The organism is Kitasatospora sp. NPDC088861 (genome assembly GCF_044750105.1).
GTDB lineage: Bacteria > Actinomycetota > Actinomycetes > Streptomycetales > Streptomycetaceae > Kitasatospora.
The window spans coordinates 54,846-156,502 of the sequence record NZ_JBIVJF010000019.1 but is presented as its reverse complement, the minus strand read 5'-3'; the positions used below and the strand labels follow the sequence as shown (position 1 = coordinate 156,502).

The 101,657-nt window shown below is 72.5% G+C and carries 94 protein-coding genes and 1 pseudogene (1 of these 95 only partly in view); 37 read left to right on the top strand and 58 right to left on the bottom strand.

Going from position 1 to position 101,657, the window contains the following annotated elements:
• From ACIP37_RS27310 to ACIP37_RS27220, 19 genes and pseudogenes are all read right to left on the bottom strand, one after another.
• Window positions 1-245, bottom strand: a pseudogene (locus ACIP37_RS27310) (2-oxoglutarate ferredoxin oxidoreductase subunit alpha); the annotation flags it as partial.
• Window positions 246-480: 235 nt separating this feature from the next.
• Complete coding sequence (locus tag ACIP37_RS27305; protein ID WP_363585065.1) at window positions 481-1,143, bottom strand: response regulator transcription factor; 663 nt, start codon at window positions 1,141-1,143, stop codon at window positions 481-483.
• A gap of 115 nt (window positions 1,144-1,258) precedes the next feature.
• Window positions 1,259-2,269, bottom strand: a complete 1,011-nt coding sequence (locus ACIP37_RS27300) for a polyprenyl synthetase family protein (RefSeq protein WP_363585063.1) — start codon at window positions 2,267-2,269, stop codon at window positions 1,259-1,261.
• A gap of 303 nt (window positions 2,270-2,572) precedes the next feature.
• Complete coding sequence (nuoN, locus tag ACIP37_RS27295) at window positions 2,573-4,195, bottom strand: NADH-quinone oxidoreductase subunit NuoN (RefSeq protein WP_350877774.1); 1,623 nt, start codon at window positions 4,193-4,195, stop codon at window positions 2,573-2,575.
• Window positions 4,196-4,206: 11 nt separating this feature from the next.
• Window positions 4,207-5,826: an NADH-quinone oxidoreductase subunit M gene (locus ACIP37_RS27290; protein WP_363632142.1), complete on the bottom strand. Its 1,620-nt coding sequence runs from the start codon at window positions 5,824-5,826 to the stop codon at window positions 4,207-4,209.
• A 34-nt stretch (window positions 5,827-5,860) separates the two neighbouring features.
• On the bottom strand, window positions 5,861-7,756 hold the full coding sequence (gene nuoL, locus ACIP37_RS27285) for an NADH-quinone oxidoreductase subunit L (protein WP_363619160.1): 1,896 nt from the start codon (window positions 7,754-7,756) through the stop codon (window positions 5,861-5,863).
• A 13-nt stretch (window positions 7,757-7,769) separates the two neighbouring features.
• Window positions 7,770-8,069, bottom strand: a complete 300-nt coding sequence (nuoK, locus tag ACIP37_RS27280) for an NADH-quinone oxidoreductase subunit NuoK (protein ID WP_363585058.1) — start codon at window positions 8,067-8,069, stop codon at window positions 7,770-7,772.
• Window positions 8,066-9,082, bottom strand: coding sequence for an NADH-quinone oxidoreductase subunit J (locus ACIP37_RS27275; protein ID WP_363632140.1), 1,017 nt, complete (start codon window positions 9,080-9,082; stop codon window positions 8,066-8,068). The genes nuoK and ACIP37_RS27275 overlap by 4 nt, the downstream gene beginning before the upstream one ends.
• The gene (gene nuoI, locus ACIP37_RS27270; protein WP_363585056.1) at window positions 9,079-9,681 is read right to left on the bottom strand and encodes an NADH-quinone oxidoreductase subunit NuoI; all 603 of its coding nucleotides are present in this window, start codon (window positions 9,679-9,681) and stop codon (window positions 9,079-9,081) included. Before nuoI ends, ACIP37_RS27275 begins: the two co-directional genes overlap by 4 nt.
• 6 nt (window positions 9,682-9,687) lie before the next feature.
• The gene (nuoH, locus tag ACIP37_RS27265; protein ID WP_400808747.1) at window positions 9,688-11,016 is read right to left on the bottom strand and encodes an NADH-quinone oxidoreductase subunit NuoH; all 1,329 of its coding nucleotides are present in this window, start codon (window positions 11,014-11,016) and stop codon (window positions 9,688-9,690) included.
• Window positions 11,013-13,556, bottom strand: a complete 2,544-nt coding sequence (locus ACIP37_RS27260) for an NADH-quinone oxidoreductase subunit G (RefSeq protein WP_400808749.1) — start codon at window positions 13,554-13,556, stop codon at window positions 11,013-11,015. Before ACIP37_RS27260 ends, nuoH begins: the two co-directional genes overlap by 4 nt.
• Window positions 13,553-14,914 carry an NADH-quinone oxidoreductase subunit NuoF gene (gene nuoF / locus ACIP37_RS27255; RefSeq protein ID WP_400808752.1) on the bottom strand — a complete coding sequence of 454 codons (1,362 nt, stop codon included), beginning with the start codon at window positions 14,912-14,914 and terminating at the stop codon, window positions 13,553-13,555. The genes ACIP37_RS27260 and nuoF overlap by 4 nt, the downstream gene beginning before the upstream one ends.
• Window positions 14,914-15,669: an NADH-quinone oxidoreductase subunit NuoE gene (gene nuoE / locus ACIP37_RS27250; RefSeq protein WP_363585048.1), complete on the bottom strand. Its 756-nt coding sequence runs from the start codon at window positions 15,667-15,669 to the stop codon at window positions 14,914-14,916. The genes nuoF and nuoE overlap by 1 nt, the downstream gene beginning before the upstream one ends.
• Window positions 15,666-17,042, bottom strand: coding sequence for an NADH-quinone oxidoreductase subunit D (locus ACIP37_RS27245; protein ID WP_363585047.1), 1,377 nt, complete (start codon window positions 17,040-17,042; stop codon window positions 15,666-15,668). Before ACIP37_RS27245 ends, nuoE begins: the two co-directional genes overlap by 4 nt.
• Window positions 17,042-17,755 carry an NADH-quinone oxidoreductase subunit C gene (locus ACIP37_RS27240; RefSeq protein ID WP_363585045.1) on the bottom strand — a complete coding sequence of 238 codons (714 nt, stop codon included), beginning with the start codon at window positions 17,753-17,755 and terminating at the stop codon, window positions 17,042-17,044. The genes ACIP37_RS27245 and ACIP37_RS27240 overlap by 1 nt, the downstream gene beginning before the upstream one ends.
• Window positions 17,752-18,306 carry an NADH-quinone oxidoreductase subunit B family protein gene (locus ACIP37_RS27235; protein WP_063348147.1) on the bottom strand — a complete coding sequence of 185 codons (555 nt, stop codon included), beginning with the start codon at window positions 18,304-18,306 and terminating at the stop codon, window positions 17,752-17,754. The genes ACIP37_RS27240 and ACIP37_RS27235 overlap by 4 nt, the downstream gene beginning before the upstream one ends.
• A 100-nt stretch (window positions 18,307-18,406) precedes the next feature.
• Window positions 18,407-18,766, bottom strand: coding sequence for an NADH-quinone oxidoreductase subunit A (locus ACIP37_RS27230; RefSeq protein WP_030060100.1), 360 nt, complete (start codon window positions 18,764-18,766; stop codon window positions 18,407-18,409).
• A gap of 556 nt (window positions 18,767-19,322) precedes the next feature.
• Window positions 19,323-20,360, bottom strand: coding sequence for a DMT family transporter (locus ACIP37_RS27225; protein ID WP_400844633.1), 1,038 nt, complete (start codon window positions 20,358-20,360; stop codon window positions 19,323-19,325).
• Window positions 20,361-20,608: 248 nt separating this feature from the next.
• Window positions 20,609-21,274, bottom strand: a complete 666-nt coding sequence (locus ACIP37_RS27220) for a CatB-related O-acetyltransferase (protein WP_400844630.1) — start codon at window positions 21,272-21,274, stop codon at window positions 20,609-20,611.
• Window positions 21,275-21,368: 94 nt separating this feature from the next.
• On the opposite strand from ACIP37_RS27220, the gene ACIP37_RS27215 reads away from it, so the two are divergent.
• The 3 genes from ACIP37_RS27215 to ACIP37_RS27205 all read left to right on the top strand — a co-directional run bounded on the left by ACIP37_RS27215 (window position 21,369) and on the right by ACIP37_RS27205 (window position 23,377).
• The gene (locus tag ACIP37_RS27215) at window positions 21,369-22,133 is read left to right on the top strand and encodes a TetR/AcrR family transcriptional regulator (RefSeq protein WP_400808761.1); all 765 of its coding nucleotides are present in this window, start codon (window positions 21,369-21,371) and stop codon (window positions 22,131-22,133) included.
• A gap of 85 nt (window positions 22,134-22,218) precedes the next feature.
• Complete coding sequence (locus ACIP37_RS27210) at window positions 22,219-22,917, top strand: peptidylprolyl isomerase (protein WP_400844627.1); 699 nt, start codon at window positions 22,219-22,221, stop codon at window positions 22,915-22,917.
• A 97-nt stretch (window positions 22,918-23,014) separates the two neighbouring features.
• Window positions 23,015-23,377: a MazG-like family protein gene (locus ACIP37_RS27205; RefSeq protein WP_363585035.1), complete on the top strand. Its 363-nt coding sequence runs from the start codon at window positions 23,015-23,017 to the stop codon at window positions 23,375-23,377.
• A gap of 54 nt (window positions 23,378-23,431) precedes the next feature.
• Here ACIP37_RS27205 and ACIP37_RS27200 read toward each other — a convergent pair whose 3' ends face one another.
• The 6 genes from ACIP37_RS27200 to ACIP37_RS27175 all read right to left on the bottom strand — a co-directional run bounded on the left by ACIP37_RS27200 (window position 23,432) and on the right by ACIP37_RS27175 (window position 29,602).
• Window positions 23,432-24,721: a geranylgeranyl reductase family protein gene (locus tag ACIP37_RS27200; protein WP_350877772.1), complete on the bottom strand. Its 1,290-nt coding sequence runs from the start codon at window positions 24,719-24,721 to the stop codon at window positions 23,432-23,434.
• A 134-nt stretch (window positions 24,722-24,855) separates the two neighbouring features.
• On the bottom strand, window positions 24,856-25,551 hold the full coding sequence (locus ACIP37_RS27195; RefSeq protein WP_363585033.1) for a demethylmenaquinone methyltransferase: 696 nt from the start codon (window positions 25,549-25,551) through the stop codon (window positions 24,856-24,858).
• 277 nt (window positions 25,552-25,828) lie between these two features.
• On the bottom strand, window positions 25,829-26,350 hold the full coding sequence (locus ACIP37_RS27190) for a hypothetical protein (RefSeq protein WP_400844624.1): 522 nt from the start codon (window positions 26,348-26,350) through the stop codon (window positions 25,829-25,831).
• A 313-nt stretch (window positions 26,351-26,663) separates the two neighbouring features.
• Window positions 26,664-27,305: an imidazolonepropionase-like domain-containing protein gene (locus ACIP37_RS27185; RefSeq protein ID WP_363585029.1), complete on the bottom strand. Its 642-nt coding sequence runs from the start codon at window positions 27,303-27,305 to the stop codon at window positions 26,664-26,666.
• Between the two features lie 16 nt (window positions 27,306-27,321).
• Window positions 27,322-28,542, bottom strand: coding sequence for a cyclic dehypoxanthinyl futalosine synthase (gene mqnC, locus ACIP37_RS27180; RefSeq protein ID WP_363585027.1), 1,221 nt, complete (start codon window positions 28,540-28,542; stop codon window positions 27,322-27,324).
• A gap of 157 nt (window positions 28,543-28,699) precedes the next feature.
• On the bottom strand, window positions 28,700-29,602 hold the full coding sequence (locus ACIP37_RS27175) for a menaquinone biosynthetic enzyme MqnA/MqnD family protein (protein WP_063348157.1): 903 nt from the start codon (window positions 29,600-29,602) through the stop codon (window positions 28,700-28,702).
• 368 nt (window positions 29,603-29,970) lie between these two features.
• Here ACIP37_RS27175 and ACIP37_RS27170 point away from each other — a divergent pair, with 368 nt between their 5' ends.
• Window positions 29,971-30,174 carry a cold-shock protein gene (locus ACIP37_RS27170; RefSeq protein ID WP_052580872.1) on the top strand — a complete coding sequence of 68 codons (204 nt, stop codon included), beginning with the start codon at window positions 29,971-29,973 and terminating at the stop codon, window positions 30,172-30,174.
• A 283-nt stretch (window positions 30,175-30,457) separates the two neighbouring features.
• Here the strand turns inward: ACIP37_RS27170 and ACIP37_RS27165 are convergent, their stop codons facing one another.
• Window positions 30,458-31,804 carry a dicarboxylate/amino acid:cation symporter gene (locus ACIP37_RS27165; RefSeq protein ID WP_363585025.1) on the bottom strand — a complete coding sequence of 449 codons (1,347 nt, stop codon included), beginning with the start codon at window positions 31,802-31,804 and terminating at the stop codon, window positions 30,458-30,460.
• Between the two features lie 424 nt (window positions 31,805-32,228).
• Here ACIP37_RS27165 and ACIP37_RS27160 point away from each other — a divergent pair, with 424 nt between their 5' ends.
• A complete protein-coding gene (locus ACIP37_RS27160) occupies window positions 32,229-33,437 on the top strand; it encodes an MFS transporter (RefSeq protein WP_400808771.1) in 1,209 nt (402 codons plus the stop codon).
• A gap of 73 nt (window positions 33,438-33,510) precedes the next feature.
• Here the strand turns inward: ACIP37_RS27160 and ACIP37_RS27155 are convergent, their stop codons facing one another.
• The 4 genes from ACIP37_RS27155 to ACIP37_RS27140 all read right to left on the bottom strand — a co-directional run bounded on the left by ACIP37_RS27155 (window position 33,511) and on the right by ACIP37_RS27140 (window position 37,127).
• Entirely contained in the window at window positions 33,511-34,692 is a 1,182-nt protein-coding gene (locus tag ACIP37_RS27155; protein WP_400844621.1) for a LacI family DNA-binding transcriptional regulator, read from the bottom strand.
• 29 nt (window positions 34,693-34,721) lie between these two features.
• Window positions 34,722-35,066, bottom strand: a complete 345-nt coding sequence (locus ACIP37_RS27150; protein ID WP_063348160.1) for a DUF4229 domain-containing protein — start codon at window positions 35,064-35,066, stop codon at window positions 34,722-34,724.
• Between the two features lie 121 nt (window positions 35,067-35,187).
• The gene (locus tag ACIP37_RS27145; RefSeq protein WP_400808776.1) at window positions 35,188-35,715 is read right to left on the bottom strand and encodes a GNAT family N-acetyltransferase; all 528 of its coding nucleotides are present in this window, start codon (window positions 35,713-35,715) and stop codon (window positions 35,188-35,190) included.
• 71 nt (window positions 35,716-35,786) lie between these two features.
• Entirely contained in the window at window positions 35,787-37,127 is a 1,341-nt protein-coding gene (locus tag ACIP37_RS27140; protein ID WP_400808778.1) for an MFS transporter, read from the bottom strand.
• Between the two features lie 192 nt (window positions 37,128-37,319).
• Here ACIP37_RS27140 and ACIP37_RS27135 point away from each other — a divergent pair, with 192 nt between their 5' ends.
• Entirely contained in the window at window positions 37,320-38,291 is a 972-nt protein-coding gene (locus ACIP37_RS27135; protein WP_400808780.1) for a GlxA family transcriptional regulator, read from the top strand.
• Between the two features lie 484 nt (window positions 38,292-38,775).
• Here the strand turns inward: ACIP37_RS27135 and ACIP37_RS27130 are convergent, their stop codons facing one another.
• Window positions 38,776-39,249 (bottom strand): ATP-binding protein, encoded by a 474-nt coding sequence (locus ACIP37_RS27130; protein ID WP_063348164.1) that lies wholly within the window; start codon window positions 39,247-39,249, stop codon window positions 38,776-38,778.
• Window positions 39,250-39,867: 618 nt separating this feature from the next.
• Here ACIP37_RS27130 and ACIP37_RS27125 point away from each other — a divergent pair.
• Window positions 39,868-40,527, top strand: coding sequence for a sigma-70 family RNA polymerase sigma factor (locus tag ACIP37_RS27125; protein WP_400808784.1), 660 nt, complete (start codon window positions 39,868-39,870; stop codon window positions 40,525-40,527).
• A complete protein-coding gene (locus ACIP37_RS27120) occupies window positions 40,524-41,771 on the top strand; it encodes a zf-HC2 domain-containing protein (protein ID WP_363632125.1) in 1,248 nt (415 codons plus the stop codon). Before ACIP37_RS27125 ends, ACIP37_RS27120 begins: the two co-directional genes overlap by 4 nt.
• Window positions 41,772-41,838: 67 nt before the next feature.
• Here the strand turns inward: ACIP37_RS27120 and purU are convergent, their stop codons facing one another.
• Window positions 41,839-42,705, bottom strand: coding sequence for a formyltetrahydrofolate deformylase (gene purU, locus ACIP37_RS27115; protein WP_371517487.1), 867 nt, complete (start codon window positions 42,703-42,705; stop codon window positions 41,839-41,841).
• A 163-nt stretch (window positions 42,706-42,868) separates the two neighbouring features.
• The gene (locus ACIP37_RS27110) at window positions 42,869-43,384 is read right to left on the bottom strand and encodes a hypothetical protein (protein WP_079135686.1); all 516 of its coding nucleotides are present in this window, start codon (window positions 43,382-43,384) and stop codon (window positions 42,869-42,871) included.
• Window positions 43,385-43,558: 174 nt separating this feature from the next.
• Between ACIP37_RS27110 and ACIP37_RS27105 the strand changes: the two genes are divergently transcribed.
• The gene (locus ACIP37_RS27105) at window positions 43,559-44,857 is read left to right on the top strand and encodes an ABC transporter substrate-binding protein (RefSeq protein ID WP_363632123.1); all 1,299 of its coding nucleotides are present in this window, start codon (window positions 43,559-43,561) and stop codon (window positions 44,855-44,857) included.
• Between the two features lie 106 nt (window positions 44,858-44,963).
• On the opposite strand, the gene ACIP37_RS27100 is transcribed toward ACIP37_RS27105, so the two are convergent.
• Together ACIP37_RS27100 and ACIP37_RS27095 are read right to left on the bottom strand one after the other, a co-directional pair.
• Window positions 44,964-46,193, bottom strand: coding sequence for a hypothetical protein (locus ACIP37_RS27100; RefSeq protein ID WP_363585008.1), 1,230 nt, complete (start codon window positions 46,191-46,193; stop codon window positions 44,964-44,966).
• A gap of 209 nt (window positions 46,194-46,402) precedes the next feature.
• Entirely contained in the window at window positions 46,403-47,779 is a 1,377-nt protein-coding gene (locus ACIP37_RS27095) for a transcriptional regulator (protein ID WP_350877580.1), read from the bottom strand.
• A gap of 315 nt (window positions 47,780-48,094) precedes the next feature.
• Between ACIP37_RS27095 and ACIP37_RS27090 the strand changes: the two genes are divergently transcribed.
• Window positions 48,095-48,799 carry a bifunctional DNA primase/polymerase gene (locus tag ACIP37_RS27090; RefSeq protein WP_371522710.1) on the top strand — a complete coding sequence of 235 codons (705 nt, stop codon included), beginning with the start codon at window positions 48,095-48,097 and terminating at the stop codon, window positions 48,797-48,799.
• A 546-nt stretch (window positions 48,800-49,345) separates the two neighbouring features.
• Here the strand turns inward: ACIP37_RS27090 and ACIP37_RS27085 are convergent.
• A complete protein-coding gene (locus tag ACIP37_RS27085) occupies window positions 49,346-50,038 on the bottom strand; it encodes a metal-dependent transcriptional regulator (RefSeq protein ID WP_350877579.1) in 693 nt (230 codons plus the stop codon).
• 222 nt (window positions 50,039-50,260) lie between these two features.
• Here ACIP37_RS27085 and ACIP37_RS27080 point away from each other — a divergent pair, with 222 nt between their 5' ends.
• The 3 genes from ACIP37_RS27080 to ACIP37_RS27070 all read left to right on the top strand — a co-directional run bounded on the left by ACIP37_RS27080 (window position 50,261) and on the right by ACIP37_RS27070 (window position 53,032).
• Window positions 50,261-51,025 (top strand): sugar isomerase domain-containing protein, encoded by a 765-nt coding sequence (locus tag ACIP37_RS27080; RefSeq protein ID WP_363632121.1) that lies wholly within the window; start codon window positions 50,261-50,263, stop codon window positions 51,023-51,025.
• Between the two features lie 220 nt (window positions 51,026-51,245).
• On the top strand, window positions 51,246-52,154 hold the full coding sequence (locus tag ACIP37_RS27075; RefSeq protein WP_363585002.1) for a DUF4231 domain-containing protein: 909 nt from the start codon (window positions 51,246-51,248) through the stop codon (window positions 52,152-52,154).
• Between the two features lie 23 nt (window positions 52,155-52,177).
• Window positions 52,178-53,032, top strand: coding sequence for an alpha/beta hydrolase (locus ACIP37_RS27070; protein WP_363585072.1), 855 nt, complete (start codon window positions 52,178-52,180; stop codon window positions 53,030-53,032).
• Window positions 53,033-53,036: 4 nt separating this feature from the next.
• Here the strand turns inward: ACIP37_RS27070 and ACIP37_RS27065 are convergent, their stop codons facing one another.
• The 3 genes from ACIP37_RS27065 to ACIP37_RS27055 form a co-directional block, all read right to left on the bottom strand.
• Window positions 53,037-54,005, bottom strand: a complete 969-nt coding sequence (locus ACIP37_RS27065) for a 2-hydroxyacid dehydrogenase (protein ID WP_371517492.1) — start codon at window positions 54,003-54,005, stop codon at window positions 53,037-53,039.
• A 65-nt stretch (window positions 54,006-54,070) separates the two neighbouring features.
• Window positions 54,071-57,991 (bottom strand): FxSxx-COOH system tetratricopeptide repeat protein, encoded by a 3,921-nt coding sequence (gene fxsT / locus ACIP37_RS27060; protein WP_363585070.1) that lies wholly within the window; start codon window positions 57,989-57,991, stop codon window positions 54,071-54,073.
• An 83-nt stretch (window positions 57,992-58,074) separates the two neighbouring features.
• Entirely contained in the window at window positions 58,075-59,454 is a 1,380-nt protein-coding gene (locus ACIP37_RS27055; protein WP_363584998.1) for a TIR-like protein FxsC, read from the bottom strand.
• Between the two features lie 194 nt (window positions 59,455-59,648).
• Here ACIP37_RS27055 and ACIP37_RS27050 point away from each other — a divergent pair, with 194 nt between their 5' ends.
• Entirely contained in the window at window positions 59,649-59,843 is a 195-nt protein-coding gene (locus ACIP37_RS27050) for a DUF397 domain-containing protein (RefSeq protein ID WP_371517493.1), read from the top strand.
• 160 nt (window positions 59,844-60,003) lie between these two features.
• On the opposite strand, the gene ACIP37_RS27045 is transcribed toward ACIP37_RS27050, so the two are convergent.
• Both ACIP37_RS27045 and ACIP37_RS27040 read right to left on the bottom strand, forming a co-directional pair.
• Window positions 60,004-60,255, bottom strand: a complete 252-nt coding sequence (locus ACIP37_RS27045) for a hypothetical protein (protein WP_371517494.1) — start codon at window positions 60,253-60,255, stop codon at window positions 60,004-60,006.
• On the bottom strand, window positions 60,252-60,620 hold the full coding sequence (locus tag ACIP37_RS27040) for an ATP-binding protein (protein WP_400808792.1): 369 nt from the start codon (window positions 60,618-60,620) through the stop codon (window positions 60,252-60,254). Before ACIP37_RS27040 ends, ACIP37_RS27045 begins: the two co-directional genes overlap by 4 nt.
• Window positions 60,621-60,766: 146 nt before the next feature.
• Here ACIP37_RS27040 and ACIP37_RS27035 point away from each other — a divergent pair, with 146 nt between their 5' ends.
• Both ACIP37_RS27035 and ACIP37_RS27030 read left to right on the top strand, forming a co-directional pair.
• Window positions 60,767-61,636, top strand: coding sequence for a helix-turn-helix transcriptional regulator (locus ACIP37_RS27035; protein ID WP_363584992.1), 870 nt, complete (start codon window positions 60,767-60,769; stop codon window positions 61,634-61,636).
• A gap of 2 nt (window positions 61,637-61,638) precedes the next feature.
• Window positions 61,639-61,833 (top strand): DUF397 domain-containing protein, encoded by a 195-nt coding sequence (locus ACIP37_RS27030; RefSeq protein ID WP_363584990.1) that lies wholly within the window; start codon window positions 61,639-61,641, stop codon window positions 61,831-61,833.
• Window positions 61,834-61,882: 49 nt separating this feature from the next.
• On the opposite strand, the gene ACIP37_RS27025 is transcribed toward ACIP37_RS27030, so the two are convergent.
• Window positions 61,883-62,302 carry an NUDIX hydrolase gene (locus ACIP37_RS27025; protein WP_363632113.1) on the bottom strand — a complete coding sequence of 140 codons (420 nt, stop codon included), beginning with the start codon at window positions 62,300-62,302 and terminating at the stop codon, window positions 61,883-61,885.
• A 352-nt stretch (window positions 62,303-62,654) separates the two neighbouring features.
• Between ACIP37_RS27025 and ACIP37_RS27020 the strand changes: the two genes are divergently transcribed.
• The 7 genes from ACIP37_RS27020 (at window position 62,655) to ACIP37_RS26990 (ending at window position 68,042) form a co-directional block, all read left to right on the top strand.
• Entirely contained in the window at window positions 62,655-62,867 is a 213-nt protein-coding gene (locus ACIP37_RS27020; protein ID WP_363584986.1) for a hypothetical protein, read from the top strand.
• A complete protein-coding gene (locus ACIP37_RS27015) occupies window positions 62,851-63,366 on the top strand; it encodes a DUF6879 family protein (protein ID WP_363632112.1) in 516 nt (171 codons plus the stop codon). Before ACIP37_RS27020 ends, ACIP37_RS27015 begins: the two co-directional genes overlap by 17 nt.
• Window positions 63,363-64,196 carry a helix-turn-helix transcriptional regulator gene (locus tag ACIP37_RS27010; protein WP_363632111.1) on the top strand — a complete coding sequence of 278 codons (834 nt, stop codon included), beginning with the start codon at window positions 63,363-63,365 and terminating at the stop codon, window positions 64,194-64,196. Before ACIP37_RS27015 ends, ACIP37_RS27010 begins: the two co-directional genes overlap by 4 nt.
• A 100-nt stretch (window positions 64,197-64,296) precedes the next feature.
• On the top strand, window positions 64,297-65,199 hold the full coding sequence (locus ACIP37_RS27005) for a phosphotransferase (RefSeq protein ID WP_371517495.1): 903 nt from the start codon (window positions 64,297-64,299) through the stop codon (window positions 65,197-65,199).
• Window positions 65,200-65,233: 34 nt separating this feature from the next.
• Window positions 65,234-66,229, top strand: coding sequence for a nucleotidyltransferase domain-containing protein (locus tag ACIP37_RS27000; protein WP_363584978.1), 996 nt, complete (start codon window positions 65,234-65,236; stop codon window positions 66,227-66,229).
• A gap of 10 nt (window positions 66,230-66,239) precedes the next feature.
• Entirely contained in the window at window positions 66,240-66,914 is a 675-nt protein-coding gene (locus tag ACIP37_RS26995) for a histidine phosphatase family protein (RefSeq protein ID WP_363632108.1), read from the top strand.
• 9 nt (window positions 66,915-66,923) lie between these two features.
• Window positions 66,924-68,042, top strand: coding sequence for a hypothetical protein (locus tag ACIP37_RS26990; RefSeq protein ID WP_363584975.1), 1,119 nt, complete (start codon window positions 66,924-66,926; stop codon window positions 68,040-68,042).
• A 137-nt stretch (window positions 68,043-68,179) separates the two neighbouring features.
• On the opposite strand, the gene ACIP37_RS26985 is transcribed toward ACIP37_RS26990, so the two are convergent.
• The 6 genes from ACIP37_RS26985 to pdxH form a co-directional block, all read right to left on the bottom strand.
• Window positions 68,180-69,415, bottom strand: a complete 1,236-nt coding sequence (locus tag ACIP37_RS26985) for a cytochrome P450 (RefSeq protein ID WP_400808798.1) — start codon at window positions 69,413-69,415, stop codon at window positions 68,180-68,182.
• A 306-nt stretch (window positions 69,416-69,721) separates the two neighbouring features.
• Window positions 69,722-70,204: a DUF6879 family protein gene (locus ACIP37_RS26980; protein WP_400808800.1), complete on the bottom strand. Its 483-nt coding sequence runs from the start codon at window positions 70,202-70,204 to the stop codon at window positions 69,722-69,724.
• A 144-nt stretch (window positions 70,205-70,348) separates the two neighbouring features.
• Window positions 70,349-71,158, bottom strand: a complete 810-nt coding sequence (locus ACIP37_RS26975; RefSeq protein WP_363632238.1) for an AAC(3) family N-acetyltransferase — start codon at window positions 71,156-71,158, stop codon at window positions 70,349-70,351.
• Between the two features lie 15 nt (window positions 71,159-71,173).
• Window positions 71,174-73,615: an FxsB family cyclophane-forming radical SAM/SPASM peptide maturase gene (locus ACIP37_RS26970; protein WP_400808803.1), complete on the bottom strand. Its 2,442-nt coding sequence runs from the start codon at window positions 73,613-73,615 to the stop codon at window positions 71,174-71,176.
• A 41-nt stretch (window positions 73,616-73,656) separates the two neighbouring features.
• Window positions 73,657-73,839 carry an FxSxx-COOH cyclophane-containing RiPP peptide gene (fxsA, locus tag ACIP37_RS26965; protein ID WP_400844615.1) on the bottom strand — a complete coding sequence of 61 codons (183 nt, stop codon included), beginning with the start codon at window positions 73,837-73,839 and terminating at the stop codon, window positions 73,657-73,659.
• A gap of 504 nt (window positions 73,840-74,343) precedes the next feature.
• Window positions 74,344-74,976 (bottom strand): pyridoxamine 5'-phosphate oxidase, encoded by a 633-nt coding sequence (pdxH, locus tag ACIP37_RS26960; RefSeq protein ID WP_363585069.1) that lies wholly within the window; start codon window positions 74,974-74,976, stop codon window positions 74,344-74,346.
• 416 nt (window positions 74,977-75,392) lie between these two features.
• Between pdxH and ACIP37_RS26955 the strand changes: the two genes are divergently transcribed.
• Both ACIP37_RS26955 and serC read left to right on the top strand, forming a co-directional pair.
• Complete coding sequence (locus ACIP37_RS26955) at window positions 75,393-76,493, top strand: citrate synthase 2 (RefSeq protein WP_350877533.1); 1,101 nt, start codon at window positions 75,393-75,395, stop codon at window positions 76,491-76,493.
• 194 nt (window positions 76,494-76,687) lie between these two features.
• Complete coding sequence (gene serC / locus ACIP37_RS26950; RefSeq protein WP_363584964.1) at window positions 76,688-77,806, top strand: phosphoserine transaminase; 1,119 nt, start codon at window positions 76,688-76,690, stop codon at window positions 77,804-77,806.
• 317 nt (window positions 77,807-78,123) lie between these two features.
• On the opposite strand, the gene thpR is transcribed toward serC, so the two are convergent.
• A complete protein-coding gene (gene thpR / locus ACIP37_RS26945; protein ID WP_400808808.1) occupies window positions 78,124-78,711 on the bottom strand; it encodes an RNA 2',3'-cyclic phosphodiesterase in 588 nt (195 codons plus the stop codon).
• 45 nt (window positions 78,712-78,756) lie between these two features.
• Here thpR and ACIP37_RS26940 point away from each other — a divergent pair, with 45 nt between their 5' ends.
• Window positions 78,757-79,275 carry a GNAT family N-acetyltransferase gene (locus ACIP37_RS26940; protein WP_400808811.1) on the top strand — a complete coding sequence of 173 codons (519 nt, stop codon included), beginning with the start codon at window positions 78,757-78,759 and terminating at the stop codon, window positions 79,273-79,275.
• 58 nt (window positions 79,276-79,333) lie between these two features.
• Here the strand turns inward: ACIP37_RS26940 and ACIP37_RS26935 are convergent, their stop codons facing one another.
• Entirely contained in the window at window positions 79,334-80,623 is a 1,290-nt protein-coding gene (locus ACIP37_RS26935) for an MFS transporter (protein ID WP_350877760.1), read from the bottom strand.
• 357 nt (window positions 80,624-80,980) lie between these two features.
• Window positions 80,981-81,415 carry a MarR family winged helix-turn-helix transcriptional regulator gene (locus ACIP37_RS26930; protein ID WP_063348195.1) on the bottom strand — a complete coding sequence of 145 codons (435 nt, stop codon included), beginning with the start codon at window positions 81,413-81,415 and terminating at the stop codon, window positions 80,981-80,983.
• A gap of 151 nt (window positions 81,416-81,566) precedes the next feature.
• Here ACIP37_RS26930 and ACIP37_RS26925 point away from each other — a divergent pair, with 151 nt between their 5' ends.
• Window positions 81,567-81,986 (top strand): VOC family protein, encoded by a 420-nt coding sequence (locus ACIP37_RS26925; RefSeq protein WP_363584958.1) that lies wholly within the window; start codon window positions 81,567-81,569, stop codon window positions 81,984-81,986.
• Window positions 81,987-82,295: 309 nt separating this feature from the next.
• Window positions 82,296-83,102 carry an MHYT domain-containing protein gene (locus ACIP37_RS26920; protein WP_363584956.1) on the top strand — a complete coding sequence of 269 codons (807 nt, stop codon included), beginning with the start codon at window positions 82,296-82,298 and terminating at the stop codon, window positions 83,100-83,102.
• A 125-nt stretch (window positions 83,103-83,227) separates the two neighbouring features.
• On the opposite strand, the gene ACIP37_RS26915 is transcribed toward ACIP37_RS26920, so the two are convergent.
• From ACIP37_RS26915 to ACIP37_RS26905, 3 genes are all read right to left on the bottom strand, one after another.
• Entirely contained in the window at window positions 83,228-84,940 is a 1,713-nt protein-coding gene (locus ACIP37_RS26915) for a hydrogenase maturation protein (protein WP_363632244.1), read from the bottom strand.
• 217 nt (window positions 84,941-85,157) lie between these two features.
• Entirely contained in the window at window positions 85,158-86,081 is a 924-nt protein-coding gene (locus ACIP37_RS26910; protein ID WP_350877520.1) for a DUF4231 domain-containing protein, read from the bottom strand.
• Between the two features lie 257 nt (window positions 86,082-86,338).
• Window positions 86,339-87,799 (bottom strand): NCS2 family permease, encoded by a 1,461-nt coding sequence (locus ACIP37_RS26905; protein ID WP_363584950.1) that lies wholly within the window; start codon window positions 87,797-87,799, stop codon window positions 86,339-86,341.
• A gap of 162 nt (window positions 87,800-87,961) precedes the next feature.
• Here ACIP37_RS26905 and ACIP37_RS26900 point away from each other — a divergent pair, with 162 nt between their 5' ends.
• From ACIP37_RS26900 to ACIP37_RS26890, 3 genes are read left to right on the top strand one after another with little or no spacing between them, the layout of a single operon-like run.
• Window positions 87,962-88,264, top strand: coding sequence for a DUF2530 domain-containing protein (locus tag ACIP37_RS26900; RefSeq protein WP_363584948.1), 303 nt, complete (start codon window positions 87,962-87,964; stop codon window positions 88,262-88,264).
• A gap of 52 nt (window positions 88,265-88,316) precedes the next feature.
• A complete protein-coding gene (locus ACIP37_RS26895) occupies window positions 88,317-90,791 on the top strand; it encodes an HAD-IC family P-type ATPase (RefSeq protein ID WP_400808816.1) in 2,475 nt (824 codons plus the stop codon).
• A gap of 57 nt (window positions 90,792-90,848) precedes the next feature.
• Window positions 90,849-91,106 carry a hypothetical protein gene (locus ACIP37_RS26890; protein ID WP_363584944.1) on the top strand — a complete coding sequence of 86 codons (258 nt, stop codon included), beginning with the start codon at window positions 90,849-90,851 and terminating at the stop codon, window positions 91,104-91,106.
• A 64-nt stretch (window positions 91,107-91,170) separates the two neighbouring features.
• Here the strand turns inward: ACIP37_RS26890 and ACIP37_RS26885 are convergent, their stop codons facing one another.
• Window positions 91,171-94,467, bottom strand: a complete 3,297-nt coding sequence (locus tag ACIP37_RS26885; RefSeq protein ID WP_400808818.1) for a sacsin N-terminal ATP-binding-like domain-containing protein — start codon at window positions 94,465-94,467, stop codon at window positions 91,171-91,173.
• A gap of 169 nt (window positions 94,468-94,636) precedes the next feature.
• Window positions 94,637-95,518 carry a DUF3027 domain-containing protein gene (locus ACIP37_RS26880; protein ID WP_363585068.1) on the bottom strand — a complete coding sequence of 294 codons (882 nt, stop codon included), beginning with the start codon at window positions 95,516-95,518 and terminating at the stop codon, window positions 94,637-94,639.
• A gap of 582 nt (window positions 95,519-96,100) precedes the next feature.
• Between ACIP37_RS26880 and ACIP37_RS26875 the strand changes: the two genes are divergently transcribed.
• From ACIP37_RS26875 to ACIP37_RS26860, 4 genes are all read left to right on the top strand, one after another.
• The gene (locus ACIP37_RS26875; RefSeq protein WP_400808959.1) at window positions 96,101-97,468 is read left to right on the top strand and encodes an MFS transporter; all 1,368 of its coding nucleotides are present in this window, start codon (window positions 96,101-96,103) and stop codon (window positions 97,466-97,468) included.
• A gap of 72 nt (window positions 97,469-97,540) precedes the next feature.
• Window positions 97,541-98,071, top strand: coding sequence for a hypothetical protein (locus ACIP37_RS26870; RefSeq protein ID WP_363584940.1), 531 nt, complete (start codon window positions 97,541-97,543; stop codon window positions 98,069-98,071).
• A 10-nt stretch (window positions 98,072-98,081) separates the two neighbouring features.
• On the top strand, window positions 98,082-98,846 hold the full coding sequence (locus tag ACIP37_RS26865; protein ID WP_363584938.1) for a futalosine hydrolase: 765 nt from the start codon (window positions 98,082-98,084) through the stop codon (window positions 98,844-98,846).
• Window positions 98,839-99,690, top strand: a complete 852-nt coding sequence (locus ACIP37_RS26860; protein WP_363584936.1) for a 1,4-dihydroxy-6-naphthoate synthase — start codon at window positions 98,839-98,841, stop codon at window positions 99,688-99,690. Before ACIP37_RS26865 ends, ACIP37_RS26860 begins: the two co-directional genes overlap by 8 nt.
• A gap of 9 nt (window positions 99,691-99,699) precedes the next feature.
• On the opposite strand, the gene ACIP37_RS26855 is transcribed toward ACIP37_RS26860, so the two are convergent.
• Window positions 99,700-100,083 (bottom strand): cold-shock protein, encoded by a 384-nt coding sequence (locus ACIP37_RS26855; RefSeq protein WP_063348207.1) that lies wholly within the window; start codon window positions 100,081-100,083, stop codon window positions 99,700-99,702.
• Between the two features lie 472 nt (window positions 100,084-100,555).
• Between ACIP37_RS26855 and ACIP37_RS26850 the strand changes: the two genes are divergently transcribed.
• Window positions 100,556-100,798 (top strand): hypothetical protein, encoded by a 243-nt coding sequence (locus ACIP37_RS26850; RefSeq protein WP_363584932.1) that lies wholly within the window; start codon window positions 100,556-100,558, stop codon window positions 100,796-100,798.
• Window positions 100,799-100,844: 46 nt separating this feature from the next.
• On the opposite strand, the gene ACIP37_RS26845 is transcribed toward ACIP37_RS26850, so the two are convergent.
• Entirely contained in the window at window positions 100,845-101,471 is a 627-nt protein-coding gene (locus tag ACIP37_RS26845; RefSeq protein WP_363584930.1) for an HAD family hydrolase, read from the bottom strand.
• Between the two features lie 100 nt (window positions 101,472-101,571).
• Here ACIP37_RS26845 and ACIP37_RS26840 point away from each other — a divergent pair, with 100 nt between their 5' ends.
• Window positions 101,572-101,657, top strand: partial view of an iron ABC transporter permease gene (locus ACIP37_RS26840; RefSeq protein ID WP_363377332.1) — the start only. The gene runs 946 nt beyond the window's last position; only the first 86 of its 1,032 coding nucleotides appear in the window; the start codon lies at window positions 101,572-101,574; its stop codon lies off the right edge, out of view.

The window sequence follows — 101,657 nt, the reverse complement described above, 5'->3', positions numbered from 1 at the left end:
AACGACGCCGTCTCCGAGGTGAACCGGTCACCGGTGAGCTGCATGCCGTCACCCGAGTCACCGGCGAAACGGATGATCACCCGGTCCAGTCGGCGGATCGGCTTGCCGTGCCTCGGCGGCGAACCTCCCGGGGCCGTTGGATCGGCGGGCACGGCCGCACCGGGGCGTCCGTCACCGTTCCCGGAACGACCACCGTCGCCGTCCGAGCCGTCCACTGCCTCTGACTGATCGACCTGACTGGTCACTGCCGCGGACCTCCTCGAGGGCACACCACCGCGGGCGCGGCCCCGTGCCCCGTCCGCTTGGTGCACCTCCCGCATCCTATGCGCGGGCACTTGATCCCGGACGGAACTCCCACGTGCGGCGGGAAAACACCGGCCCGCGCCCGTACCGCACACGGGGTACAACGTCCGGCCGCCGGAGATCATTCCGCGTCCGACGGCCGCCCCCCTGCCCCGAGCTGCCCGGCCGCCGGGACGGCTACGAGTTGAGGTAGGTGAGCACCGCCAGCACCCGTCGGTGGTCCTCCGGGCTCTGCGCCAGGCCCAGCTTCAGGAAGATGTTGCTGACGTGCTTCTCCACCGCGCCGTCCGAGACCACCAGCTGCTTGGCCACCGCGCTGTTGGTGCGGCCCTCCGCCATCAGCCCGAGCACCTCCCGCTCGCGCGGGGTGAGGTTGGCCAGCACGTCGCCCTTGCGGCTGCGGCTGAGGAGTTGCTGCACCACCTCCGGGTCCAGCGCGGTGCCGCCCTCGGCGACCCGGACCACCGCGTCCGCGAACTCGCGCACCTCCGCGACCCGGTCCTTCAGCAGGTAGCCGACGCCCCGGGTCGAACCGGCCAGCAGCTCGGAGGCGTACCGCTCCTCCACGAACTGCGACAGCACCAGCACGTTCAGCTCCGGGTAGCGCCCACGCAGCTCGACGCAGGCGCGCAGGCCCTCGTCGGTGTGGCTCGGCGGCATCCGCACGTCGGAGACCACGACGTCCGGCAGTTGCCCGGCCGCGGCCAGGTCGTGGATGGTCTTCACCAGCGCGGCGCCGTCCCCGACACCCGCCACGACCTCCAGGCCCCGGTCGGTGAGCAGCCGGGTCAGGCCCTCCCGCAGCAGTACGGAGTCCTCGGCTATGACGACGCGGCGCATGGTGACCTTCCCGGCAGGGCAGAGCTGACAGGGGCCAGTCTCCCCCATCCGGGTGAACACCCGGCCCGCCGTCCGCGGATCCGCCGGTCAGGGGCTGCCGCCCGCCGCGCCCCGGTCACATGGTCCGGATCGCCACCGCGTCGCAGAGCCCCTCCAGGGCCGCCTTCGCCGCGCAGTCCGGCAGCGGGGCGAGCAGCGCCCGGGCGTCCTCGGCCTGGCGCAGCGTCTCCCGGCGGGCGCGCTCCAGCGCGGGGTGGCGGCGCAGCAGCCGCAGCGCCTCGGCGTGCAGCTCGTCGTCGGCGAGGTCCAGGGTGAGCAGTTCGCGCAGCCGGGTGTCGGCCGGGTCGGCGGGGTCAGCCGGCATCTGCTCCAGCAGCAGGGTCGGCAGGGTCGGCACGCCCTCGCGCAGGTCGGTGCCGGGGGTCTTGCCGGACTCCTGGCCGTCGCTGGCGATGTCCAGCACGTCGTCGGCCAGCTGGAAGGCGATGCCGATCCGCTCGCCGAACTCGCTGAGGGTGTCCACCATCCACGGCTCGGCGCCGGCCATCAGCGCTCCTATCCGGCAGGAGACCGCGATCAGCGAACCGGTCTTGCCGGCCAGCACGTCGAGGTAGTGCAGCAGCGGGTCGCCGTCCGGGCCGGGGCCGCGGGTCTCCAGGATCTGGCCGGTGACCAGCCGCTCGAAGGCGTCGGCCTGCATCCGCACCGCCTCGGGGCCGAGGTCGGCGAGCACCTGGGAGGCGCGGGAGAACAGGAAGTCGCCGGTGAGGATGGCCACCGAGTTGTCCCAGCGGGAGTTGGCGCTGGGGGCGCCGCGGCGCACCGGGGCCTCGTCCATGACGTCGTCGTGGTACAGGGTCGCCAGGTGGGTGAGTTCGACGACGACGGCCGCCGGCACCACACCGGGCGCCCCCGGGTCGCCGAACTGCGCCGCCAGCAGCAGCAGCAGCGGACGGAAGCGCTTGCCGCCGGCCTCGATGAGGTGACTGGCGGTGATGGTGATGAACGGGACGTCGCTCTTGACGGCCTCGGCGAGCGCCGTCTCCACCGCGTCCAGTCCGGCCTGAACGTCCCGGGTCAGGTCGCGGTCCTGCACGCTGAGCCCGAAGGGTCCCACGACGGTCACGAAGACCACTCCTCTGTCCCTGGTCGATCTAGCGGCCTGGTCCCTGAGTGCCGCCGCTGGCCATACAGGCAGGGTATCCGGTCACGAGTGGATCACTGCACGGGCGTGCGGATCCTGTCATGATCGGGCCGGATGCCCTGGTCAGGGCGGCTGTGGGGGCAGTACTGCGGTGGGGGCGAATTCAGCTGGAAAACACGGGCCGGAGCCCCTCCGCCGGCGGGCCGGCGGCAAACGCGCGTCCGGACCGCGCGCCGAGGGCGCGGCCCGGACGGGCCCGGGGCGGCGGCGCCGCCCCGGTGGCGGTCAGCGGACGAACAGCGCGGCCTTCGACGCCAGGTCCAGGAAGTACTGCGGCAGCAGGCCGAGACCCAGCGTGACCAGCACCCCCACCCCGATCGCGGTCGCCGTGAAGGCGCTCGGGATCGCCACCGTCGGGCCGCCCGGCTTCGGGTCGGAGAAGAACATCAGCACGATGACCCGGATGTAGAAGAACGCGGCCACCGCCGAACTCAGCACACCGACGATCACCAGCGGCGTCGCCCCGCCGGCCGCCGCTGCCTGGAACACCGCGAACTTCCCGGTGAACCCGGAGGTCAGCGGGATCCCGGCGAAGGCCAGCAGGAACAGTGCGAACACCGCCGCCACCAGCGGCGAGCGCCGGCCCAGCCCGGCCCAGCTGGACAGGTGGGTCGCCTCGCCCTTGGAGTCGCGCACCAGGGTGACCACGGCGAACGCGCCGAGCGTCACGAAGGAGTACGACAGCAGGTAGAACAGCACCGAGGACAGGCCCTGCTTGTTGGTGGCGATCACGCCCGTGAGGATGAACCCGGCGTGCGCGATCGAGGAGTACGCCAGCAGCCGCTTGACGTCCTGCTGGGTGACCGCCAGCACCGCGCCCACCACCATGGTGAGGATCGCCACCCCCCACAGCACCGGCCGCCAGTCCAGCCGCAGGCCCGGGAAGGCCACGTAGAACAGCCGCAGGAACGCCCCGAAGGCCGCGACCTTCGTCGCCGCCGCCATGAAGCCGGTCACCGGGGTCGGCGCGCCCTGGTACACGTCCGGGGTCCAGGAGTGGAACGGCACCGCGCCGACCTTGAACAGCAGGCCGACCGCGAGCATCGCCAGGCCGATCAGCAGCAGCGCGTCACTCTGGGTGCTGCTCAGCTGCGCCGGGGTGGTCATCGCCTTGCCGGAGATCACGTCCGAGATGTCGCCGAGCTTCACGCTGCCCGCGTAGCCGTACAGCAGCGCGGTGCCGAACAGGAAGAACGCCGAGGCGAAGGCGCCCAGCAGGAAGTACTTGACGGCCGCCTCCTGGGAGAGCAGCCGGCGGCGCCGGGCCAGCGCGCAGAGCAGGTACAGCGGGAGGGAGAAGACCTCCAGCGCCACGAACATCGTCAGCAGGTCGTTGGCCGCGGGGAACAGCAGCATCCCGCCGACCGCGAACATGGTGAGCGGGAAGACCTCGCTGGTGGCGAAGCCGGCCCGGACCGCGGCCCGCTCCTGCTCGCCGCCGGGGGTGGCGGCGGCCTGGGCCGCGAAGGCGTCGGCGGGCAGGCCGCCCGCCTTGGGCTCCAGCTTCCGTTCGGCGTAGGTGAGCACCGCGACGACGGCGGCCAGCAGGATCACGCCCTGCAGGAACAGCGCCGGGCCGTCCAGCGCGACGGACTCCATGGCCAGCAGGTCGACCCGGGTGGAGCCGAAGCCCTGGGAGGCCAGCACCACCACGGCGACGAAGGAGCCGATCAGCCCGGCCAGGGCGAGCGACACCTGCGTCCAGTGCCGGTACCGGCGGGGCACGAAGGCCTCCACCAGGATGCCGGCCACGGCGGCGCCGAACACCACCAGCATCGGGGAGAGCTGGCCGTACTCCAGGTGCGGCGCCGGGATGCTGGCGGTGTTGCCGCCGGCGGCGGCGAGCATGCCGGTGGTGCTCACTTCTGCTCACCTCCTGAGGTGGCGGCGACCGGGTGGGCCGGCGCCGGGTCGGTCTCGTGGACCTGCGAGAGCGTCGCGTTCACCGAGGGGTTGACCAGGTCGGTGAGCGGCTTGGGGTAGACGCCGAGCAGGATGGTCAGCGCCACCAGCGGGGCGACCACGGCCAGTTCGCGGACCTTGAGGTCGGGCATCCCGCCGACGCCGGCCTTCACCGGGCCGGTCATGGTGCGCTGGTACAGCAGCAGGGCGTACAGCGCGGCCAGCACGATGCCGAAGGTCGCCACGATGCCGATCGCCGGGTAGCGGGTGAACGTGCCCACCAGCACCAGGAACTCGCTGACGAACGGGGCCAGCCCGGGCAGCGACAGGGTGGCCAGACCGCCGATCAGGAACGTCCCGGCGAGCACCGGGGCGACCTTCTGCACCCCGCCGTAGTCGGCGATCAGCCGCGAGCCGCGGCGGGAGATCAGGAAGCCCGCCACCAGCATCCACGCGGCGGTGGAGATGCCGTGGTTGACCATGTAGAGGGTGGCGCCGCTCTGGCCCTGGCTGGTCAGCGCGAAGATGCCCATGATGATGAAGCCGAAGTGCGAGATCGACGCGTAGGCGACCAGCCGCTTGATGTCCTTCTGGCCGACCGCCAGCAGCGCGCCGTAGATGATCCCGATCACCGACAGGACCAGGATCACCGGGGCGAAGGTCTTCGAGGCGTGCGGGAACAGCCCGAGGCAGAAGCGCAGCATCGCGAAGGTGCCGACCTTGTCCACCACGGCGGTGATCAGCACGGCGGTGCCGGCGGTGGCCTCGCCCATCGCGTTCGGCAGCCAGGTGTGCAGCGGCCACAGCGGGGCCTTCACCGCGAAGGCGAAGAAGAAACCCAGGAACAGCGCCTTCTCGGCGGTGCCGGACAGCTGGAGCTTGCCGTCGGCGATCGCCGAGGTGAGGGTCTGGAGGTCGAAGGTGCCGAAGCCCTGGTCCTGCGCGATCACGTACAGGCCGATCACGGCGGCCAGCATCACCAGGCCGCCGAGCAGGTTGTAGAGCAGGAACTTCACGGCCGCGTACGAGCGCTGGCGCGCCGCGTCGGGGCCGCCGGCCCGGTCGCCGAAGCCGCCGATCAGGAAGTACATCGGGATCAGCATGGCTTCGAAGAACACGTAGAAGAGGAAGACGTCGGTGGCGTAGAAGGAGACGACCACCATCGCCTCCACCGCCAGGATCAGGGCGAAGAAGCCCTGGGTGCGGCGCCTGCCCTCAAAGGTGCCGTCGGGAGAGGCAGGCCCCGGGTCGGCGTCGTGCCAGGAGGCCAGCATCACCACCGGCACCAGGACGGCGGTGAGCAGGGCGAGGACGGCGCCGATGCCGTCCACGCCGAGCGAGAAGGTGATGCCGAAGGAGCGGATCCAGCTGTACGACTCGGTCAGCTGGTAGCGATCGCCGTGCGGGTCGAAGCGGGTCGCCACCACGGCGGCCAGCACCAGGGTGACGACCGAGACGCCCAGGGCGACGGCCTTGGTGGTCGAGCGGCGGCGCTCGGTCGACCCGGCGGGCAGGGCGGCGGTCAGCACCGCGCCGGCCGCCGGGACGGCACAGGTGGCGGTCAGCAACGCGCTCATGGCCGCACCCCCCACGTGGAATCTGCGCGAGTCATCAGACGGACCTCATCAGGAGAGTCGTGGCGACCAGCACCAGCGTGCCGCCGAACATGGAGAGCGCGTACGAGCGGACGAAGCCGTTCTGGACCCGCCGCAGCCGACTGGACACGCCGCCGATGGTGGCGGCCAGGCCGTTGACGAAGCCGTCCAGACCGCGGCTGTCGAAGTAGACCAGCGTCGCGGTGAGCGCCGAGCCCGGGCGGACCAGGACGGCGTGGTTGAAGTCGTCCTGGAGCAGGTCGCGGCGGGCGGCCCGGGTGAGCGGGGAGCCGACCGGCGGCACCACGGGGACGGCGGAGCGCCCGTACATCAGGTACGAGACGAGGACGCCGGCCAGCATGCAGGCCGTGGTGAGCACGGTGACCACCAGCGGGGCGAGCGGCGAGTTGCCCTCGGAGTGTCCGGTGACCGGCTCCAGCCAGGTCAGGAACGAGTCGTTGAAGGCGAACAGCCCGCCCGCGAAGACCGAGCCGAAGGCCAGCAGGACCATCGGGATGGTCATGGTCTTCGGCGACTCGTGCGGGTGCGGGGCGTTGCCCTCCGCGTCCGGCTGCCAGCGCTTCTCGCCGAAGAAGGTCAGCAGCATCACCCGGGTCATGTAGAACGCGGTGACGGCGGCACCGGTCAGCGCGCACAGGCCGAGGATCCAGCCCTCGGTGCCGCCCTTGGCGAAGGCCGCCTCGATGATCTTGTCCTTGGAGAAGAAGCCGGACAGGCCGGGGAAGCCGATGATCGCCAGGTAGCCGAGGCCGAAGGTGACGAAGGTGACCGGCATGTACTTGCGCAGGCCGCCGTAGTGACGCATGTTCACCTCGTCGTTCATGCCGTGCATGACCGACCCGGCGCCGAGGAACAGCCCGGCCTTGAAGAAGCCGTGCGTCACCAGGTGCATGATCGCGAAGGCGTAGCCGATCGGGCCGAGCCCGGCCGCCAGCACCATGTAGCCGATCTGCGACATCGTCGACCCGGCCAGCGCCTTCTTGATGTCGTCCTTCGCGCAACCGACGATCGCACCGAACAGCAGCGTGACCGCGCCGACCACCACCACGGCGGTCTGCGCGTCCGGCGCCAGGTCGAAGATCGCCGACGAGCGGGTGATCAGGTAGACGCCGGCGGTCACCATGGTGGCCGCGTGGATCAGCGCCGACACCGGGGTCGGGCCCTCCATCGCGTCGCCCAGCCAGGACTGCAGCGGCACCTGCGCCGACTTGCCGCAGGCCGCCAGCAGCAGCATCAGGCCGATCGCCGTCAGCTTGCCCTCGCTCGCCTGCGCCGCCCCACCGAAGACCGGCTCGAAGGCGAAGGAGCCGAACTCGGTGAACATCAGCATGATCGCGATCGACAGGCCCAGGTCACCGACCCGGTTGACGATGAACGCCTTCTTCGCCGCCGTCGCCGCGCTCGGCTTGTGCTGCCAGAAACCGATCAGCAGGTACGAGGCGAGGCCCACGCCCTCCCAACCGAAGTACAGCAGCAGGTAGTTGTCGGCGACCACCAGCAGCAGCATGGCGGCCAGGAACAGGTTCAGGTACGCGAAGAAGCGGCGCCGGCGCTCGTCGTGCGCCATGTAGCCCACCGAGTACAGGTGGATCAGCGTGCCGACGCCGGTGATCAGCAGGACGAAGGTCATCGACAACTGGTCGAGCCGGAACGACATGTCGGCCTGGAACCCGTTCACCGGGATCCAGCTGAACAGGTGCTCGGTGACGGCCCGGTGCTCGGCCTCGCGGCCCAGCATGTCCCGGAACAGCGCCAGGCCGAAGCCGAACGAGAGCGCCGCGAGGGCGGTGGCCAGCCAGTGGCCGAAGCGGTCCAGCGCGCGGCCGCCGAGCAGGAGCAGGGCGGCGCCGGCCAGCGGGGCCGCCACCAGCAGCGGAATGAGAGAGTTCACCGAGGCCCTCCGCCTACAGCTTCATCAGATTGCTGTCGTCGACCGAAGCGGAGTGCCTGGTCCGGAAGATGGAGACGATGATGGCGAGGCCGACCACGACCTCGGCCGCCGCGACCACCATCGTGAAGAACGCGATGATCTGGCCGTCCAGGGTGCCGTGCAGCCGGGAGAAGGTCACCAGGGCGAGGTTCGAGGCGTTCAGCATCAGCTCCACGCACATGAACAGCACGATCGCGTTGCGCCGGATCAGCACTCCGGCCGCGCCGATGGTGAACAACAGGGCCGCGAGGTACAGGTAGTTGGCCGGGTTCACTCCGCTCCCTCCTCGTCGGCACGGCCGTTCAGACCGTCCTTGCCGTTCAAGCCGTCCTTGCCGTTCGAACCGCCGTTGCCGTTCAGGCCGCCGTTGCCGTTCAGACCGTTCGGACCGCCGTTGCCGTCCTTGCCGTTCACCGACGCCGGCACCGACGCCGGCACCGGCTCCAGGGACTTCCGCGGTCCGGCGACCGCCGGCCGCTCGGACGACGGCCGGCCCAGCCAGTCCGCCGTGGTGTTCTCCAGCTCGGCCATCCGCCGCAACATCTCCTGGCTGACGTCCCGGACCTGGCCGCGCTCGCGCAGCGTCGCCATCACCGAGTCCTCGGCGATCGTGCCGTCCGGCAGCAGCGCCGGAACGTCCACCGCGTTGTGCCGCGCGTACACGCCCGGCGCCGGCAGCGGCGGCAGCTGGAGGTTGTCCACGACCCGCTGGGCGGCCAGCTCGCGCTGCGTCTTCGGCGCCTTCACGTGCTCGCGGTGGGTCAGCACCATCGCACCGATCGCCGCGGTGATCAGCAGCGCGCCGGTGACCTCGAACGCCCACACGTACCGGGTGAAGATCAGCCGGGCCAGGCCCGGCACGTTGCCCTCGGCGTTCGCCTCGGACAGGCCGGTGAAGTGGTCCAGCCGCGCGTTGGCGATCCCGGCGATCAGCAGCACGCCGAAGCCCAGCCCGCACAGCACCGCGGCGAACCGCTGGCCCTTCAGCTGCTCCTTCAGGGAGTCCTCGCTGGTGACGCCGACCAGCATCACCACGAACAGGAACAACATCATGATCGCGCCGGTGTAGACGACGATCTGCACCACGCCCAGGAACACCGCGCCCTGCGCCATGTAACAGACCGCCAGCGCCATCATCGTGGCCGCCAGGCACAGCGCGCTGTGCACGGCCTTGCGCATCAGCACCATGCCGAGCGCGCCGCCGACCGCGATCACCGCGAGCACCCAGAACTGGACGGCCTCCCCGACGGAGGTCGTCCCGGTCGCGGCCAGGTTGAGGGAGGTCACTGCTGGACCTCCCGCTCCCGGTCGGTGCGCTCCTGCTGGACCGTCCCGGGCGCCGCCGCGGTGATCTCGCCCCGGTAGTACGCGCCCTCGTCGGCGCCCGGGAAGATCGCGTGCGGGGCGTCCACCATGCCCTCGGACAGGCCGACCAGCAGCTGCTCCTTGGTGAAGATCAGGTCCCGGCGCGAGGAGTCGGCCAGCTCGTACTCGTTGGTCATGGTGAGCGCGCGGGTCGGACAGGCCTCGATGCACAGCCCGCACAGGATGCAGCGGGCGTAGTTGATCTGGTAGACCGCGCCGTAGCGCTCGCCCGGCGAGTAGCGCTCCTCCTCCCGGTTGTCCGCGCCCTCCACGTAGATGGCGTCGGCCGGACAGGCCCACGCGCACAGCTCGCAGCCGACGCACTTCTCCAGGCCGTCCGGGTGCCGGTTCAGCTGGTGGCGGCCGTGGAAGCGCGGAGCGGTGGGCTTCTTCTGCTCCGGGTACTGCTCGGTGAGCCGCTTCTTGAACATGGCCTTGAAGGTCACGCCGAAGCCGGCGGCCGGGCCGAGGATCGACGGCTTGTCGGGCCGCTCGGCCCGCTCCGTCTGGTCGGACGACATCTCGGTTCAGCTCCCTTCGGTATGGTCGGCCCCGTTGAGGGCGTCCTGGAGTTGCTTCGGGGCCCGGCTGCGCCGGCGCGGCACCGGCGGGAGCTCCTGTCCGGGCAGCGGGGGCACCGGGTATCCGCCCGCCATCGGGTCGAACTCCCCCTTCGGCAGGGCGGGTTCGGGCTCAGGTTCCTTCTTCAGGAAGTCCCGCAGCAGGGCGAGCAGCAGGATCGCCCCGACCGGCGCGCCGACGTACAGCACCACCTCGCCGAAGCCGTAGCCCTCGTTGCGCAGCGCCCGCACGCTCGCGATCAGCACCAGCCACACCAGCGAGACCGGGATCAGCACCTTCCAGCCCAGCTTCATGAACTGGTCGTAGCGGAACCGGGGCAGCGTGCCGCGCAGCCAGATGAAGAAGAACAGCAGCAGCTGGATCTTCAGCGTGATCCACAGCATCGGCCACCAGCCGTGGTTGGCGCCCTCCCAGAAGGTCGACACCGGCCACGGGGCCCGCCAGCCGCCCAGGAACAGGGTGGAGGCCACCGCCGAGACGGTCACCATGTTGACGTACTCGGCCAGCATGAACATCGCGAACTTCAGCGAGGAGTACTCGGTGTTGAAACCGCCGACCAGCTCGCCCTCGGCCTCCGGGAGGTCGAACGGCGCCCGGTTGGTCTCACCCACCATCGCGATGATGTACACGATGAACGACACCGGCAGCAGCGCCGCGAACCAGGTCGGCTGCTGGTGCGCCACGATCTCCGAGGTCGACATCGACCCCGAGTAGATGAACACCGCCGCGAAGGACAGGCCCATCGCGATCTCGTAGCTGACCATCTGCGCGGCCGAGCGCAGCCCGCCCAGCAGCGGGTACGTCGAACCGGACGACCAGCCGGCCAGCACGATGCCGTAGATGCCGATCGAGGCCGTCGCCAGGATGTACAGCAGCGCCACCGGGAAGTCGGTCAGCTGCATCGCCGTCCGGGTGCCGAAGATCGACACCTCGTTGCCGGCCGGCCCGAACGGGATCACCGCGAAGGCCATGAACGCCGGGACGGCGCAGACGATCGGGGCCAGGACGTAGACCACCTTGTCCGCGCCCTTGACCACCAGGTCTTCCTTGAGCGCCAGCTTCACGCCGTCCGCCAGGGACTGCAGCATCCCCCACGGCCCGTGCCGGTTCGGCCCGATGCGCAGCTGCATCCAGGCCACCACCTTGCGCTCCCAGACGATCGCGATCAGCACCGTCAGGACCAGGAAGCCGAAGCAGAACAGCGCCTTCAGCAGCACCAGCCACCACGGGTCCTGCCCGAAGAAGTGGAGCGTCTCGTACGGCTGCGGAGTCATCGCTCCTCCCCTTCGCTGCCCGCGTCGCCCGCCGCGGCCTCGGCCCTCACGGCCGGCTCGGGGGCGGCCACGGCGATCGTGACCAGATGGCCGACGGTGGTGCCGAGCGCGCGGTGGGCGCCGCCCGGCGTGGAGTTGAGCGGGATCCAGACCGTGCGGTCCGGGATCGAGTCGGTGACCTCCAGCGGCAGGGTCAGCGAGCCGGCCGGGCCGGTCAGCCGCAGCGCCCCGCCCGCCCCACCCGCCTCGGCGCCGGCCTCCGGCGCACCGACCTCCTTCGCGGTGGCCGGCGAGACCCGGGCCACCGCCCGGTGCCGGGTGCCCGCCAGGTGCGGATCACCCTGCTGCAACGTGCCGTTGTCCAGCAGCTGGCGCCAACCCGCCAGCACCGCCTGGCCGGTGGCCGGGCGGGGCAGCACGCCGGGGTGCGCGGCCGGGTCCGCGGACCGGTCACCCGTCCACGGGGTGAAGTGGTCCAGCTCCAGCCGGGCCGCCCGGACGTCCGGCAGACCCAGCCGGTGGCCCAGCGCCTCCGCCAGCATGGTCAGCACCCGCAGGTCCGGGTACAGATGGCGGCCCATCTGCTGATCGGGCTTCAGCGCCGCCTCGAACATCCGCAGCCGGCCCTCCCAGTCCAGGAAGGCGCCGGCCTTCTCCGCCACCGCCGCCACCGGCAGCACCACGTCCGCGCGCGCCGTCACCGCGGAGGGCCGCAGCTCCAGCGACACCACGAACGGCACCGCCGCCAGCGCCGCGTCGGCCAGCGCCGGATCCGGCAGGTCGTCCGGGTCGACGCCGCCGACCAGCAGCGCGTCCAGCTCGCCGTGCGCCGCGGCCGTCAGGATCTGCTCGGTGTCCCGGCCCGGCCGGGACGGCAGCTCCGCCACCCCCCACACCCCGGCGGCCTCCGCCCGGGCGGCCGGAGCCGCCACCGGACGGCCGCCGGGCAGCAGCCCCGGCAGCAGGCCCGCCTCGACCGCACCGCGCTCACCCGCCCGGCGCGGCACCCACGCCAGCCGGGCGCCGGTCGCGTGCGCCAGGCGCAGCACCGCCGTCAGCGCGCCCGGGGCGGCGGCCAGCCGCTCGCCCACCAGGATCACCGCGCCCGGGCCGCGCAGCAGCTCGGCGGCCCGCCCGGCCTCGTCGTTCAGCGGCTCGTCGGCGGCCAGCGCGGCGAACCACTCCGCCTCCGTGCCCGGGGCCGCCGGCAGCAGCGCGCCGCGCAGCTTGGCCAGGCCCCGGGAGGCGAACGCCGCCACCGAGTACACCTTCAGGCCCCGGTCGCGGCTGGCCTTGCGCAGCCGCAGGAAGACGATCGGCGACTCCTCCTCCGGCTCGAAACCCGCCAGCAGCACCGCCGGCGCCTGCTCCAGCTCCTCGTAGGTCAGGCCCTCGCCGTCCACGTCCACCCCGCGCCCGGCGACGGCGGCGGCCAGGAAGTCCGCCTCCTCGCCGCTGTGCGGGCGGGCCCGGAAGTCCACGTCGTTGGTGCCGAGCACCACCCGCGCGAACTTCCCGTACGCGTAGGCGTCCTCGACGGTGACCCGGCCGCCGGTCAGCACCCCGACGCGGGCGCCGCGCAGTCCCTCGGCGGCCCGGGCCAGCGCCTCCGGCCAGGAGGCGGGCACCAGCTCGCCGTCCACCCGCACCAGCGGGGTGGCGATCCGGTCCCGCTGCTGGGCGTAGCGGAACGCGAACCGGCCCTTGTCGCAGTTCCACTCCTCGTTGACCGCCGGGTCCTCGCCCGCCAGCCGGCGCAGCACCTTGCCGCGCCGGTGGTCGGTGCGCTGGGCGCAGCCCGAGGAGCAGTGCTCGCACACGCTCGGCGAGGAGACCAGGTCGAACGGGCGGGAGCGGAAGCGGTACGCCGCCGAGGTCAGGGCGCCCACCGGGCAGATCTGGATGGTGTTCCCGGAGAAGTACGAGTCGAGCGGCTCGTCGTCCCCGGTGCCGACCTGCTGGAGCGCGCCGCGTTCCAGCAGGTCGATGAACGGGTCCCCGGCGATCTGCTGCGAGAAGCGGGTGCAGCGCGCGCACAGCACGCAGCGCTCCCGGTCCAGCAGCACCTGGGTGCTGAGCGGGATCGGCTTCTCGTAGGTGCGCTTCATCCCCTCGAAGCGGGTGTCGGCGTCACCCGTGGACATCGCCTGGTTCTGCAGCGGGCACTCGCCGCCCTTGTCGCAGACCGGGCAGTCCAGCGGGTGGTTGATCAGCAGCAGCTCCATCACGCCGCGCTGCGCCTTCTCGGCCACCGGTGAACTCACCTGGGTGCGCACCACCATGCCCTCGGCGACCGGGATGGTGCAGGAGGCGACGGGCTTGCGCTGGCCCTCGATCTCGACGATGCACTGCCGGCAGGCGCCGGCCGGGTCGAGCAGCGGGTGGTCGCAGAAGCGCGGGATCTGGGTGCCGATCCGTTCGGCGGCCCGGATCACCAACGTCCCCTTGGGGACCTGCACTTCGACGCCGTCGATGGTGAGCGTGACCAGCTCGACCGCGGCCTTGTCGCCCGTGGAGGTGGATGGCTCTGTGATCGTCACGCGTGCACCTCCCTTTCGGTGGCGGACTGGTGGCCGGGGCGGGGGCCGTCGGCCCAGACGGTGGAGGCGGCCGGGTCGAACGGGCAGCGGCGCTCGGCCAGGTGCTGCTCGTACTCGGCCCGGAAGTGCTGGAGGGAGGAGACGATCGGGCTCGCGGCGCCGTCGCCCAGTGCGCAGAAGGACTTGCCGTTGATGTTGTCGGCGATGTCGAGGAGCTTCTCCAGGTCCCCGTCGACGCCCGCGCCCGCCTCGATCCGCTTGAGCAACTGGACCAGCCAGTAGGTGCCCTCGCGGCAGGGGGTGCACTTGCCGCAGGACTCGTGGGCGTAGAACTCGGTCCAGCGGGTGACCGCACGCACCACGCAGGTGGTCTCGTCGAAGACCTGCAGCGCCTTGGTGCCGAGCATCGAACCGGCCGCGCCGACACCCTCGTAGTCCAGCGGGACGTCCAGGTGCTCGTCGGTGAACATCGGGGTGGACGAGCCGCCCGGGGTCCAGAACTTGAGCCGGTGCCCGGGGCGGACGCCGCCGCTCATGTCCAGCAGCTGGCGCAGCGTGATGCCCAGCGGCGCCTCGTACTGGCCGGGGTTGGTGACGTGGCCGGAGAGCGAGTACAGCGTGAAGCCGGGGGACTTTTCGGTGCCCAGGCCCTTGAACCACTCCTTGCCGCGGGCCAGGATCGGCGGCACCGAGGCGATCGACTCGACGTTGTTGACCACCGTCGGGCAGGCGTACAGGCCGGCGATCGCCGGGAACGGCGGCCGCAGCCGGGGCTGGCCGCGGCGGCCCTCCAGCGAGTCCAGCAGTGCCGTCTCCTCGCCGCAGATGTAGGCGCCGGCTCCGGCGTGCACGGTGATGTCGAGGTCGACGCCCGAGCCGAGGATGTCCCGGCCGAGCAGCCCGGCCTGGTACGCCTCGGCGACGGCCGCGTGCAGGCGGCGCAGCACCGGGACGACCTCGCCGCGCAGGTAGATGAACGCGTGGTCGCAGCGGATCGCGTAGGAGGCGATGATCATGCCCTCGATCAGCGCGTGCGGGTTGGCGAACAGCAGCGGGATGTCCTTGCAGGTGCCCGGCTCGGACTCGTCCGCGTTGACCACCAGGTAGTGCGGCTTGCCGTCGTTCTGCGGGATGAACTGCCACTTCATCCCGGTGGGGAAGCCGGCACCGCCGCGACCGCGCAGCCCGGAGTCCTTCACCAGGGCGATCACGTCGTCCGGCGGCATCGCCAGGGCCACCTTGAGGCCGTCGTAGCCGTGGTGGCGACGGTAGGTGGCCAGCGTCCAGGGCCGTTCGTCGTCCCAGGAGGCGGACAGGACGGGGGTGAGCAGCTTCTCGGCCGGCTCGGCGGCGGTCATCACGCTTCCGTCCCTTCGTGGCCGGTGCCCTCGTGGCGGGGCGCGACGACCTTGGTGCCGCCGGTGCCGGGCAGCGCCTCGCCCTTGGCCAGGCGCAGGCCGGCCAGCGAGGGCGCGCCGCCCGCGCCGGACTCGTCGTTGGCACCCGGGCGCTCGTCGGGGAAGCCCGCCAGGATCCGGGCGGACTCCTTGAAGGTGCACAGCCGGGCGCCGCGGGTCGGCCGGACCTCCCGGCCCGCGCGCAGGTCGTCGACCAGCCGCTTGGCGCTCTCCGGGGTCTGGTCGTCGAAGAACTCCCAGTTGACCATCACCACGGGCGCGTAGTCGCAGGCCGCGTTGCACTCGATGTGCTCGATCGAGATCTCGCCGTCCCCGGTGGTCTCGTTGTTGCGCACGCCGAGGTGCTGCTGGAGCTCGTCGAAGATCTGGTCGCCGCCGAGCACCGCGCACAGGGTGTTGGTGCAGACCCCGACGTGGTACTTCCCGGCCGGGCGCCGCCGGTACATGGTGTAGAAGGTGGCGACGGCGGTGACCTCGGCGGTGGTGAGGTCCAGCTGCTCGGCGCAGAACCGGATGCCGGTCGGGCTGACGAAGCCCTCCTCGGCCTGCACCAGGTGCAGCAGCGGCAGCAGCGCCGACCGGGCCTGCGGGTAGCGGCCGATCAGCTCCGCGGCGTCGGCGGCAAGCCGGGCGTGCACCTCCTCGGGGTACGGTGTGGCCGGCAGCGCCGGCATCCCCAACTGGACGTCTGTCACCGGTCCACGCCTCCCATCACCGGGTCGATCCCGGCCACCGCGACGATCACGTCGGCGACCTGGCCGCCCTCGCACATCGCCGCCATCGTCTGCAGATTGGTGAACGACGGATCCCGGAAATGGACCCGGTACGGGCGCGTCCCGCCGTCGCTGACCACGTGCACGCCCAGCTCGCCCTTGGGCGACTCGACCGCCGCGTACGCCTGGCCGACCGGGACCCTGAAGCCCTCGGTGACCAGCTTGAAGTGGTGGATCAGGGCCTCCATCGAGGTGCCCATGATCTTGCGGATGTGGTCGAGCGAGTTGCCCATCCCGTCCGGGCCGACGGCGAGTTGGGCGGGCCAGGCGATCTTCTTGTCGGCCACCATCACCGGGCCCGGCCGCAGCCGGTCCAGGCACTGCTCGACGATCCCCAGCGACTGCCGCATCTCCTCCAGGCGGATCAGGAAGCGGCCGTAGGAGTCGGCGCTGTCCGCGATCGCGACCTCGAAGTCGTAGTCCTGGTAGCCGCAGTACGGGTCGGTCTTGCGCAGGTCGTGCGGCAGGCCGGTGGCGCGCAGGATCGGGCCGGTGGCGCCGAGGGCCAGGCAGCCGGGCAGGTCGAGGAAGCCGACGTCGACCAGGCGCGCCTTGAACACCGGGTTCCCGGTGGCGAGTTTGTCGTACTCGTGCATTCGGGAGCGCAGGGTCTTCACGCATTCGCGGATCTGGTCGACGGCGCCGGGCGGGAGGTCCTGGGCGAGGCCGCCGGGGCGCACGTACGCGTGGTTCATGCGCAGGCCGGTGACCAGCTCGAAGACGTCCAGGATCAGCTCGCGGTCGCGGAAGCCGTAGATCATCAGGGTGGTGGAGCCGATCTCCATGCCACCGGTGGCCAGGCAGACCAGGTGCGAGGCGATCCGGTTGAGCTCCATCATCAGCACCCGGATCACGCTGACCCGGTCCGGGATGTCGTCGGTGATGCCGAGCAGCTTCTCGACGGCCAGGCAGTACGCGGTCTCGTTGAACAGCGGGGTCAGGTAGTCCATCCGGGTCACGAAGGTGGTGCCCTGGACCCAGTTGCGGAACTCCATGTTCTTCTCGATGCCGGTGTGGAGGTAGCCGATGCCGCAGCGGGCCTCCTTCACCGTCTCGCCGTCGATCTCCAGGATCAGCCGCAACACGCCGTGGGTGGACGGGTGCTGGGGGCCCATGTTGACGATGATGCGCTCGTCGTCGGCCCGGCCGACCGCCTCGACCACCTCGCCCCAGTCGCCTCCGGTGACCGTGAAGACCCGGCCCTCGGTGGTCTCCCGGGCCTCTGCCTGCTCGGTCTCCTCGTGGGGTCGAGTCTCTTCGTCGTGCCGAGCATCTTCGTGGTGCCGAGTACTCATCAGCTGTACGACCTCCGCTGGTCGGGAGCCGGGATCTGGGCGCCCTTGTACTCGACGGGGATGCCGCCGAGCGGGTAGTCCTTGCGCTGCGGGTGGCCCAGCCAGTCGTCCGGCATCATGATCCGGGTAAGCGCCGGGTGGCCTTCGAAGACCAGGCCGAAGAAGTCGTAGGCCTCGCGCTCGTGCCAGTCGTTGGTCGGGTAGACGCTCACCACGGAGGGGATGCGCGGGTCGGCGTCCGGCGCGGTGACCTCCACCCGGATCAGCCGTCCGTGGGTGATCGACCGCAGGTGGTAGACCGCGTGCAGCTCGCGGCCCTTGTCGTCGGGGTAGTGCACGCCGCTCACGCCCAGGCACAGTTCGAAGCGCAGCGCCGGGTCGTCGCGCAGGGTGCGGGCGGTCCGGAGCAGGTGGGCGCGGTCGATGTGGAAGGTGAGCTCGCCGCGGTCGACGACGGTCTTCTCGATCACCTCGACCGGGTCCAGGCCCTGCTCCTCCAGGGCGCCCTCCAGCTCGTCGGCGACCTCGTCGAACCAGCCGCCGTACGGCCGTTCGCTCGGGCCGGGCAGCACGATCGGCGCGGCCAGGCCGCCGAAGCCGGAGGTGTCGCCGCTGTCCTGGGCACCGAACATGCCCTGCCGGCGGCCGACCACCTCGACCGGGATCTCGCGGACCGGGTGCTCGCGACGGGTCTCGGGTAGCTGCTCGTTCATCGCAGCAGCCCCCGCATCTCGCTGACCGGGGTGGCCTTGAGGGCGAGCGCCTCGCCCAGTTCCTCGGCCCGGATCCGGTTCGCGCCCAGCGGCTCGTGCTGGATCTTGTCGTGCAGCTTCAGGATGGCGTCCATCAGCATCTCCGGGCGGGGCGGGCAACCGGGCAGGTAGATGTCCACCGGGACGATGTGGTCGACGCCCTGCACGATCGCGTAGTTGTTGAACATCCCGCCCGAGGAGGCGCAGACGCCCATCGAGATGACCCACTTCGGGTTGGCCATCTGGTCGTACACCTGGCGCAGCACCGGGGCCATCTTCTGGCTCACCCGACCCGCCACGATCATCAGATCGGCCTGCCGGGGGGAACCCCGGAACACCTCCATGCCGAACCGGGCCAGGTCGTAGCGGCCGGCGCCGGTGGTCATCATCTCGATCGCGCAGCAGGCCAGACCGAAGGTGGCCGGGAAGAGTGACGCCTTGCGCACCCAACCGGCGGCCGTCTCCACGGTCGTGAGCAGAAAGCCGCTCGGCAGCTTCTCCTCGATTCCCATCAGATCCCTCTCAATGCCCTCAAGAAGCCCTCAAGTCCTGTGGTACGTCGGCCCGTTCGGGCTTGTCCGCTCGTTCACAAAGGCGGCGGCCACCCCGCGCTCAGTCCCACTCCAGGCCGCCGCGGCGCCACACGTAGGCGTAGGCGACGAAGACCGTGGCGATGAACAGGAGCATCTCGACCAACCCGAAGATCCCCAGGGCGTCGAAGGTCACCGCCCAGGGATAGAGAAAGACGATCTCGATGTCGAAGACGATGAAGAGCATCGCCGTCAGGTAGTACTTGATCGGGAACCGACCGCCGCCCACGGGCTGCGGGGTCGGCTCGATGCCGCACTCGTACGCCTCCAACTTGGCCCGGTTGTAGCGCTTGGGGCCGGTGAGTGAGGCCATCACGACGGAGCCGACCGCGAACGCCGCCGCGATGGCACCGAGTACGAGGATCGGCGCGTAGGCATTCATAGCCCCCGCTCCCTCCGTCCAGTCGTCCTTGACTGCAGATCGGAACCGGCAGGTCACGCTGAGGTGAACCCGCGTTCCGGTTCCCGGGATCCACCTCATGTGAGGCAGTTCACAAAGCCTGGAACGAGCGCATCCTATGCCCGTCGGCTTGTGATCTGCGACACGCAGTTCAACGTCATCTTTGTGATCTACGCCACGATGGGAATCGTGCCGAATATGAACATGCCCAGAGTTGTCAACACAAAGAAGTCAAATGGTCACAACCAGTCGCATTTACTTGTGAAGCGGCTGGTCAGAGCCGCGCTCCTATATCAACTATGCGTCGACGGGAGCAAATTTCGAGGCGTCATGTTGACGTGTTATAGCGGCTCACCCTGAGGGGTGGCGGGGGACCGAACGCTCGCTTGACCCTTCGTTCACAAGCGTGCGAAACGGTCCTCGGGGCCCTCCCCCTCCCGCCGCCCGCCGCCCGCCGCCCGGTACGCCGAGCACCAGCCGGGCTGGGGCACGGTCTACGCCCGTCGGACGCTGAGTCGCCGGTGACCACCACAGCGGATCACACCGGGGACGGCTCCGGGCCCCGCTCCCCGACCCCGGTCGCGGACTCGGCGACAACAGATCCAGCGGCCTCGGACTCGACGGCCTCGGACTCGACGGCTTCGGACTCAACGGCTTCGGTCTCCCCGCGCCGGACGGGAGCGGGAGCGGGGACGGAGGCGGGAGCGGCGCGGCGGCCCCACTCGGTGGCGACCATGACCAGGGCTCCGCCGACCAGGGCGAGCGGACCCATCCGGTTCCCGGCGATGGTGATGCCGAAGACGGCGGCCCACAGCGGTTCGGTGCCGAGCAACAGACTCACCCGGGACGGCGAGGTGGCGCGGACAGCCCACATCTGAACGAAGAAGGCGAACAGCGTGCACAACAGGGACAGGTGCAGCAACCAGGCCCACTGGCCGGGCCCGTACGAGCGGGCGACGGCCCACGGCGACGGCCCTACGGCTGGCGCGACGGACGCGAACACGGCTGTCGCGACGGCGAGTTGGACCCAGGTCAGGGCCAGCATGTCGGTTCCGCGGACGGCGCGGGCGCGGGCCGTCGCCAGGACGAAGGCCGAGCGAACCAGGGCGGCGCCCAGCACCAGCAGGTCGCCGAGCGAAGGCGGGCGCAGCCCGCCGTCCCCGGTGAGCAGCGCGACGCCGAGCACGGCCAGCGCGGCGGCCGCGAGGAAGGCGCGCGGCGGCGCCGTCCGGCTGAGGACGCTCTCGCCGAGCGGGGTGAGCACCATCGCGAGGCTGATGATCAGCCCGGCATTGGTGGCGGAGGTGTGCACGGCACCGTACGTCTCCAGCAGGAAGATCCCGCTGAGCACCAGCCCCAGTGCGCCGCCGCCCAGCCACTCGGCGCGGCTCAGCCTCCGTAGCGCCGGCCAGGCGACCATCCCGAGCAGCGGCAGCACCAGCCCGAACCGCAGGACCAGCATCGCCACGGCCGTCCCGGGCTCCGCCACCCGCTGGACGGCGAGGAAGCTCGACCCCCACACCACCGCCACCAGGAGAACCGGCAGGTCGCGAAGGGCCGATGAGGACGAAGACACGGACAGGGAGGCGCGCATGAGTCAGATCCCTCCGAGCGAACGGAACCGGCGGGGCGCGAGTACCGTACGGCGTCGGACGGACCCTGGAGCTGGGCGAAGGGCGCAGCTATCGACGGGGCGGAGCATGGAGCAGGGGGACGCCATCCTCCCGCACCGGCCCACCCGTGATCAACGCCCTGCCGCAGCTCACTGGATCTCCGGAGGGCTCCAGCGCCCCCGGGGCCGACGTCCTTCCCAGGCCCGGCAGGTCAGCGGGCGAGCAGGCCGTTCGCCGCGGCGATCTCCTCGATGTCGGCCGGGGTCCCGGACATGATGGCGCGGACGTGCTCGGTGACGAGCTCGACCGGCCAGTTCCACCAGGCCGCACGGAGCAGTCGCTCGACGTCGGCGCCCTCGAAGCGGCGCCGGATCGGGCGGGCGGGGTTGCCGCCGACGATGGTGTAGGGCTCGACGTCGGCGGTGACCATCGCACCGGCCGCGATGATCGCGCCGTCGCCGATCCGGACGCCGGGCAGGACAGTGGCGCCGAAGCCGAACCAGACGTCGTTGCCGATCACGGTGTCGCCCCGGCTGGGCAGGCCGGTGACGAGGTCGAGGGTCCGCTCGGTCCACTCGCCGCCGAACATCGTGAACGGGAAGGTGGACACGCCGATGGTCGGGTGGGCGGCGCCGGCCATCAGGAAGCGGGCCCCGGTGGCGATCGCGCAGTACTTTCCGATCACCAGCCGCTCGGGTCCGTAGGCGTAGAGGACGTTGCGCTCCTCGACGCGGGTGGCCCCTTCGGGGTCGTCGAAGTAGGTGTACTCGCCGACCTCGATCCGCGGGTCGGTGACGAGCGGGCGCAGCAGGACGACCCGGTCGTGGCCGGCGAGCGGGTGCAGGGCAGTGGGGTCGGGAATGGCGGTGGCGGTCACACAGACTCCTCTCGTAACGCGACCAAGGTCGCATTACGATGAGCATGGCACGGCCGCCACACCACAGCAAGCCTTAACGCGACTGGAGTCGACTTTGAACGAGAACGCCCCGGAGCCGACCCACCCCGCGACGACCCACCCCGCCACCACCGCACACCCCGCGACGACCGCCCCCGCCACCACCGCGCAGCCCGCGACGACCCACCTCGAAACGACCCACCCCGAGCCCCGCACCCCGACCCCGCGCCCCGGCGGCCGCAGCGCCCGGGTCCGGGAGGGGGTGGTCGCCGCCACGCTCGCCGAGGTCGCCGAGAAGGGGTACGACGGCCTCACCGTCGAGGCGGTCGCGAGCCGCTCCGGCGTCCACAAGGCGACGCTGTACCGGCGGTGGGGCGGAGTGGACGGCCTGGTCGCGGACGCCCTGACCGCCTCGGCCGACCGGCCCTGGCCGCTGCCCGACACCGGCGACCTCCGCGAGGACCTGCGGCTGATCACCCGGGAGGTGTTCACCGTCTTCACCGATCCCGACCTGGGGGCCACCCCCACCGCGCTGATCTTCGCCGCTCAGCGCTCCGACACCGGCGCGACCGCCCTGCGCGCCTTCTTCGCCTCCCGCCACCGCCAGGCCGCCGAGGTCGCCGAACGAGCCGTCGCCCGGGGCGAGTTGCCCACCGGAACGGACGGCGCCGAGGTGGTCCGGGCCGCCACCGCTCCGCTCTACTACCGGCTGTTCGTCACTGGCGAGCCGCTGGACGCCCACACCGCCGAGCGGGCCGCCGACGCCGCCGCGCTGGCCGCCCGCGCCGGGCTGTTCACCTCCGCACCCCGGGCCAACCCCGTTCCCCCGGAGCCCTCCTGACCCTCCACCCGCCCGACGGGGCCTGAAACCCAACGGCCCCTACCGACCTCTACCGGATCGCCGCCCCGGCGTGGATGATGGCGCCATGCCAACCCCGCCGTCCACCACCCTCCGGAAGGCCCGTCACGTGAAGCGCGCACCCTGGGCCCTGCTCGCCGTCGCCACCGTCCTCCCGCTCACGGCGAGCACCGGCACCGCCGTCGCGGACACCCCGCCGCCCGCGCCCGCCTGCGCCTACACGCCCGCGGTGCCGGCCGACAACTTCAAGGGCATCCCCGTCTTCGACGCCAAGAAGGCCGCCCAGCCCTACCGCGCCACCCTGCGCACCAGCCAGGGCGCGATCACCTTCCAGGCGCTGACCGACAAGGCGCCCTGCACCACCTTCTCGTTCCACTTCCTCGCCGAGCACGACTACTTCGACCGCAGCCACTGCCACCGCCTCACCACCCAGCGGCTCTACGTCCTGCAGTGCGGCGACCCGACCGGAACGGGCAGCGGCGGGCCCGGCTACTCCTTCCCGGACGAGAACCTCACCGGCGCCACCTACCCGGCCGGCACCGTGGCGATGGCCAACGCCGGTCCGAACACCAACGGCAGCCAGTTCTTCTTCGTCTGGAAGGACACCAAGCTCTCCCCCGCCTACACCCCGTTCGGCCGGATCACGGCGGGCCTGGACGTCCTGCAGAAGATCGCCGCGGGCGGCGAGGACGACCAGAACAACCCCGGCGACGGCTTCCCCACCCTCCCCGTGAACATCCGCCACGTGAAGATCAGCACCCGCTGACCGGGAGCCCGCCCCTCACCCCCCACGCCGTTCCCGTGCGTCCGCAGCGCCTCCCGTACGGTGGCAGCACCAACGACACCGCACGGGAGCAGCGCGCATGGACAGCCGGATCTGGGAGAGCGTGGACCACCTCGTCGCGTGGCTCGACGAGCAGGGCACGCAGTCGCCCCGGGAGGAGCGCCTGCTGCGGATCCTCAAGCTCTCCGAGGAGGTCGGCGAGGTCGGCGCCGCGGTGATCGGCGCCACCGGCCAGAACCCGCGCAAGGGCGTCACCCACAGCTGGGAGGACGTCCAGCACGAGCTCTGCGACGTCGTCTTCACCGCCCTCGTCGCCCTCCGGACGCTCACCCCCGACGCGGCCCGGGTCTTCGCCGACCGCCTCGCCTACGTCGAACAGCGCTCCGCCGCCTCCCGCCGCCCGGCGGACGGGGAGCGGAAGACGGCGGAGGAGACGCCCTGAGGTCCTGGAAGGGACCGGGGGGACCGAGGGGGCCGGGAGAAGGCCCCGGGCCCGCTACGCGTTGGGCGCGACCTTCGCGAGGCCGTTGATGATGCGGTCCATCGCGTCGCCGCCCTGCGGGTCGGTGAGGTTGGCGAGCATCTTGAGGGTGAAGCGCATCAGCATCGGGTGGGTGAGGCCGCGCTGGGTGGCGAGCTGCATCACCTTGGGGTTGCCGATGAGCTTCACGAAGGCGCGGCCCATCGTGTAGTAGCCGCCGTAGACGTCCTTGAGGACGCGCGGGTAGCCCTGCAGAGCGCGCTCGCGCCCGGTCTCGGTGACCCGGGCGTGGGCCTGGACGATGACGCCGGCGGCGATCTGGCCGGATTCCATCGCGTAGGCGATGCCCTCGCCGTTGAACGGGTTGACCATGCCGCCCGCGTCGCCGACGAGCAGCAGGCCGCGGGTGTAGTGCGGCTGCCGGTTGAAGGCCATCGGCAGCGCGGCGCCGCGGATCGGGTCGGTCATGTTCTCGGGGGTGTAGCCCCACTCCTCCGGCATGCCGGCGCACCAGGCCTTGAGCACCTCGCGCCAGTCGAGTTCGCCGAACGCGGGCGAGGAGTTGAGGATGCCGAGGCCGACGTTGGAGGTGCCGTCGCCCATGCCGAAGACCCAGCCGTACCCGGGCAGCTGCTTGCGCTGGCCGCCGCGGGTGTCCCACAGCTCCAGCCAGGACTCCAGGTAGTCGTCGTCGTGGCGCGGCGAGGTGAAGTACGTCCGGTAGGCGACGCCCATCGGGCGGTCCTCGCGGCGGTGCAGGCCCATGGCGAGCGAGAGCCGGGTGGAGTTGCCGTCGGCGGCGACCACCAGCGGGGCGCGGAAGGTGACCGGCCGCTTCTCGTCGCCGAGCTTGGCGGTGACGCCGACGATCCGGCCGGTGCGCTCGTCCAGGACGGGCCCGCTGACGTTGCAGCGCTCGTAGAGCCGGGCGCCGGCCTTCTCGGCCTGACGGACCAGCAGCTCGTCGAAGTCGGCGCGCTTGCGGACCAGGCCGTAGTCCGGGAAGGCGGACAGCTCGGGCCAGTCCAGCTCCAGCCGGACGCCGCCGCCGATGATGCGCAGGCCCTTGTTGTGCAGCCAGCCGTTCTCGGTGGAGACGTCGATGCCCATGTCCACCAGTTGCTTGGTGGCGCGGGGGGTGAGGCCGTCGCCGCAGACCTTCTCGCGCGGGAACGCGGTCTTCTCCAGCAGCAGCACGTCCAGCCCGGCCTGGGCGAGGTAGTACGCGGTGGTGGACCCGGCCGGACCCGCGCCGACCACGATGACGTCGGCCGTGCTCTCGACCGGGCTGTCCGGCTTCGTCAGATCGGCTGCGGTCTCGGACACGGTGGACACTCTCCTGGAGCTGCGGCTGTGGGGACGGCGGCTTCTGTCTCCGGCAGTCTAGTTCCGTCCCCGCCGCCGGAAACGACCACGCCCCCACACCGCCGGTGCAACGGCTACCCGAGCTTGTACGCCCGGTGCAGCGCGACGATGCCGCCGGTGAGGTTGCGCCAGGCGACCTTGGACCAGCCGCTCTCCTGCAGCCGGGCCGCCAGCTCGGGCTGGTCGGGCCAGGAGCGGATGGACTCGGCGAGGTACACGTACGCGTCCGGGTTGCTGCTGACCGCGGTGGCGACCGGCGGCAGGGCGCGCATCAGGTACTCGGTGTAGACCGTCCGGAACGGCGTCCAGGTCGGGGTGGAGAACTCGCAGATCACCAGCTTGCCGCCGGGCTTGGTGACGCGCTGCATCTCGCGCAGCGCCGCGTCGGTGTCCTGGACGTTGCGCAGCGCGAAGGAGATCGTCACCGAGTCGAAGGTGCCGTCCGCGAACGGCAGCCGGGTGGCGTCGCCGGCGGTGAGCGGCAGCTCGGGGTGGCGGCGCTTGCCCTCGACGAGCATGCCGACGGAGAAGTCGCACGGGACGACCTGCGCGCCGGCCTCGGCGAAGGGCAGCGAGGAGGTGCCGGTGCCGGCTCCGAGGTCGAGCACGAGGTCCCCCGGTCCGGCGTCCACCGCCTCGGCCACCGCCCGGCGCCAGGCGCGGGCCTGGCCGAGGGACAGCACGTCGTTGGTGCGGTCGTACTTGGCCGCGACGTCGTCGAACATGGCGGCGACTTCGTGCGGCTGCTTGTCCAGAGAGGCTCGGGTCACGCCCCCATTGTTCACCCTGGCGCCGACACCCCGACCAACGGGGCACGCCGCGGGGCGTCCGCACCCGCCGCACGGGCCCCGCCGCACGCCCCCGCCGTGCCGGGGGGGGGGGGGGGGGCGCGCCCGGGGGGGGGGGCGCCCCGGGGGGGGGGGGGCGCCCGCGGGGCCCCGCGGGGGGGCGCCCCCCCCCCCCCCCGGCCCCCCCCCCCCCCCCCCCCCCCCCCCCCCCCCCCCCCCCCCCCCCCCCCGCCCGGCCCCACCGGTGCCGCGCGCCCCGTCAGTGCTGCGCGCGCCGCCCGCTCGCGCGCCGCCGGCGCCGGGAGCGCTTGCCGTGGGTTATCGCGGGCATCCCGTCGGCCAGCGCCCCGGTCGCCAGTGCGACGGTGGTGGCCAGCCGGCCCTGCCCGGCGCGGACCGCGAGCGCCCGCCGGTGCCGCCGGATGCGCAGCACGCAGATCACGAACATCCCGACCGCGACCGGCACGCTGAACCGGGCCAGGCCGACGCCGACCGGCTGCGGGTAGGTGTCGCCGCAGATCCGCACCGCGCCCGGGTCGTCGGCGGCGTGCTCCAGGCAGATCGGGTCGCCGATCCTGGCGCCGTCGGCGAGCGGCAGCGCGGCCGCGGTGTGCGACTGGCCGGACGCCCGGTAGCTGACGGCACTGTAGGAGCCGCCGCCGGTGGGGAGCTGGGTGACGACGCCTTCGACTCTCACGGGGTGGGCGCCGATCCGGTCGGCCTGGTCGGCCTGGCGCCAGCCGAGCAGGCACATGCCGACGGCCAGCACGGCGCTGAGCACGGCGGCGAGGTACCAACCACGGCCCAACCGCGGGGATCGCGGCGGGGGGACGGTCGCGGATCGCATGGTTCCTGTCCTGGCTTGCCTTCGGGGCCTGGGACACGGCCCCGCCACCCGCGGGCACGGGCGGTAGGTGGTGAGGGTACGGAGTGAGCTGTCCGGGATCGTATCCGCTGGCGGGCCCTCAGGTCACGGCGAAGGGGGAATCACCCCACAGGGTGGACAGTGGAGTTCGGCGGCACACGAAGGAAGTGCCGTACGCCGCAAGGAAGTCCGACTACCGGCGAGTACGTCGTCCGGTTCCCGGCCCCGTTCAGCGCCGCCGGTACACCAACCGCCCGCCCAGCACGGCGGCCAGGCAACCGCCCGGCGATGGCTGGGCGAAGCCCTCCCCAACGGCCGGGAACACCGCGAAGTCGGCCCGGCCGCCCGCCGCCACCCGGCCGTGCACGGCCGCCGCGAGCGGCAGCACCGACAGCGGGTCCAGCGGGCCGTCCGCCGGGGCCGTCGCGTCCGGGGCGCCCGGCAGCGCGACCAGCCCGGAGCGCGCCACGGCCGTGCGCACCGCGGCCCGCTCGAACGGCCCGGCCACCGCCGTCACCCCGAACCCGAGCATCCGTTGCAGCCCGCGCCGGGCGCTCGCGCCGCAGCGCCCCTCGTCGACGGAGCCCGTCAGCCCGTCCGCGACCGGCTCGACGCCGATCTCCTCGCGCGGGTCCGGGTGGTAGGCGTGTTCCAGCAGCCGGTGCCCGTACGGGTTGCGCAGCCCCGGCGTGAGCACCGCGGCGCCCCAGTCCCGCAGTCGCGCCCCCGGGTGCGCGGCGGCCAGTTCCCGGTACGGTCCGACGGCCTCGACGCGGTCACCGCGCACCAGCACCGCCCCGTCCGGGAGGGACGGGGCGGTGGGGTCGGCCGGGTCGGGCAGCACCAGGGCCGCCCGGTGCAGGGTCAGCACGGCGGTGCCCCGGGCCTCAGTTGTCCAGGATCTTCAGCTCGGGGTGCGCGGTGCCGCCCTCGATCGCCGTGGAGGCGATGTGCGAGGCGACCCGCGGGTCCACCGGGTCGTTGGCCGGGTCGTCCAGCACCCGCAGGTGCTCGTACGTGGTCGCGCGCTGCGCCGGGACGCGGTCGGCGGCCCGGATGAGGTGGATCAGCTCGGTGAGGTTGGAGCGGTGCTTGGCACCGGCCGCCGAGACGACGTTCTCCTCCAGCATGACCGAGCCGAGGTCGTCCGCACCGTAGTGCAGCGACAGCTGGCCGGCCTCCTTGCCGGTGGTGAGCCAGGAGCCCTGGATGTGGGCGACGTTGTCGAGGAACAGGCGGGCGATCGCGATCATCCGCAGGTACTCGAAGACGGTGGCCTGCGTCGAGCCCTTCAGGTGGTTGTTCTGCGGCTGGTAGGTGTAGGGGATGAAGGCCCGGAAGCCGCCGGTGCGGTCCTGCACGTCGCGGATCATCCGCAGGTGCTCGATCCGCTCGGCGTTGGTCTCGCCGGTGCCCATCAGCATGGTGGAGGTGGACTCCACGCCGAGGCCGTGCGCGGCCTCCATGATCTCCAGCCAGCGCTCGCCGGACTCCTTGAGCGGGGCGATCGCCTTGCGCGGCCGCGCGGGCAGCAGCTCGGCGCCGGCGCCGGCGAAGGAGTCCAGGCCGGCCCGGTGGATCCGGGTGATGGCCTCCTCGATCGAGACGCCCGAGATCCGGGCCATGTGGTCGACCTCGGAGGCGCCCAGGGAGTGGATCACCAGCTGCGGGAAGTCGGCCTTGATGGCCGAGAACGCGCGCTCGTAGTACTCCACGCCGTAGTCCGGGTGGTGGCCGCCCTGGAACATGATCTGGGTGCCGCCCAGTTCGACGGTCTCGGCGCAGCGGCGCAGGATCTCGTCGAGCTCGCGGGACCAGCCCTTGTCGCTCTTCGGCGGCACGTAGAACGCGCAGAACTTGCACGCCGTCACGCAGACGTTGGTGTAGTTGATGTTGCGCTCGATGATGTACGTCGCGATGTGCTCGGTACCGGCGTAGCGGCGGCGGCGCACCGCGTCGGCGGCGGAGCCGAGCGCGTGCAGCGGCGCCGAGCGGTACAGCTCCAGCGCCTCCTCCGGGGTGATCCGGCCACCGCCGGCGGCCCGGTCGAGCACGGCCTGCAAATCGGTGCTGGGCGCATCGAGGGTGGTCGCTGCGAGCTCGGTCACCTGGCCGCCTTCTCTCTCTCGGATACTGCAGTTCTCGGCGCTGCCGCCCCCCGGACGGCGGGCGTCCGGGTACGGCCGAACCAGCCTACGCCAGGCCTTTCGAGCGTCCGCGTCAGCCCGCTGCCCGTCGACCACCGTGCCCAACCGACCACCGTGCTCAGCCGACCGGCAGCGCCGCCGGCTCCAGCAGCCGCACCGCGACGTCCGACGCGAAGCCGCTGTCGTGCGCGACCCGGCGGGCGAACTCGGCGACGCCGGCCAGCTGCCGCTCGCCGAGCGAGAAGTCGAGGGCCTCGCTGAAGTACCGCTCCAGCACGTCCGCGCCGAAGGCCTCCCAGCGGGCGGCCTGTTCGGCGACCTTGGCGGCCTCGACCAGTGAGAGGTCGCGGGACTCCAGGAAGGCCCGGTGCACGGCCGCGGTCAGTTCCGGACGGCGCTCGGCGAACTCGCGGCGCACGGCCCAGACGGCGAAGACGAACGGCAGGCCGGTCCACTCCTTCCACATCTCGCCGAGGTCGTGGACGGTCAGTCCGAGGTCGGCGGCCTGGCCGAGGTAGGCGCGCAGCGCCGGGTCGCCGATCAGGACGGCGGCGTCGGCCTCGGCGAGCATCGAGCTGAGGTCGGGCGGGCAGCTGAAGTAGTCGGGGCGGACGCCCTCGCGTTCCTCCAGCAGCAGCCGGGCGAGCCGGACGGAGGTGCGGCTGGTGGAGCCGAGGGCGACGCGGCGGCCGTCCAGGTCGGCGAGCGGCACCTTGCTGACGATGAGGCAGGACATCACCGGGCCGTCGCTGCCGACCGCGATGTCGGGCAGGACCAGGAGGTCGTCGGCGTTGCGCAGGTACTCCACGCAGGTGATCGGACCGATGTCCAGCGAGCCGTCGACGAGCTGGTCGCTCAGCTTCTCCGGGGTGTCCTTGGTGAGGTCGAGGTCCAGCAGGTTGCCGGTCCTGGCGAGGCCCCAGTAGAGGGGGACGCAGTTCAGGAACTGGATGTGGCCGACGCGAGGCCTGACCGGGGTGTGTTCCTGGGGCTCCCGCGATTGTCCGTCCGGTGCTGCCACTGCGCCGCTCCCTTGTACTGTTCGTGCGCTTTCCCGCAGCGTATGCCTGCTGTTCACAGAGGCTTGCACCGGGCACCCGACACGCGCTCGCGAGGCCTGCTGGACGCCCCTGCGGGGCCCTACGACACGCGCCGTGGGGGCCGCAGTTCACCCCTGGTCGTCACAGCGACCGCATGCTAGCGTTGCCCTCAGTTGCAGTTTGATTCCCCTTGCAGTACTTGAAGCCTGCGGAGCATGTAACCGCGGGCTTTTTGTAGTTTTTCAGCAATATCGAAAAACTTCGGACTCGTCCGGAGGCAGGGCGATCAGCGCAGCGGACCGGGTGCCACACGGTGTGGCCCCGACACGTCCCTCGCAAGGAGAACGGCATGGCCACGGGAACCGTCAAGTGGTTCAACGCTGAGAAGGGCTTCGGCTTCATCGCCCAGGAGGGCGGCGGCCCCGACGTCTTCGTCCACTACTCCGCCATCAACGCGAGCGGCTTCCGCTCGCTGGAGGAGAACCAGGCGGTGAACTTTGACGTCACCCAGGGCCCGAAGGGCCCGCAGGCGGAGAACGTCACCCCCATCTGACCATCTTCTGATGTTCTGATCGCTCGGGACCCCAGCGGGTCCGTCGGCGGCTCCCGACAGCCGTCACCATGAGCACAAGAGCAACACCCAAGGGGGCCCGCCCGACCGGCGGGCCCCCTGCCTTTTCCCCCTGCCTATTCCCCTGGCCTTTCCCCGGCCTCTCCTCCCGGCCACCGCCCCGGGAAGCAGCGCACGCACCCGCGCCCCCGCGGCACGCACAAGGGCCCGCCTCCGCACCGGGGAACGGTGCACAGGCGGGCCCTTGTCGCCGAGCCGGCCGGGATCAGGCAGCCACCGGGGCCGCCTTGTCCGTCTGCGCCGGGACGACGGCCGACGGCGCGTCCTCGTACAGGTCGCCGGAGGGACGGTTGTAGGCGGCGACGTCGAGGATCTTCTCCCGCGAGGCCACCAGGACCGGCACCAGCACCTGGCCCGCGACGTTGGTCGCGGTGCGCATCATGTCGAGGATCGGGTCGATGGCGAGCAGCAGGCCGACGCCCTCCAGGGGCAGGCCCAGGGTGGAGAGGGTGAGCGTCAGCATGATGATCGCACCGGTGAGGCCCGCGGTGGCGGCCGAGCCGACGACCGAGACGAAGGCGATCAGCAGGTAGTCCCGGATGCCGAGGTCGATGTTGTAGACCTGGGCGACGAAGATCGCGGCGATCGCCGGGTAGATCGAGGCGCAGCCGTCCATCTTGGTGGTGGCGCCGAACGGCACGGAGAAGGACGCGTACTCGCTGGGGACGCCGAGGCGCTCGGTGACGCGGCGGGTGACCGGCAGGGTGCCGACCGAGGAGCGCGAGACGAAGGCCAGCTGGATGGCGGGCCAGGCGCCCTTGAAGAAGTTGACCGGGTTCAGGCCGGCGGCGAACTTCAGCAGCAGCGAGTAGACGACGAAGAGCACCAGCGCGCAGCCGACGTAGATGTCGAGGGTCAGCGTGGCGAAGGGCTTGAGCAGGTCCCAGCCGTACTTGGCGACGGACTTGCCGATCAGGCCGAGGGTGCCGAGCGGGGAGAGCCGGATGACCCACCACAGGGCGGTCTGGGTCAGCTCCAGGACGGACTCGCTGAGCTTGAGGACCGGCTCGGCCTTGCTGCCGAGCTTGATGATCGCCGCGCCGACCACGACCGCCATGAAGACGATCTGCAGCACGTTCACCTTGGCGAAGGCGTCGACGATGTTGGTCGGGAAGATCCCGGTCAGGAAGTCGATCCAGGTGCCCTTGGAGTCGAGCGCCTTGAGGCCGTCGGTCTTGAGGTTGGTGCCCTGGCCGGGGTTGGTCAGCAGGCCCAGGCCCAGGCCGACGGCCACCGCGATCAGCGAGGTGATCATGAACCAGAGCAACGTGCGGGTGGCCAGGCGGGCCGCGTTGGTGACGTTGCGCAGGTTGGCGACGCTCACCACGATCGCGGTGAACACCAGCGGCGGGACGGCCAGCTTGAGCAGCTGGACGAAGATCTTGCCGATGGTCTCCAGGGTGGTGGCCAGCCAGGAGATGTCGGCGGCGCGGGCCAGGTAGCCCAGGCCGACGCCGAGCAGCAGGCCGCCGACGATCTGGACCCAGAACGGGGTCTTGCGGATTCTCGCGAGCACGGACGGCGACGAGGTCGCCTCGGGCGCTGTGGACATGACGGTGCGGCTCCGGGGGAGGGCGTTGCTGACGGTGGGGTGTGGCGGAGGAGGCGGCACGGCGCGCGGGCCGGGCGGGGAGGTCCCGGCCCCCGGTCAGGGGCGTGCCGCCGGGATACAGCTCATGGCGCGACAACGGCGCGGGCTGTCCACAGCACCGGTCAGAGCGCACGGGCGGGCGGCACCGGGCAGCGAGCCCCGGCCGTGCTTCCGCGATGCGTCTGAGGTGGTCATGGGCGACACATTAGCAGTAAAGGTTTGAGATGTTCAAAGTAGTTGTTTGAGGTTGGGGTGAGATCCGGACACGAACGAAGCTGACGCACCATCAGATCATCCCCACCGGCCCGATTGACCGCTGAGCGGTTATACGTATAACTTTGACGGCGTCCCCGCCCCCGCCTGCCCAGACCGGAGAAGACGCCCGATGGGCTACCTCGCCCTGCTCCGCGCCCCCCATGTCAGCCGCCTGCTCCTCGGCACCCTGCTCGGCCGCCTGCCCGCCGGCATGACCGCCCTGGTGATCGCCCTCGCCCTGCGCGAGGCCGGCGCGCCGTACGGGCGGATCGGACTGGCCACCGCCGCCTACGCGATCTCCGCCGCCGTCGGCGGGCCGGTGCTCGGGCGGATCGTGGACCGCACCGGGCAGCCCCGCGTCCTGCTCGCCTCCGCCGTGCTCGCCGGCGGCGGGTACGCGCTGCTCGCCCTCGCCCCCGGCTCCGAGATCGCCGCTCCGCTCGGCGCCGCGATCGCCGGGCTCGCCATGCCCCCGCTCGAACCCTGCCTGCGCTCGCTCTGGCCGGACGTGGTGGAGGAGGAGCAGCTCGACACCGCCTACGCCTTCGACTCCGCCTCCCAGCAGATCCTCTACGTGGCCGGCCCGCTGGCCGTCGCCGGGATCGCCGGCCTGTTCAGCCCGGTCGCCGCGCTCTGGATGGCCGCCGGACTGGGGCTGGCCGGCGCGCTGATCGTGGCCACCACCGCCCCGGCCCGGGCCTGGCGTGCCCCGGCCCGCGCGCACTCCGCCGGACTGCTCGGCCCGCTGCGCTCCCCCGGCCTGGTGCTGCTGCTGGTCGGACTGGCCGGGGCCGGCTGGGCCGTCGGCGCGCAGAACGTGCTGTTCATCGCCTACGCCGAGCACCACGCCGACGCCCTGCCCGGCGGCGCGGGCACCCTGCTGGCGCTGGCGGCGCTCGGCGGCCTGCTCGGCGCGCTCGCCTACGGCGCGGTGAAGTGGCGCAGCAGCACGGCCACCCGCACCTGGGTCATGGCGCTCGCGATGGCCGCGTCCTACCTGCCGCTGGTGCTGCTGCCCGGGCCGTACCCGATGGCCGCGCTGGCCTTCCTCTCCGGGATCGGGCTGGCGCCGCTGCTGGCGGCGGCGTTCGTGCTGGTCGCCGAGCTGGCGCCGACCGGGACGGTGACCGAGGCGTTCGCCTGGCTGGTGACGCTGTTCGCGACGGGCAACTCGCTCGGCTACGCGGTGTCCGGCAACCTGGCCGAGGACTCGCTGCGGCCGGTGGCGCTGTGCGCGGCGGGCGGGATCGCGCTCGGCGCCCTGCTGCTGTTCGGCGCCCGCCGCTGGTTCCACCCGGTGCCGTCGGCGCCGTCGGTGCGGCCGGTGCCGGTGGGCTGAGGCCCCCCACAGACGACCGCGCCCACCGGGGTCTGGCCGGCGGGCGCGGTCTTTCGTTCTCCCCTGCTCCTGCCTACGGCTTCGCGCCCCGCCCCGGCGCGCCGACCGCCGGCGCGGTGGAGGAGCGCAGCACCAGCGAGGTGGCCAGCGGCGGGACGGGCGCCGCCCGCTCGCCGCGCAGCAGGCCCGCCAGCGCCGCCGCGCCGACCCGGCCCAGCTCCTCGCCGGGCAGGTCGACGGTGGTCAGCGGCGGGGCCAGCAGCGCGGCCACCGCGACGTTGTCCATGCCGACCACCGACAGGTCGGCCGGCACCCTCAGCCCCAGCTCGGCGGCGGCCTGGTACACCCCGGAGGCGACCACGTCGTCGTCGCAGATCACCGCGCGCGGACGGTCCGGGCGCTCCAGCAGGCGGTGCGCCACGCTCCGCGCGGCCGGCTGGCCCTCGTTCAGGCTCACGCCCAACTCCACGACCTCCAGGTCGAGTTCGGCGGCGACCTGCTCGAACGCGGCCTGCCGCACCCGGAACGTGTACGCGGAGTGGGTGGAGCGCAGCCGCCCGATCCGGCGGTGGCCGAGCCCGGCCAGGTGCTCGACGGCGGCGCGCATCCCGCCCGCCACGTCGAGTTCGACGGTCGGCCGGGCCCGGTCGGTGCCCGGGTCGGCGTCGAGGAAGACGACGGGGGTGTCGGCGGGCAGCTCGCCGAGCTGGCTGTCGTCCGGGGAGCAGATCAGCAGGCCGTCGAAGCGGCTGGTGGTGGCGGCCTCCGCGAGGGTGGCGCTCCCCCAGCCGGAGCTGACCACGACCGCCAGGCCGTGCTGGCCGGCCTCCTCGTGGACGCCCTCCAGCACCCGGCCGAAGAACGGGCCGAGGATGTTCGGCACCGCCAGGAGGATCATCCCGCTACGGCCGAGCCGCAGCTGCCGGCCGGCCGCCTGCGGGCGGTAGCCGAGGCTGCGGGCGGCCTCCCGGACCCGCTCCCGGGTGGCGTCGGAGACCCGGCGGCCGGCCTCGGCACCGGAGAAGACCAGCGAGACGGTGGCCTGGGAGACCCCGGCGAGCCTGGCCACGTCCCGGCCGGTGGGCCGGCGCACCGGGGCCGGCCAGGTCCCGGCCTCCCCCTCGACGGACGGCCCGAGCGACGCGGACGGCCCGGACGGCGGGTCGGCCGGTCCGGGCTCGGAAGCCGCAGAAGCGGAAGCGGGGTCGGGGTCGGGGTCGGAAGCGGAGGCGTCCGAGGCGGCGGAGTCGGGCACGGCGGCTGCGGCTGCGGGTCCGGCCGGGGTCAGCTCTGCCGGACGGCGGCCGTCCGGGCCGCCTCGTCGACGGCGTCCTCCTCCGCGTTCTGCGCGGCGATCCGCTCGGCGGTACGGCTGCGCAGGCCGGAGACCTTGGTGGTGATCTGGGCGGACATGTCGTCGCGCTGACGGCTCAGCAGCACGTAGCTGAGCGGCGCGGACGCGATCGCGGCCAGCAGGAACAGGAAGATCACTCCGGCCTGGCCGCTGACCGGGATGATCTTGAAGTGCCCGAGCAGCAGGGCGACCAGCAGGCAGCCGAGGAAGATGCTGACCCGCAGGGAGGTGTAGCGGAGCGTGGCGTGCGACTTCTCCTGGCCGGTGCTGCTCACGGGACACATCCTTTTCACTGGTCTGGGCGGGGGCCGGTCTCCCAGTGAAGCATGCCTGACGGGCGGCGCGGGGAAGGGGGCGCCCGTCCCCCCGCCCGCCGCCTCCCGGCCGTCCTGCGGATCAGCGCAGGTCGAGCCACATGGTGATCTCGTCGCGGTCGTCCCCTAGGGCGATCCGGACCGCGGCCGGCACCCGGCCGACCTCCCGGTAGCCGCAGCGGGTGTAGAAACGCTCCAGGCCCTGGCCGCCGCGCGCGGTCAGCCGCAGGCTCTCCAGGCCCCACTCCCGGGCTATCCGCTCGGCCTCGGCGAGCAGCCGGACGCCGTAGCCGCGGCCCTGGCAGTCGGGGTGCACCATGACCCGCTTGAGCATCCGCCAGTGCTCCATCAGGCCGAACCGCATCGACTCGAAGAAGAGGACACCGACGAGCCGACCGGTGTCACTCTCGTGGGCGACCAGCAGCCGGTCCGGGCCGTCCGGCGCGACCCCGGCGAACTGGTGGTCGGCGGTGTCCCAGACCTCGTCCTCCGTCACCGGCGCCACGAAGCCGACCGCGCCGCCGGCGTTGGTGACGTCGGCCCACAGCCGGACGACGGCGGTGCGCAGGTCCGGGTCGAGCTTCGGGTCCAGGGTGAAGATGAGCGCCATGGCTGCGGAGCCTAGCTCTCCGGTCCGACAGGCCCCCGACCCGCCTTGGGAGCCCGCACTGGGAGCCCGCCCTACGGGAGGGCCGGGACGACGGGGCGGTCCGGCCGGCTGGTGCGCAGCGCCAGGCAGAGCCCGACGGCGACCACGCACAGGGCGCCGGCGCCGTACCAGGTGAGGTCGTAATTCCCGAGCGCGTCGCGGGCCAGGCCCGCCAGCCCGGCGACGACGGCCGCACCGATCTGGTGGCTGGCCAGCACCCAGCCGAAGACGATCGGGGCGTCCCCGCCGAAGTGCCGGCGGCACAGCGCGACGGTCGGCGGCACGGTGGCCACCCAGTCCAGGCCGTAGAAGATGACGAAGGCCAGGATCGGCGGCTGCAGCGAGCCTGCGAGCAGCTGCGGCAGCAGGAGCAGCGAGATCCCGCGCAGCCCGTAGTAGGTGACCAGCAGGATCCGGGAGTCGACCCGGTCGGTGAGCCAGCCGCTGAAGATGGTGCCGATCACGTCGAAGACGCCGATCATGGCGAGCAGACCGGCCGCGGTGGTCACCGGCATGCCGTGGTCGTGGGCGGCCGGGATGAAGTGGGTGCCGACCAGGCCGGCGGTGGTGGCGCCGCAGATCGCGAAGGAGCCGGACAGCAGCCAGAACGCCCGGCTCCGGGCAGCGTCCCGCAGCACCCGCAGCGAGCGGGTCAGGGCGCGGCCGTCGGCGGCGGGCGCCGGGGGCTCCTCGGTCGCTCCGTACGGGAGCAGGCCGAGGTCGGCGGGCCGCTCGCGCATCAGCAGCAGGACGGGGACGGCGACCGCGCTGGCCGCGAGCGAGACCACGATCACCGCCGAGCGCCAGCCGTGGTGCTCGACCAGCCAGGCGCCGACCGGCAGGAAGACCAGGTTTCCCGCTGCCCCGGCGGCCGTCAGCACGCCGGTGACCAGGCCCTGGCGCGCCTGGAACCAGCGGCCGGTGATGGTGGTGGCGAAGGCGCCGGCCATCGAGCCGCTGCCCAGGCCCACCAGCACGCCCCAGCAGAGCACCAGTTGCCAGGGCTCGCGCATCAGCATGGTGAGCCCGGAACCGACCGAGATGGTCAGCAGCGCGCAGACCACCACCAGGCGCACGCCGAAACGGTCCATCAGGGCGGCGGCGAAGGGGGCGGTGAGGCCGTAGAGGGTCAGGTTGACGGAGGTGGCGCTGGATATCGTCCCGAGCGACCAGCCGAACTCGTTGTGCAGGGCGTCCATCATCAGGCTGGGCGTGGACCGGAAGCCGGCCGAGCCGAGCAGGACCAGCAGCGAGACACCGGCCACCACCCAGGCGTAGTGCACCCGGAAGCGGGCCGGGCGGGCCGGGCGGACGGGTCCTTCGGGGGCGGGCGCGGGGGCGGGGGCGGGGGCGAAGGCGTTGCGTTCGGTCACGCGGACGAGTGTCCCGAAGCGGCGCGGCCGCGACGAGTGGCCTGAATGACAGCTTTCGCAAGAATCGGGCCACGGTCCCGGCGTACCCTGGCCCGAACCGGCCGGACTGGCCCGAACCGGCCGACCGAACCGACTCAACCCGCCGCCCCGACCCGACCGGCCCGGGCGGCCGCACCACCGAAGGGGAACGGCATGGCCCACCTGGTCGCGGTACTCGCCCTCGACGGCGTGATCGCCTTCGAACTCGGCATCCCCGCCCGCATCTTCGGCGGCGCCAAGGACCCGGCCGGACGGCCGCTCTACGAGATCGCCACCTGCACGCTGGACGGCCGGCCGGTCGCCACCAGCGCGGACTTCCGGATCAGCGTCGACCACGGGCCGGAACTGCTGGAGCGGGCCGACACGGTGGTGATCCCGGCCTCCGCCGACGCGAGCACGGCCACCGTCGACACCGCCTTCACCCCCGAACTGGCCGCCGCACTGCGCCGGATCCGGCCCGGCACCCGGCTGATGTCGATCTGCACCGGCTCCTTCCTGCTGGCCGCCGCCGGACTGCTGGACGGCCGCCCGGCCACCACCCACTGGCGCTACACCCGGCGCTTCGCCGAGCTGTACCCGAAGGTGCGGCTGGACCCGGACGTGCTCTACACCGACGACGGCGACCTCCTCACCTCCGGCGGGGTGGCCGCCGGGGTGGACCTGTGCCTGCACGTGGTCCGCCGCGACCACGGCAGCGCGGTGGCCAACGCGGTGGCCCGCAGCTGCCTGGTGCCGCCGTGGCGCGAGGGCGGCCAGAAGCAGTACGTCGAGGCCCCGAGCCCGGTGGACTCCACCGGCCACGGCACCGCCGCCGTACGCGCGTGGGCACTGGAACACCTGGACCAGCCGCTGGCGCTGCGCCGACTCGCCGACCGGGCGGGCATGAGCGTGCGGACCTTCACCCGGCGCTTCCGCGAGGAGACCGGCGCCAGCCCCGGGAAGTGGCTCACCGTGCAGCGCACCGAGCGGGCCCGGCAGCTGCTGGAGCGCACCGACCTGACGATCGACCAAGTCGCCCGGGAGTCCGGTTTCGGCACCGCCGCCTCGCTCCGGCTGCAACTGCGCGACCGGCTGGACGTCGCCCCGAGCGCCTACCGGCGTACCTTCCGCACCGTCCCCGGGTGACCCCGGGTGACCGTGGACGGCTCCGAACCGCCCCGGACTACTCCGGACGACTCCGGACGATCCACGACCGGACGGCTCTCGGCCGAGTGGCCGGAAAGCGACGCCGGATGACGGCGGGTCGGATGGCGGCCGGCCGCGTGCACCCCGAGCACGGCGCGGCCGGCCACCATCCAATCGCGACGCACGGGCCCTGAACCCGCGCCGCGCCCTCCGCACTCGCCAAGGAGCGCCCGCGACCGGCGATCCACGGCCCCCCTGCTGGCGTGGTCCCCCTGGACAACAGCACCGCGGCGGCGTTCGGGCGTCCCCTCGGCGTCCCCTCACTGACGGAGAGCCGCACCCAAGCGTGATCAGTCGGATACGTCACGTCAATGGGTAGTCCGAAATTCGGAATGGTTGCGTCAACTTTCGGCCGGTGATCTCCGCCGGCGATCACCGGCGGGATCGGCAGCGAACCGAGCGGGCCCCGGGGCTGCCGCTGCCGCTACTGCGCCAGCGCCGCCCAGTCCACGCCCGCCAGCGGGTCCGCCGGCCGGGCGTCCGCACCGATCTCGCACCACACCCGCTTGCCCGAGCCGTCCGGGAACCAGCCCCAGCGCTCGCAGAGCAGCTCGACCAGCTCCAGGCCGCGCCCGTTGGTGGCGTTCTCGTCCGCCCCGGCGTGCCGCGGGGCGGGGGCCGTCCGGCTCGCGTCGGCGACCTCCACCCGCAGCGGGCCGGCCGGCTCGCCGCCCGCCTGGTCCTCCTCCACCGGCAGACAGAGCCGCAGCACCGCCGGACACCCGGTGTGCACCACGGCGTTGGTCACCAGCTCGGAGACCACCAGCACCACCGTCTCGGCGACCGGCGCGTCCGGGTCCACCCCGTGGTTCAGCAGCCGCGAGCGCACCCACCGACGGGCCCGGCCGACCTCGGCGGGGTCCGCCTGCACCGCCAGCTGTACCTGAAGAACCTGCACCGCTCCACCACCCGCACTCGCAGTTCGGCCATCGTCCCGATCGGGCCGGATCGTCCAGCCGGCGAACCCTCGCACATCGCCCGGTGCCACCCGGGCCCTCGGCCGGGCTCCCGCCCGGCGCTCACCCGACCTGTCCCGTCCGGGCCAACTCGTCCGTCGCGCACTGGCCGTGACTCGATTACGCCTCAGGATGAGTGGGCGGACGGACCTCGGCAAGCGCTTCGGGCATATTCCAGCGATCGGGGGACAGCGCAGTGCATACTGTCCCGTTCACTCTCGCGAGCCTCGTACCGGCACTCGTCCGGCCCGGGCCGACCCGCCGGTCCCGCAGTGGCGAACCTACCTCCGGACGCCCCGCGCACCCGGCCCGCCACTCGCGAACCACCCGTGCGACATATGTCCAACGGCCTTCGAACAGTGGCCTCCAAGGACCGCCCCGCGCACGGGCCGCCGATCCGAGCGACGACCTGGCGACGACCCGGTTGGCGATCCGGCTGGCGACCCGGGCGACGATCCGCGGGCCCGGGTTCCGTTCTTCGGGGAATGCTCCCGCCGCCGACCGGCCGCAAGATACCGTTGGGTACGCCAGCGAAACCCGGGCAGGAGGGTTGGTTCCCGATGGCCACCCCCGACCGCGCGCCGCGCTGGGACGAGCAGCTCCAACGCCGCCTCGCCCGCGGCGAGGAGACCGCGCTCGGCGAGATCTACGACCAGCTCGCGCCGATGGTGCACGGACTGGCCGGGCGGATACTCGCCGACCAGGCCGCCGCCGCCCAGCTCACCCGGGAGATATTCGCCCAGGTCTGGGAGCACCCCGAGGACTTCGACCCCGCCCAGGGCTCGCTGCGCTCCTGGCTCGGCGCGCTCACCCACCGCCGCGCGGTCGACCGGCTGCGGGCGCGGCGGGCCGCCGAGCGGGTACCGGGCGGCCCGGGCAGCGGGCTTGACGGACCGGGAGGCAGCGAGGGCGCGGCCGAGGCGGAGATCCGCGCCGTGGCCACCGCCGCGCGCATGCAGTACGTGGTGGACTCCCTGCCCCAACCCCTGCGTGAGACCATCGCGGTGACGTACTACGACGGCCGCACCTACCAGGAGACGGCCCGGCTGCTCGGCATCAGCGAGCAGGCCGCCAAGCAGCGGATGCGGCTCGGCCTGGAACTGCTGGCCACCGAACTGGCCGAGGAGCGCGCCCGCCACGACGAACGGCACGGCCGCGAGGACGGCCGGGAAGACACGGACGACGCGGGCGACAGGGACGACGGGGACAGGGGCGCATGAGCGAGCGGAGCGAGCCCACCACCGAGGAGCGGCACGACGCCCTGCGCTCGCTGCTCGGCGCCTGGGCCCTCGGCGCCTGCCCGAGCCATGACGCCGCCGAGCTGGAGCGGCACCTGCGCACCTGCCCGGAGTGCGCCGAGGAGGCCGCCCGGCTGCGCGAGGCGGCGGGCTGGCTCGCCCTGGACGAGCCGCTGGACCAGCCCAACTCGCTGCGCCAGCAGGTGCTCGACTGGTGCCTGGCCCGCCGCCCGGCCGAACTGCCCGTCCCCGCCTGGGGCATGCCGTACACCGCGGAGACGGCCAAGCTCGACGCGCTGCTGCGCGACCTCGGCCCGGAGGAGTGGCAGGAGGTGGCCGACCTGCCGTGGCACGGCGGCACCGGGCGGCTGCGCCCGGCCGAGGTGCTGTGCCACCTCGCCGCCGTGGACGGCTATCTGGCGCTCGCCCTCGGCCTGCCCGACCCGGTGCCGGCCGGCCCGGGCGCCGCACCGGCCCCGGCCGCCCGGCGGGTGCCGCCGCAGGAGCCGGCCGCGCGGCCGCCGGCGCTCCGGATCCCGCCCCTGCTCCCGCCCCGGGTCCCGCCGCAGGGCGGGCCGTACGCCGGGATCGCCGAGCGCACCGCCCGGCTGGTCGCCGACCAGGCCGGCCTCCCGCCGCAGTCGGTGCGGGAGCGGTGGCGGCGGCAGACCCACGACCTGGTACGCACCGCCGCGCTCGCCCCGCAGGGCAACACCCCCGTCGACTACGGCTTCGCCGTGCTGCCGCTGCGCGACGCCTTCGTGGACCGCGCCTTCGAGTGCTACGTGCACGGCGAGGACGTGGCCCGCGCGGTCGCCTACCCGTACGACCCGCCGGCGCCCCAGCACCTGCGGCAGATGGTGGACCTGGCGGTCCGGATGGTCCCGCGGGCACTGGCCGACCTGCGTGCCGCCCGCGCCACCCGTCCCGAGCCCGCCGGGGCGCCGACCCTCCCGCCCGTGGCGGACCAGGGTCAGGGCCGGGGCCGGCGGCTGCGGCTGGTGATCGACGGCCCGGCGGCCGGCGAGTGGCTGATACCGCTGGACGGACCGGAGTCGGGGCCGTCCGGCGGCGAACCGGTGGCCTCGATGGTGCTGGACGGCCTGGAGCTCTGCCACTTGGCCGCCGCGCACCGCGATCCGGACCGGCTGCCGGTCGGCGAGCACGGCGACCGGGCCGCGATCCGCGAGGTGCTGCACGCCCTGCCGCTGCTGTCGCGGCCGTAAGCGGCCACAGCCGCCGCAACGGCGGCAACGGCGGCAACCACACCGACTGCCGACCGCCCCGGCCTCGCTACGCGAAGACCACCGTGCGGGTGCCGTTCAGCAGCACCCGGTGCTCGCTGTGCCACTTCACCGCACGGGCCAGCGCCTGGCACTCGACGTCCCGGCCGAGCGCGACCAGCTGGTCCGGGGTGACGTCGTGGGTCACCCGGGCCACCTCCTGCTCGATGATCGGGCCCTCGTCGAGGTCGGCGGTGACGTAGTGCGCGGTGGCGCCGATCAGCTTCACGCCCCGGGCGTGCGCCTGGTGGTAGGGCTTGGCGCCCTTGAAGCTCGGCAGGAAGGAGTGGTGGATGTTGATCACCCGGCCGGACAGCGCGGTGCACAGCTGGTCCGAGAGCACCTGCATGTAGCGGGCCAGCACGACCAGCTCGACGTCCTCCTTGGCGACCAGGTCCAGCAGCTGCTGCTCGGCGTCGGCCTTGGTGTCCCGGGTGACCGGGATGTGGTGGAACGGGACGCCGTAGCTCTCGGTCAGGTCGCGCAGGTCGGTGTGGTTGGACACCACCGCGGCGATCTCCACCGGCAGGGCACCGATCCGGGTGCGGTAGAGCAGGTCGTTCAGGCAGTGCCCGAACTTGCTGACCATGAGGACGATCCGCATCCGCTGCTCGGTCGGGTGGATCTGCCAGTCCATCCCGAACGAGGCCCCGATCGCCGCGAAGCTGGCCCGCAGCTTGTCGGCGGTGACCGGCTCGGCGGCGGAGAAGTGCACCCGCATGAAGAACAGCCCGCTGTCCCCGTCGCCGAACTGCTGGCTGTCGATGATGTTGCAGCCGGTCATGAAGAGGTAGCTGGAGACGGCGTGGACGATGCCCTGCTTGTCGGGGCAGGACAGCGTGAGGACGTACTGGGCGCTGGCCGGCTGCTGGTCCACTGGGGGTATCCCGTCCTGAGGTCGTGGCGTTCGTGGGTGGTCCAGCGTGTCACATCCTGGACAGCCGCCGCCCCGCTGCCCGTACTGCGGGACGGCACTGCTCAGCGGCCCGACCGGATACCCGGCCGGCGGCCCCGCCGTCGGCCCGGGCTCAGACCCGGGCTCAGACTCGGGTGAGGATGCGCAGCACGTCCAGCGACTTGGGCGCCGCGTCCGGGTCGTCCCCGTCGTTCACCGCCAGCGCGACGTGCGCCTCGCGCGCGGCCCGGACCGCCTCCGGCCAGCCGGGGTGGCCGAAGTAGGCGGAGGCGTGGGCGTCCGCGCCGACCTCGTGCAGCAGCTGGACCACCCGCAGCACCGCGACATCGACCAGGGCGGCCTCGGCGGAGTCGCGGAAGATCGTGCCCACGTACTTCTCGGCCGACCAGTGGTCCAGCCAGGTGTCCTCGACCAGCCGGTAGACGGCGTCGGTCACGTCGCCGTACCCCTCCCGGCCGTTCAGCCAGGTCTCCTGCTGGAAACCGGGGTCGGACAACATGTGCAGCGCCGAGCGCAGTCGGGCTCGCCAGCGCCACCAGGGCAGGTCGTTGAGCGGCATGCCGTTCATCGTGCTGGAGCGGTGGCCCGGACGAGAAGTGTTTCGGGCAGACCGATGCGAAGAATCTGTGCTGGCGGACATGGAGAACGATCGTACGTTCCCTGTCCGTTCGTACTCCACTCCCGATCTACACGCGTACCCCGCCTGATTTCAGCTCCCGTTACCCGGCCGTTCGTACTTCGGCCCTCTCGGCGTGTGGCGCCGGGGCTTGGCTTGCTCCGGTGCGCCGGATGGCGCCCCAGAGAGGGAAGACCGATGACCAGCCGAAGGGACCCGTTCCAGCCCCGGCACCAGTTCGCGCGGCGCCGCCGCCGCCCGATCGCCGCGGCCGCCACCGCCGCGGCCCTGTTCCCCACCCTCTTCTCGGCCTCCGCGTGCGGCGGACCGGCCGATGCCTCCACCAACGGCGGCGACCTCACCGTGATGACCTGGTCCCCGTCCGGCACCGGCTCCGCCGACCGGCCCGGCATGACCGCGCTCGCCGAGGCGATCGGCCGGGACGTCAACCTCAAGGGCGGACTGAACGGCCGCCGGCTTCAGGTGCTCACCTGCAACGAGCACAACACCTCCGAAGGCGCCAAGGCCTGCGCCCAGCGGGCGGTGGACGCCAAGGCGGTCGCCGTGATCGGCTCCTACAGCCAGTACGGCTTCGACTTCATGCCCGTCCTGGAGCGCGCCGGCATCCCCCTGATCGGCGGCTACGGGCTCTCCCAGCCCGAGTTCAGCAGCCCGCTCTCGTACCCGGTGGACGGCGGCATGCCCGCACTGATCGGCGGCAGCGGCCGTCAGCTGGTCGAAGCCGGCTGCAAGGCCGTCGCACTCGTCCGCCCGGACACCCCGTCCGGCGACAACCTGCTCGGCTACCTGGCCAACGCGCTCAAGCCGGCCGGCATCAAGCTGCTCGACGTCAAGGCGCCCGAGCAGTCCACCGACTACACGGCGGTGGCCCGCAAGGCGATCGGCAGGGACGAAGCGGCGAACTGCGTCACCAGCGCCCTCGCCGCCGAGCCGACCGGCAACCTGCTGGACTCCTACCGTCGGCTGAACCCGAGGAACACCCGGTTCGCCTCGGTGATCGGCAGCGTGCAGCAGTCGGTGGTCGACTCCACCGGCGGCGACTCCGGCCCACTGGCCGGCACCTACGTCACCAGCTGGTACCCGCCGGAGTCGGCGAAGGTCTGGGACGGGCTGCGCGCGGTGGTGCGCGCCGACACCACCGGCAGCCACACCATCGACGTCTCCGATCCCGGCGTGCAGACCACCTGGGTCGCGTACGAGGTGTTCCGGCTGGTCGCCGAGAAGGTCGCGGCGTCCGGCCGGCAGGTCACCGAGAAGACCGTCACCGGGCTGCTGGACAGCGGCGAGAGCATCGACGTCGGCCTCACCCCGCCACTGAACTGGGGCACCCCCAACATGCTGCCCAGCACCGAATCCCCGCGGCTGGTGAACACCTGGGTCACCTACCAGGTGGTCAAGGGCGGCCGGATGACCCTCCAGCAGCCGGGCTTCGTGGACATCCGCTGGGTGCTCACCGGGGGCCGCCCGCCGGCGTGACGCCCGGGCGGCGCAGGACGGCCGGTGAAGGACAGCCGACGCAGCACGGACGACAGGGGGACGGACGACGAAGGGGCGGGCCGGCGGGCCCGTTCCCCCGTCCGTCCTACAGGTCGCCGTCGCTGCGGCTGGGCAGGCCGGTCTGGGTGGCGATCGCGTTCCACAGGGTCGAGGCCTGCTTCTTCGCGGTGGTCGCCGTGCCGCTGGCCTGGACGGCGTTCTTGTAGTGCTGGTTGTCCAGCTTCTTGGGGTCACAGGCGCCGGGCGCCTGTGAGTCCCCGGCCCAGGCCGCGTACTCGTCGTCGGCCTGCGCGGAGGCGGTCCACGCCGCATTGAGCTGCTCGACCAGCTGCTGGCCGCCGGGCAGCTTGTCGGCCTTCAGCTGGCCGAGCTTGGTCTGGAGTTCGCGCCGCTTGCCGGCCGCGCCGGTGAGCGCCTGCTGCGACTCGGGCAGCTTGTCGCACTTCTGCACCGCGGCGACCGCGCCGACCACCGCCGAGCGGCTGTCGCTCGCGGTGCCGAGCAGGTCCGACAGCGGCTGCGCCTGGGCCTTGACCGCCGGGTCGACGGTGGTGCCCGAGCTGCTCGCGCTCGCCGTGCCGGGGGTGGCGCTGCCGGTGGCGGCCACCGGGAGGGTCTTCTTGGCGTCGGCGGCGGGGGTGGTGTCGTCCCCGTTCACCAGGACGGCGACCAGGATGCCGGCCACCGCGAAACCGGCCACCACCCCACCGATGATCAGCTTGTTGGACGGGCGGCCGCCCCGGGCGGCCGGAGCCTGCGCGCCCGCCTGGGTGGTGTCGAAGCCCTGCCCGTGGTCCTGGGCGTAGCCCTGCCCGTGCCCGTGGTCCTGCCCGTAGCCCTGGCCGTAGTTCTGCCCGTAGTCCTGACCGGGGTAGGCCGGCGCCGGCGGCGGCTGCCCGGCCTGCGAGTAGCCCTGGTAGCCGCCCGGGCCGGGCTGCTGCGGGTAGCCGGCCTGGGACTGGCCCGTGGGGTACCCGCCCGCGTACGGGTCCGCGCCCGGGTACGGCGGGAGGTGCTGCGTCTCCGGCGCCGGCTCGTGCTGCGGGACGCCGTAACCGGGCTGCGGAGCGCCGGCCCACGGGGCGGGCTGGGCCGGCATGGCCTGGGTCGGCCGCGCGTGCCCGCCCTCGCCGAGGTACTCCGGCTGCCCGGACGGCTGCCCCACCGGCGGCACGCCCGTCTGCCCCTGCGGGTGGCCCTGGGGGTGACCCTGCGGCTGGCCCGGCGCGCCGCCCTGGGTCTGGCCGGGCTCGGGGCGGAACAGGTCGTCCAGGTTGAAGTCACCCGAGTTGGGGTACGAGCGGCGCTGGCTCAACGCGATTCCTCACCTGTGCACGACCGCGCGCTGACGGCGGACCACATCTCGTCGGTTCTTGGGGGCATCACAGTTCCTTGGACGTCACGCCCACGCTACCGGTTCGCCGAACCGGGTGACCACGCGGGCGGGACATCCCTCACGCTCCCCTCACGCCGCCCCGCCGGGGCCCGGGGCCTTGGACCCGCCCTGGTGCCCCGGGCGCGACACTAGGCGGCCTCCGCATCCGCCCGGGCGTGGAACTCGCGGACCACCCGCTGCTCCCGGTAGGGCTCCAGCCTGCGCCGGAACTCGTCCAGGTACTCCACGCCCCGGTTGGACCGCAGCCCGCTCAGCAACCGGACCGCCTGCGCGCCCGTCTCACAGGCGCGTTCGAGGTCCCGCTGCTGCAACTGGGCGGTGGCGAGCAGGACGAGGTCCACCGCGCGGCGGCGGACCCGGGTCGGCGGGTGCAGGTCGAGCGCCCGGCGGGCGTAGTGCTCGGCCTGGCCGGCCTGCTCCAAGTCCCGGTGGCAGTGGGCCAGTTCGTCCGACAGGTAGGCGTCGTCGAAGTGGACGATCCAGTCCGGGTCGTCCTCCGGGCGGCGCTTCTCCATCATCTCCAGCGCCTTGGCCGACACCGCCTCGCAGGAGCGGGCGTCCCCCAGCAGGGCGTGGCCGCGGGCCTCGGCGGCGTAGAACATCGCCATCGCCGTCGGGGTGGCGACCGTCCGGGCGCCCTCCTGCGCGGCGCGGGCGAGCTGGGCGATCTCCCGCGGGTTGCCGAGCGTCGCCGCCAGGTGGCTCATCGACGCCGCCAGCACGTAGCCGCCGTAGCCGCGGTCGTCGGCCGCCTGGGCGAGCCGGAGCGCCTGGATGTAGTAGCGCTGGGCCAGGCCGGGCTGGCCGGTGTCCACCGCCATGTATCCGGCCAGTTCGGTCAACCGGGCCACCGCGGCGAAGAGTTGGCGCCCGGTCTCGTCCCGGTACGCCCCGCCGAGCAGGCTGGAGACCACCGAGTTGAGGTAGTGCACGACCACCGGGCGCACGTGACCGCTGCCGAAGCGGTGGTCCAGGTCGACCAGCATCGTGGTGGTGGCCTTGATCGCGGCCACGTCGGTCGGGCCGACCCGGGGGCCGCCGGTGCGGGCCACCACCGGGTCGGGCGGGGTGATCAGCCAGTCCCGGCTGGGCTCCACCAGCGCGGAGGCCGCGACCGTGGCCCCGGTCAGGAAGTCCCGCCGTCCGACGTCGCTGCGCCAGAGCTCGCAGACCTGCTCCAGGGCGGCGTTCAGGGTCGGCGCGAACTGGAGCCCGATACCGGAGCTGAGGTTCTTGCCGTCGGCCATGCCGATCTCCTCGACCGACACGCTGCGGCCGAGCTTGCGGCCGAGGGCCTCGGCGATCACCGCCGGCGCCTGCCCGCGCGGCTGCTGCCCGCGCAGCCAGCGGGCGACGGAGGTCTTGTCGTACCGCAGGTCCAGACCGTGCTCGGCGCCGCAGAGGTTGACCCTCCGGGCCAGGCCGGCGTTGGAGCAGCTGGCCTCCTGGATCAGTTGCTGCAGACGCTCGTTGGGCTGTCGTGCGACGAGTGGTCTTGCGGCCATTGGGTTTCGCCTCCCCACACCCTCCGGTCCCGGCCGGCGGGCGACGATTCTGCTGATCTGTTGCCGACTGTCCGACCGTCCAAGGAATCTGACACCAGGTTAGCGATCAGCAACGCCAGCGGGATACCCACGGTGACGATCCGCACCCCCCACGCGCCCTGGGAAATGCTCCTGTGCGCCCCCACTGCGCCTGCCTCCGCCCGCCTCAACTCGGTCGAGTAACCGGTTCGGGTGACATTGCCGGTATACGCCCAACCGGCTTGCGCCGGGCCGTAACCAGCCTCACACACGGTAGTTGAGCAGCGTGTGGAAGACATCCCCGACTCCCCCGACCAGGGCAAGACCGCCGCACTGCCCCCGCTGCTCATCGAAGCCGTCGGCTACGCCGAGAACCGCCACTGGGAGGTCGCTCCCGGCGCCTGGCTGATCGACGGCGACGGGCCCGCCCGCTGCTCCTGCGGCGACCGGCGCTGCCTGCTGCCGGGGGCCCACCCGCTCGACGCGGACTGGGCCCGCAAGGCGAGCGCCGGGCCGGGGGCGGTGCGGCGCTGGTGGACCGAGCGGCCGCAGGCCTCGATCCTGCTGCCCACCGGCCGGTCCTTCGACGTCCTGGACGTCCCGGAGACGGCCGGCTGCCTGGCGCTGGCGCGGATGGAGCGGATGGACCTCCAGCTGGGCCCGGTCGCGGTGCTGCCCGCCTCGCCCGGCCGGATCGGCCGGCGGCTGCACTTCCTGGTGCTGCCCGGGGTCGCGGCCAAGCTGCCGGAGATGCTCCGCAAGCTCGGCTGGCCGCCCGGTCGGCTGGACCTGGTGGCCCGCGGCGAAGGGGACTGGACGGTCGCCCCGCCCTCCCGGATCGGCGGCACCGGCTACGCCCAGTGGGCCCGCTCCCCCTCGGCGCTCAACCGCTGGCTGCCCGACGCCGCCGAGCTGATCAGCCCGCTCGCGTACGCCTGCGGACGCGAGGCGCCCGCGGCCGCCCACCCCCAGCCCGCCCAGCCGGCGGCAGCGGTGCGCTGAACGGGCGCGGCAACGGTTCACCGCCGCGGTTCACCGCCGCGGTTCACCACCCTGGTTCACCGTCTCGTGAACGGCCTCGTGAACCGCCCCGATTCACTGCCCCGATTCACCACCCCGTGAACGGCCGCCCTCCGCCTATCGGGTGAGGGCGCGCAGCGCGCGACACCCCGCGCCCGGCTGACGGGCCTTGTCTCCCACCGGAGGCGAGGCCCGTCACACGCATGTGCGGATAAGGCCTCCGTGTACCCGCTGACCATGGGCGAAAGCCCCCCGGACGAGTGACAACGCTCAAGGATTGCCATGATCGGCCGAGGGGAGGAATTGCGGTGCGAGGGGACGCCGGAGGGAGCGCTCGGACGGGGAAGCCGGGCGAGGCGGTGGAGGGGCCGGGAGGGAACGGAGGGGATGGGAGGGACGGAGGGGACAGGGAGGGAACGGGGAGGCGAAAGGGCCCGCTGCACGGGGAGCAGCGGGCCCTTCGCGTCGTTCCGGGAAGCACGTTCCCCGGGCCCGGAAGCGTTCCTCCGGGCCCGGGGGGCGCGTTCCTCAGGCCTGGGCGACGAAGACGTGCTGGGCGATGTCCTTGCCCAGCTCCGCCGCGTTCTCCCCGGTGCCGACCAGCACGCCGCCGACGCCGGCGCTGACCCGCACGGTGGAGCCCGGCCGGATCCCGGCCCGGCGCAGCGTGCGCATCAGTTCGCCGTCGGTCTGGATCGGCTCGCCGATCCGGCGGACCACCACGCTGGCGCCGCCGTCACCCGGCTTGACGGTGTCCAGCGGGACGAGCGCGGCGTCGAAGCCCTCGCCCTCGGCCTTGGCGTCGCCCAGCTCGTCCAGGCCCGGGATCGGGTTGCCGTACGGGGACTGGGTCGGGTGGCCGAGCATGGCGAGCACCTTTCGCTCGACCGTCTCGCTCATCACGTGCTCCCAGCGGCAGGCCTCCTCGTGGACCTGCTCCCACTCCAGTCCGATCACGTCGACGAGCAGGCACTCGGCGATGCGGTGCTTGCGCATGACGCGCACGGCGAGCCGGCGCCCGTCGTCGGTCAGTTCGAGGTGGCGGTCCCCCGCCACCTGCAACAACCCGTCGCGCTCCATCCGGCCGACCGTCTGGCTGACCGTCGGGCCGCTCTGCTCCAGTCGCTCGGCGATCCGGGCGCGCATCGGGACGATGCCTTCCTCCTCCAGCTCCAGGATGGTGCGAAGGTACATCTCAGTGGTGTCGATCAGCCCAGACATCGCCGCTGGCTCCGTTCTTCGGTGTCCTCACCGCCAATTCTGACGTACTGCACCGACAACCGGGCCCGCGCAAGGGCCCCGGGTCCCGGTTTTCGTTCCTGTTGACAGCGGTGCCGCCTGGGCGCCACGGTGCTCGCCGTAGCTTTCTCCACTGACGGCCCGGACCCGACCGGCCCGCCCCACCCGGCCGGCTCCCCCACCGGCAGAGAGCGAAGGCAACAGATGAACGACCTGGTCGGCCGGTACTTCGACGCCGCGATCGCCCATCTCCAGCGGGTCCGGGAGGAGGAGGCCGACGCCATCGAGGCCGCCGCGGCGCTGCTCGCCGAGGCGATCACCGAGGGCCGCCGGGTGTTCACCTTCGGCGCCGGGCACTCCGCGCTGCCGGCCCAGGACGTGGTCTACCGGGCCGGCGGGCTGGTCCCGATGAACCTGTTGAACGTCCCCGGGATGGCGGGGGTGACGGTGATGCCCGCGCCGCTGGCCAGCGCGCTGGAGCGGGTGTCCGGCCTGGCCACCACCACCCTGGACCTGACCCCGGCCGCCTCCGGCGACCTGCTGTTCGTGATCTCGCTGTCCGGCCGCCAGGTGATGCCGGTCGAGCTGGCCCGGTACGCCCGGGACCGCGGCCTGAAGGTGATCGGCGTGACCTCGCTGGCGTACCCGGGCGAGGTGCCCCCGGCGCACCCGTCCGGCACGTACCTGAAGGACAACTGCGACGTGGTGCTGGACAGCAAGATCGCGGTCGGGGACGGCGAGCTGACCCACCCGGCCGCCGAGACCACCTTCGGCCCGGTCTCCACCATCGTGACCAGCGCGCTCATGCAGGCCGTGGTCGCCTCGGCGGTCGGCCGGCTGGCCGACGCGGCGGCCGAGGGCACCGCCGCGGCCCCGCCGCTGTTCCGCTCCGGCAACGTCCCCGGCGGCACCGAGTGGAACGCCAAGCAGATGGCCGACAACGCCGACCGGATCCTCTACACCTACTGACGCCCACCGGTCGCGCCCACGGGCACGCCGGGCCACGCAGGGTGTCCGCCCGCCCACCGAACGTACCCGGGCCGGACAATCCACCGGGGCATCCCGGCCATTGCGGGCGGCCCGGGGGCGGGCCAGGCGTACCGGGAAGCCGCCCGGGGCAGGAGGGCGGTGCGACCGGAGCGACGGGTGGGGGCCGGACATGGCGTCTGGGGCGGGACGGACGGGGTGGGTGCGCGAGCGGGAACTGCTGCCCGGGTTCTTCTGGGCCGCCGACGCGGCCTCGCTGCGCGGCCAGCGGCGTTCGGTGCTGCTCTCCGCCTGGGAGCTGCTCCTGCTGGTGGCCGCCGCCGCGACCGGCTCGGCCGACGGCGAGCCGTGGGCCTGGCCGGCGGCCGCCGCCTACCTCGGCGCGATCGTCCTCGCGGTGGTGATCAGCCGGCAGAACCCGCAGGGGCTCTGGTACGAGGGCCGGGCCGCCGCCGAGTCGGTCAAGACGCTGGCCTGGAAGTTCGCCGTCCGGGCGGACGCCTACCAGCCGCCGCCGCACACCCTGCCGGACGCGGAGGGCCTGTACCGCGTCCAGCTCGGCGGGGTGCTGGGCGCCTTCCGGGACAGCCGGGTGGTCACGCCGGGCGCCGGGGCGGAGCTCGCCGGGATCACGGCGGCGATGCGCGACCTGCGCGAGCAGCCGCTCGCGGTGCGGCGCGAGGTGTACCTGCGGGAGCGGATCCAGGTGCAGCACGACTGGTACCGCGCCAAGTCCCGGTACTGCGCCCGGGCCGGAGCCCTGGCGGGGGTGCTGGGCGTGGTGCTCCCGGCGCTCGGGCTGGTGCTCGCGGTGCTGCGGGCGCTCGGCGCGTTCACCTACGACGCGTTGGGCACCGTCTCGGCGGTGGCCGCCTCGATCACCGCGTGGGCGCAGCTGCGCCAGTACCGCCCGCTGGCCGCCGCGTACGGGCTGGCCGCCGACGAGCTGGAGCTCATCCGGCGCCAACTGGCCCGGCTGGACGTGGAGTCGGCGGACGCCGAGGAGCTCTGGGCCCGGCTGGCCCGGGACGCCGAGGACGCGGTCTCCCGCGAGCACACCACCTGGCAGGCCCGCCGGGAGATCCGCACCACCACCGACCGGGACCACTGAGGAGGCCGCAGGTGTCGTTACGGATGGTCAAGGCCCCGGACGGTCGCGCCCTCGCCGTCGAATCCCTGGGCGACCCGCGCGGCCGCCCGGTGTTCCTGCTGCACGGCATGCCCGGCAGCCGGGTGGGCCCGCACCCGCGCAGCACCGTGCTGTACCGGCTGGGGGTGCGGCTGATCTCCTACGACCGGCCCGGCTACGGCGACTCGACCCGCCAGTTCGGCCGCCGGGTGAGCGCGGCGGCCGCCGACGTGCGGGCCATCGCGGACGACCTCAAGCTGGACGGCTTCGCGGTGCTCGGCCGCTCCGGCGGCGGCCCGCACGCGCTGGCCTGCGCGGCGCTGCTGCCGGAGCGGGTCAGCCGGGTGGCGGTGCTGGTCGGCCTGGCGCCGCGCAACGCGGCCGGCCTGGACTGGTACGCCGGGATGACCCCGTCGAACGTGCACGCCTACCAGGAGGCGGAGCGCGGGCACGGCCGGATCGCCGACGCGATGGAGTTCCGCTCCCGGCAGATCAAGGACGACCCGGTCCGGCTGCTGAACGGGCTGCGGCCCGAACTGTCGCCCGCCGACCGGGAGGTGGTGGCCGACAGCGGGCTGCGGCGGATGCTGCAGAGCAACTACCGGGAGGCGTTCCGGCACGGCGCGGACGGCTGGATCGACGACGTGCTGGCGTTCACCGCCGACTGGGGGTTCAAGGTCGAGGACATCGCGGTGCCGAGCTGGCTGTGGCACGGCACCGACGACCAGTTCTCCCCGGTCGAGCACTCCCGCTGGCTGGGCGACCACATCCCCGGCGCCGAGCTCTTCCTGGAGCCCGGCGCCGCGCACTTCGGCGCTTTCCGGGTGCTGACCACCGCCCTGGCCTGGGCGGCGGGCTAAGGCCTCAGGCCGTCACCGGGGTGACCGGCGCTCCCCCGCCCAGCACGGCCAGGACGTTGTCCACGGCCAGGCCGCCCATCGCCTGCCGGGTGGCGACGGTGGCACTGCCCAGGTGCGGGGCCAGGACGGCGCGTTCCTGGGCGAGCAGCGCGGACGGGACGGCCGGCTCGTGCTCGAAGTTGTCCACGGCGGCGGCGAACAGCGCGCCGGACTCCAGCGCGCCGGCCAGCGCCTCCTCGTCCACCACTCCGGCGGTCATGCTGACCACCACCGCCCCGCGCGGCAGCAGGGCGAGGCGGCGGGCGTCCAGCAGGTGCCGGGTGGCGGCGCTGAGCGGGGCGGTGACGACCAGCACCGTGGAGTGGGCGAGCAGGTCCTCCAGCGGCCGCCAGGTGGCGCCGTCGGCCTGCTCGGGCGGCAGCTCGCGGCGGTTGTGGTAGCTGACCGGCATGTCGAAGGCGCGGGCCCGGCGGGCCACCGCCTGCCCGATCCGGCCCATGCCGAGCACGCCCAGCGGGGTGCCGGCCAGCTCCATGCCGAGCAGGAAGTTCGGCGCCCAGGTCCAGGGGCTGCCGGAGCGCAGCAGGCGCTCGCCCTCGCCGAGGCGGCGGGTGGCGGCCAGCAGCAGCGCCCAGGCCATGTCGGCGGTGGCGGTGGTGAGCACGCCGGGGGTGTTGGAGACCAGCACGCCGCGTTCGGCGCAGGCGGCCAGGTCGATGTTGTGGTGCCCCACGGCGTGGTTGGCGACGATCTCCAGGGACGGCCCGGCCGCGTCCAGGAACTCGCCGTCGACCCGGTCGTCCAGGGTGGTGAGCACGGCACGGCGGTCGCGGACGGCGGCCAGCAGGTCGGCCCGGGCCATCGCCTGGTCGGAGTCGTGGCAGGTGACGGTGTGGCGCGCGGTGAGCCGTTCGATCACCCCGGGCGCGAGGCGCCGGGTGACCAGGACCGGGGGCGGCGTCTGCTTGCTCATGGTCCCGCAGCGTACCCGCCGCCCCCGGCCGGAGGCCGTGCTCTCACCGGCGCCTGCACCGCCGCTTACACCGGTTGCGGCTCCAGGTCCCGGTTGATCCGCTTCCAGCCGCGCGCCGCGACCGTGTTGGGGTGCTCCTCGCCGAACTGCCGGATCAGCTCGCCGATCGCGCGGGCCCGCAGTTCGGCGGCCTGGGTGTGCCGACCGGCCGAGCGCAGGGTGATCGACAGGTTGGCCTCGCAGGCGACGGCGTCCGGGTGCCGGGGCGTGTAGCGCTCGCACAGGCCCTGGTAGGCGGCCCGGCCGAGTTCCTCGGCGAGGCCGATCTGGCCGTCGTCGCCGTAGGCGTTGGCCAGGTTGATCACCGCGTTGAGGGTGTACGGGTGGTCCGCTCCGACGGAGTCGGTGAGCCCCTCGACGGTGAGCCGGCCGCGTTCGATGGCGCCCTGGACGTCACCGCTGCCGCGCAGGTAGATGCCGAGGTTGTTGGCGCAGGCCAGGGTGAAGGGGTGTTCGTCGCCGAACAGGCGGCGGTGGCCTTCGAAGACGGTGGAGCAGAGGTCGCGGGCGGCCTCCTTGTCGCCGGAGGCGCTGTGGTCGGCGGCCAGGTTGAGCGCGCAGGCGAGCGCGTCGGGGGCGTCGGCGCCGTAGCGCTCCAGGTAGCGCTCGTAGGTCTCCTTGGTGATCCGGCGGGCTTCGGCGAGCGCGCCGATGCGGCGCAGTGAGACGGCCAGGGACTTGGCGTTGCGCAGGTTCTCCGGCAGGTCGGGGTCGAGGACGTCGCCGAGGTCGGAGGTGACTTCCTGGAGCAGGTCCACCGAGCCGCGGTAGTCGCCGAGTTCGCGCAGGTCGCGGGCGAGGTTGGACTTGGTGGAGAGGGTGTAGGGGTGCCGGGGGCCGAGGACGGCCGTGCGCCGGTCGAGGGTCTCCTGGTCGAGTTCGCGGGCGGCCTCGCTGTTGCCGACGAGCCGGTAGTCGATGGCCAGGTTGTTGGCCATCGAGAGCGTGCGCGGGTTGTCGTCGCCGAACAACTCGCGGAACTGGTCGAGGATTTCGCGGTCGAGGTCGAGTGCGGCCTGGAACCGTCCGAGTGCCCGGCGGTCGGCGCCGAGGGAGCCGGCCGTCATCAGGGTGTACGGGTGGTGCTCGCCGAGCAGGGCCCGCTGGCGTTCCAGGGTGTCCTCGTCCAGGGCCAGTGCTTCCGCGTAGTTGCCCTGGGAGCGCAGCACGTTGGCGAGTTGGAAGCGCAGCAGCAGGGTCTGCCGGTCGTTCTCGCCGAGCTTGTTGGTCCACTCGGTGTCCAGGGCGTGGCCGAGGTCGCGGGCGCGGTCGAGTTCGCCGCGCTTCCAGAGGTAGCGGACGCGGTCGATGAGCAGCTGGCGGGTGTCCGCCTCGTCGCAGTTGTGCGCCTTGGAGGGCGACAGGTGCGGCCAGATCTCGTCGAAGGCGGGCCAGTTGGCGGGGTCATCGGTGTCGCCGAGGACCGGCCGGGCGCCGGTCAGGATGCGATGCACCTCGTGGACGGCGATCTCCTGTTCGTCGTCGGTCATCTCGGCCCGGATCACCGCCTGGACGAGCCGGTGCACCTGGAAGCTGTTGCTGCCGGCGTCGACCTTGGCCAGCGCGTACCGGCCGATCGCCTGGATCACCTTGCCCAGCATGAACTTGTCGCTGAGGTCGGCGTCGTACTTCACCAGCGCCCGGATCATCTGGTCGCTGTAGAAGAGGTTCATCGAGATCGGCTCGGGCGCGAAGAACGCGCAGAGCTGGAGGAGCCGGACGGCGGCCGGGGACTGCTGGCGCAGCCGGCCGATGGAGACGTTCCAGGTCGCGCCGACCGGGGTCGGGTAGTCGGCGGGGCGGGCGACGGCCAGCGCGCGGGCCGCCTCGGCGTGCAGTTGGGCGACGTAGGTCTCCACCGGGGTGCCGGTGGTGTCCAGCCAGGCGGCCGCGACCTCGACGGCGAGCGGCAGGTCGCCGACCGCCTCGGCGACCCGGTCGGCGTCCGGGCGGGACAGGCCGCGGGCTCGCCGGCACAGGTGCTCGACGCTCTCGCCGCGGGTGAAGACGTCCACCTCCAGCGCCTCGGCGTGCCCGGTCCAGGCCTGGTTCCGGGAGGTGACCAGGATGTGGCCGGAGCCGCCGGGGAAGAAGCGGCGGATCTCGGCCGGTTCGTCGGCGTTGTCGAAGATCAGCAGCCAGCGCGAGGTGGGCACGCCGCGGCGCAGCGCCTCCCGGGCGGCCTCGGCGGCTTCGGTGACGGAGTCGCCGACGCGCAGGCCGAGCCGGCGGGCGAGGTCGGCGAGGGCGGGGGCGACGAGTTCGGTCTGTTCGGCGTCGATCCACCAGACCAGGTCGTAGTCGGACATGAACCGGTGCGCGTACTCCAGCGCGACCTGGGTCTTGCCGACGCCGCCGAGCCCGTACAGCGTCTGGGGGGTGGGCAGGACGGCCGCCATGCCGCCGCGCAGCTGGTTGCGCAGTTGCTCCAGGACGGCGGCGCGGCCGGTGAAGGAGGGGTTGCGCGGCGGGACGTCCCACACGGTCGGCTTGCTGCCGGGGAAGCGCGGCCCGCCGCCGTTGGGCTCGGTCAGGACGACGTCGCCGCGGCCGAGGGCACGCAGCAGGGTCTGGACGGACTGCGTCTCGTCGCGGCCGACGAGGTCGACGGGGTTGCGGTTGCTGAAGGGTGCGGTGAGCCTGACGTCGCCGACGCGGACGGGGACGAGCTGGCGCCGGGTGCCGGCGGGGTCGGAGTTGACCACGGACTCCCACAGCGCCCGGGCCTGCGGGGAGCGCTGGTAGGCGGGCGAGAGCACGGCGACGGTCCGGTAGGCGGCGTCGATGCCGCGTTCGGTCTCCTCGCGCGTGTCGGTGCCGGCGCTGAGGTCGCGGGGCAGCACCCGGAAGCCGGCCCGGGTGAGCACGGACTCGATCCAGTCCGCCCACATCCGGTCCTCGGGGACGTAGGAGAGGTAGAGGTCGGCGGGGACGGACGGGCGGCGGCGGGTGAACGCGTCCACGTAGCGCAGCCGTAGTTCCTCGTCCATGACCGGCAGGGAGGTGACCTTGCGCCGGGTGATCATCGCGGTGAGCCGCTCGCAGGCGGCGAGCATCGAGGTGGGGGTGCCGGTCTGGTCGCCGAAGGTGGCGAGGATCTCCTCGTAGGCGTAGAACGGCCGGTACGGGATCTCCACCGAGCCCCAGTAGGAGGCGAGTTCCTCGCCGTTGAGGCCGGCCGGCAGCCCGTCGAAGCGGACCCGGGCGAGGGAGCGGCCGGCGTCGGCCTTCTCCTTCTCGCCCTCGTCGATGCGCATCGGGACGGGCAGGATGCGGATGCCGCGCTCGCGGTAGCGGTCGTGGATGTGCTGGGCGATCCGGGAGGCACCGTCGATGGACTGGTCGCTCAGGGTGAAGCAGACCACCAGGTCGTCGGGCATCTGGACGGTGCAGATCTCGGCGATGTCGGACAGTCCGGTGCGCGAGTCGATGAGCACGTAGTCGTACCGCTTGCTCATGTCGGCCTTGAGGGCGTCGAAGAACTGCCCGCCGTCGAAGCGGTCGTAGAAGATGTCCCAGTCCAGATGGGTGACGGCCTCGGAGTAGTCCCGGTTGAACTGGCCGGCGGACAGGAAGTCCAGGCTGCCCCCGGTCGGGAACAGCGGCCAGGACAGCGACAGCGCGTGCGGGTGCACCCTGGCGAAGTCCAGGTGCCAGCCCTCGGCGTGCTCGACCGGGCGCAGGGCCTCCTCGCGGTACTCGGCGATCAGGTCCATCATCCCGGTCGTGCCGGCCAGCGAGGCCGGGTCGAGGAAGGGGTGGAAGAACTTGGCCAGGCCCGGCGCCTCCAGGTCCCAGTCCACGGTGAGCACCCGGTAGCCGTTGGCGGCCAGGATCCAGGCCGTGTTGGCGAGCGCCATGGTGCGCCCGGTGCCGCCCTTGTAGGAGTAGAAGGTGATGATCCGGCCGTTGCGGTCCTGCTCCACGGACCGTCGCTCGGCCTCCCGCTGGGCGGCCAGTTCGGCCACGGTGAGGCCCCCGACGCGGAAGTTCCTGGTGGGGTTCTCGCTCATCTGGGTCGTCCTCCCAAGGGCGCCATCCCGTCATCGGGGTCATCGCCGTCGTCACGGTCTGGGTGGTCGTCGGGTCCGGAGCCGTCCTGCCCGAAGGGGGCGTCGCGGCCGAACGGGGCCGCGCCCGGGCCGCGCCGGAACGCGTCCCGCAGGTTCGGGCGGGGCGGCGGCGGGTCCTCCGGCTCGGCCCTGGTGCGGCCCTCGAAGGCGTACTTGGCCTTCATGGCGGCCCGGGGCAGCGCGTCGTCGAAGTCCTCCAGGGTGTTCAGCCCGGTCGGGCCGGTCACGCCGAGGAAGCTGGGGCGGCTCGCCCGCCGGGTGATGCGCAGCGCCTGGTCGCTCAACTCTCCGAGGTCGCCGCCGCGTTCCTCGCACTCGGGGTCCTCGGTGTTCCACGGCTCCAGGACGCTCACCCAGGTGGCGTCCGAGCGGTCGAAGCGGCGGACGAGCTCCCGGCGGTCCGGGTCGCGCAGCGCCCACCGGTCGAGCAGGAGCAGGCCGGGGGCTGCCGCCTCCCCCTCGATGATGGACTCGACCTCGTCGTCGAACTCGTGCACGGTCGGCTGGAACCCCAACTGCCGGGCCAGCCGCACCGCGTGCTGGGCGATCGGCGAGCCGGCCGGGCGATAGGGGTGCCAGTCGGTGCGCCGGGTGCCGTAGAAGTCGGGATTGCGGTCGGGCGGCAACTCGCCCTGATGGTAGGAGAGTACGGAGATCCGCAGCTGCTTGGTCGGCGCGCTCACGTCGAAGGCACTGGGCAGGCCGTTGAAGTCCAGCCGCCGCCCGACCGGGATCACCGTCTCCTCCGCCACCTGCACGATCCGCGCCGCCAGCCGGTGCACGGCCAGCTCGTAGGCGGAGCGGAAGTAGGTGAGCTTCATCAGCGCGTACAGGCCCTCGGTGGCGTAGTCCGGCCCGAAACTGGCGTGGTTGAACTGGAGTTCACTGGCCACCTTGGGCAGCCGGTAGCGACTCATCGGCGCCCACAGCACCGGCACGATGCCACTGGTGCGCTCCGCGTCGATCGTCGCCGGGTACACCGGGCGGCGGGTGAAGGCGTGCCACTCCTGCCCGCACGGGACGCTGTTGAAGTACCGGGGCGAGTACAGCGGTACGAACACCCGGCAGGTCGCCAGCTCCTCCGACAGCCGCTCCGCCCACAACTCCCCCTGGTGCATGGACTCGTCCATGAAGCCGACCGGCACCCCGGCCGGGACCGTGGTCAGTTGCAGCACCGCCTCGCACAGGTCCCGGTACAGCTGGCGCACCCAGTGGTTCGGATCACCGGCGCCGCGCGTGCCGGCCTTCGGGGTGTGCGCGTAGGAGAGGAAGAAGTACGGCCGGGCATCGTCCTCGTCCCAGCCACGGTCGTTCACACGCGCCTCCCCCGGGCCCGTCGGCAACCTGGTTCCCGCAGCCCCCGTGCGGCGGGGTCTCAGTGTAGGAACGACTGAGGACCCAAGGGAATAGCACAACGAGTCGTACGAATTGACATGACCGAAACGACGCGGCTGTGCGCCCGCTTATCGTGGCTCCAGCACGTCCGCCACGGAGTACAAGGAAGGTAGCCATGGACCACCTCAACTGGCAGAAGCCGAGCGTCAGCGGGGAGGAAGCCAACTGCATCGAGATCGCTTCCGACGGCGACTTCGTCTACCTCCGCGAGTCCGACAACCCCACCCACATCGTCACCACCACCCGCGCCAAGCTCAACGCCTGGCTCCTCGGCGCCAAGGCCGGCGAGTTCGACCACTTCATCGCCTGACCTCCACGGCCGGGCATGGCGCGGGCCCGCCTGGAGGAGGCGGGCCCGCGTGCCATGCATGGCACCTATGTCCGATCCCGTCGATCCCGCAGCCGCTCGGACCGGGCCTGGCAGACACCGCCGACGGCGGCGGCCAGCAGGATCAGGACCAGCATGCCCGTCACGCCTGGCCCCGTCGGCGCTTGAACTCGCGCAGCAGAGTCAGCAGGTTGATCAAGGTGCTGGCCGGGATGTTGCCGATGGAGACCAGGGCACGGCCGTTCAGATCGGTCTCGCCGGACTGGGCGGACGGCCAGAGGAGGCCGAACTCGCGTCCCTCCGTGCGGAGATCGACGATCAGTTCGGTGATCTGCCGGCCGGTGAGCTGCCGCAGGGCCGGGTCGGCGGGGTGGATCGGGTGGTGGGCGATCACGCGGCGCCGTCCAGCTCGAACCAAACGCGCTTGCCGAGCTTCTGCGGCTCCGCACCCCAGCGGTGCATGAGCCCCTCCACCAGCATCAACCCCCGCCCGGACTGGGCGAACGGGTCGGGCTTCCACTGCTCGGGCAGCACGGGACTGCGGTCCGCGACGGTGACGCGGAGCGTCCCGTGGACGACGGCGACCAGGACGACGGGCGCGGCGGTCAACCCGTGCCGCCAGGCGTTCACCACCAGCTCCACGAGAGCGAGTTCGGCATCCCCGATGGAGGAATTGGGGTACCCGGCGCGCGCCATGGTGTCGCGCAACGCCTCGCGAGAGACGGTGAGGGAGGGGGAGTTGAGGTTGGGGTCACACATGGGGAATCTCCCAGCGGTGCAAAGTGATTGGTGAGTGGACTGTAGGGCCAATCACCACAATCCTGCAACACTCTCCGCATCTAGATCTACACTTTCAGTAGGCGGCCTACTCGTTGGCCGAACTACTGCACGAGAAGGGCACGTGCATGGGATTCAGGACCGCAATCAGCGAACGACAGCGTCGACTTGGCGATGAGCTGCGGCGTCTCCGCACCAGCGCAGGCATGTCCCTTCCAGAACTCGGCGAGCTGGTCGGCATGAAGGGACCAGCCGTCAGCCACACCGAGTCGGGCAGGCTTGGTATCAATCCTGAGCGATTGGCCCTCTGGCTCGACGCCTGCCATGCCAACGATCCCGAGTATCGAGCAGGCCTTCTCGCCATGGGCCAGAGCAACGGCAAGGGCTGGTGGACCGACTACCGGCCCTACGTTCCAACGTCAGCCCTCGATCTCGCCGAGTTCGAACACGGCGCTACCCGCCTGGACACATACGAGACGCTACTGATCCCTGGCCTGCTCCAGACCAAGGGCTACAGCGAGGTCATCCTCGAATACGCGCAGAAGACGGTCGAGTTCCGACAGTCGCGGCAACGCATCCTGAGCGTCGAGAACGGGACGCCATTTCATGCCGTGATCCACGAGGCTGCGCTACGAACGATGTACGGCGGACCTACCGTCATGCGTGACCAGCTGAACCACCTGGCCGAGGTCGGCAAGCTGCCTCACGTCACCATCCAGATCCTGCCGTTCGACTGCACCGTGTTCGCCTCGGCCGACACCCCGTTCATGCTGCTTCACGGCCGACACTCCAAGCTCGACACCGTCTTGATGGAACAGCCCCAGGGCTCACCATTCCTTGGCGAGCCCGAAGCAGTAGCCTCGTTCCGGCGACAGTTCGAACGACTCAAAGGCCTGGCACTCCCGCCTCTGACGGCCAGCGCATCCGAGCTATCGCCCTCATATCGCGACTCATGGGGCTTGCTCCAGCACATTCGGTACGCAGTACAGGGAAGGTAAGCATGGAACAGCTCAACTGGCAGAAGTCGAGCTTCAGTGGGGAGCAGACCAACTGCATCGAGGTCGCTTCCGAGGGTGAGCTGGTCTACATCCGCGAGTCCGACGACCCCGCCCACATCGTCACCACCACCCGCACCAAGCTCAACGCCTGGCTCCTCGGCGCCAAGGCCGGCGAGTTCGACCACTTCACCGCCTGACCCACACAGCGCAGAAGGGCGGCTCCCGCGAACTCGCGGGAGCCGCCGCCTACCGATCGGCGCTGAGCGCGGTATCGAGATACTCCTGCACCGGCTCGAACAGCCCGTACGGCACGTACTCGGGGATCTCGGCGAGAGCCACCCACGCGAGCTGGTCCAGCTCCTCCGTGTCGACCACCTCGGCGGTGCCGCTGACGACCTCACAGGCCGTGTACGACATCAGTCGGCCGGTCTTCGGGTGCACGCGCTCACCCAGGAGCTTGATCGCGGCCACACCGAGCCCGGTCTCCTCCGCCGTCTCTCGGACAGCCGCCAGCTCGGGCGACTCGCCGGACTCGATCTCACCAGCCGGGAACTGCCACGAGAGCTGGCCCTCGCTGACCCGCCGCCGGACCATCAGGACGCGGCCTTCGTGGGCCACGATCGCGGCGGCGATTCCCGGGCGTTCCTCGGCAGTCTGCTGTGTCACGTCTGCTCCTCCAGCGCGGCCAGGACGGGTGGAAAGATCGTATCGGCGCGATGAAGCGGGTCACCTTCTCTCGCCGACACCAGTGCCGAGACGATCTTCTCCAAGCGCTTTCTGGAGCACATCAGCTCCAGGGCTCGGCCGGGCCTCTGATGATGACGGACTTCAGCCGGACCAGCGGTTGCCCCTCGCAAGGAGCCGCCGGTCAACAGCTCCCCGGAGCGTCAGAGCGGGAGACCCCCGGCAAGATTCTTATTCCAGATCAGGAATATGCCCGATACGGCTTGGACAGGCGCCGCAGCCGGCCTTAGCGTCGTTGATGGGTTGGGAGGCACTCGACCTGGAAGGGGTCAGCATGGCTGAGTACCCGCAACTGCTGCGTCTTACCGGCAAGTTCAACGGCCCGAACTGCGACGATGACGACTGCCCGAACGTGTACGCCACCGACCGAGGGACGTTCGTGGTCCAGGGCGACCACTTCACGGCCCTGAAGGTGCCCACCGGGGAGTCCGCCGTCGAGATTCCCCGACACGTCCTGGAGGAGGCCATCCGTGCTCTTGGATGGTGACCAGTGGCGCGCTCACTTCGACAGTTACCAGCACGAAGCGTTCCGGTTCGAGGCGCAGCCCGCCTACACCATGCCCAGGGAAGCAGAGAGCCTGGCCCGCTTTCTGCGCGGCGAGCCGAAGCCGGTCGATCACAACGCGGCGTGGCACCGGAGGGTGCACGGCTTCGTCTCCTCGGGGCGGACGATCGGCCGCGTCCGGGTGGTGCGCCGCCCCCTCACGGACTACCAGCGGTACCAGTTCGCCTGGGGCATCCCCGGCAACATCGCCGCCGGGGAAGACATTCGAATCCTGGACGCCACTGAAGGGAACTTCGGTATCCCCGACCAGGACTGGTGGCTGTTCGATGACACCTCGGCGGTCCACCTGAACTTCCGACCTGACGGCACCCAGATCAACCGGGAGCTGGTCAGCGGCGACATGCGCCGCCACCGCGAGTGGAAAAGAATCGCCCTGGCTCACTCCGTGCCGTTTTCCGAATATCTGAAAGAGCTCGGGTGACGCTCGATCCAGATCAGCTCGGCCGGTCGAAGTCCGATCTGGCCGAAACGCTCAGAAGGCTCCGCCTGGAAGCCGGTCTCACAGGAGACCGGCTTTCGGTGCGTTGTGGCATCTCCCAGAGCAAGATCAGTAAGATCGAGACCGGAAAACTGACCCCGACCCTCGTCGATGTGGAGCGCATCCTCAGGGCTCTTGGGGCTCCGGCCGCCCTCGTCCGGGAAGTATCCTCGCTGGCTCGTACGGCCAATACCGAGTGGCAGGACAAGCGAACCTCATGGCGCCGGGGCATCGAAAAGCGACAGGCGGAGCTGGCGTCGCTGGAGTCGGACGCGACAGAGCTGCGATATTTCCTGCCGGCAATGATCACAGGCCTCCTGGCCACGCCCGAGTACATTCGGGCCAGCTTGAGCCACTCCCCCGGCGACAGGGCGATCATCGTGGGCCGCAAGCTGGAACGCCAGGTGGCTCTCTACGACGAATCAAAGTCATTCACGTTCCTGCTCACGGAGCAGGCGGTGAATTGGGCACTGCTTCCTCCTCAGGCAATGGCCGTCCAGATTGACCGCCTTGCATCGCTCACCCATCTGCCGTCCGTTCGAATCGGCGTGATTCCATATGGGACACTTATTACTCGCGGACCAATGAACACGTTCACGGTGTACGACGACCGCCTCGCCACTGTGGAGTCGTTCACCGGCCGTCTCGCATTTCGCGATCACCGGGACATCCAGCGCTATCGTGAAATTTTCTCGATATTCGAAGAATCCGCCCTCTTCGGCGACGAGGCCAGGGGGCGGCTCAGCGAATGGTCGATGATTTACCGTGGGTGATATTTATTCACTGACGGGAATATCGTTGTCCGGCCTGCTCGAACCCTCCTAGTCTGGACGCCTGCGCTACGGCGACTCGGTACGGCAGAAGGACGGGCCGATGAACACCTGGGAGTTCGTGAAGGACCGGACCGCCACCCGGGGTGCGGTCTGGAGATCGGCTGACGGCTCGCTCTACAAGCGGACCGGCGGAGAGGACTTGCGGGCGGAAGTCGAGTTCCAGCAGCTGGCCGCCGGACTTGGATACCCCGTACCTGCGATTGTCGACAGCGGATTCGAAGGCGGAAGTTACTTCGCCATCGAACGCACCATCGGCAACAGCTCACTGCACGAGGACGCCCTGGCCGACACTCAGCGGGCCGGACAGGTCGGCGACCACGTGATCAGCACCGCGGCCGCCGTCGCCTCGAAGCTCCTACAGGCCCAGGCGAGGCACCCTCTGCCCTCGACCCCGTGGTTCGAGAAGGCGGCCTTCGCAGCGGCCGTCTTCGAGGAGAACCCGGACTTCGACACGCCGCGGGTCCACCAGGCCGTCGAGCACGCCCTCGACCGGCTGTCCCGACTCCCCATCGTGCACGGGCACTTGGACTACGGTCTGCCCAACATCCTCACGGCCGGGATCATCGACTGGCAGCACCACGGACCGATCCCGTTCGGCTACGACGTGTACCCGGCGCTCGACATCGTGGCCTTCAAAGGTGGAGGCAAGGGCTACACCATCACCTCGGAGCAGCGCGCCACGTACACCGTCGCACTCGACCGGACCAGCACGTCCCTGATCGGCCGGCGGGTGAGCGATCACCTGGGCGACTTCCTGCTCGTCAAGTGCTTCTTCTTCCTCGCCCTCATGCGGCCCACTCACCCCGCAGGGCATGACAAGCACATCAAGTGGCAGTACCGCCGCGCCCTCTTCTCGATGGGACTTGAGCAGTATGAGTCGTCCACCACGATTGACACCGGAGCCTTCCCCGCTCTGGAGCAGTTCGCCGCTGAACACCGGTAGGCCGGTCCCCATCGTCCGCGACCGTGACTACCTGATGGATCACCACGGCGTCGTCTTCAAGGTCATCGGGGACAGCCACCCCGGCAGCCACTACCTGGGCTACGTCAAGTACCACCCGGACGAGAAGGGGGACCGGCGGGTGTTCGGCCGGACCTACCGGCAGAACAGTGTCGTGTCGAAATCCTTCGGCATCCTTGCCGACCGACCGGAGTGCTACGTCTACTCCGACGCCCTCGGCTGCGTCATCACGGGCATTCCGCGCGAGGACGTCGCCGTCCACTACTCGTGCCGCCAGGCCCTCTCTGCCATCCATGAGGAACCCGGATCGGTCGCCGACAATCCGGCAGGCAAGGACCTCCTGGCGATCACCGAGTGGGTCGCCACGAACGGCGCCCGGGATCTCCTGGGTGTCACCGGGTCCTTTCTCGTCGGCTGTTTCAACGAACGCTCGGACATCGACCTCGTCTGCTACGGGCCGGAGGGCTACGAGGCCGCCCAGGACCTGTTCCAGCAGACCGCTCTGATCAAGCCCTACGACGGAGACGACCTGACCCGGCTGTACATCCGCCGGGCCAAGTACATGGAGGGCAGCTCCTTCGAGGCCCTCATCAAGCAGGAACGCCGAAAGCTCCAGGGGCTCACCTCCAGCTCCGGCGCGCACATCAACTGCGAACCCATCCGCTCCGACCGCGACAGACCCTTCTCCCGCATCTCCTCCAAGGAGATCGGAGAGATCTCCCTCCTCGCGAGAATCACCGACCACGCCGAAGGCCTCACCACCCCGGCGCTCTATGGGATCAAGGTCAGGACCATCCTGAGCTCGACCATCGACGAGCCCGACTCCTTCGCCCGCCGGATCACCCACATGCGTTCCTACCTCGGCGCCTACACCGGCGCGTTCCGATCCGGAGACACCGTGCACCTGTCCGGCAAACTCGTCCACTCCCAGGACGGCGACCGCAGCAGCTTCGGCATCGAGCTCACCCCCTGGACCGTCAGCGGCTCCTACGTCGCCAACCTCGCCGCGTAGGCGCCGCGCGGTGGCCCTGCTCGTCATCCGGCACGCCGAGTCCGTCGAGAACGCCGACAAGTACCACGGCTTCTACCAGGACCCGCGCCCCTGCACCGGAGCCGTCGCCCACACCATCTCCCGCACGATCGTCGGCCTCACCCCGCACGGTTTCCGGCAGGCCCAGTGGCTCGCCGGCATCCTGCCGAAGCTCGCCGGCCCCACGCCACGCGTCTACACGTCGACCTACCGCAGGACGATCGACACCGCCGCGATCGCCCTGCCCGACATCCCCGACGGCTGGCCCCAGCAGACCACGCTCCTCGACGAGCAGCACTACGGCGACGCCACCTACATGACCAAGCGTGAGCTGAACGACAGCTACCCCGAACTCGCCGAGGACCGCCGCCTGCGCAAGCACCTCTGGACCGCACCGGGTGGCGGCGAGTCGCTCGCCGAAGGCGTACTCAACCGGGCCACCGAGTTCGCCGCCCTCGCCCAGGCCGAACTCCAGGAATCGAGCACCATCGTCGCCTTCACCCACCAGACCGCCGCAGTGGCACTCCGCTCCCTACTCGAAGCCTGCACCCTGCCCGAGATCCTCGCCGAGGAGCGGAAGGGCAAGATGCCCAACGCCGCGATCCTCCACTACGAACTGCGAGACGGCCGGTTCACCCGGACGCGAACCACGACCCCGCCGATCTAGGAGGAGTCCGTGCGACACCTGTTCCTCAACGGCCCTGTCCAGAACGGGACCTTCATCTTCGGCACCCGCCCCGGCAAGGCCGTCGGCATCCGCCTCGCCGCCGCCCTCAACGCCATCCTCGGCTCACCGCCCGCACCCCACCTGTGGAACACCGCCACCCTCGCCGGAGACCTCCGCCACCGCGAGGCTGAGGGGCCGAAGATCCCCCGTCAGCGCTTTGAGGCCGACCTCATCGCGAGCAAGTACGCGCCGGGGCAGTCTCCGGCAGGCGGCATCATGACCGACACCGACACTGAGGTCGCAAGCCTCGCCCTGGAGATGATCGAGAACAACCTCCGCGCCGGCACCCTGACCATCAGCCGTGAGACCGTTCCCACCTGCCGGGCCTGCGGCCACATGACCGGTACCGGTGGCCGCCCCTGCAACGCCTGCGGCAGCACCGACACCCGGGACCGCACAAGCCTTCACCTTGTCGCCGAACTCGCCAAGGACCGCCCCATCCTCGACCGCTCGGACATCCACGCCAGTCACCGACAGCAGCCCAGACACCTTCAGGGCACCGTCGGCAAGGTTCCAGGGCGCCTGATCCTCTCCCGTACCCGCGACCACGGCATCGACCTGTCGCCAGTCGGTCTCGACCGCCTCGTGCTCGACCCGCGCGCCGGCATCCATGCCACCGTCCTCGCCGCAGCCCGAAGGCACCGGGCGGAGGTGGCCGTCATGGCCACCACCCAGAATGCCGCCAACCACATCGCCGCCCACGGCCTGCACTTCCGCGAACACGACGGCATCCGCCTCCGCTATGCCCTCCACGGACACCTGCCCTACAACCACACGGCAGATCTTCAACCGCTCCACGACGCATACCGAGCCACCCCGGCGATCAAGGAGAGCTTCGAAGCCTGGTTCCTCCCCCTCTTCTCCCTGCAGGCCAAGGCCGCAACCCGGCCCGAGCAGTTGCCGGCAATCTTCAGGCACTACATGCGGGCGCACCTGGCCAGACCGGCTGCAGCCGACGAAGAGATGATCGAGGCCCTACGGTGCTCAGTCGAAGCCGGCAATACGGAATGGATCACTCGGAAACGCGTGCTGGCCGCCGCGATGACAGCTTGTGAGGCCACTGTGTAGAAGCATCCGGCCCTGCATAGGAAGTCGGGCCCACCGACTTCCTATGCACAGGGAGGCTCGACAGGAACGTCGCCGCCTTCGACGGAAGGGCGGCTCCCGCGAACTCGCGGGAGCCGCCCTTCCCCCAGGTGCCGCCGTCACTCTGCGGTGGGCCTCGGGACGATCCAGAGCTCGGCCGGGCCGCTGATGATGACGGACTCCAGGCGGGCCGGCCTCGGGCTGGCCGGGTCCAGGACACTGCCGGGGTAGGCGCCGAAGAGGCCGCCCAGGGCCACTTCGGCCTCCAGCCGGGCCAGGGGTGCGCCGAGGCAGAAGTGCGGGCCGTAGCCGAAGGACAGGTGCTCCTTGTCGGGGCGGGTCGGGTCGAAGTCGTCCGGCCGGTCCGGGTGGACCTCCGGGTCCCGGCCGGCCGCGCCGAATCCGAGCAGGATCGGCTCGCCCTGCCGGATGACCACGCCCTCGCCGAGGTCGATGTCCTCCAGCGGGTAGCGAAGCGGGATGTGCATCACCGGGCTCTCGTGGCGCAGGGTCTCCTCGATGACGTCCTCCCACGCGAGGGCGCCCTCGCGGACCTGGGCCAGGTAGCGGGGGTGGGTGAGGAGCGCCTGGACGGCGCTGGTGATGAGGTTGACCGCCGTCTCGTACCCGGCGCCGAGCATCAGGAAGAGCTCGTCGCGGGACTCCTCCTCGGCGCGGCCCGTGTCGCCGCCGGTGCTGACGGCGGCCACGTCGCTGGCGAGGTCGGGCCCGGGGTCGCGCCGTTTGAGCTCCAGCAGTTCGACCAGCACCACGTTGATCTCCGCCCGCGCGACCGTCATCTGCTCGGTCGTCGCCGTCGTCGTCAGCAGGGTGTCCATCGACCGGCCGATCTGCGGCCGCATGTCGGCGGGTACGCCGAAGAGGTCGCAGATCACCGTCATGGTGAGCGGGAACGAGAGGGCCCGGCGGATGTCCACGGCCTCGCCGGGGGCGAGGTCACGGAACGCGCCGACCAGGGCGGCGGTCGTCGCCTCGATCCCGGACCGCAGCGCGGACACCCGGCGGGGCGAGAACGAGGGCGCCATCCGTCGTCGTGCCGAGCGGTGTTCGTCGCCGTAGCGGTTGAAGAAGTTCTGCTGGAACGCGATCGGGCCCATCGGCCACCCCTCGGGCACCGCGGCCAGGCCGGGCCAGTGCTTGCGCGGGTCGCGGGAGACCCGCGGATCGCCGGTCAGGGCGCGGATCACCGAGCTGCGGGTCACGGACCAGGCGAGGATGCCGCCGGGGAGTTCGACCCGCACGGCGGGCCCGGCGGCGCGGAGCTCCGCGTTCTGCTGGTGCAGGGCCCGGGCGGTCATGTCCAGCACCGGGCAGCCGTTGTCGTCTGGAGCCATGGCATTGCTCCTCAGGATCTCTCGGGGGTGCCCCGGCAGTCCGTGCCGCGACACGTCCTGCCGTGTCCGGGGCCTGTGCTCCGTTCTAGAGCGGCGCGGAGCGGTCGTCAACGGGCCGGGACGGTGTTACCAGGATCATCCAGTCAGACGGACTGTGCACCGTCTACACCGATGGTCACGCCGAACCGGCCCAGGTCCGGCCTCCCCTCCTCCCCCCACCACCAGGCCGGCTCGCTTGCGCAGCTCTCGCAGCTTCTTCCCCAGCTCGGACTTGGACTGTCCGAGCCGTTCCGGATCCAGAGACACTCAGCCGCTTGCTCTCACGTACTCCGAGAAAGGAACCGACTCGGATACGGCCAAGCGCTTCCACTCGACGAATCGGATCGGGTCGCCGTCGAACACCTCGCGACTGATCTGCGTCCCGTCCGGGCGGTAGTTCATCAGGACCACCCTGGACTCGTCGAACATCCAGAAATCCTGATCCGGTAAGCCCGGATTCTCGCGGCCGGTCAGGTCGAGAATCCGGATGTCCTCGCCGGCCGCGACGTTGTGGCCATAGTGCGCGAACTCGAAACGGAGGTAGTCCGTCAGGGGCCGGGTGATCACGTGATCGCGCCGAACAGCTCCGTCGCCACCGAACCTGCTGCGAGGGTCGCACAAGAAGTCGACCCCACCGACTTCTTGTGCAACACCGCATCCGTCGGCCCGCGTCCCAGGTGTCCTGGGACGCGGGCCGACGTCATGACCGGGCCGGGCCTGTGCGGAGAGCGCAGGCCCAGCCCTCTCCACAGGTAGGCGCGTCCTTGTGCGTAGGAAGTCGGTGAGGCCGACTTCCTACGCACAAGAGACCTGGACAGGACCGTCGCCGCTTCGGCGGGGCCGAAGCGGCGACGGGAGCAACCGAACTGGAGGAGGGGCGGGGGCGCGGGACCGTCAGGGGCGGAGGAGGTGTTCGGCGAGGTCGACGGCTTCGCGGACGGGGACGAGGCGGCAGTCGGTGGTGCCGAGGTGGATGGTGGTGATGCCGGTGGCAGCGGCGAGGACCTGGGTGCCGAGGTCGGCGAAGTGGAGGTCGTCGAGCTCGGGGGCCCGGAAGGTGAGCCAGCCGTCGGGGCCGACGCAGCGGTACTCACGCAGGGGGACGTCGGGCATGCGCTGGTCGGCGAGGTGGAAGGCGGTGAACCGGGCCATCGGGACGCCGAGCATCAGCACCCTGGCGTCGAGGTCGTAGAGGCGCCCGAGCGGGGACTCGGGGCCGAGGTGGGAGGTGAGGGGGTGGTGGGCGGTGATCTCGCGGGCGTGCCGGCCGAGGGCCGTCCAGGAGGTCTGGGGGTGGCGGCTGCGCAGGGCGCCGGGGCGGGTGCGGATCTCCTCGGAGAGGGCGCCCATGGTCGGCGAGCAGGGGGTGTTCGCCGGGTCGAACCGCGGCATCCGGGCCCGGTAGGCGGCGGTCTCGGCCGGGGTGAGGCCGGCGGTGGCGGTCTGGTGGATGCGCGAGGTGGCGGAGTTCTCGGGGGTGGCGGTGTAGGCGACCAGGGTGCCGCCGGGGCCGAGGACGTGGAGCAGCGCGTCGGCGACGGTGGCGGCGCCGCCGTCCACCGGGCCGAGGGCGCGCAGGGAGGCCTCGACGTGCACCACCATGCCTGGGCGGACGCCGAGTTGGGCGAACCCGGCGGCCAAACCCCCAGCGGTGAGGGCGGTATCGGTGAGGGCGGTGCCGGTGAGAGCAGTGACGGTGCGCATGGCCGCTCCTCTGGGTCAGACCTCGGCGTGGCGGGCGTGGCCGCGCTCGTGGCGGGCCCGTTCGGCGGCCCGTTCGGCGGCGGCGGGCAACGGCACGGCGAGCCACGGAGCGACGCTCTCACGCATGCCGTCGGCGAAGCGCAAGCCGAGCGCCGTGAGGGCGCCGGATCCGGCCAGCCGGTCGACGGCTTCGGCGGTGTACCGGCGCCAGAGCGCGAACTGGGTACGCGCCCGGTCGGCGGCCTCGCCCGGCAGCCCGTCGTAGGCGAACGCACGGGTGCCCCAGTACTCGGTGACGGCGAGGTGCGCGTAGGTGCCCTGGAGCAGGCCTTCGAGCGGGCGCGGGTCGGGCCGCCAGGGCGCGAGGTACAGCTGGTCGTCGGCCGGGTCGTGGAGGTCGAACAGGTCGAGTACGGCACCGAGTTTGACGTGCTGGAACTCGTGCGCGAGCAGCAGTGCGAGCGTCGGCGCGGTCGCGGGCCGGGCGATGCCGACCGCGCCGTGGGCCTGCCGGGCGGCCGAGCTGACGTCCCGCCCGGCGGGGCCCGGCCGTAGCGGGGTGATGGTGGTGAGGCCGGCCCGGAGGCCTTCCGCGTACGCGGGCAGGTCGTGCCCGAGCAGTTCCCAGGCTTCGCGCAACGCGCCCGTCCAGTCGAGCAGTTCGCCGTCGGCGAGCCGGCCGGCCACGGCGTGGTCGTGGCTGTCGCGCAGCGGGTCGACGTCCTCCAGGGTGACCGTCCACCCTCCGGCCAGCCGGACCCGCCGCAGCGGCTCGTCCAGGGCGGCGGACACCGATCCGTCGGACGCCCGCACGCTGAATCCGTCGGCCAGGCCGGTGACGACCGCCTCCCCGTCCGGGGCGGCGGTCCGCCCGAGGGTCGGCAGGTGCAGCCACCCGCCGCGCACCGGCACCGCGACCGCGTCCCCCCGCCCGGCGCGGACGGCGGCGGCGGCGGCCAGGGCGGCCAGCGGGCCGAGCCCGACGGTGAGGTCCCCGGCGAGCCGGCGGGCGGCCCAGGCGCGGGCGTACGGGTGGGCGAGGACGGTGTCGACGGCGGCGGGTGCGCTCGCGTCGAGTTCGGACAGCAACGCCCACGCGGCCGATCCGGGCTGCCCGGAGGCGTCCCAGGCGGCGGCCAGCATGGCCCGGGTGAGGGCGAGTTGGGCGCGGGACAGGGCCCGTACGGTGTCCTGGTCCCCGTACCCGCGGGCGAGCTGGTCGAGCTGCCGCTCGGTGAGGGTGGCCGGCACCACCGGCTCCCCGGCCTGGGCGGGGACAGAAGGACCCGCCCCGACAGCGGAAGCGGCGGCGGAACCGGCAGCGGAACCAGAGGCGGAACCGGCGGCGTCGCCGGCGAGTTCGTTGATGAGCTTCATGAGGTCACCGCAGTAGACGGAGGGATTGTCGAAGCCCGTGTCGGCCCGGTACCGGTGGGCGTACAGGCCGCCGCCGCAGCTGCGGACGACCGGGCAGGCCCGGCAGGCGGCGCTCAGCCCGGCCAGCCCCGACTGGCGGGCGGTCATGCCGGGGTGCAGCGCGACCTGGTCGAGGCTGTGCGTGAAGACGTCGTACCCCGTCTCCGGCGCGCCGTCGTAGGCGGTCTTGAGGCTGTCGGCCTGTTCGAAGCTGCCGTCCGTCTCCAGGACGACGAGGTCGGACGGTTCCAGGCCGAGCGATTCGGTGAGGCTGGAGAGCCCGTGCAACGTCCGGTGGACGGATTCGAAGGTGCGGACGGCGAACGGGCGGCCGTCGGCGTCCCATCTCCGGTACACGGCCAACAGCCAGTCCGCGTACGGCGTTCGCGCACCGTCGACGGCCGGTTTCGGCCGGTCCTCCCAGGTGGCGTGCGGCAGCAGGAAGTCGACGGCGGGGGGGGCGAGTTCGGCCAGGGCGCGGTAGACGGCGTCCGGGTCGTTCTCGATGTCGACGGTGCAGAGCAGCCCGGCGTAGAGGTGCCGGTAGGCGGGCCGGCGCAGCCGCTCGACCGCCCGCAGGACGTGCGGGTGGCTGCTGCGGCCGTCGGCGAAGCGGCGGTGGCGGTCGTTGGCGGCGCGGTCGCCGTCGAGCGAGACGCCGACCCTCATGCCGACTTCGGCGAAGAGTTCGCAGTAGGCGTCGTCGAGTTGGACGCCGTTGGTGTGGATGCGCAGGTCGAGTGCGCAGCCGGGCGGCAGGGCCGCCCGGAGCGCCTTGGCCGCGTGGCGTAACCGGTCCGGGCCGGCGAGCAGGGGCTCTCCCCCGTGCAGGACGACCCGGACGGCGGGCAGCCGGTGTGCGGCCGCGTGGTCGCCGATCCGCTCGGCGATCCTGTTCAGGACTTCGTCACCGATGACCTTGGGGCGTCGACGCCAACTGGTGTCGGCGTGCTCGTACACGTAGCAGTGATCGCAGGCGAGATCACACCGGCTGTGCACTTTCACGATGAACTGGGTGAAAGGCAGCGGAGTTGGCGTCATGGTCGATCGGATTCAGCCGGAGCCGATGGTCAGTCGGCCGATCAGATGGAGGAGTTGAAGGCCGCGACCGGCACCGCACCCGCACCGGTGTCGGGCAGGGCTCGTCGGATCCTGGTGGAGAGCTCCTCGGCGCCGAGCTGGGCGAGGTCGGCCAGTGAAGGCCGGGTTTCACCCTGAGGCTCCGTCAGTTTAGTGCGGGGCATGGTGTCCAGTGCGGGTGTCATGTTCGATTCTCTTCCACGATGGGGGTTAGAGAGAAGCAGGGCCGGGTATATAGGTCGGCCTAGTCGACCAGGGTACTGCCAGCACGTGGGCTGCGCCGTGCTCTTGCGCGCCCCTAACAGCCCACTACCCCCTTCACGCAGCGAAGTCTCGCCAAAAGTTCACCCACTCGGCGGTCGCGTGAAGGCACCTGACCGGCGCACAGGGGACCGGCGTCGCGCCGCCGAACCCACCCTGGCGGCGCCCCTCCGCCGACGTACGGCCGCCGCCCCGGCCCGACCCGCTCCACCGGCGCGGCCGGAGCCCGCTCCCCCGGCGCTCGCGCCCCATCCGAACCACCGGTCGGCGAAGGCCAGTTGGCGCGATTCGACAGCGCCCCGCACTCCCCCGCCACCGCACGACAGCCAGCCCGACGAGCCCGATGGCGGACCCGACGAGCCCGACGAGCCCGACGGCGAACCCACCGACGGACGCGCCGGTATTCGAACGCCTCGCAGACCCGCCCGCTACGGGCAGAGCCGCTCCACCCGCCACCCGCCCGCTCCGGCCGGATCGGCGAAGTAGCGCAGCCGGTCGTGCAGCCGGTTCTCCCGCCCCTGCCAGAACTCCACGCTCTCCGGGATCACCCGGTACCCGCCCCAGAACGGCGGCACGGGCACGCCCTCGCCCTCCGGGTAGCGGCGCTCCAGTTCGGCGTAGCGCTGTTCGAGGACGTCGCGCCCGCCGACCGGGCTGGACTGCTCGCTGGCCCAGGCGCCGAGCTGCGAACCGTGCGGCCGGGTGCGGAAGTAGGCGGCGGTCTCGTCCCGGCCGACCTTCTCCACCCGCCCCTGGACGATCACCTGGCGGGCCAGCGCGATCCACGGGAACAGCAGCGCGGCGTACGGGTTGGCGGCGAGCTCGGAGCCCTTGCGGGAGCCGTAGTTGGTGAAGAAGACGAAGCCGCGCGCGTCGTAGCCCTTGAGCAGGACGGTGCGCGAGCTGGGCCGCCCCTGGGCGTCGGCGGTGGAGAGCACCATCGCGTTGGGCTCGACCACCCCGGCGTCGTCCGCCTCGTGGAACCAGCGGGTGAACTGGGCGATCGGCTCGGGCGCGAGCTGTTCCTCGACCAGGCCCTCGTGGGTGTAGTGCTTGCGCATCACGGTGAGGTCCGGTCCGGGCCGGGCATCGTCGGCCAGGATCCGGGTGGCGGGGCTCAGGGGCGTCGACTGGGCGCGTTCCGGGGTCTGCACGTCAACATCATCCCGTACGACAAGCAACCGGCACCGCTACCTCCGGACAAACCCCGGTGGGAGATAAGGTGTCCCGCCACCGCTCGACCGCCCCCCGTACGGTGAATTGTCCCGAACCAGGCGTTTGGTTCCGGAGATTCCCGGGCACGACCGACCCTCGGCGGAAAAGTCAAGCGGGCCCAAGCGCAACATCACCATGGTGGTGTATGGCGCAATGCACCCGGTGCCTGTCACTCTGGCACCGAGTGCCAACCACCATTCGGTCACTGGCGCGCCGCCCCACCACGGCGCAGCGCCGATCGCAGAACTGAAGGAGCCGTCGTATGTCCGACTTCGTACCCGGGCTTGAGGGAGTCGTCGCGTTCGAGAGCGAGATCGCCGAACCCGACCGTGAAGGCGGCGCGCTGCGGTACCGCGGTGTCGACATCGACGACCTGGTGGGCCACGTCTCCTTCGGCCACGTCTGGGGCCTGCTGGTGGACGGCAAGTTCAACCCCGGCCTGCCGGCCGCCGAGCCGTTCCCGATCCCGGTGCACTCCGGTGACATCCGGGTCGACGTGCAGTCCGCGCTCGCCATGCTCGCCCCGGTCTGGGGCCTCAAGCCGCTGCTCGACATCTCCGCCGAGCAGGCCCGCGACGACCTCGCCCGCGCCGCCGTGATGGCGCTGTCCTACGTGGCCCAGTCGGCCCGCGGCCAGGGCCTGCCGATGGTCCCGCAGAGCGAGATCGACAAGGCCGAGACGGTCGTCGAGCGGTTCATGATCCGCTGGCGCGGCGAGCCGGACCCGAAGCACGTCAAGGCCATCGACGCCTACTGGACCTCCGCCGCCGAGCACGGCATGAACGCCTCCACCTTCACCGCCCGCGTCATCGCCTCCACCGGCGCCGACGTGGCGGCCGCGCTCTCCGGCGCGGTCGGCGCGATGTCCGGCCCGCTGCACGGCGGTGCGCCGTCCCGCGTGCTCGGCATGATCGAGGAGATCGAGCGCACCGGCGACGCCACCACCTGGGTCAAGAACGCGCTGGACCGCGGCGAGCGCCTGATGGGCTTCGGCCACCGCGTCTACCGCGCCGAGGACCCGCGCGCCCGCGTGCTGCGCCGCACCGCCAAGGAGCTCGGCGCCCCGCGCTTCGAGGTCGCCGAGGCGCTGGAGAAGGCCGCGCTGGAGGAGTTGCACAACCGCCGCCCCGACCGCGTGCTGGCCACCAACGTCGAGTTCTGGGCCGCGATCATGCTGGACTTCGCCGAGGTGCCGGCGCACATGTTCACCTCGATGTTCACCTGTGCGCGCACCGCGGGCTGGTCGGCGCACATCCTGGAGCAGAAGCGCACCGGCCGGCTCGTGCGCCCCGCCGCGCGCTACATCGGCCCCGGCCCGCGCCGCCCCGAGGAGATCGAGGGCTGGGACGCCATCGGCCACTGAGCCCGCCGAGCGCCCCCGAGCGCCCGCCGAACGCCCCCCGAGCGCCCCGGGCGCCCCTCGTCCGCACCACCCCTGAGCAGCGGGTCCGACCTCCGTCGGGCCCGCTGTTTCCGCAGCTGGGAGCCGTGAAGATCACAGTCTCAGCGGGCGGACGACCGTACCCCGGGCGGCTCCCCGGCCGGTAGGCTGCGCGCGTGGCTCAGATCCAGATCCCCGCTGACATCAAGCCCGCAGACGGCCGTTTCGGCTGCGGACCGTCCAAGGTGCGCCCCGAGGCCCTGAGTGCCCTCGCCGCCACCCAGACCTCCCTGCTCGGCACCTCACACCGCCAGGCCCCGGTCAAGAACCTGGTCAAGCGCGTACGCGAGGGCGTGAGCAGCCTCTTCTCGCTCCCCGAGGGCTACCAGGTCGTCCTCGGCAACGGCGGCTCCACCGCCTTCTGGGACATCGCCGCGTTCGGCCTGGTGCGGGAGAAGTCCCAGCACCTGGACTTCGGCGAGTTCTCCTCCAAGTTCGCCTCCTCGGTCAAGGCCGCGCCGTGGCTCGCCGAGCCGAGCGTCATCAAGACCGCCCCGGGCACCCACCCGCTGCCGGTCGCCGAGGCCGGCGTCGACGTCTACGGGCTCACCCACAACGAGACCTCGACCGGCGTCGCGATGCCGATCAAGCGCCCGGTGGGCGCGGACGAGGGTTCGCTGGTCCTGGTGGACGCCACCTCGGGCGCCGGCGGCCTGCCGGTGGACATCACCGAGACCGACGTCTACTACTTCGCCCCGCAGAAGTCCTTCGCCTCCGAGGGCGGCCTGTGGCTGGCCGCGTTCTCCCCGGCCGCCCTGGAGCGCGCCACCGAGATCGCCGGCTCCGGCCGGTACATCCCGCCGTTCTTCGACCTGCCGACGGCCATCGACAACTCGTCGAAGGACCAGACGTACAACACCCCGGCGATCTCCACCCTGTTCCTGCTGGCCGACCAGCTGGAATGGCTGAACGGCAACGGCGGGCTCGACTGGGCCGTCGCCCGTACGGCTGATTCCTCGTCCCGGCTGTACGCGTGGGCCGAGAAGTCCTCCTACGCCAGCCCGTTCGTGGCGAACCCGGCCGAGCGCTCCCAGGTGGTCGGCACCATCGACTTCGACGAGTCGGTGGACGCCGCCGCCGTCGCCAAGGCACTGCGTGCCAACGGCATCGTGGACACCGAGCCGTACCGCAAGCTGGGCCGCAACCAGCTGCGCGTCGCGATGTTCCCGGCGATCGACCCGGCGGACGTCGAGGCGCTCACCCACTGCATCGACTACGTGGTCGAGCAGCTCTGAGCGATCCCGTGCACGGCTGAGGGCCACCGCCTCCGGGCGGTGGCCCTCAGCCGTTGCGGCGGGGTCGACCCACCGGGCCGGGTAGGCGTGCCCGCCGGCCCGGCTACCCGCCGACCATCGAGCTGATCAGCACGACGACCAGCAGCAGCACCAGGGTGCCGGTCACGATACGCATACGAGTCTTGGGATCCACGGTCAACGAGCGTACCTCCGGACCATCCGCCGACGGATCGGAGCCCCGGGCCCAACGGCCACCCCGGGCCCAACGGCCATCCCGGACCCACCCCCCCCCGCCCCGGACCCGGGCGCGCCCCGGCTCAGCTCCAGTCGGCGAGCGGCCAGGCGCGCAGCGAGGAGTAGTGGGCGAAGCCGCCGTCCAGGTCGCTCTGCATCAGGTGCAGCTCGGCGGCCTCCCACTCGGGCCCCCGGTAGCCGGCCAGCGCGGCCGCCAGGGTGTCCAGCTCGGCCGCCGCGAGCCGCTGGACGGCCCGCCGGTGGCCGCGCGAGGAGCCGGCCCGGGCGAGGGTGAGGTGCGGGTGGAAGGTGAAGGCGTCGACCTCCCCGGTCACCCCGGCGGCGGCCTCGGACACGGCCTCGGCGAGCCTGCGCAGCGCCCAGGTCTGCCCCTCCACCCCGGCCCAGAGCACCCGGTCGCCGAACCGCCCGGCGCCGGACAGCCGCAGCCGGTGCACCGGATGCACCTCGGCGACGGCGGCCAGGCCCGCCTCCAGCTCCGGCAGTTCCTCGGCCGGCACCTCGCCGAGGAAGGCCAGGGTCAGGTGCCAGCCCTCGACGGTGGTCCAGCGCAGCCGGTCCGCCCCGGGCAGCCCGCGCACCGGCGCCACCGCGTCCGACAGCCCCTGGAGCGCGTTGACCGGCGGCAGGACCGCCACGAAGAGCCTCATGGGGACATCTTCCCGCGCGAGGCCGTTTGGGCTAGAACCTTTCGTATGAAGATCCGCACCGGGGGACCGGACGACATTCCCGACATCCTCGCCCTGCTCGACGGCGCCGTGGGCTGGCTGGCCGGCCAGGGCCGCACCGGCCAGTGGGGGGACCAGCCCTTCAGCACCATCCCGGCCCGGGTCGAGCAGGTCGCCGGGTACGCCGCCGAACCGTTCCTGATCCGCCTCGCCGAGGACGCCGAGGGCCGCGCCATCGGCTGCTGCGTGCTGTCCGAGCAGCGGGGGAAGTACATCCCCCCGGTGGACGAGCCCGAGCTGTTCGTCCGCATCCTGGTCACCGACCGCAGCCGCAAGGGCTCGGGGATCGGCGCCGCGCTGATCGCCGACGCGGTCGAGGAGACCCGCCGGCGCGGCCTCGGCCTGCTGCGGGTGGACTGCTACGCGGGCGCCGACCGCAGGCTGGTCGGCCAGTACCGGGCATTCGGGTTCACCGAGACCGAGTCCTTCGAGGTCGAGCAGCCGGACGGCGTCTGGCCCGGTCAGGTCCTCGCGATCCGGCTCTGACCCTCGACCCTGCACCGAAGCCCCGGGGCGGACCACCGCCCCGGGGCATGACGCCTCGTCAGCAGGCGGGCGCCAGCTCCGACTTGTTGGCGGTGACGGTCCGCGGCACGAAGGCCACCACCCGGCCGCCACGGCCGGGGTGCAGGTCGAACCGCACCCGCAGGTCCGCGCTGCGGGCCAGCACCAGGCCCACCACGCCGGCCGCCAGCGCGGACACCAGTCCGCAGGCCAGCAGGCCGAGCCGGGGCCCGTACGAGGCGGTCACCCAGCCGACGATCGGGGCGCCGATCGGCGTGCCGCCGGTGAAGACCAGCACCAGCAGGCCCATCACGCGACCGCGCATCGCGGGGTCAGTGGCCAGCTGCAGCGTGGAGTTGACGGAGGTGTTGAAGCTGAGTCCGAACACCCCGATCAGCGTCAGCAGCACCGCGAAGGTCCAGTAGTCGGGCGCGAACGCGGCCACCACCTCCAGCGAGCCGAAGGCCAGCGCCGCCGCCACCAGCCGGCGCAGCCTGGGCACGCCCCGGCGGGCGGCGAGCAGCGCGCCGGCCAGCGAGCCGACCGCCATCGCGGTGTTCAGCAGGCCGTACTGGCCGGCGCCGACCTTGAAGGTGTCGTAGGCGAAGCCGGAGAGCAGCGTCGGGAAGTTGAAGCCGAAGGTGCCGATGAACCCGGCCAGGACCATCGGCCAGAGCAGTTCGGGCCGCTCCTTGACGTAGCGCAGGCCCTCCCGCAGCTGGCCCTTCTCGCGGGCGATCGGCTCGGTCGGGCGCAGTTCGCTCTCCCGCATGGCGAGCAACCCGCCGATCACGGCGGCGAAGGACAGCGCGTTGACGGCGAACGCCCAGCCACTGCCGACCACGGCGATCAGCAGGCCCGCGACGGCGGGGCCGACCAGCCGGGCGGTCTGGAAGTTGGCGGCGTTCAGGCTGACCGCGTTGGCGAGGTCCTTGGGCCCGACCATCTCGGACACGAAGGCCTGCCGGGTCGGGTTGTCGACCACGGTGACCAGGCCGAGCAGCAGCGCGAAGGCGTACACGTAGTACGGCGTCACGACGCCGCCGATGGTCAGGACGGCCAGGCCGGCGGCCAGCAGGCCCATGGCGCCCTGGGTGTAGATCAGCAGCCGGCGCTTGGGCATCCGGTCGGCGAGCACGCCGCCGAACAGGCCGAGCAGCAGCATCGGCAGGAACTGCATGGCGGTGGTGATGCCGACCGCGAGGGGGCTGCCGGTGAGGCTGAGGACCAGCCAGTCCTGGGCGATCCGCTGCATCCAGGTACCGGTGTTGGACACCACCTGGCCGGCGAAGTAGTAGCGGTAGTTGCGAACGCGAAGGGAGGAGAACATCCCCCCGGGCCTCGTGAAGCGGGCACCTGCGGGAGACGTGGACGCGTGGGTGCGTCCGGGAGCGGCGGGGTCGTCCGCCGCGGTGCGTTCGTCGGGGTCGTCGTCGCCGCTGCCGGGCAGCCCCGTGGGGGCGGGCGCCTGGAGGTCGGCGGCCGCGGCGCCTGCCGCGGCGGGGTCGGTGGTCTGGTCGTCGGTGCGGATGGCGGCGGCGCTGGCTGCGGCCGGCGGTGTCACGGTGGTCTCCCCTCGCGGCGCGGCGGCCCGAACTGCGGCCGTCGTGCTCCTGGTTTCGGTGGTCGGTCCTGCGGTGATGCGGTGCTCCTTCTTCTCCCGGCCGGCGGGCCGGGGTCGGCGTGCCTAGAGGTGTGCGAGCTTGTAGAGCACGGGCGCGGCCTCCCGGAGGACGGCCCACTCCTCCTCGTCGAGCCCCTCGGCGAGCTCGGCGAGCCAGACGTTGCGGCGACGGCGGCTCTCGGCGAGGATCGCCTCGGCCTGCTCGGTGCTGCTGACGACGACCTGGCGGCGGTCCTCGGGGTGCGGCTCGCGCCGCACCAGCCCCTTCTCCTCCAGCATCGCGACGATCCTGGTCATGGAGGGCGGCTGCACGTGCTCCTTCCGGGCGAGCTCACCCGGTGTCGCCTTTCCGCATCTGGCGAGGGTGCCGAGCACCCCCATCTCGGTGGGGCTCAGCGACTCCTCGACCCGCTGGTGTTTGAGTCGACGGGAGAGGCGCATCGTGGACGATCGCAGCTGATTGATCGCTGCGAGGTCCTGCTCGGACATCTCGGGCATGTTCTTTAGCTTACGTCATTACTCTCGCTAAGGAAAATGCGTTCCCAGTCCACCCCGCCGGCCCCGTCCGTTCACCGCGCGCCGGAAGATCGGCCCGGTGCGATGCTGGTGCTGGGTCTCGAATGATCTCGACTGGAAGGGCCGACCAGACATGTCCGACCTCGCCGCCGACCCCGCCTCCGGCCTCGCCGCCGAGCCGGACGACACCGGCTTCGCCCGCCTCGCCATGGTCACCATCGACTGCGCCGACCCGATCGCGCTGGCCGGGTTCTACGGCGAGCTGCTGGGCTGGGAGAGCCGCCACCTGGACGAGCAGTTCGCGATCCTGGACAACCCGGAGGGCGGCAGCCCGCTGGGCTTCGGCCGGGTCTCGGGCTACCGGCCGGAGCCGTGGACGGAGCCGGACGGCGGCAAGCACTTCCACCTGGACTTCTACGTGGACGACCTGGACGAGGCGATCGCGAAGGCGCTCGCGCTCGGCGCGACCGAGCCGACGTACCAGCACGGCCGGACGCTCAAGGTGCTGATCGACCCGGCCGGCCACCCGTTCGGGCTAGCCCCGCTGGAGTGACCAACCCGGAGTAACGAACCCGGAGTAACGGACGAACCGCCCGGCGGCCGTGCGCAGGCGGTGTCAGGAGTTGGTGCCAAGATCATGCAGACCGCGTAAAGGTCCATCCTGACCAGGGACTTCACGAAAAGCGCGAACCTTGTGCGACCGTCCGGTAGTGGTTACTGTCCCCCGTTGTCAGGGGCACCACACGCCAGGTCTCCCTTCGGCGGCGCCGTTCCCGCGCCCGTTGCCGCGTTCCCTCCCGACCACCCGTGTCCGCCCGAGGCCTGGCGCCCTTCCTCCCCCGCATCCGTCCTGGGAGCTCTCTTGGGTGAGATCCATCATGCCGACCACGGCTGGGTGACACCGGCGGTCTCGTACTTCGTCGCCTGCCTCGGCGCCTTCGTCGCCCTGCGCAGCGCCCGCTGGGCACTCGTCTCGCAGGGCCGCACCCGGGTGCTCTGGCTGCTCTTCGCCTCGACCTCGCTCGGCGCCGGGATCTGGTCCATGCACTTCATCGCGATGCTCGGCTTCTCCGTCACCGGGGTCGACATCAGCTACCGGCCCGGACTGACCGTGCTCAGCCTGCTGGTCGCCATCGCCGTCGTCGGCATCGGCCTGTTCACCGTCGGGTACAGCCGCCGGCCTGTCCTGTCCCTGCTGGCCGGCGGGCTGACCACCGGCCTCGGGGTCGCGGCGATGCACTACCTCGGAATGGCCGCGATGGTCCTGCCCGGCCACCTCGGCTACGACCGGCTCACGGTCGGACTGTCCGTCGCCATCGCCGTGTTCGCGGCCACGGCCGCGCTGTGGGCCACCCTGAACATCCGCGGCACGCTCGCCGTCCTGGCGGCCGCGCCGGTCATGGGCGTGGCAGTGTGCGCGATGCACTACACCGGCATGGCGGCGCTCTCGGTGCGGCTCGACTTCTCGCACTCCACCCAGGGCGGAGTGATGGCGCTGCAGTTCATCTTCCCGCTCGGGGTCGGGCTCGGCTGCTACGTCTTCTTCGGCTCGCTGGCCTTCGCGGTCTCGCCGAGCCGCGGCACCACGCAGCCGCTCCTGCTCGGCCCGGCGGCCCCGTTGGTCCCGCGCCAGCCGCGGCGGCGGGACGAGGCCGGCGTCAGGCGCTGAGCCGGGCGGGTCCCACCCCCCCCCCCAAGCCCCGAGGGCGTCCGACCGGGTCCCCCACCCCGGCCGGGCGCCCTCGGCTCACTTCCGGCGACCTCCCCCGCCTCGCTCCCGCGACCACCCCTGCCTCACTCCGGCCGCCCCAGCAGCCCGGTCAGGTGCGCGGGCGTGGCCACCGGGCAGACCTTGTGCACGAAGTCCCGCCGCAGCGCGTGGTAGGGCTCGCCCGCCCGGTAGAAGTTGGCGTGCATCCGCCGCAGTTCCTCCGCCCGGTACTCGGCCAGCGGCTTCGCCTCCTCGTCGGCGGACCGGCGGCGCTTCTTGTCGACCAGCCGCCCGGTGAGTTCGGGCGAGGCTCCGAGCGCGGCGGCCTCCCGGACCACCCAGCGCCGGAAGGCCGCCGCGTCCCCGCCGCAGGTGCGGTCCACCAGGCCGATCCGGCGGGCGTGTTCGGCGCCGACCGGCAGCGCCTCGGTGGTCAGCCGCGCGGCCTGCTCGTCGCCGACCCGGCGCGGCAGGGTGTACGTCCAGTACTCGGAGCCGTAGAGGCCCATCAGCCGGTAGTGCGGGTTGAGCACCGCCGACTCCCGGCACCACACCTCGTCGGCGGCGAGGGCCGCCATCAGGCCGCCGGCCGCCGCGTTCCCGGCCAGGGCGGCGACGGTGAGCTTGTCGGTCGTGGTGAGGACCGCGTGGACCAGGTCGTCCATCGCGTTGATGTTCTCCCAGGACTCCAGTGCCGGGAACGCCGCACCCTCGATGACGTTGAGGTGGATCCCGTTGGAGTAGAAGTCCCGGGGCGCCCCGAGCACCAGCACCGAGGTGGGCCGGCCGGCGGCCTCGCGGTAGGCGGCGAGCAGCCGGCGGCACTGCCCGGTGCTCATCGCCCCGCCCGCGTAGGCGAATTCGAGGTAGCCGACGTCGCCCTCCTCGCGGTAGCGCAGCTCCGACCAGGTGTCCCGGTGGGCCGCCGAGGTCGGCGTCACCGGGACTTCGCGGACCCGGTGCAGGCGGCCGGCGAGCACCGTCGCGGCCGGCTGCTTGAAGGTGGCAGGCCCGCCCGGGGTGCGGCGCGGGCGCAGCTGGGGGATCCAGACCGCGCCGTCCACGGTGGCACGGCAGATCGCGCCGTCGCGGGTGGCGAGCACGGCGCCGGGCACCGGGCCGCGCAGCTCGTCCTCGGGGTGGCCGCCGTGCAGGAAGTACTCGCGTCCGAACAGCTCGTCGAGCACGCCGGGTTGGGAGTCGGCGGCGCGGAGCTTGCGCAGCACGGTGGCGGTGTCGTCGGCGGCCCAGTCGATCCGGCGCGCGTCCTGCCGCAGCAGGGGCCGCAGCCTGCCGTGGACGTCCGGCCGGTCGTAGTCGAGCGGTTCGGGGGTGAACAGCCCGCCCTCGAAGCGCTGGACGGCGAGCAGGACGGCCTCGACGGCGGCGTCGGCGACCTCGCCCCGGTACAGCTCGCTCTTGCCGCAGCCGGTGACGGGGAACTCGACGGACGCCCAGATGTCACCGGCGTCCATCTCCTCGACGGCCTGGAGGACGGTCACGCCCCAGCGGTCCGCCCCCTCGGCGATCGCCCAGTCGAGCGAGGAGGGGCCGCGGTCGCCCTGGGGCCCGGGGTGCACGATCAGGACGGTCCGGGTGGACCAGATGTCCTGCGGGACGGCCTTGGTGAGCATCGGACAGATGATCAGCTCGGGGTCGGTACGGTCCACCGCCGTCCTCATCGCCTCGTCGCCGAGGGCGAGTTGGACGGCGACCTGGTGGCCGCGCCCGCGCAGCTCGGTGTGGACGCGCTGGGTCAGGCTGTTGAACGCGCTGGCGATCAGGAGAATGCGCAAGAGGGCCTCCGGACAGGGACTGGGGTCGCGCGCAGGCGATGAAACCAGGGCATGGACACGTAATGATTACGTTCTACGCCTTCCCGCCCGACCCTCACGCACTCCGCACACCTGTGCCCTCGGCGTGGCGTCCGCTTCGCCGGATCTCCCCAGCCCCTCCCCTGAGTTGACGGCAGCGACAGACCCGGCCGATCCCCGGCGTCGACGGCCCCGGCCGCTACCTCGGAAACGCCCGGCGGGCCCGCCAGGTGGTGTGCTCGCGGGACACCGCGTCCTCCGCCTCGGCGGCCATCCGGGCCCAGCGCGCCTCGGCGTCCGGCGTCTTGAGGTCGAGGTCGGAGAGCTGGTTGCCGACGTTCTCCAGTTCGCGCGCGGCCAGCTGGTAGGCGGCGGCCAGCGGGCGCAGCTGCTTGAGCTGGGTCCAGGCGATGACGGCGGCGGCCGCGGCCGAGCTGGCGCCGAAGACGTGCACCTGGAGGGCGCCGGTGGCCTGGGCGACGGCCGCCGCCGCGCCGATGATGATCAGCGCCGCGATGCCGAGCCCCCAGGACACCGCCTGCGTCTCGCACGCCTCGGCCCGGGCGCGGTACCAGGTGCGCTGGCCCTCGACCCGGGTGCGCAGGTAGAGCATGCGGCGGGCGGTCAGGCTGCCGGCCCGCATCCGCCGCATCTCCGGGGTGATCTCGGGGACGGTGCCGGGCGGCACGATCTCCGGGTCCTCGAAGGCCCGCAGCACGTCCTCGACCTGGAGCAGGTAGCCGCGGTCCACGTCCGCGGACTCCGCCTCACCGTCGAACGGCCGGGCCCGGACGGTGTACTTCCAGGCCAGCGTCTTGACCGACTCGGCCGCCGCCCGGGCCTCGTACCAGCGGCCCTGCGGGTTGCTGCGGCGCAGCCGGGACCAGAAGTAGCCGGCGATCAGGAAGGCGCCCACCGAGTACAGCGGCACGCTGTCGAAGGAGCCGCGGTCCTTCGGCCCGGGGAACGAGCCGATCACGGCGGCGATCACCAGCATGGCGATCAGTCCGCGGTACCAGCGCAGCGTCTCGCGCTGGCCGTCCAGCGAGGCCTTGTCCGCCGTCCAGAACAGCTCCGGCAGCAGCTTCGCCTCGTCTCCCCCGGGCGGATCCTGTTGCACCATCGGTCGAGCCCCCTCCCCGTGTCCGTCCAGGCAGTATTCCCTCCGTCAACTTCGCTACACAGGCCCCTTTTTGACATTCTTCCCGGCGGCGATCGCTCCGCCCCCTCGAAACCGGTACGACCGGTTGCAGCTCTGCGTCCACCGACGGCCGACCCCAGGGCCACCGGCCCCGGGATCGAAGGCGCCCCCGGGAACGGCAGCGGCCCCGCCCTTCCCCCAGGGGGAGAGGACGGGGCCGCCGGTGGAGCGGTACGGCGTCAGAGCAGGCCGAGGGCCGGCATCAGGTAGTAGAAGGCGAACACCGCCGCCACCGCGTACAGCGGGACGGGCACGCTGCGTCCGCGCCCGGCGGCCAGGCGCAGGACGCAGAAGGCGATGAAGCCGAAGCCGATGCCGTTGGTGATGCTGTAGGTGAACGGCATCATCACGATCGTCAGGAAGGCCGGGATCGCGATGGTGTGGTCCGACCAGTCGATCTCCTTGATCGAGCCCGCCAGGATCAGGAAGCCGACGGTGACCAGGGCCGGGGTCGCGGCCTGGGCCGGGACCATGGTGGCGAGCGGCGTGAGGAAGAGCGCGACCACGAAGAGCAGGCCGGTGACGATCGAGGCGAAGCCGGTCCGGGCGCCCTCGCCGACACCGGCGGTGGACTCCACGAAGCAGGTGTTCGCGGAGGCGGAGGTGGCGCCGCCGGCCGCGGTGGCGATGCCGTCGACCATCAGGATCTTGTTGATGCCCGGCAGGTCGCCGTTCTCGTCGAGCAGGTGGGCCTCGTCGGCGACGCCGAGGATGGTGCCCATCGCGTCGAAGAAGCAGGACATCAGCACGGTGAAGACGAACAGCACGCCGGTCAGCACGCCGACCTTCTCGAAGCCTCCGAACAGGCTGACCTTGCCGACCAGGCCGAAGTCGGGGGCGGCGACCGGGTTGCCCGGCCAGGCCGGGACGGTCAGGCCCCACTTGAGCGCCGGGACGTCGACGAGCTTGTCGATCACCACGGCGAGCGCGGTGCTGACCACGATGCTGATCAGGATGGCGCCGGGCACCTTGCGGATCAGCAGGACGAGGGTGAGCAGCAGGCCGAACACGAAGATCAGCACCGGCCAGCCGAGCAGGTGCCCGCTGCCGCCGAGTTGCAGCGGGACGGTGGTGTGCGCGGCGTCCGGCATGCGGCTGACGAAGCCGGAGTCGACCAGGCCGACGAGGCTGATGAACAGGCCGATACCGATCGCGATGGCCTTGCGCAGCCCGAGCGGCACGGCGTTCATGACCCGCTCGCGCAGGCCGGTGGCGACCAGCAGCATGATCGCGAAGCCGGCCAGCACGACCATGCCCATGGCGTCCGGCCAGGTCATCTTGGGGGCGAGCTGGAGCGCCACGATGGTGTTGACGCCGAGGCCGGCGGCCAGGCCGATCGGGACGTTGCCGATCACGCCCATCAGCAGGGTGGTGAGACCCGCGGTGAGGGCGGTGGCGGTGACCAGTTGGGCGCTGTCCAGGTGGGCCCCGGTCATGTCCGTGGCGCTGGCCAGGATGATCGGGTTGAGCACCAGGATGTACGCCATGGTGAAGAAGGTGGCGACGCCGCCGCGGATCTCGCGCGGCAGGGTGGAGCCGCGCTCGCTGATCCGGAAGTAGCGGTCCAGGGCGCCGGCGGGGGGCTTGGGGGCGCTGGAGGCGGGTTCGGGCGACTCGGTGGTCGGCTGGACCACAGGCATGCGTGCGTCCTCTGTGGGGGAGCTGAGGAGGGGGGACGCCCGGGGCGACGGTGGCCGGGCGGGGAGTTTTCAGTATGGTTTCCCGATCGCACACGCGCTATCTTCGCGCGTAGAAGCCCGAGGGCCCCTGAGGGCCGGCCGCCGCACCGTACGCTAGGCCCCATGCCCAAGAAGCCGCTGCACCCCTCGCCCCCTCCGCTGGAGGCCAACGACGTCGCCATCGTCGGCGGCGGCACGGTGCTGTGGTTCGTCGCCTTCCTGGCGCTGCTCCCCTTCCAGGGCACCCTCTCCGACCACGGCCACGGCACCTGGCCGTGGATCTGCCTCTCCGGCGGCCTGCTCGGCCTGATCGGCCTCTGGTACTGCCGCGCCCGACGGGACGCCATCGCCCGCGACCGCGCCGCCGAGGCCGCGAACCGGGCGGCCGGAAACGACGGCCAGGACCCGGCCACCCGGTCGGACTGAATAGTCCTTTAGTAGCACGCACCGGACATAAGGCACCCGTAGAGTCGGTGCCATGACGCAGCCTGCCCACCCCGCGGAAGAGCAGCCCGGCGACGCCGACCGCCCCGACGGTGCGCACCCCCTCGGGCTGCTGCCCGGCCGGCGCGGCGGACTGACCTCCGCCGAGGTGGCCGAACGCGTCGCGCGCGGACAGGTCAACGACGTCCCCGTACGGTCCAGCCGCTCCGCCAAGGAGATCGTCCGGGCCAACGTCTTCACCCGCTTCAACGCGATCATCGGCGTGATGTTCGGGATCATCCTGATCGTCGGTCCGATCCAGGACGGCCTGTTCGGCCTGGTCATCGTCGCCAACACGGCGATCGGCATCATCCAGGAGCTGCGCGCCAAGAAGACCCTGGACAGCCTGGCCCTGATCGGCGAGGCCCGCCCCGAGGTCCGCCGGGACGGCACCGTCGAACAGATCGCCGTCGCCGAGATCGTGCTCGACGACACGGTGCTGCTCGGCATCGGCGACAAGGTGATCGTCGACGGCGAGGTCACCGAGGCGGACGGCCTGGAGATCGACGAGTCGCTGCTCACCGGCGAGCCCGACCCCGTCCTCAAGCAGCCCGGCGACCAGGTCATGTCCGGCAGCTTCGTGGTGGCCGGCGCGGGCGCGTTCACCGCCACCAGGGTCGGCCGCGAGGCGTACGCGGCGCAGCTCGCCGAGGAGGCCAGCCGGTTCACCCTGGTGAAGTCGGAGCTGCGCAGCGGCATCAACAGCATCCTTCGCTTCATCACCTACCTGCTGATCCCCACGGCCATCGGCCTGATCATCAGCCAGCTGGCCGTCGAGGGCCGCGACTGGCGCGAGGCCGTGCGCCGGATGGTGGCCGGGATCGTACCGATGGTCCCCGAGGGGCTGGTCCTGCTGACCTCGGTCGCCTTCGCGATCGGTGTGATCCGGCTGGGCCGAAAGCAGTGCCTGGTCCAGGAGCTCCCGGCCATCGAGGGCCTGGCCCGGGTCGACACCGTCTGCCTGGACAAGACCGGCACCCTCACCGAGGGCGGCATGGACGTCGTCGACCTGCGGGTCCTCTCCGACGGCGAGCCCGGCGCCCTCGACCCGGACACCATCAAGCACGCGCTCGGCGTGATGGCCGGCGCCGACGCCCGCCCCAACCCCTCCATGCAGGCGGTCATCGACGCCTACGGGCGCGGCGACGGCGGCGCCCCGGGGGCCGGCGGCGCCCCGGCCGCCGACGGCTGGCGGGTGATCGAGGCGATGCCGTTCTCCTCCGCCCGCAAGTGGAGCGGCGTGCAGCTGCTGGAGCCGCAGGGCAGCGAGGCCAGCTGGCTGCTCGGCGCCCCCGACGTGCTGCTACCCGCCGGGCACCCGGCGCTCACCGAGGTCGACGAGCTGGGCGCCAAGGGCCTGCGGGTGCTGCTGCTCGGCCGCACCCCCACCCCGCTGGACTCCCCCGACCCGGCCGCCGGGCTCGCCCCGCTCGCCCTGGTGGTGCTCCAGCAGCGGCTGCGCCACGACGCCGCCGAGACCCTGCGCTACTTCGAGGGCCAGCAGGTGCAGGCCAAGGTCATCTCCGGCGACGCCGCGGTCTCGGTCGGCGCGGTCGCCGGCCACCTCGGCCTGCCCGGCGCCGACCACCCGCTGGACGCCCGGACGCTGCCCGCCGAACCGGACGCCCTCGCCGACACGGCCGAACGGACCACGGTCTTCGGCCGGGTCACCCCGCAGCAGAAGCGCCAGCTGGTCGCCGCACTGCAGTCCCGCGGACACACCGTGGCGATGACCGGCGACGGCGTCAACGACGTGCTCGCGCTCAAGGACGCCGACATCGGCGTGGCGATGGGCACCGGCAGCGACGCCACCAAGGCGGTCGCCCAGATCGTGCTGCTCAACGACTCGTTCGCCACCCTGCCCTCGGTGGTCGCCGAGGGCCGCCGGGTGATCGGCAACATCGAGCGGGTCGCGGGCCTGTTCCTGGTGAAGACGGTCTACTCGGTCCTGCTGGCTCTGCTGGTGATCTTCACCCACTCGCCGTACCCGTTCCTGCCCCGGCACTCCACCGTGCTCTCCACCCTCACCATCGGCGTGCCGGCCTTCTTCCTCGCCCTCGCCCCCAACAACGAGCGGGCCCGCACCGGCTTCGTGAAGCGCGTCCTGCGGCTCGCCGTGCCGGGCGGCGTCATCGCCGGCACCGGCACCTTCGTCGCCTACGCGCTGGCCCGCGCCGACCACGCGACCGACCTCAAGGCCGACACCAGCGTGGCCACCCTGACGCTCTTCCTGATCGCCATCTGGGTGCTCGCCATCGTCGCCCGCCCCTACAGCTGGTGGCGCCTGCTGCTGATCGGCACCATGGGCGGCGCCTTCGCCCTGGTCCTGCTGGTGCCCTGGCTGGCGGAGTTCTTCCAGCTCTCGCTGGTCGGCACCCGCGACCCCCTGGTCGGCGTCGGCATCGCGGTGGTCTGCGGCCTGGCCCTGGAGATCGCCTGGCGCTTCATGAAGCGCCGCGGGATGGAGTGAGGCCCTGGCACCCCCAGCCCGCAGCCTGGATGATGGATCACGGAAGGGGGTGCCGACATGGCCCGCACAGGTGGGGAAACCGAGCGCGAGACCGGGCAGGTGGAGGCGTTCGCCGCCTTCCTGGCCGGCCTGCTGGCCGCCGGACTGACGGTCCTGGCCCTGATGGGCGGCCGCTGGCTGACGAACGCCGGCGAGGTGACCGCCCCGGCGCTGCCGTGGGTGCCGACAGCCGTGAAGGCCCTGGTGGCGGCCGTCTGGCTGGCCACCACCACCGCCGTCTACCTGCGGTTCAAGCGCCGCGGGCGGGCCCGCTGAGCGCCCAGGTCCTCCCTTTCGGATCACGTCGGATCAGCGCCCGGCGTGATCCGGAAGAGAGTGCCTAGCCCTCGAAGTCCCGCGCCGCGGACAGCTCGTACGCCCGGTCCGGATCGGTGAGCGCGGCCAGCACCTCGAACCGCCGGTGCCACTGCCCGACCGACCAGGCGAGCCCGGCCGCCAGGCCCTCCGGGGTGGCCGCGTGCAGCAGCCCGGGCACCGGCGGGAGCTCGAACTCGTCGTCCTCGTCGGCGGCCTCGGCCGCGTCCGGGTCGTAGGGCGCCTCAGGGGCGTCCGCCTCGACGTCCCAACGCCAGTCCACGGCGGCGTCGTTGCCGTCCGGGCCGACCACCAGCAGCTCCTCGTGCTCCTCGTAGGCGACCGGGCAGCCGGGCAGCAGCTCCCGCACCACGGCGGGGACCCGGTGCAGCACGCCCTCGGAGAGCACCCGCCCGCCCGCCACCTCGCTGGCGAGCGAGACGTGCAGCCGCTCGGCGAGGTCGGCGGCGAGCGCCGGGGCGACCGGCACCAGCGGGTACGGGTGCAGGAGCTGGACGAGGTCGGGCGCGTCGGCGACGACCGCCCTGGAGGCGTCGACGATCACCGTGTGGGCCGGCCGGCGGCCGGTGTCCGGGTCGAGCGGCGGCAGCGCCCGCACCACGTCGACCGGTTCGATCCGCTCGATCTCGACCCGCGCCAACGCGCTGTGCAGGCCGTGCAGTTGGCGGTGGTCGACATCGGAGGCCTGATCGGTGAGCCGGTCCAGCACCTCGTCCGGGCCGTGCGGTTCGGCGAGCAGCGCGGCCAGCGTGGTGCGTACCCCGAGCGCGTGCAGGAACTGCTCGTCCAGGGTCGTCCGGGCCTCGTCGTAGAGGCCGCGCAGCAGCGGGTCGGCACCGGCCGCGCGCAGCCCGGCGGGCTCCCGGCCGTCCAGCACCGGGTGGTCGCGCAGCCACCAGGCGGTGTACGGCGGCAGGTCGGTGTAGGAGCCGTCCGGCAGCAGGGTGCGGACGGGGTTGACCACGGCGTCCCGGTACGGCGGGCGGGAGAGCGCGGCGAGCGCCTCGGGCCAGGCGTCGTCGTCGACCAGGTCGAGGTCACGGACGGCCAGCAGTTCGGCGGCCACCGGCGGGACGCCCACGACGTCGTCGGCCTGCAAGGCTTCGAGGGCGTCCTCGGCCCAGTCGGCGAGGCCGTCGGGCGCCTCGTCGAGCAGCCCGGTGGGGTGGCCGCCGGCCGCGCGGTCGGCGGGCGCGGTGGGGTCGAGCCGTTCCAGGTCGTCCGGGTCGAGCACCACGTCCTCGGCGCGGACGAGGACGAAGTCGGCGAGCACGCCGACGGCGGTGAGCACCTCCGGGCCCCAGCGCTCCAGCAGCTCGTCGTCCACCCAGCCGGCGTCCTCCTCGCGGGCGAGGGCCGCGAACGGGCTGCCGGGCAGGACGAGTTCACCGGCGCGGGCGGGCTCGCCCTCGTCGTCGAGCAGGGCCAGCCGGGCCAGCCAGGGGTGCTCGCCGGCGGTCGGGCCGGCGACCTTGACCAGCGCCAGGACGGCGTCGGCCAGTTCGAGCGCGGCCTCGACGTCGTCCTCGGCCACCTGGTAGGAGCGGGCGACGGCGGCCCGCACCTCGGGGGTGTCGAGCACCCCGGCCGGGGTGGCGGTGCCGGCGCCGAGCTTGGCGAGCAGCGGGTGGGCGGCCTCGGGGTGGGCGAGCCGCAGGTCGAGGGCGGCGAGCGCGTCGGCCAGCGACTCGGGGTAGCCGGGGAAGGCCGCCCAGTCTGCGTCCTCGGAGGGCAGCAGGACGCGCCGGGGCCCGGTGATGGTCCGGCCGTCGGCGAGTGGGACGGGCAGCGCGCCGAGCGCCTCCGGGTCGGCGGCGCCGAGCGCCGCGTACAGGTTGCGCCACCAGGCGGGCTCGCGGTCCAGACCGCCGAGCTGGTCGACCACGTCGGCCAGCGGCACCCGGCGCACGTTCAGCACCCGCAGCTCGGTGCGGCGCTCCAGCCCGGCCGGCAGCAGCCCGGGGAAGATCGGCGCCAACGCCTCGACCACCGAGCCGTCCGCACCCTCCAGCAGGGTGGCGTCCCGGGGGCGCAGCGCGGGCGTGCCCGCCTCGACCGGCGCCGGGTGCGGCAGGAACGGCGTGCCGGGCAGCCGGGAGAGGACGGCCCCGCGGAGCGCGTTGTCGAGCGCGCCCTGGCCGAGCGGCCCGGGGACGAGACCGAGCGAGCCGAGGTCGGCGCCGCGGGCGCGCAGCAGGTCGGCGTAGCTGTCGGCGGCGCGCTCGGTGAGGAAGTCGGCGAGCGCGCCGGGGGCGACGTGCCGGCGGGTGGAGTCCAGCGGGTAGGAGGCGATGAGCAGCGCGGGCAGGCCGATCGGCTCGTCGCTGGGGGTGGGCGCGTGCAGCACCGGCGCGATGCCGGGCGCCTGCGGGGTCCCGTCGGCGGCGACCGGCACGGCCCAGGTGACCGTCCAGTACGGGCGGGCGCGCTCCTCGGTGGGGCGGTCGGCGAGCAACTCGGCAGCCAGGGTGCCGGTGGCGCCGGCGGTCTGCCAGCGGGTCCGCCGCGGCCGGCCGTCCGCGTCGTCGGTCACGGTGACCTCGGTGACGCCGTCCGGGCGGGGCTCGGCGGCGGCACGGGTGAGCATCCGGGTGCCCTCCGGGGTCTCCACCACGACCTCGGCGAGGCCGGGCAGGGTGAGCAGCAGCGCGTCGTCGATGCCGGCGAGCAGACGGCGGGTCAGGTCCTCGGCGGCGGCGTCCCGCAGCGGCAGCACGACCACCGTGTCGTAGCCCTCGGGGGCCGGGCCCTCGGCGGCGAACGGCAGCCGCAGCAGCGGCACGTGGCCGTCCCGGCGGCGCAGTTCCTCGGCCAGCGCGGGCTGCGCCTGGGCCAGCGAGCGGGCCTCGCCGAGCGACCAGCGCACCCCGCCGGCGGCGCCGAGCACGGCGGGCTCGTCGGTGACGGCGAGCACGGCGGCGAAACCGACGCCGAACCGGCCGACGGCGGGCGTCTCACCGCGCTTGGAGGAGGCGCGCAGGGTGGACAGCGACTCGACGGCGGCCGCGTCCAGCGGGGCGCCGGTGTTGGCTGCGGCGAGCACGCCGTCGGCGAGGGTGAGCCGCAGCCGGCCGGGCCCGTGCCCGGCCCGGACCGCCGCGTCGGCCGCGTTCTGCGCCAACTCGACGACCAGGCGGTCGCGGTAGCCGCCGAGCGCGAGTTCCTCCTCGGCGTTGGCGTCCTCCCGGAACCGGGCCGGCGAGGCGGCCCAGGCGTCCAGCACCCGCCGGCGCAGCGCGGCGCTCCCGAAGGGGTCCGCGAGGTGCTCGTCCGTGCCGCTGCCGATGATCCGAGGTTCCACTGGACCTGCCGCCTTCCGCCGCCCTGTACTTCGTACGGGGGGCATTCTCCCCCGCCCCGGCCGCTGCTCCGGACCGCGCCCCCGCCGCCGGGCGCCCGCAGGGCCCCCACCCGCACGAACGCCGCGGCCCGCCCCACCGGTTCGGTGGAGCGGGCCGGAGCACACATCGTCAGGAGTGCCCGAGCTCCTCAGCCGGGGCGTCCGGCTCGACCGAGCCGGAGGTGCGGTCCGGGTGCAGCTGCATCGGCTCGACCACCAGCTCGTCCAGGATCAGCTCGGACGGCGCGGGCGGGGCCGGGATGACGGCCGCCTCGGAGTGCCCGCCGCAGCCGTACGCGAAGGAGACGATCTGCCCGTCCGCCGGCCCGAACTCGTTGCCGCACACGCCGAAGGCCTGTCCGAGCGAGCCGCCGATCGGGATCAGGAAGCCGCAGCTGCCGCACGCGGCGGGCGCGGCCTGCGCCATCGGCGTCTGCGCGCCGTGCGCCTTCTCCCAGCGGTCGGCGGCCAGGTGCAGGCCGAGCCGGGAGAGCACCCGGCTGCGGCCCATGCCGAGCTCCTCGGCGACGGCGTTGATCCGGGCCCGGGCCGGGGCGGGCTGGATGCCCGGGTCGGTGACGACCACGTCCTCCTCGGCCGCGAGGGCGACCGCGGAGTTCGGGGCGGGCTCGTCCTCGCCGCTCCAGCCGGGTTCCAGGCGCGCGTCGTCGGCGCCGGTGGGCAGCAAATCACCCGGGCCCATGTCGCCGGGGCGCAGCCGCTCGCTCCACGGCACCCACTGGGGGGCGAGGACGGCGTCGGCACCGGGCAGCAGGACGACCTCGTCGAGGGTGACGTTCTTGGCGCGCGGGGCACGGGCGACGGTGACCGCCCAGTGCCAGCCACGGTAGGCGGCGTCCAGGCACTCGAAGGTGTGGGTGACGACGCGGTCGGCGTCCGCCTGGGCGCCGAGATGTGGTCCGACGGTCTCCGGGCCGACGGCCTCCTCGGCCGCCTTCCGGGCGAGTTCGACGGCCTCGGCACAGAGCCGATCGGGGGTACGGCTTCGCATCGCAGCACTCACGGCGTCGATTCTCTCCCAGTTCTTCTGTCGCCCACGGCGTGTTGCCTGTTCCGTCGCGGCTCGATAGTCCCTTGTCCATTCTGCGCGACCAGGGGCCGCCGCGGATACCGGCCGCGCCGCTCGTCCGGGCCTGCCGGCGCCCCGGCGCTCGGCGCGCGGCCCTTGGGCAGGCTACCCGCCGGTCGGCGCCCCGGCACAGTCCGGGGCGGTGGCGGCCGTTCCGGGGCCGCGCCGAGGGGGGTGGATTCCCGCGTCACTGCGGCGATTCTGGGGCAGGATGGGCATGTGGCGGACGAGGACCCGTCGCAGCACGCACTGCACGCCTCGCAGGCCGGCAGCCCCGACCAGGCGGACGCCGTGCCGCGACAGCAGTCTCCGGCCCCCGCTGCGGGCGAACCGCAGCCGGGGGGCGATTTCGAGTCGCCCGCCGCCCCCGTGAGCCTCGTCAAGACCGGCGCCGCGATCGCCACCCTGACCGACACCGGCCCAGACCCGGCCGTCCACGCCCGGCGGCTCGCCGCCCTGGACGGGGACCCTGGCGAAGAGGATCCCGAGCCTAGCCGCAACCTCCTGGTCCGGACCGCCTCCGCCGCCGGCGCCCGCACCGGCCGGGTGGTGCACGGCACCGGCCGCCGGATCCGCAAGGCCACCTCCGCGGAGGGCGCGGGCGAATCCGGCCTGGCGAAGCTGATCGAACTGCACGCGCTGAACTCCTTCGGCGACATGCTGATCACCGTCGCGCTGGCCTCGACCATCTTCTTCTCCGTGCCCACCGGCGAGGCCCGCGGCCGGGTGTCGCTGTACCTGCTGATCACGATGGCCCCGTTCGCCCTGCTGGCCCCGGTGATCGGCCCGCTGCTGGACCGGCTGCCGCACGGCCGCCGGGCGGCGATGGCGATGTCGATGCTGGCCCGGGCGGTGCTGGCCTGGACGATGGCCGGGGTGATCACCGGCGGCGGCCTGGCGCTGTACCCGGAGGCGCTGGGCGTGCTGGTGGCGTCCAAGGCGTACGGGGTGGTGCGCAGCGTGGTGGTGCCGCGGCTGCTGCCGAGTCGGCTGTCGCTGGTGAAGGCGAACTCCCGGGTCACCCTGGCCGGGCTGCTGGCCACCGGGGTGGCGGCCGGGGTGGGCGGCCTGCTGCACCTGATCGGGCCGGGCTGGCCGCTGCGCGGCGCGTTCCTGGTCTTCGTGATCGGCACTCTGATGGCCTTCCACCTGCCGCACGCGGTGGACTCCGCCAAGGGCGAGCAGCGCGCCCTCCTGCACGCCGAGGTGCACGCCGAGGTGCACGGCGGTGTGCACGGCGCGCGGGCGCCGGAGGACGCCCGGGCCCCGAAGGCCTCGCTGCGCACCGTCGGCCCGTCGGTGATCCTGGCACTGCGGGCGATGTCGGCGCTGCGCTGGCTGGTCGGCTTCCTGGTGATGTTCCTGGCGTTCCTGCTCCGCGACGAGCCGATCGGGGGCCTGCGGCCGACGCTGGCGCTGGGCCTGGTGGCGCTGGCGGCGGGGACGGGCAACGCGCTGGGTTCGGTGCTGGGCTCCTGGCTGCGCACCCGGGGCTCGGAGGCGACGGTCACCGCGATGCTGCTGCTGGCGACCGGCGCGACGGCGGCGGCCGCGCTCTGGTACGGCGTGGTGACGGTGGTCCTGGTCGCCGGCGTGGCCGGGGTGGCGGCCTCGCTGGGCAAGCTGGCGCTGGACGCGCTGATCCAGCGGGACGTCCCGGAGGCGGTGCGGACCTCGGCGTTCGCGCGGTCGGAGACGCTGCTCCAGCTGTCCTGGGTGGCCGGCGGCGCGGTCGGCATCCTGCTGCCGCTGAACGGCGTGCTGGGTCTGTCGGTGGCCGCCGGGGTGGTGGGTCTGATGCTGCTGTGGACGGTCCGCACGCTGTTCCGGGTGGGCCTGCGGCGGCGCCCGACGGCGCCCAGGGTGGCCTGAACCGGCCACGGGCAACACGCGGTGGCCGACCCCCGCGTAGCGTGATCGGCGAAGCCCGGTAGATTCTGACGCATGAGCCTCAATACCCGTGCCATCGCCGCCCTCGGCGCCGTCGTCGTGGTCGGTGCTGCCACGGTCGGCACGTCCGTCGCCATCGCGAGCGGCCAGACCGAGCACAGCTCCCACCGCGCGACCCTCACGGTCGGCAACTCCTCGATCGTCGCGGACCCGCTGTGCTTCAACGGCGGCAGCCCGATCACGGAGGACCTGCAGCAGGAGTGCCAGCAGAAGGCCACCCAGGCCCTCGCGGAGGGCACCCTCCCGACCTCCGACGTCGTGGTGAGCGACCGGGTCGGCGTCGGCGTCTCCCCGAACGTGGCCGACAAGGGCTGGTGGGCCTTCAGCAACGGCGGCTCGCAGGGCCAGGGCGGGCGCTACAGCCTGTTCTCCTACGCCAAGGGCCCGACCTTCTCCGGCTCCCAGCCGGCGAGCCAGGTGCTGAACGCCTCCGGCAAGACCCTGGTCACCGTGGTCGAGGGCGACAAGAACTCGGACAACCCGGTCGCCGTCTGGTACTTCCAGCTGAACACCCAGGACAGCTGACGCTCCCGCGATGACCGCACACGCCGTCACGGACGAGCGCGACGAGCAGCCGGGCCCCGACCGGGCCCGGCTGCTCGTCGTCGTCGCGGTGCCCGCCGAGGCCGAGGCCGTCCTGCGCGGCCTGCCCGGCCCGGCCGCCGTGCTGCCGTTGCCCGGCGGTGCGCTGCACCGGGCCGCGGGCGCCCCGGTGGACGTCCTGGCGGGCGGGGTCGGCCCGGCCGCCGCCGCGGCCGCCGCCGCCGCCGCACTGGGGGCGCGGGCGGCCTCGGGGGGCCGCTACGGCCTGGTCGTCTCGGCCGGGATCGCCGGCGGGTTCGCCCCGCACGCCCCGGTCGGCACCACCGTGCTGGCCGACGCGATCGTCACCGCCGACCTCGGCGCCGAGACCCCCGAGGGCTTCGCCGACGTCACCGAACTGGGCTTCGGCACCGTCCGGCACACCCCTCCCCCGGCCGCCGTCGCACTGGCCGCCCGGGCCCTGGGCGCCGCCACCGGCCCGGTGCTGACCGTCTCCACCGTCACCGGCAGCGCCGAGCGGGCCGCCGCGCTGGCCGCCCGCCACCCGGGCGCCCTGGCCGAGGCGATGGAGGGCTTCGGCGTGGCCGAGGCCGCCGCCCGGTACGGCGTGCCGGTGCTCGAACTGCGGACCGTCTCCAACCCGGTCGGCCCGCGCGACCGGGCCGCCTGGCGGATCGGCGAGGCGCTGGCCGCCCTGGAGCGGGCCTTCGCCGCACTGCCCGTCCACGAACTGATCGAGGAGGCCGGCCGTGGCTGAACGGCTGAGCATCGCATACTCGCCCTGCCCGAACGACACCTTCGTCTTCCACGCCTGGGCGCACGGCCTGGTGCCCGGGGCGGACGCCCCCGAGGTGACCTTCGCGGACATCGACGTCACCAACGGCCTGGCCGAGCGCGGCGAACTGGACGTCCTGAAGATCAGCTACGGCGCGCTGCCCTGGGTTCTGGACGAGTACACCCTGCTGCCCTGCGGCGGCGCGCTCGGGCGCGGCTGCGGCCCGCTGGTGCTCACCCGGCCGGGCACGGACGCCCCCGCGGACCTCACCGGGAAGACGGTGGCGGTGCCGTCCGAACGCTCCACCGCCTACCTGCTGTTCCGGCTCTGGGCCGCGAAGGCGGTGCCGGGCGGCTTCGGCGAGATCGTCGTCCTGCCGTTCCACGAGATCATGCCCGCCGTCCGGGACGGCCGGGTGGACGCCGGCCTGGTGATCCACGAGGCCCGGTTCACGTACCGGCAGTACGGCCTGCACAGCCTGGCCGACATGGGCGAGGCCTGGGAGCAGGAGACCGGCCTGCCGATCCCGCTCGGCGCGATCGTCGCCCGGCGCTCGCTCGGTGCCGAACGGCTGCGCGCGCTCGCCGACGCCGTCCGCGCCTCCGTCCGGCAGGCCTGGGCGGACCCGAGCGCCAGCCGGGAGTACGTGCTGGCGCACGCCCAGGAGATGGACCCGGCCGTCGCCGACCAGCACATCGCCCTGTACGTGAACGAGTTCACCGCGGACCTCGGCGAGGAGGGCTACGCGGCCGTCCGCGCGCTGCTCACCCGGGCCGCCGCGGAGGGGCTGGTGCCGCCGCTCGACCCGGGTGCGCTGGCGTTCTGATCCCCCCGGTCAGACGTCGAACTGGTCGGCCACCGCGCGCAGCAGGCCGGCCAGCTTCTGGCCGGTCGCCTTGGCCGGGTAGCGGCCGTGCTGGAGGCCCGGCAGCACCGCGTCCAGCGTGGTGATCAGGTCCTGGACGATCGGCGCCATGTCGTCGGCGCTCTTGCGCTGGGCGGCGGCCACCGACGGCAGTGCGTCCAGCAGCTGCACGGCCATCGCCTGGTCGCCGCGGTGGCCGGCGACCACGCCGAACTCGACCCGCTGGCCCGGCTTCAGCACGGTGACACCGGCGGGCAGCGCCTTGGTGTGGACGAAGACGTCGCCGCCGTCGTCGCGCGACAGGAAGCCGAAGCCCTTCGTCTCGTTGAACCACTTGACCTGGCCGGTGGGCATCTCGACAGTCCTCGAATGGGTGTGAGGGATCCCGGCCCTGGCCGGGGATCACTGGGTGGTGGGGAAGGCAGCCGACCTCGGCTCGGCGCCCGCGGGCGCTCATGGTCAGCACGCTGTCAGGAGCAGACTAACGGTCCGTCACTGCCTCATCCGCGTTCCGCGAAAGATCCGCGTTCCAAGGCCCGTTGGGGGCGGTACGGGCGCGGCGGTCTCGCGATCACGGGCGACCCGGTACTGGCACGGCCGGGGCGCGGCTCAGCACGGTCCATCGGCTCACACCCCCGGGTCTGAGGAAACGGGGCGCACCTGTCGCACCCCTCGGCACCCCCTGCATACCCCCGCCCAGCAGGGATCAAAACGTTCAGCTTCCGAGAAACTGCGCAACGTGACCGGGCCGCTCCGGTGGCGGGGGCCGGCGGCCGCTCTGCCAGACTGGACCGACCGCCCGACCAGCCCCGAGGAGCGAGCAGACGTGAGCAGCCAGAGCGCCGACCCCGGCGACGTGTACGTCAAGGCCGGAACGATCGTCTTCGGTCTGGGCGCGCTCGCCACCCTGGTCACCTTCGTTCCGCTGTTCCTGCACCTGACGCCGCTGCCGACGGCCGCGTACTGGCTGAGCATGCTGATGCCGGCGGGCTTCCTGGCCGCGCTGACCGGGCTGCTCCTGAACGCGCGGGCCCAGCGGCGCCGGGTGGAGTCCGCGGGCGCGTCCTAGGCCCCGGTCCCGGGACGTGGCTCCGGGCGTGCCCCGGGGCCGGGGCTCAGTCGGCCAGGTGGGCGTCGAGCCAGGCCGGGAAGCCGGTGAGGTCCGCCAGCACCACGTCCGCCCCGGCCGCGCGCAGTTCGTCCGCGCTGTACGGGCCGGTGGCCACGCACACCGCGACGGCGTCCGCGTGCCGGGCGCCCCGGATGTCGCCGAGGTGGTCGCCGACGTAGACGCTCGCGCCGTGCTCGCGCAGCGCCTCGCCCTTGGTCTCCGCCCAGAGGTCGCCGACCAGCGCGTCCGCGTGCAGCCCGGCGTGCTCCAGGTGGAGGCGGGCGTTCGGCTCGTACTTGCCGGTGATCACCGCGACCCGGCCGCCGTGGTCGCGGACCGCCTCGACGGCGGCGTGCGCGCCGGGGAGGGCGACGGTCGGGGCGAAGGCGAGGTCGCGGTAGAGCTCGCGGTAGCGGGTGACGGCGCGCTCCACCTCGTCCTCCGGGAACCAGTTGCGGATCTCGTCCAGCAGCGGCGGGCCGAGCCGGGTGACCACCAGGTCGGCGTCGATGCGGGCGCCGGTCTCGGCCGCGAGCGCCAGGTAGGTGGCGTGGATCCCCGGCCGGGTGTCCAGCAGCGTCATGTCGAGGTCGAAGCCGACGGTGAGCGGGGCGGTGCGGGTCTCGGGCATGCCGCCAGGCTATCCAACGGGCGGTTCGGGGGGACGAGGCAATTTGCCCCGGCTTCCGACGGGAACTTAGGTTTACCTGAGTTGTCTGCGGAGAGGGCCCATGACCGACACCACCGCGCCACCCGGCGCGCGACGGACAGCGCGCCGCCGAATACTGTGGCTCGCCGCCGCGCTGGCCGTCCTGGC

What these genes read in the sequence shown, in the direction of transcription:
- ACIP37_RS27305 (WP_363585065.1), bottom strand. Translation starts at nt 1,143, where the DNA reads ATGCGCCGCGTCGTCATAGCCGAGGACTCCGTACTGCTGCGGGAGGGC.
- nuoN (WP_350877774.1), bottom strand. Translation starts at nt 4,195, where the DNA reads ATGCTCGCCGCCGCCGGCGGCAACACCGCCAGCATCCCGGCGCCGCAC.
- ACIP37_RS27290 (WP_363632142.1), bottom strand. Translation starts at nt 5,826, where the DNA reads ATGAGCGCGTTGCTGACCGCCACCTGTGCCGTCCCGGCGGCCGGCGCG.
- nuoI (WP_363585056.1), bottom strand. Translation starts at nt 9,681, where the DNA reads ATGTCGTCCGACCAGACGGAGCGGGCCGAGCGGCCCGACAAGCCGTCG.
- nuoH (WP_400808747.1), bottom strand. Translation starts at nt 11,016, where the DNA reads ATGACTCCGCAGCCGTACGAGACGCTCCACTTCTTCGGGCAGGACCCG.
- nuoF (WP_400808752.1), bottom strand. Translation starts at nt 14,914, where the DNA reads ATGACCGCCGCCGAGCCGGCCGAGAAGCTGCTCACCCCCGTCCTGTCC.
- ACIP37_RS27245 (WP_363585047.1), bottom strand. Translation starts at nt 17,042, where the DNA reads ATGAGTACTCGGCACCACGAAGATGCTCGGCACGACGAAGAGACTCGA.
- ACIP37_RS27240 (WP_363585045.1), bottom strand. Translation starts at nt 17,755, where the DNA reads ATGAACGAGCAGCTACCCGAGACCCGTCGCGAGCACCCGGTCCGCGAG.
- ACIP37_RS27235 (WP_063348147.1), bottom strand. Translation starts at nt 18,306, where the DNA reads ATGGGAATCGAGGAGAAGCTGCCGAGCGGCTTTCTGCTCACGACCGTG.
- ACIP37_RS27230 (WP_030060100.1), bottom strand. Translation starts at nt 18,766, where the DNA reads ATGAATGCCTACGCGCCGATCCTCGTACTCGGTGCCATCGCGGCGGCG.
- ACIP37_RS27210 (WP_400844627.1), top strand. Translation starts at nt 22,219, where the DNA reads ATGCCAACCCCGCCGTCCACCACCCTCCGGAAGGCCCGTCACGTGAAG.
- ACIP37_RS27205 (WP_363585035.1), top strand. Translation starts at nt 23,015, where the DNA reads ATGGACAGCCGGATCTGGGAGAGCGTGGACCACCTCGTCGCGTGGCTC.
- ACIP37_RS27170 (WP_052580872.1), top strand. Translation starts at nt 29,971, where the DNA reads ATGGCCACGGGAACCGTCAAGTGGTTCAACGCTGAGAAGGGCTTCGGC.
- ACIP37_RS27165 (WP_363585025.1), bottom strand. Translation starts at nt 31,804, where the DNA reads ATGTCCACAGCGCCCGAGGCGACCTCGTCGCCGTCCGTGCTCGCGAGA.
- ACIP37_RS27160 (WP_400808771.1), top strand. Translation starts at nt 32,229, where the DNA reads ATGGGCTACCTCGCCCTGCTCCGCGCCCCCCATGTCAGCCGCCTGCTC.
- ACIP37_RS27145 (WP_400808776.1), bottom strand. Translation starts at nt 35,715, where the DNA reads ATGGCGCTCATCTTCACCCTGGACCCGAAGCTCGACCCGGACCTGCGC.
- ACIP37_RS27135 (WP_400808780.1), top strand. Translation starts at nt 37,320, where the DNA reads ATGGCCCACCTGGTCGCGGTACTCGCCCTCGACGGCGTGATCGCCTTC.
- ACIP37_RS27125 (WP_400808784.1), top strand. Translation starts at nt 39,868, where the DNA reads ATGGCCACCCCCGACCGCGCGCCGCGCTGGGACGAGCAGCTCCAACGC.
- ACIP37_RS27120 (WP_363632125.1), top strand. Translation starts at nt 40,524, where the DNA reads ATGAGCGAGCGGAGCGAGCCCACCACCGAGGAGCGGCACGACGCCCTG.
- ACIP37_RS27110 (WP_079135686.1), bottom strand. Translation starts at nt 43,384, where the DNA reads ATGTCCGCCAGCACAGATTCTTCGCATCGGTCTGCCCGAAACACTTCT.
- ACIP37_RS27105 (WP_363632123.1), top strand. Translation starts at nt 43,559, where the DNA reads ATGACCAGCCGAAGGGACCCGTTCCAGCCCCGGCACCAGTTCGCGCGG.
- ACIP37_RS27095 (WP_350877580.1), bottom strand. Translation starts at nt 47,779, where the DNA reads ATGGCCGCAAGACCACTCGTCGCACGACAGCCCAACGAGCGTCTGCAG.
- ACIP37_RS27085 (WP_350877579.1), bottom strand. Translation starts at nt 50,038, where the DNA reads ATGTCTGGGCTGATCGACACCACTGAGATGTACCTTCGCACCATCCTG.
- ACIP37_RS27080 (WP_363632121.1), top strand. Translation starts at nt 50,261, where the DNA reads ATGAACGACCTGGTCGGCCGGTACTTCGACGCCGCGATCGCCCATCTC.
- ACIP37_RS27070 (WP_363585072.1), top strand. Translation starts at nt 52,178, where the DNA reads ATGGTCAAGGCCCCGGACGGTCGCGCCCTCGCCGTCGAATCCCTGGGC.
- ACIP37_RS27065 (WP_371517492.1), bottom strand. Translation starts at nt 54,005, where the DNA reads ATGAGCAAGCAGACGCCGCCCCCGGTCCTGGTCACCCGGCGCCTCGCG.
- ACIP37_RS27050 (WP_371517493.1), top strand. Translation starts at nt 59,649, where the DNA reads ATGGACCACCTCAACTGGCAGAAGCCGAGCGTCAGCGGGGAGGAAGCC.
- ACIP37_RS27040 (WP_400808792.1), bottom strand. Translation starts at nt 60,620, where the DNA reads ATGTGTGACCCCAACCTCAACTCCCCCTCCCTCACCGTCTCTCGCGAG.
- ACIP37_RS27035 (WP_363584992.1), top strand. Translation starts at nt 60,767, where the DNA reads ATGGGATTCAGGACCGCAATCAGCGAACGACAGCGTCGACTTGGCGAT.
- ACIP37_RS27030 (WP_363584990.1), top strand. Translation starts at nt 61,639, where the DNA reads ATGGAACAGCTCAACTGGCAGAAGTCGAGCTTCAGTGGGGAGCAGACC.
- ACIP37_RS27020 (WP_363584986.1), top strand. Translation starts at nt 62,655, where the DNA reads ATGGCTGAGTACCCGCAACTGCTGCGTCTTACCGGCAAGTTCAACGGC.
- ACIP37_RS27005 (WP_371517495.1), top strand. Translation starts at nt 64,297, where the DNA reads ATGAACACCTGGGAGTTCGTGAAGGACCGGACCGCCACCCGGGGTGCG.
- ACIP37_RS27000 (WP_363584978.1), top strand. Translation starts at nt 65,234, where the DNA reads ATGGATCACCACGGCGTCGTCTTCAAGGTCATCGGGGACAGCCACCCC.
- ACIP37_RS26985 (WP_400808798.1), bottom strand. Translation starts at nt 69,415, where the DNA reads ATGGCTCCAGACGACAACGGCTGCCCGGTGCTGGACATGACCGCCCGG.
- ACIP37_RS26975 (WP_363632238.1), bottom strand. Translation starts at nt 71,158, where the DNA reads ATGCGCACCGTCACTGCTCTCACCGGCACCGCCCTCACCGATACCGCC.
- ACIP37_RS26970 (WP_400808803.1), bottom strand. Translation starts at nt 73,615, where the DNA reads ATGACGCCAACTCCGCTGCCTTTCACCCAGTTCATCGTGAAAGTGCAC.
- fxsA (WP_400844615.1), bottom strand. Translation starts at nt 73,839, where the DNA reads ATGACACCCGCACTGGACACCATGCCCCGCACTAAACTGACGGAGCCT.
- pdxH (WP_363585069.1), bottom strand. Translation starts at nt 74,976, where the DNA reads ATGCGCAAGCACTACACCCACGAGGGCCTGGTCGAGGAACAGCTCGCG.
- ACIP37_RS26955 (WP_350877533.1), top strand. Translation starts at nt 75,393, where the DNA reads ATGTCCGACTTCGTACCCGGGCTTGAGGGAGTCGTCGCGTTCGAGAGC.
- thpR (WP_400808808.1), bottom strand. Translation starts at nt 78,711, where the DNA reads ATGAGGCTCTTCGTGGCGGTCCTGCCGCCGGTCAACGCGCTCCAGGGG.
- ACIP37_RS26940 (WP_400808811.1), top strand. Translation starts at nt 78,757, where the DNA reads ATGAAGATCCGCACCGGGGGACCGGACGACATTCCCGACATCCTCGCC.
- ACIP37_RS26935 (WP_350877760.1), bottom strand. Translation starts at nt 80,623, where the DNA reads ATGTTCTCCTCCCTTCGCGTTCGCAACTACCGCTACTACTTCGCCGGC.
- ACIP37_RS26930 (WP_063348195.1), bottom strand. Translation starts at nt 81,415, where the DNA reads ATGCCCGAGATGTCCGAGCAGGACCTCGCAGCGATCAATCAGCTGCGA.
- ACIP37_RS26925 (WP_363584958.1), top strand. Translation starts at nt 81,567, where the DNA reads ATGTCCGACCTCGCCGCCGACCCCGCCTCCGGCCTCGCCGCCGAGCCG.
- ACIP37_RS26910 (WP_350877520.1), bottom strand. Translation starts at nt 86,081, where the DNA reads ATGGTGCAACAGGATCCGCCCGGGGGAGACGAGGCGAAGCTGCTGCCG.
- ACIP37_RS26905 (WP_363584950.1), bottom strand. Translation starts at nt 87,799, where the DNA reads ATGCCTGTGGTCCAGCCGACCACCGAGTCGCCCGAACCCGCCTCCAGC.
- ACIP37_RS26900 (WP_363584948.1), top strand. Translation starts at nt 87,962, where the DNA reads ATGCCCAAGAAGCCGCTGCACCCCTCGCCCCCTCCGCTGGAGGCCAAC.
- ACIP37_RS26895 (WP_400808816.1), top strand. Translation starts at nt 88,317, where the DNA reads ATGACGCAGCCTGCCCACCCCGCGGAAGAGCAGCCCGGCGACGCCGAC.
- ACIP37_RS26890 (WP_363584944.1), top strand. Translation starts at nt 90,849, where the DNA reads ATGGCCCGCACAGGTGGGGAAACCGAGCGCGAGACCGGGCAGGTGGAG.
- ACIP37_RS26880 (WP_363585068.1), bottom strand. Translation starts at nt 95,518, where the DNA reads ATGCGAAGCCGTACCCCCGATCGGCTCTGTGCCGAGGCCGTCGAACTC.
- ACIP37_RS26870 (WP_363584940.1), top strand. Translation starts at nt 97,541, where the DNA reads ATGAGCCTCAATACCCGTGCCATCGCCGCCCTCGGCGCCGTCGTCGTG.
- ACIP37_RS26865 (WP_363584938.1), top strand. Translation starts at nt 98,082, where the DNA reads ATGACCGCACACGCCGTCACGGACGAGCGCGACGAGCAGCCGGGCCCC.
- ACIP37_RS26855 (WP_063348207.1), bottom strand. Translation starts at nt 100,083, where the DNA reads ATGCCCACCGGCCAGGTCAAGTGGTTCAACGAGACGAAGGGCTTCGGC.
- ACIP37_RS26845 (WP_363584930.1), bottom strand. Translation starts at nt 101,471, where the DNA reads ATGCCCGAGACCCGCACCGCCCCGCTCACCGTCGGCTTCGACCTCGAC.